General features: G+C 47.9%; 95 protein-coding genes, 1 tRNA gene and 2 pseudogenes (1 of these 98 running past the window's edge). 63 read left to right on the top strand and 35 right to left on the bottom strand.

Translation table 11 applies throughout. The annotated features are described in order from the left end of the window. From MSMTP_RS01530 to MSMTP_RS01495, 8 genes are all read left to right on the top strand, one after another. On the top strand, positions 1-1158 hold the 3' portion of the coding sequence (locus MSMTP_RS01530) for a proton-conducting transporter membrane subunit (protein ID WP_231582982.1). 798 nt of this gene lie to the left of the window's left edge; only the last 1158 of its 1956 coding nucleotides appear in the window; the start codon falls outside the window, past its left edge; the stop codon is at positions 1156-1158. Beyond that, positions 1155-2138 (top strand): respiratory chain complex I subunit 1 family protein, encoded by a 984-nt coding sequence (locus tag MSMTP_RS01525; RefSeq protein WP_231582873.1) that lies wholly within the window; start codon positions 1155-1157, stop codon positions 2136-2138. The genes MSMTP_RS01530 and MSMTP_RS01525 overlap by 4 nt, the downstream gene beginning before the upstream one ends. After that, positions 2135-2821: a hydrogenase subunit gene (locus MSMTP_RS01520; RefSeq protein WP_048177338.1), complete on the top strand. Its 687-nt coding sequence runs from the start codon at positions 2135-2137 to the stop codon at positions 2819-2821. Before MSMTP_RS01525 ends, MSMTP_RS01520 begins: the two co-directional genes overlap by 4 nt. Next, complete coding sequence (locus MSMTP_RS01515; protein WP_048177336.1) at positions 2818-4326, top strand: proton-conducting transporter membrane subunit; 1509 nt, start codon at positions 2818-2820, stop codon at positions 4324-4326. Before MSMTP_RS01520 ends, MSMTP_RS01515 begins: the two co-directional genes overlap by 4 nt. 19 nt (positions 4327-4345) lie before the next feature. Then, positions 4346-6067 carry an NADH-quinone oxidoreductase subunit C gene (locus MSMTP_RS01510; protein WP_231582872.1) on the top strand — a complete coding sequence of 574 codons (1722 nt, stop codon included), beginning with the start codon at positions 4346-4348 and terminating at the stop codon, positions 6065-6067. A gap of 85 nt (positions 6068-6152) precedes the next feature. Continuing rightward, positions 6153-6686, top strand: coding sequence for an NADH-quinone oxidoreductase subunit B family protein (locus tag MSMTP_RS01505; RefSeq protein ID WP_048177335.1), 534 nt, complete (start codon positions 6153-6155; stop codon positions 6684-6686). Positions 6687-7147: 461 nt separating this feature from the next. After that, complete coding sequence (locus MSMTP_RS01500; protein ID WP_052718242.1) at positions 7148-8005, top strand: class I SAM-dependent methyltransferase; 858 nt, start codon at positions 7148-7150, stop codon at positions 8003-8005. A gap of 427 nt (positions 8006-8432) precedes the next feature. After that, positions 8433-9215, top strand: a complete 783-nt coding sequence (locus MSMTP_RS01495) for a winged helix-turn-helix domain-containing protein (protein ID WP_048177334.1) — start codon at positions 8433-8435, stop codon at positions 9213-9215. Positions 9216-9584: 369 nt separating this feature from the next. Here the strand turns inward: MSMTP_RS01495 and MSMTP_RS01490 are convergent, their stop codons facing one another. The 3 genes from MSMTP_RS01490 to MSMTP_RS01480 form a co-directional block, all read right to left on the bottom strand. Continuing rightward, positions 9585-9950 (bottom strand): response regulator, encoded by a 366-nt coding sequence (locus tag MSMTP_RS01490; RefSeq protein WP_048177332.1) that lies wholly within the window; start codon positions 9948-9950, stop codon positions 9585-9587. Next, a complete protein-coding gene (locus MSMTP_RS01485; RefSeq protein ID WP_048177331.1) occupies positions 9928-12990 on the bottom strand; it encodes a response regulator in 3063 nt (1020 codons plus the stop codon). The genes MSMTP_RS01490 and MSMTP_RS01485 overlap by 23 nt, the downstream gene beginning before the upstream one ends. Before the next feature lie 394 nt (positions 12991-13384). Then, a complete protein-coding gene (locus MSMTP_RS01480; protein ID WP_048177330.1) occupies positions 13385-16222 on the bottom strand; it encodes a cation-transporting P-type ATPase in 2838 nt (945 codons plus the stop codon). Positions 16223-16689: 467 nt separating this feature from the next. On the opposite strand from MSMTP_RS01480, the gene mtaA reads away from it, so the two are divergent. From mtaA to MSMTP_RS01465, 3 genes are all read left to right on the top strand, one after another. Beyond that, positions 16690-17709, top strand: a complete 1020-nt coding sequence (gene mtaA / locus MSMTP_RS01475; protein WP_048177329.1) for a methylcobamide:CoM methyltransferase MtaA — start codon at positions 16690-16692, stop codon at positions 17707-17709. Between the two features lie 316 nt (positions 17710-18025). After that, the gene (locus tag MSMTP_RS01470) at positions 18026-19645 is read left to right on the top strand and encodes a methylamine methyltransferase corrinoid protein reductive activase (protein ID WP_048177328.1); all 1620 of its coding nucleotides are present in this window, start codon (positions 18026-18028) and stop codon (positions 19643-19645) included. Between the two features lie 78 nt (positions 19646-19723). After that, on the top strand, positions 19724-20899 hold the full coding sequence (locus MSMTP_RS01465) for a GTP-binding protein (protein ID WP_048182439.1): 1176 nt from the start codon (positions 19724-19726) through the stop codon (positions 20897-20899). A gap of 161 nt (positions 20900-21060) precedes the next feature. Here MSMTP_RS01465 and MSMTP_RS01460 read toward each other — a convergent pair whose 3' ends face one another. Beyond that, entirely contained in the window at positions 21061-21834 is a 774-nt protein-coding gene (locus MSMTP_RS01460) for a winged helix-turn-helix domain-containing protein (protein ID WP_048177326.1), read from the bottom strand. Positions 21835-22956: 1122 nt separating this feature from the next. On the opposite strand from MSMTP_RS01460, the gene MSMTP_RS01455 reads away from it, so the two are divergent. The 12 genes and pseudogenes from MSMTP_RS01455 to MSMTP_RS01390 all read left to right on the top strand — a co-directional run bounded on the left by MSMTP_RS01455 (position 22957) and on the right by MSMTP_RS01390 (position 41477). Further along, positions 22957-24852, top strand: a complete 1896-nt coding sequence (locus MSMTP_RS01455; protein WP_048177324.1) for a uroporphyrinogen decarboxylase family protein — start codon at positions 22957-22959, stop codon at positions 24850-24852. A 272-nt stretch (positions 24853-25124) separates the two neighbouring features. Then, complete coding sequence (locus tag MSMTP_RS01445; protein WP_156153638.1) at positions 25125-25508, top strand: hypothetical protein; 384 nt, start codon at positions 25125-25127, stop codon at positions 25506-25508. Positions 25509-25817: 309 nt separating this feature from the next. Then, positions 25818-27425 carry a TCP-1/cpn60 chaperonin family protein gene (locus MSMTP_RS01435; RefSeq protein WP_048182436.1) on the top strand — a complete coding sequence of 536 codons (1608 nt, stop codon included), beginning with the start codon at positions 25818-25820 and terminating at the stop codon, positions 27423-27425. A 521-nt stretch (positions 27426-27946) separates the two neighbouring features. Next, the gene (locus tag MSMTP_RS01430) at positions 27947-28984 is read left to right on the top strand and encodes a GTP-binding protein (RefSeq protein WP_048182433.1); all 1038 of its coding nucleotides are present in this window, start codon (positions 27947-27949) and stop codon (positions 28982-28984) included. A 1156-nt stretch (positions 28985-30140) separates the two neighbouring features. Continuing rightward, positions 30141-30917, top strand: coding sequence for a methanol--corrinoid protein MtaC (mtaC, locus tag MSMTP_RS01425; protein ID WP_048177317.1), 777 nt, complete (start codon positions 30141-30143; stop codon positions 30915-30917). Positions 30918-30932: 15 nt separating this feature from the next. After that, entirely contained in the window at positions 30933-32318 is a 1386-nt protein-coding gene (mtaB, locus tag MSMTP_RS01420) for a methanol--corrinoid protein co-methyltransferase MtaB (protein ID WP_048177315.1), read from the top strand. Between the two features lie 52 nt (positions 32319-32370). Continuing rightward, on the top strand, positions 32371-32955 hold the full coding sequence (locus tag MSMTP_RS01415) for an acetate uptake transporter (RefSeq protein ID WP_048177314.1): 585 nt from the start codon (positions 32371-32373) through the stop codon (positions 32953-32955). A 541-nt stretch (positions 32956-33496) separates the two neighbouring features. After that, positions 33497-34468: pseudogene (locus MSMTP_RS01410) on the top strand (cation diffusion facilitator family transporter). A 562-nt stretch (positions 34469-35030) separates the two neighbouring features. Continuing rightward, positions 35031-37037: a hydantoinase/oxoprolinase N-terminal domain-containing protein gene (locus MSMTP_RS01405; RefSeq protein WP_048177312.1), complete on the top strand. Its 2007-nt coding sequence runs from the start codon at positions 35031-35033 to the stop codon at positions 37035-37037. A gap of 268 nt (positions 37038-37305) precedes the next feature. Then, positions 37306-39237, top strand: a complete 1932-nt coding sequence (locus tag MSMTP_RS01400) for a hydantoinase/oxoprolinase N-terminal domain-containing protein (protein WP_048177311.1) — start codon at positions 37306-37308, stop codon at positions 39235-39237. A gap of 186 nt (positions 39238-39423) precedes the next feature. After that, positions 39424-40209 (top strand): winged helix-turn-helix domain-containing protein, encoded by a 786-nt coding sequence (locus MSMTP_RS01395; protein WP_048177309.1) that lies wholly within the window; start codon positions 39424-39426, stop codon positions 40207-40209. Between the two features lie 479 nt (positions 40210-40688). Further along, positions 40689-41477: a winged helix-turn-helix domain-containing protein gene (locus MSMTP_RS01390; protein ID WP_048177307.1), complete on the top strand. Its 789-nt coding sequence runs from the start codon at positions 40689-40691 to the stop codon at positions 41475-41477. Between the two features lie 40 nt (positions 41478-41517). Here the strand turns inward: MSMTP_RS01390 and MSMTP_RS01385 are convergent, their stop codons facing one another. Beyond that, positions 41518-41928 carry a cell surface lipoprotein gene (locus MSMTP_RS01385; RefSeq protein ID WP_048177305.1) on the bottom strand — a complete coding sequence of 137 codons (411 nt, stop codon included), beginning with the start codon at positions 41926-41928 and terminating at the stop codon, positions 41518-41520. A gap of 427 nt (positions 41929-42355) precedes the next feature. Next, positions 42356-42427, bottom strand: a tRNA-Arg gene (locus MSMTP_RS01380). Between the two features lie 180 nt (positions 42428-42607). Here MSMTP_RS01380 and MSMTP_RS01375 point away from each other — a divergent pair. The 13 genes and pseudogenes from MSMTP_RS01375 to MSMTP_RS01320 all read left to right on the top strand — a co-directional run bounded on the left by MSMTP_RS01375 (position 42608) and on the right by MSMTP_RS01320 (position 56267). After that, complete coding sequence (locus MSMTP_RS01375; RefSeq protein ID WP_048177303.1) at positions 42608-43792, top strand: redox-regulated ATPase YchF; 1185 nt, start codon at positions 42608-42610, stop codon at positions 43790-43792. A 75-nt stretch (positions 43793-43867) separates the two neighbouring features. Next, positions 43868-44542 (top strand): undecaprenyl diphosphate synthase family protein, encoded by a 675-nt coding sequence (locus MSMTP_RS01370; protein WP_048177301.1) that lies wholly within the window; start codon positions 43868-43870, stop codon positions 44540-44542. A gap of 6 nt (positions 44543-44548) precedes the next feature. Then, positions 44549-44743, top strand: a pseudogene (locus tag MSMTP_RS20420) (DUF5817 domain-containing protein); the annotation flags it as partial. Between the two features lie 201 nt (positions 44744-44944). Next, positions 44945-45079, top strand: a complete 135-nt coding sequence (locus tag MSMTP_RS20125; RefSeq protein ID WP_255351005.1) for a hypothetical protein — start codon at positions 44945-44947, stop codon at positions 45077-45079. A gap of 321 nt (positions 45080-45400) precedes the next feature. Then, positions 45401-46375: a DUF128 domain-containing protein gene (locus MSMTP_RS01360; protein WP_048177297.1), complete on the top strand. Its 975-nt coding sequence runs from the start codon at positions 45401-45403 to the stop codon at positions 46373-46375. A gap of 31 nt (positions 46376-46406) precedes the next feature. Next, positions 46407-47069: an MBL fold metallo-hydrolase gene (locus tag MSMTP_RS01355; RefSeq protein ID WP_048177296.1), complete on the top strand. Its 663-nt coding sequence runs from the start codon at positions 46407-46409 to the stop codon at positions 47067-47069. Between the two features lie 494 nt (positions 47070-47563). After that, on the top strand, positions 47564-48307 hold the full coding sequence (locus tag MSMTP_RS01350) for an ABC transporter ATP-binding protein (protein WP_048182430.1): 744 nt from the start codon (positions 47564-47566) through the stop codon (positions 48305-48307). Beyond that, positions 48289-49512 carry a SufD family Fe-S cluster assembly protein gene (locus tag MSMTP_RS01345; protein ID WP_048177295.1) on the top strand — a complete coding sequence of 408 codons (1224 nt, stop codon included), beginning with the start codon at positions 48289-48291 and terminating at the stop codon, positions 49510-49512. Before MSMTP_RS01350 ends, MSMTP_RS01345 begins: the two co-directional genes overlap by 19 nt. Positions 49513-50242: 730 nt before the next feature. Beyond that, the gene (locus MSMTP_RS01340; protein WP_048177294.1) at positions 50243-50602 is read left to right on the top strand and encodes a TrmB family transcriptional regulator; all 360 of its coding nucleotides are present in this window, start codon (positions 50243-50245) and stop codon (positions 50600-50602) included. A gap of 5 nt (positions 50603-50607) precedes the next feature. Continuing rightward, positions 50608-51225: a 4Fe-4S binding protein gene (locus MSMTP_RS01335; protein WP_231582871.1), complete on the top strand. Its 618-nt coding sequence runs from the start codon at positions 50608-50610 to the stop codon at positions 51223-51225. 365 nt (positions 51226-51590) lie between these two features. Further along, positions 51591-53909 carry an FAD-binding and (Fe-S)-binding domain-containing protein gene (locus MSMTP_RS01330; RefSeq protein ID WP_369799612.1) on the top strand — a complete coding sequence of 773 codons (2319 nt, stop codon included), beginning with the start codon at positions 51591-51593 and terminating at the stop codon, positions 53907-53909. Between the two features lie 30 nt (positions 53910-53939). Continuing rightward, on the top strand, positions 53940-55244 hold the full coding sequence (locus tag MSMTP_RS01325) for an ISNCY family transposase (protein ID WP_048177293.1): 1305 nt from the start codon (positions 53940-53942) through the stop codon (positions 55242-55244). Positions 55245-55436: 192 nt separating this feature from the next. Next, on the top strand, positions 55437-56267 hold the full coding sequence (locus tag MSMTP_RS01320; protein ID WP_369799611.1) for a heterodisulfide reductase-related iron-sulfur binding cluster: 831 nt from the start codon (positions 55437-55439) through the stop codon (positions 56265-56267). A gap of 179 nt (positions 56268-56446) precedes the next feature. On the opposite strand, the gene MSMTP_RS01315 is transcribed toward MSMTP_RS01320, so the two are convergent. After that, a complete protein-coding gene (locus MSMTP_RS01315) occupies positions 56447-56662 on the bottom strand; it encodes a hypothetical protein (RefSeq protein WP_048177291.1) in 216 nt (71 codons plus the stop codon). Between the two features lie 303 nt (positions 56663-56965). Between MSMTP_RS01315 and thsA the strand changes: the two genes are divergently transcribed. After that, positions 56966-58579 (top strand): thermosome subunit alpha, encoded by a 1614-nt coding sequence (thsA, locus tag MSMTP_RS01310; RefSeq protein ID WP_048177290.1) that lies wholly within the window; start codon positions 56966-56968, stop codon positions 58577-58579. A gap of 384 nt (positions 58580-58963) precedes the next feature. Here the strand turns inward: thsA and MSMTP_RS01305 are convergent, their stop codons facing one another. Both MSMTP_RS01305 and MSMTP_RS01300 read right to left on the bottom strand, forming a co-directional pair. Beyond that, the gene (locus MSMTP_RS01305; protein WP_048177288.1) at positions 58964-59353 is read right to left on the bottom strand and encodes a DUF473 domain-containing protein; all 390 of its coding nucleotides are present in this window, start codon (positions 59351-59353) and stop codon (positions 58964-58966) included. A 4-nt stretch (positions 59354-59357) separates the two neighbouring features. After that, positions 59358-60104 carry a proteasome assembly chaperone family protein gene (locus MSMTP_RS01300; protein ID WP_048177286.1) on the bottom strand — a complete coding sequence of 249 codons (747 nt, stop codon included), beginning with the start codon at positions 60102-60104 and terminating at the stop codon, positions 59358-59360. Between the two features lie 480 nt (positions 60105-60584). Here MSMTP_RS01300 and MSMTP_RS01295 point away from each other — a divergent pair, with 480 nt between their 5' ends. The 5 genes from MSMTP_RS01295 to MSMTP_RS01275 all read left to right on the top strand — a co-directional run bounded on the left by MSMTP_RS01295 (position 60585) and on the right by MSMTP_RS01275 (position 66410). Further along, complete coding sequence (locus MSMTP_RS01295; protein WP_048177284.1) at positions 60585-61172, top strand: pyruvate kinase alpha/beta domain-containing protein; 588 nt, start codon at positions 60585-60587, stop codon at positions 61170-61172. A 210-nt stretch (positions 61173-61382) separates the two neighbouring features. Continuing rightward, positions 61383-62855: a tRNA guanosine(15) transglycosylase TgtA gene (gene tgtA / locus MSMTP_RS01290; RefSeq protein ID WP_048177282.1), complete on the top strand. Its 1473-nt coding sequence runs from the start codon at positions 61383-61385 to the stop codon at positions 62853-62855. Positions 62856-63029: 174 nt separating this feature from the next. Continuing rightward, on the top strand, positions 63030-63971 hold the full coding sequence (locus MSMTP_RS01285; protein ID WP_048177279.1) for a UbiA family prenyltransferase: 942 nt from the start codon (positions 63030-63032) through the stop codon (positions 63969-63971). A gap of 97 nt (positions 63972-64068) precedes the next feature. Next, the gene (locus tag MSMTP_RS01280) at positions 64069-65226 is read left to right on the top strand and encodes an NAD(P)/FAD-dependent oxidoreductase (protein WP_048177277.1); all 1158 of its coding nucleotides are present in this window, start codon (positions 64069-64071) and stop codon (positions 65224-65226) included. Between the two features lie 44 nt (positions 65227-65270). Next, complete coding sequence (locus tag MSMTP_RS01275) at positions 65271-66410, top strand: radical SAM protein (protein ID WP_197076121.1); 1140 nt, start codon at positions 65271-65273, stop codon at positions 66408-66410. A 91-nt stretch (positions 66411-66501) separates the two neighbouring features. Here the strand turns inward: MSMTP_RS01275 and MSMTP_RS01270 are convergent, their stop codons facing one another. From MSMTP_RS01270 to serB, 5 genes are all read right to left on the bottom strand, one after another. Continuing rightward, complete coding sequence (locus tag MSMTP_RS01270; protein WP_048177272.1) at positions 66502-66876, bottom strand: DUF2149 domain-containing protein; 375 nt, start codon at positions 66874-66876, stop codon at positions 66502-66504. Continuing rightward, positions 66797-67573, bottom strand: coding sequence for a MotA/TolQ/ExbB proton channel family protein (locus MSMTP_RS01265; protein ID WP_048177271.1), 777 nt, complete (start codon positions 67571-67573; stop codon positions 66797-66799). Before MSMTP_RS01265 ends, MSMTP_RS01270 begins: the two co-directional genes overlap by 80 nt. After that, positions 67570-68247 (bottom strand): DUF2162 domain-containing protein, encoded by a 678-nt coding sequence (locus tag MSMTP_RS01260; RefSeq protein ID WP_048177270.1) that lies wholly within the window; start codon positions 68245-68247, stop codon positions 67570-67572. The genes MSMTP_RS01265 and MSMTP_RS01260 overlap by 4 nt, the downstream gene beginning before the upstream one ends. A gap of 503 nt (positions 68248-68750) precedes the next feature. After that, on the bottom strand, positions 68751-69605 hold the full coding sequence (locus MSMTP_RS01255) for a coiled-coil protein (RefSeq protein WP_048177269.1): 855 nt from the start codon (positions 69603-69605) through the stop codon (positions 68751-68753). 49 nt (positions 69606-69654) lie between these two features. Further along, a complete protein-coding gene (serB, locus tag MSMTP_RS01250; protein ID WP_197076120.1) occupies positions 69655-70347 on the bottom strand; it encodes a phosphoserine phosphatase SerB in 693 nt (230 codons plus the stop codon). Positions 70348-70472: 125 nt separating this feature from the next. Between serB and MSMTP_RS18820 the strand changes: the two genes are divergently transcribed. Together MSMTP_RS18820 and MSMTP_RS01245 are read left to right on the top strand one after the other, a co-directional pair. Further along, positions 70473-70643, top strand: a complete 171-nt coding sequence (locus MSMTP_RS18820; RefSeq protein ID WP_156153635.1) for a hypothetical protein — start codon at positions 70473-70475, stop codon at positions 70641-70643. A 126-nt stretch (positions 70644-70769) separates the two neighbouring features. Continuing rightward, complete coding sequence (locus tag MSMTP_RS01245; protein ID WP_048177266.1) at positions 70770-71600, top strand: F420-dependent methylenetetrahydromethanopterin dehydrogenase; 831 nt, start codon at positions 70770-70772, stop codon at positions 71598-71600. Positions 71601-71745: 145 nt separating this feature from the next. On the opposite strand, the gene MSMTP_RS01240 is transcribed toward MSMTP_RS01245, so the two are convergent. Together MSMTP_RS01240 and MSMTP_RS01235 are read right to left on the bottom strand one after the other, a co-directional pair. Beyond that, on the bottom strand, positions 71746-72093 hold the full coding sequence (locus tag MSMTP_RS01240; protein WP_231582870.1) for a DUF2111 domain-containing protein: 348 nt from the start codon (positions 72091-72093) through the stop codon (positions 71746-71748). A gap of 218 nt (positions 72094-72311) precedes the next feature. Further along, entirely contained in the window at positions 72312-72989 is a 678-nt protein-coding gene (locus MSMTP_RS01235) for a DUF166 domain-containing protein (RefSeq protein ID WP_048177264.1), read from the bottom strand. Positions 72990-73377: 388 nt separating this feature from the next. On the opposite strand from MSMTP_RS01235, the gene tmk reads away from it, so the two are divergent. Further along, positions 73378-74001 (top strand): dTMP kinase, encoded by a 624-nt coding sequence (gene tmk, locus MSMTP_RS01230; RefSeq protein WP_048177262.1) that lies wholly within the window; start codon positions 73378-73380, stop codon positions 73999-74001. Positions 74002-74082: 81 nt separating this feature from the next. On the opposite strand, the gene MSMTP_RS01225 is transcribed toward tmk, so the two are convergent. Both MSMTP_RS01225 and MSMTP_RS01220 read right to left on the bottom strand, forming a co-directional pair. Next, positions 74083-74319, bottom strand: a complete 237-nt coding sequence (locus MSMTP_RS01225) for a hypothetical protein (RefSeq protein WP_048177261.1) — start codon at positions 74317-74319, stop codon at positions 74083-74085. A gap of 199 nt (positions 74320-74518) precedes the next feature. Next, complete coding sequence (locus MSMTP_RS01220) at positions 74519-75241, bottom strand: HisA/HisF-related TIM barrel protein (RefSeq protein WP_048177260.1); 723 nt, start codon at positions 75239-75241, stop codon at positions 74519-74521. Between the two features lie 246 nt (positions 75242-75487). On the opposite strand from MSMTP_RS01220, the gene MSMTP_RS01215 reads away from it, so the two are divergent. The 3 genes from MSMTP_RS01215 to MSMTP_RS01205 all read left to right on the top strand — a co-directional run bounded on the left by MSMTP_RS01215 (position 75488) and on the right by MSMTP_RS01205 (position 77539). Beyond that, entirely contained in the window at positions 75488-76192 is a 705-nt protein-coding gene (locus tag MSMTP_RS01215) for a (5-formylfuran-3-yl)methyl phosphate synthase (protein WP_048177259.1), read from the top strand. Positions 76193-76290: 98 nt separating this feature from the next. Further along, a complete protein-coding gene (locus tag MSMTP_RS01210; RefSeq protein WP_048177258.1) occupies positions 76291-76827 on the top strand; it encodes a metal-dependent hydrolase in 537 nt (178 codons plus the stop codon). A 187-nt stretch (positions 76828-77014) separates the two neighbouring features. After that, positions 77015-77539, top strand: coding sequence for a metal-dependent hydrolase (locus tag MSMTP_RS01205; protein WP_048177256.1), 525 nt, complete (start codon positions 77015-77017; stop codon positions 77537-77539). A gap of 58 nt (positions 77540-77597) precedes the next feature. Here MSMTP_RS01205 and MSMTP_RS01200 read toward each other — a convergent pair whose 3' ends face one another. Then, on the bottom strand, positions 77598-79184 hold the full coding sequence (locus MSMTP_RS01200; RefSeq protein WP_048177254.1) for a glycosyltransferase: 1587 nt from the start codon (positions 79182-79184) through the stop codon (positions 77598-77600). A gap of 843 nt (positions 79185-80027) precedes the next feature. Here MSMTP_RS01200 and MSMTP_RS01190 point away from each other — a divergent pair. From MSMTP_RS01190 to MSMTP_RS01175, 4 genes are all read left to right on the top strand, one after another. After that, entirely contained in the window at positions 80028-81110 is a 1083-nt protein-coding gene (locus tag MSMTP_RS01190) for a DegT/DnrJ/EryC1/StrS aminotransferase family protein (RefSeq protein WP_048177253.1), read from the top strand. Positions 81111-81210: 100 nt separating this feature from the next. Next, positions 81211-82146 carry a UDP-N-acetylglucosamine 3-dehydrogenase gene (locus MSMTP_RS01185; protein WP_082090447.1) on the top strand — a complete coding sequence of 312 codons (936 nt, stop codon included), beginning with the start codon at positions 81211-81213 and terminating at the stop codon, positions 82144-82146. A gap of 133 nt (positions 82147-82279) precedes the next feature. Further along, a complete protein-coding gene (locus MSMTP_RS01180) occupies positions 82280-83719 on the top strand; it encodes a nucleotide sugar dehydrogenase (protein ID WP_048182422.1) in 1440 nt (479 codons plus the stop codon). A gap of 535 nt (positions 83720-84254) precedes the next feature. Continuing rightward, positions 84255-85538 (top strand): UDP-glucose/GDP-mannose dehydrogenase family protein, encoded by a 1284-nt coding sequence (locus tag MSMTP_RS01175; protein ID WP_048177249.1) that lies wholly within the window; start codon positions 84255-84257, stop codon positions 85536-85538. 181 nt (positions 85539-85719) lie between these two features. Here MSMTP_RS01175 and galU read toward each other — a convergent pair whose 3' ends face one another. Next, complete coding sequence (gene galU / locus MSMTP_RS01170; protein WP_156153634.1) at positions 85720-86601, bottom strand: UTP--glucose-1-phosphate uridylyltransferase GalU; 882 nt, start codon at positions 86599-86601, stop codon at positions 85720-85722. Positions 86602-87490: 889 nt separating this feature from the next. Between galU and MSMTP_RS01165 the strand changes: the two genes are divergently transcribed. The 3 genes from MSMTP_RS01165 (at position 87491) to MSMTP_RS01155 (ending at position 91079) form a co-directional block, all read left to right on the top strand. Further along, positions 87491-87685, top strand: coding sequence for a hypothetical protein (locus MSMTP_RS01165; RefSeq protein ID WP_048177247.1), 195 nt, complete (start codon positions 87491-87493; stop codon positions 87683-87685). A gap of 320 nt (positions 87686-88005) precedes the next feature. Then, on the top strand, positions 88006-90237 hold the full coding sequence (locus MSMTP_RS01160) for an amino acid permease (protein WP_231582868.1): 2232 nt from the start codon (positions 88006-88008) through the stop codon (positions 90235-90237). A gap of 269 nt (positions 90238-90506) precedes the next feature. Beyond that, entirely contained in the window at positions 90507-91079 is a 573-nt protein-coding gene (locus MSMTP_RS01155) for a DUF1847 domain-containing protein (RefSeq protein ID WP_048177246.1), read from the top strand. A gap of 195 nt (positions 91080-91274) precedes the next feature. Here MSMTP_RS01155 and MSMTP_RS01150 read toward each other — a convergent pair whose 3' ends face one another. After that, positions 91275-93020 (bottom strand): hypothetical protein, encoded by a 1746-nt coding sequence (locus MSMTP_RS01150; RefSeq protein WP_048177243.1) that lies wholly within the window; start codon positions 93018-93020, stop codon positions 91275-91277. 457 nt (positions 93021-93477) lie between these two features. On the opposite strand from MSMTP_RS01150, the gene MSMTP_RS01145 reads away from it, so the two are divergent. The 4 genes from MSMTP_RS01145 (at position 93478) to recQ (ending at position 102948) form a co-directional block, all read left to right on the top strand. Further along, positions 93478-94245: a hypothetical protein gene (locus MSMTP_RS01145; RefSeq protein ID WP_156153632.1), complete on the top strand. Its 768-nt coding sequence runs from the start codon at positions 93478-93480 to the stop codon at positions 94243-94245. A gap of 173 nt (positions 94246-94418) precedes the next feature. Beyond that, positions 94419-97865, top strand: a complete 3447-nt coding sequence (locus MSMTP_RS01140) for a hypothetical protein (RefSeq protein WP_048177240.1) — start codon at positions 94419-94421, stop codon at positions 97863-97865. Then, positions 97862-99880: a hypothetical protein gene (locus MSMTP_RS17795; RefSeq protein WP_052718241.1), complete on the top strand. Its 2019-nt coding sequence runs from the start codon at positions 97862-97864 to the stop codon at positions 99878-99880. The genes MSMTP_RS01140 and MSMTP_RS17795 overlap by 4 nt, the downstream gene beginning before the upstream one ends. Before the next feature lie 206 nt (positions 99881-100086). Continuing rightward, entirely contained in the window at positions 100087-102948 is a 2862-nt protein-coding gene (recQ, locus tag MSMTP_RS01130; protein WP_082090446.1) for a DNA helicase RecQ, read from the top strand. A gap of 31 nt (positions 102949-102979) precedes the next feature. Here the strand turns inward: recQ and MSMTP_RS01125 are convergent, their stop codons facing one another. The 3 genes from MSMTP_RS01125 to hxlA all read right to left on the bottom strand — a co-directional run bounded on the left by MSMTP_RS01125 (position 102980) and on the right by hxlA (position 105866). After that, positions 102980-103417, bottom strand: a complete 438-nt coding sequence (locus MSMTP_RS01125; protein WP_048177238.1) for a type IV pilin N-terminal domain-containing protein — start codon at positions 103415-103417, stop codon at positions 102980-102982. Between the two features lie 204 nt (positions 103418-103621). Continuing rightward, positions 103622-104410, bottom strand: coding sequence for an A24 family peptidase C-terminal domain-containing protein (locus MSMTP_RS01120; protein ID WP_048177236.1), 789 nt, complete (start codon positions 104408-104410; stop codon positions 103622-103624). Between the two features lie 187 nt (positions 104411-104597). Next, on the bottom strand, positions 104598-105866 hold the full coding sequence (hxlA, locus tag MSMTP_RS01115; protein ID WP_255351029.1) for a 3-hexulose-6-phosphate synthase: 1269 nt from the start codon (positions 105864-105866) through the stop codon (positions 104598-104600). Positions 105867-106244: 378 nt separating this feature from the next. Between hxlA and MSMTP_RS01110 the strand changes: the two genes are divergently transcribed. The 3 genes from MSMTP_RS01110 to pyrI all read left to right on the top strand — a co-directional run bounded on the left by MSMTP_RS01110 (position 106245) and on the right by pyrI (position 108212). Then, complete coding sequence (locus MSMTP_RS01110) at positions 106245-106673, top strand: DUF5788 family protein (RefSeq protein WP_048177234.1); 429 nt, start codon at positions 106245-106247, stop codon at positions 106671-106673. Positions 106674-106818: 145 nt separating this feature from the next. Next, positions 106819-107745: an aspartate carbamoyltransferase gene (gene pyrB / locus MSMTP_RS01105; RefSeq protein ID WP_048177232.1), complete on the top strand. Its 927-nt coding sequence runs from the start codon at positions 106819-106821 to the stop codon at positions 107743-107745. Further along, entirely contained in the window at positions 107742-108212 is a 471-nt protein-coding gene (gene pyrI, locus MSMTP_RS01100; RefSeq protein WP_048177231.1) for an aspartate carbamoyltransferase regulatory subunit, read from the top strand. The genes pyrB and pyrI overlap by 4 nt, the downstream gene beginning before the upstream one ends. Positions 108213-108491: 279 nt before the next feature. Here pyrI and MSMTP_RS20120 read toward each other — a convergent pair whose 3' ends face one another. After that, on the bottom strand, positions 108492-108626 hold the full coding sequence (locus MSMTP_RS20120) for a hypothetical protein (RefSeq protein WP_255350997.1): 135 nt from the start codon (positions 108624-108626) through the stop codon (positions 108492-108494). Positions 108627-108653: 27 nt separating this feature from the next. Beyond that, on the bottom strand, positions 108654-108905 hold the full coding sequence (locus tag MSMTP_RS01095; RefSeq protein ID WP_156153631.1) for a hypothetical protein: 252 nt from the start codon (positions 108903-108905) through the stop codon (positions 108654-108656). A gap of 422 nt (positions 108906-109327) precedes the next feature. Between MSMTP_RS01095 and MSMTP_RS01090 the strand changes: the two genes are divergently transcribed. Further along, positions 109328-109780 (top strand): DUF5788 family protein, encoded by a 453-nt coding sequence (locus MSMTP_RS01090; RefSeq protein WP_231582866.1) that lies wholly within the window; start codon positions 109328-109330, stop codon positions 109778-109780. A 96-nt stretch (positions 109781-109876) separates the two neighbouring features. Here the strand turns inward: MSMTP_RS01090 and MSMTP_RS01085 are convergent, their stop codons facing one another. From MSMTP_RS01085 to MSMTP_RS01045, 9 genes are all read right to left on the bottom strand, one after another. Further along, a complete protein-coding gene (locus tag MSMTP_RS01085; RefSeq protein ID WP_231582981.1) occupies positions 109877-110581 on the bottom strand; it encodes a DUF1673 family protein in 705 nt (234 codons plus the stop codon). Positions 110582-110627: 46 nt separating this feature from the next. Beyond that, entirely contained in the window at positions 110628-111353 is a 726-nt protein-coding gene (locus MSMTP_RS01080; protein WP_048177225.1) for a DUF1673 family protein, read from the bottom strand. Beyond that, the gene (locus MSMTP_RS01075; RefSeq protein ID WP_048177223.1) at positions 111354-111953 is read right to left on the bottom strand and encodes a DUF1673 domain-containing protein; all 600 of its coding nucleotides are present in this window, start codon (positions 111951-111953) and stop codon (positions 111354-111356) included. It lies immediately after the preceding gene. Then, on the bottom strand, positions 111950-112552 hold the full coding sequence (locus MSMTP_RS01070) for a DUF1673 domain-containing protein (RefSeq protein WP_231582980.1): 603 nt from the start codon (positions 112550-112552) through the stop codon (positions 111950-111952). The genes MSMTP_RS01075 and MSMTP_RS01070 overlap by 4 nt, the downstream gene beginning before the upstream one ends. 100 nt (positions 112553-112652) lie before the next feature. Beyond that, positions 112653-113162, bottom strand: a complete 510-nt coding sequence (locus MSMTP_RS01065; protein ID WP_048177220.1) for a DUF1673 family protein — start codon at positions 113160-113162, stop codon at positions 112653-112655. Beyond that, entirely contained in the window at positions 113159-113788 is a 630-nt protein-coding gene (locus tag MSMTP_RS01060; protein WP_048177217.1) for a DUF1673 domain-containing protein, read from the bottom strand. Before MSMTP_RS01060 ends, MSMTP_RS01065 begins: the two co-directional genes overlap by 4 nt. 3 nt (positions 113789-113791) lie before the next feature. Continuing rightward, a complete protein-coding gene (locus MSMTP_RS01055) occupies positions 113792-114397 on the bottom strand; it encodes a DUF1673 domain-containing protein (RefSeq protein ID WP_052718240.1) in 606 nt (201 codons plus the stop codon). A gap of 128 nt (positions 114398-114525) precedes the next feature. Further along, complete coding sequence (locus MSMTP_RS19840; protein ID WP_048177216.1) at positions 114526-114849, bottom strand: DUF1673 family protein; 324 nt, start codon at positions 114847-114849, stop codon at positions 114526-114528. Positions 114850-114881: 32 nt separating this feature from the next. Next, the gene (locus MSMTP_RS01045) at positions 114882-115337 is read right to left on the bottom strand and encodes a hypothetical protein (RefSeq protein WP_048177214.1); all 456 of its coding nucleotides are present in this window, start codon (positions 115335-115337) and stop codon (positions 114882-114884) included. Between the last annotated feature and the right edge of the window lie 6 nt (positions 115338-115343).

The raw sequence follows: 115343 nt of genomic DNA, 5'->3' as shown, positions 1-115343 counted from the left end.
CCGGAACTCTGGTGGGGAGTACTGGTCCTGACCGTAGGCAGCCTCTCGGCTCTTTTCGGGGTGATCTACGCCCTTAAGGAAAGTGACATAAAAAGACTGCTTGCCTACAGCAGCATCGAAAATATCGGGATCATCTTCATCGGGATAGGGCTTTACGTCATATTCAAAGCCGAAGGACTTCCTGCCCTTGCCCTGATGAGCCTTACAGGAGCCTGTTTCCATGCTTTCAACCACGCCCTTTTCAAAAGCCTGCTCTTCCTCTGCGCAGGTTCGGTGGTCCATGCCACAGGTACCCGGAACATCGAAGCTTTCGGCGGGCTGGTAAAAAGCATGCCCGTTACCTCAGCCCTTTTCCTGATAGGCTCGGTCTCGATTGCAGCCCTGCCCCCGGCAAACGGCTTTGCAGGAGAACTCCTGCTCTACCAGGCATTTTTCCAGGCATCGGCTCTCAACGACCCCCTGCTCACCGTGCTTCTGGTAATCGCCCTTTCGGGCTTTGCCCTGGCCGGAGCCCTGGCAGCAGCTCTTTTCGTAAAACTTTTTGGGATCACCTGCCTTGCCCTCCCGCGCTCCGAAGAGAGCCGGCTGGCTAAAGAAGTCCCCAAACTCATGCTCGTCGGGGCAGCCGTGCCTGCGGCCTTCTGTATCCTGGCCGGGCTCTTTTCAAAGCAGCTCCTTTCCCTTGCGGGCCTGGACGTCGAGTATCCGGACCTGCTCCTGCTCGGACTACTGCTGGGGCTCATATACGCAGCCCTCTTCCTGGCAGTCCGCGCAAAGGATAAGAATGGAAAGGGAGAGGGACCTGCCCGGATCAGCGAGACCTGGGGCTGCGGGGCTCCCACCCTGGCTCCTTCCATGGAGTACAGCTCAGCAGGGTTTTCCGAACCCCTGGTCATGATCCTCAAGAGCATATACAGGACCCGGATCGTGCACACGCCAAAGTATTTAGACGGGCAGGAAAGCCTTTTCAAAAACGGAGATGTGGAAATTCGTCTGCTCCGTTTCTTTGAAGAATACCTCTACATCCCCCCTGCCCGGGCTATTGAGAGCATTTCAAAGCGGGTCGCCAGACTGCAAAACGGCAAGCTTGACAGCTACGTCCTCTACGCCTTCCTTGCAGTCATTGCCCTGATTCTCGCCACGGGGGTCCTTGTATGAATACATCATTCATCAGCACACCAATTGACACGTCATTCATGAACACTTCATTCCTGCTCTTTGCCCTGTTAAACCCGGCTTTTGCCCTGCTGGCAGCCCCCCTCTACATGGCCCTGATCCGGAAGGTAAAGGCCCAGGCTCAGGGGCGGAAAGGCCCGGGGCTCTTCCAGGCATACTATGACCTGAGAAAACTCATGCAAAAAGAGGTAATTTATTCCCCGGTATCTTCCGGGATCATGCGGTTTACCCCATACCTCAACCTCGCGGCCCTGCTGGTCTGCTCCCTCTTCGTGCCCCTGGTCTTTGTACCGGAACCGGCGGGAGGGTTCGGGAACGTTATCGTCTTCCTCTACCTCCTTGCCCTGGAACGCTTCTTTACAGCCCTTTGCGGGCTTGATGCGGGAAGCGCCTTCGGAGGCATGGGAAGTTCCCGGTCCATGAGCCTGGCAGCTGTTATCGAGCCTACCATGGTGGTGGCCTTTGCCGCACTTGCCTTTGTCCTGAAGAGCCTGAACCTGCACGAGATGTTCGCCCTGACCGCAGGCTCGCTCCTCCCGGTAAGCCCGACCCTTGTCCTGGTCTCGATTTCCCTCTTCATCATCCTCATCGTGGAGACCGGAAGGCTTCCCGTAGACAACCCCGCAACCCACCTCGAACTCACCATGATCAACGAGGCCATGGTCCTGGAACAGTCCGGAAAAAACCTGGCACTCCTCGAGCTTTCCCATGCCCTCAAACAGCTCCTCCTCATGGGAGTCCTGATAAACACGATCCTTCCAGTAGGACTCAGCACGGAAGCTGACGCCGGAAAAATTGCGGTATCTGCCCTGTTCTTCCTCCTGAAAGCAGGGGCTCTTTCCGTGGTGATCGGGCTCTTTGAATCATCCCTTGCGAAAATGCGCCTCTTCAGGCTTCCTGCCTTTTACATGATGGCGTTTTTCTTTTCAGCCCTTACCATCCTTATCGAGGTGTTTGCATGATTGACCCGCTTTATCTCGAAGGCGTAATCAAGATCCTCTTCGTCTTCGTCCTGATCAGTGCAGCCCTGATCATCTCCACCCGCAGCCTTGCTTCGGTCCTTAATACCTATACTGCCCAATCCTTCCTGCTTGCCGCAGTTTCCTTCCTCCTCTACCTGATAGAGGGAAAAAACGAACTCCTGCTGCTGGCAGGACTGACCCTGGCAAGCAAAGTGCTCCTGATCCCCCATTTCATTAACAGGATCGAGGAGAAAATCAAAATCAGGAGAGACCTGGACTTCACCTACCTGGAACCCACGACCTCCCTCCTGCTGAGCATAGGCCTGATTCTGCTTTCCTATACCTTCCTTTCCCGGGTTTTCGGGGACCTGGCCCTCTCAAAGCTCTTCTTTTTCGGAGCTGTCATAGGGCTTTCCCTGACCCTCATGGGCATGCTTGTCATGTTCAGCCGGAAAAAGGTAATTACAAAAGCTCTCGGCTACCTCAGCATGGAAAACGGGGTCCTGATGTTAGGCATCTTTGTCACGGAACTCCCCTTCATCCTCGAAGTCCTGATTGTAATCGACCTGATAATTCTGGTCCTGCTGACCTCTATCCTGGCTGTGGGGCTGGACTCAAGCATCGAGGAATACAGGGCGAAAATAAGGAAACTGCAGATCTGGAACGGAGGTGAAGCCCTTTGATCCGCTTCTACCTGCTGGCAATGGGAACTTTCCTTGCCCTCGGCCTCCTTCCAAAGTCTCACAGGCTCATGAATGCCCTTGCCTCAGGCAATGCCCTGCTGCACCTCGCCCTGACCTGCACAGCCCTGCTGACCCTTGACCTGCCTGTCCGGTACGGGCCGTCCCTTTACCTGGACCACCTGAACCTCTATGTGGAACTGATAACGGTCCTTGGTTTCTGCGCAGCAGCCCCCTATGCAAAAGGGTATACGGAAAGCCTGATGGAAGAGGGGGAACTTGACCCGAAGAACCTGAAACTCTTCTACCTGGCCTTCAACCTCCTGCTTGTTACAGCCACAGCAGCGCTTTTCTCGGACAACCTGGCCCTCTTCTGGATCTTTGCCGAACTTACCACGGTCTGTGCAGCCGTGCTAGTGGCTATCCTTTCGGCGCGGGAGAACATTGATGCCGGCCTGAAATACGTCTTCATAGTTTCAGGGGCCATGCTCTTTGCCTTCCTGGGGTTGATTTTCCTCTTCACCCTCTCGGCCAGGGCTCTCGGGGAAGGGACTCTCTCCTGGACAGAACTTATGGAAAACGCTTCTAGCTTTTCCCCTGCCCTCCTCCTTGCAAGCTTTGCCTTCGTCTTCATAGGCTTCGGGGCAAAGGCAGGAATAGCTCCTTTCCACACCTGGCTCCCTGACGCTTATGCAAGAGCTCCTTCGGTAAGCGCAATCCTCTCGGGGCTCATGCAGAACCTGGGGATCTACGGCATCCTCAGGACCTACGCCCTGCTCAGGGTCAGCGATTCAGCCCCCCAGGCTTCCTTCATCCTTATCGCGGCAGGACTGTTTTCAATTGCCCTTGCGGCGTTCAGCATGCTACAGCAGAGAAACCTGAAGAGGCTGATCGCCTTTTCAAGCGTCGAGCACATGGGACTCCTGCTCATAGGGATAGGGATAGGCACCCCTCTTGCCCTTTTCTGGGCCCTCTTCTATATGCTGGTCCACGTCCTGGTGAAAGAAGCCCTGCTCTTTGCCGCAGGCATCCTGCACAGGCAGTACGGGAGCAACATGCGCGAGAATATGAGAGACGTGTTCAAACTCCAACCCCGCGCCGCCTGGACCCTGATCCTGGGGAGTGTCGCAATCATTGGCATGCCACCTTTCCCCCTCTTCCCGGCAAAATTTTTCATCCTGCTGGAAAGTGCGGAAGTTTCCCCCTACCTGACCCTGGCAGTCCTGCTCCTGCTTATCCTGGCAGCCGCAGCCTTTTCAAACTTCCTGCTAAAAGCCTTCTCAAGGGTCACCGAAGAAGGAGAAGGGGAAGGAGAAAGCAAAGAAGGGGAGCACGGAAAAGAAACCGGATACCGAAAAAAAAGCTTTCAGGAACCCTATGTTGTAAGAGCAGGGATGAGGATTCCCACAGTCTTCATGCTCGCCCTTGCCCTCCTTCTGGGCATCTGGTTCCCGGAACCGCTCAGGGAGCTCCTTGAAGCGATAGTCCTTGAACTGGGATATGTGTAAGGGGACGGTGCGTATGGATATGAAAAAGAATATAGATACGATGGATTTGCTTTCAGAAATTTCGGAAATGGCGGGAGAAGAGCCCGAACTGCTCAACGCCCGCACAGACGAGGCTTATGTCCGGCTCTCCGAAGCCGGGTTTGAAAGGGCAGCCTTAGACCTTGCGGAACGGAAATTCAGCCTCATCGGGCTATTCTGTGCGGAAGCCTTTGAGAAAGAAGGGGGCTTTACCCTCTTTTATGTCTTCAAACAGGCAGGAAGGCCATCTGTCCCCGTCCTGGTGCGGGAAGCCGGCAGGGAGGGAAAAGTATCTTCGGTTGCGGAACTCTTCCCTTCGGCATCCTGGTTTGAGAGGGAAGTAAGGGACGGCTTCGGGCTGGAATTTACGGGAGCTTTTGACACTAGAAGGCTTTTCCTGCACGAGTGCTATCCCGAAGGATTCCATCCCCTGAAAAAAGCCTTCAAAAACGGGCCAATAAGCCTTCAGAAAACCGAAGCAGGGAAGACTGAAGCAGGAACAGCTAAATTCGGAACAACTAAAGTAGGAGCAAAAGAAGCCGGAGCAGCTGAAGTAGGGGCAAACGAAGTAGGGAAGCCCGGAGAAAAATACCGGTTCAGGCAGCTGAAAGGGGAAGGCGTCTACCAGGTCCCGGTCGGGCCGGTACACGCCGGAATCATCGAGCCAGGGCACTTCAGGTTCAGCGTTATAGGCGAGCCCATCTTCAGCCTGGAAATCCGGCTCTTTTACAAGCACAGGGGCATCGAAAAACTTGCTGAGGGTAAAAGCCCTTCCGAATGCGTTGCCCTTGCCGAAGCCATAAGCGGGGATGAAAGCGCGGCAAATGCCGTGGGGTTCTGCACGGCCGTGGAAAGGACCTGCGGGATTCCGGTGCCCGAAAAGGCGGAATGTCTGCGGGCCGTAATGCTGGAACTCGAAAGGGTCTACTCCCTCCTGGCCGACCTTGCGGGCATGGCCGTGGACGTTGGTTTTTCCCCGGTAGCAAGCCCCTTCTTAATCCTCAGGGAAGAAGTATTCAGGCAAAACGAGAAACTCACAGGTTCAAGGTTCCTGCGGGGGATAATGGTGCCCGGAGGATTGAAAAAAGACATCCCGGATTCGGCTTTGAAAGAGCTGGCTCCTTTCTTCGCAAAGTTTTCCCGGACTTTCGAATCGGCTTTCGAACGAGCAATGTCCTCATCCTCCCTGATCGACAGGTTCGCAACTACAGGCGTGGTAAAAAAAGAGCTCGTCGTCCCTCTCAACCTCACAGGCCCCCTGGCAAAAGCCTCGGGCTGCCCTGCCGACACCAGGCTTAACAGGCCTTACGGGGCCTACAGGCACTTTGCCCCGGACTCTTCCGTAAGGAAAGGAGGGGATGTACTCTCCCGTTATGAGGTAAAAGCCGATGAGATAAGGGAATCTCTGAAGCTCATCAACCGCCTCCTGGAAGAAATGCCTCAAGGCCCCGTGTTTGCAGGAAATTCCCCTGAGACAGGTGAAGAAACCGGATCAGGCAGTCCCGGCAATTCCGGCTATGCCCTGACCCTGGTGGAAGCCCCCAGAGGGCAGAACCTGCACTGGATATACCTGAAAAACGGGCTTGTCGACCGCTACAAGGTCAGGACCGCCTCCTTTTGCAACTGGCAGGCCATCGAACATGCGGTACTCGGGAACATCATCCCTGACTTTCCTGTTATCAACAAAAGCCTGAACATGTCATATGCAGGGACCGACCTTTGAACAAAAGTGCCTTTGAACTCAAAGATGCCCGTGAACAAAGAGATGAACACGGAAAAAAAATCAAGAAATGCAGTGAGGTCTGAGAATGATAAACCCGCTTTCCCTTTTCCTCCGTCCGAAGGTGACGGAGACTTTTGAATTCCGGGATGAGGAACTCGAAACCCTGGGGGCCGAAATCAAAAAAGAAATGCCTAAAGTCTTCGGACGCAGCCTGGCAATCCGCGAACTGGACTCGGGCAGCGATAATTCCACGGAAATAGAAATCTCAAACCTGGGAACCCCGTACTACGACGTAGAAAGGTTCGGGATCTCCTTCGTGGCATCCCCACGGCACGCCGACGTCCTGCTGGTAACCGGGGCAGTCACCCTGAACATGGCCGAAGCCGTGAAAAAGACCTATGAAGCCATGCCTTCCCCCAAATTCGTGGTCGCAGTAGGGGACGATGCCTGTGACGGGGGGATTTACAGGGGCTCCTATGCCGTGCTCGGCGGCGTGGATAAGATCCTGCCTGTGGACATGAAAATCCCCGGAAACCCGCCTTCCCCGAAAGAGATCCTGAGAGGTCTGCTTGCCCTGGCAAAAAAAGCCTCGGAAAAAGAACCAAAAAAACGCACATGAAATTCTCTGAATAACAGGCACAAAGAAATGAAAGTACACGTCAACTTTCATGCCAAATAAGATGCTTTATTCCTTTCCTGCCTTGCGCTCAGGCATAAGGAAGTCCTGATAGAGCGCAACCTTGGCATAATCCGGAAAAACCTGGAAGTTCTGGATGACTTCTTTGAAGAACACGGAGAACTTTTCCAGTGGGTAAAGCCGAAAGCAGGGCCTATAGGGTTCCCCCAAATAAAGTTTGGGAGAAACGCGGAGGAATTCTGCGTAGATGTCGTGGAGAAGCAGGGAGTCATGCTGCTTCCGGGAACTGTTTATGATTGTGGGGAGCAGAATTTCAGGCTGGGGTTCGGCAGGAAAAACATGCCGGAAGCGCTGGAAAAATTGGAAGAGTACATAAAGAAAAATTTATAAATAAAGACCCATATTTATCGGGTGTCCAGGACCAGGGCATCCGGAGGCCTTTCATGTCAGGACATTCACTTTCAATTCAGGAAACAGAAACCCTGGGCTACTACGATTTCATGAGCTACCTTGAGGTGCCCTACTTCCACGTAGGTGGCCTCGTTTCCACGGAAAAACTGGCGGAACTCTGCCGGCTTGACAGGGACAAAAAGGTGCTGATGGTCGGGTGCGGCACGGGTTTTTCTGCCTGTTACCTCGCAAAGAAAGTCGGCTGTTTCGTGGTGGGAGTCGATATAGCAGAGCTTTCCATCGAGAAGGCAAAGGAAAGGGCAAAAAAGAAAGGTGTGGAAGGGATAACGGATTTCCGGATAGGAGACGCCTACGCCCTGCCCTTTGAAGCCGGAACTTTCGATGCCGTAATTACCGAGTTTGTCTCCCAGTTCCTTGACCGGGGCAGGGCTTTCAGAGAATTTGCCCGGGTTTTGAAACCCGGAGGCTCCCTGGGGATCAATGAAATGTACAGGGAAAAGGAAATCCCCCCAAAACCTGCAGAAAAGCTAACTCATGCAGAGGACATTTTCGGCGAAATAACCGGACTTCCCTTTAATCTCCCGACCCCTGAAGAATGGGAAAAGGAGCTAGAAGAAGCAGGGTTGGAGGACGTCCAGGTAAGGAAATGCAGGCCCACGGCAAGCCTGGAAGAGGCAAAGAAGCTTATCAGGGCAATGGACGGACTCCTGGAGTTTGCCCGGTACTTTTCCAGCGTCTCAGTGAAAATGATAAAGTACACGCTGATCAGCAAAAAGATCAGGCACCGGTTCAGGCGGCTCGGGGAAGGAAAAAAGATCCTACTAAGGAAAAAGTCAACCTCAAGGTATGTGGGTTATGTGCTTGCTACGGGAACAAAGCCCAAAAAGTAACTGGAAGGAAAACTGTAAAGTAAAGAGTAAAGTAAAGATATGAAGTAAAGATATAAAGTAAATTGGAAATTATGGATAAGGGCAAAACCCCGAAGTTAATTGTTGATAAACCCGAAGATAATTGCTGACAAAACCGGCTCAATTAAAAAAAAGGAAGTAAAGTAAAGTAAAGTAAAGTAAAGTAAAGTAAAGTAAAGAAAGGAAAAAGGAACAGGAAATTGCCCGGGACTGTGAAATAATAAATGTTTTTTGGAAAAGGATATAAACAATCAATTGGAAAACTTAGAGCAATAATTCCTCAAGAAGTTACCGGTGGGGCTTTCAGGAAATGAAACCGGGACTTCAAATTAGGAAAAACAGGTTTTGGGATAAATGAAGGGAAAATACCTCCGGCGTATTCACGAGGTTCCCGGGGAGGTAGATTTGCATGAAGATTTCACTTATTGATCTGGCATTTCTTTCTGAAAAAAGAACTAACGTACTGCGCCTGCTGGAAGAGGGGCCAAAAACCAGTGACGAGATAAAAAAAGACCTGAACGTCAGCTCTACGTCAATTATGCCCCAGATAAAGAAATTAAGAGAAGGCCACATGATCATTCAGGAAAACGACAGGTACCAGCTCTCGGAAATGGGGGAGATAGTTGTCGAAAAGATGGAACCCCTATTAAATACCGTGAGGGTTTTCGAAGAAAATTACGATTACTGGGTAAACCACGACCTGAGCGCAATTCCTGAGGACCTTCTTAACAGGATCGAGGAACTGGGAAACTATTTCCTGCTCGAACCCGACCTTAACAGGCTCTTTGAAGTGCCTGAAGACTTTAAGAAAAACCTCCTGGAATCCAGACGTGTCATGATATTTCTTTCTTATTTCCACCCCCTTTATCTTAACCTGTATTCCGAACTGGCACGAAAAGGGGCGGAAATGTACCTCATCCTGACCGAACCGGTCTTTAAAAGAATGAAAGAAGACTACACAGAAAACCTCCAGGAGCTTCTGAATTCCAAAAATACGGAAATTTACATTTGCGACAAGAAAATAACCCTGAAAAACGTTGTAACAGACCGTTTCTGTTCACTGGTACTCTTTGACAGAAAGGGGAAATTCGACCACCAGCGCCTGATGAGCTTTGATGAAAGCGCACTGGAATGGTGTGAAGAACTCTTCACTCATTACAAGGATATGTCAATGCCCCTTGAAAATATCTAAATAAGTGTCGAAAATCGAAATCCCCTTGATTTCCGGTATGAGATCAACCGGACCTCCGGACTTGTTATAACCGGAGTCTACGGATTATTGAGTTCCGATTTGATATCGATCGGAGTCCCCCGGTTTTTGGTTTATGATTTGCTGGCAAACAAAGTCTACGGATTTTTGATATTTTTATGTGCTTAAACGAAGTCTACATTTTAGTTTCTGATGTGCTTAAACCGAAATATACAGATTTTTGAGTTCCGATTTGATATCGATCGGAGTTCACCGGTTTTTAATTCGAATGGATTTTATCACCTGTTTAACCCCCGGAACAGGGACATCAATACCTGGCATTTCCCACAAGAGATGCGGGGAATCCTGTCCTCAATCACTGAGATATTTGTCAATCAGGGCCCTGAACTTGTTTATATCAATGGGCTTTGAGATGTAATCAACACACCCCTTTTCGATGAAGTGTTCCTCACTTCCTTTCATTGCATGGGCTGTTACCGCAATCACCGGGATGTCAGCGGTGTCAGGGTTCTGCTTTATCCTTTCAAGCACCTCGAGCCCGTCCATTTTCGGAAGCTGCATGTCCAGGAGAATGATGTCGAATTTGTTCTCATCGAGGCACTCAAGGGCCCTTATCCCGTCCTCCGCTCCTGTTACGCTGTGCCCGTAGAATTCCAGCAGATCAAGTATCAATTCCATATTCATGGGGTTGTCTTCAACAATCAGAATCTTTTTCATCTTTATGCCTCTTAAGCATAGTTAGTTGTTTTATCCTGTTAATTAACTCTTTTCTTCCGAAAGTGCCTTTCTTCATGATAGAGAGTAAATGGTCCTGCATTTCATTGTTCAATTCTTCAATATTCTTTTCGTCAAATTCCCCTGCCGTGCAGACAATCAGGGGGATATCCCTGGTCCCCGGGTCGGCCCGGAGGTGGGAAATTACGTCAAAACCGTTCACATCCGACATCATGAGGTCGAGAATGAGAATGTCGGGCCTGTCCGAAAAGAGCCTGTCAAGACCCTCCCTCCCGCCGTAAGCTTTCAAGACCTCAAAACCTTCGGGCTCGATCATCGAGTTCAGCAGTTCCACGGCATTTTCGTCATCATCCACGATAAGGACCTTCAGAGTTTCGAATTTAAACTTCTGCCTGATTTCTTCCAGGGAAGTAAGGAGTTCAACCTTTTTAATGGGTTTTGTAAAGGAATACAGAGCCCCAAGAGCAATTCCAAGTTCATTTTTATCGGCCATGGAGATGATCAGTACCGGGGTCCGAGCCGTTTCTGGGTCATTTTTCAGCTGTTTCAGGACGAGCCAGCCATTGGTATCGGGGAGGAAGACGTCAAGGGTTATAACATCGGGTTTCAGTTTCTTTGCAACCGGCAAAACGTCTCTTCCCAGATACACCGGAGCCACGCGGTAGCCGGCATCTCCCAGGACAAGGGAAAGGAGTTCATTTGAATTATTGTCATCGTCAACAACCAGGACGAGTTCCCCTTCATCTCCGCTTTCGGGAAAGATTATTTCAGGAGGTTTAACAGCATGCCCGGAAGTTTCCACGGATTTTTTCACCGAAAGGGCGGCTTTCTTATTCATTTCAAACTCCAGGAGCACTTCCTCGAGTTCAGGGTTCCCGGCCTTCCTGATTTCCCCTGGCTTTTTGAGCGGGATTGAGAAAGTAAAAGCACTCCCTTTATGGAATTCACTTTCAACCCGGATTACCCCCCGGTGCAATTCTACGATTTTCTTTACGAGAGCAAGTCCGAGCCCGGTCCCACAGTACTGTCTGGAGGCAGAAGCGTCGATCTGGGTAAAGGGCTGGAAGAGTTTTTCCTGGTCTTCGCCAGAAATGCCGATCCCGGTATCCGTAACCGAAATAAGGGCATAATCTCCCGTTTTTTTGCCGTAGACGGAAACTTTTCCCCCATCGGGAGTGAACTTGATTGCATTGCTCACGAGGTTGTAGAGAATCTGGATCAGACGGTTCCGGTCAGCTTCAAGGTTGCTAAAGCCGGGCTCTATGGTGAAGGTCATATCAAGGGACCTGGACAGGGCAAAGGGATTGAGCACGGTCCTGACATCCTCGAACACGGCGGCAAGGGAAAATTCACTGTAATGCAGCTCCATTTTCCCTGCCTCGACCTTTGAAAGGTCAAGAATATCATTGATCAGTTCAAGCAGGTTTCTTCCGCTGCGTGAGATATTGTTTATGTACTTCAACTGCCTTTCGTTGAGTTCCCCAAAGACCCTCTCGAGCAGGATATCCGAGAAGCCTATGATAGAATTAAGAGGGGTCCGCAGTTCATGGCTCATATTTGCCAGGAACTCGCTCTTGGCCCGGCTGGAATCCTCAGCCTCTAGCTTTGCGCTGAGCAACCTTTCTTCCGAAAGCTTGTGGGCGGTGATGTCAAGCCCTGTTTGCAGGACACCCGTAAGCCTGCCTTCTTCATCCTTTATCGGATTGGCACGGACCATCCAGACCTTTCCGTCAGGGGTGCTTATCTCCCCAACTTCTTCCTTCCCGGAATTGAGCGCCAGCCACACGGGAGAGCCGGACCTGCCACTTTCACAGAGCAAACAGACCTCCTCAAACTTCTGCCCCACTATATCCTCAAGTTTCATCCCCAGATAATCCAGGGAAGCTTTGTTCGCCCAGACAACCCTGCATTCGGGGTCCATAAAAACAAGTAATTCACTTAAAGAGTTCAAAATGACCTTTTTTTCATGTTCCTGAACCTTAAGGTCTTCGGAGGCTGCACTCAAACTTTCAAGCATCCCGTTTATCCCGCAAGCAAGCCTCGAAAGTTCATCGTCCCCTTCCACCGAAAGCCTCTCGGCGTAATCCCTTTCCTTTCCAACTTTATCAACAAAACCGTCAATGTCAACGATACGGGAAACAAACTCCCGGTCCATCAAAAGCTTACAGCCTCCACCTACCAGCAGGCCCGCAAATAGGAGAAAAAGCACAATGTAGCGGAGGGACTTTTGCCCCTCGGCGTAGATACTCCTGTCCATGTCCGCCCGAACCATAACCCCAGGTTCGCCTGTGATGTCATTTAGCACGAAGTATCCGACTACCTTCCCATCTATTATCGTGTTCATGCAGGTCTGCCCATCACTTTCAAAAAAAGCTTCATGGAAATTGGCAGGCACACTATCAAGCCTGTAGAGCATCAGAGGGTTACCGGTAATTTTTTGGACGGACTCAACAAAGCCCACATCCATGTCCCTGCCTATGATGAGAGTCCCCAGGATTTCTTCATCTCCCGAACTCCCGAAGATGGGACGGCAGGAGATGATCACAGGCCCGTTTTCGAGCATAAGCAAACCGCTGACATTATCGGTGGAAGCCGGGCAAAGGAGAGATCCGTCATTTATTTTACTCTGGAGTTCGGGAGGCGCAAGACCACCAATCAAGCGCTCGGAATCCGAAAAATAGGAGTAAAGTACATCCCCTGAAGCGTTAACAAAAAAGATGAGGTCATATCCACCTAAAGAAAAAATATCGTCGGGCAGGGTTCCACTAATATTCCCGGGGTAGGAACTCTGCATAAAAGCCCGGACCTCGGCCCTGGAAGAAAAGGCAACGTTAGCATCGTCGAGTTTGAGTATCTGTGAATCAATAACGTTTTTTGCATTTTCCATGTTATCAATCGCTTCCCGTGCCTCCAGGTCGGAAAAACTGGAGTCAAGGATACTCTGGGAGGCGAAAATAACAACTGAAATCAATAAAGCAAAAATCACGTAGATAATAACCAGTACCTTTTTGCTAACATTCATAATATAAACTCTGAAGGTGGGTGCATGGCCGAATATTTTGTACAACGGGAGTTGAAGATTTCATACAATGGAAGTTGAATACTTTAAGCAGAGAAGCTTTTTTACACAAGAGAATTGAGAGCATTTATACGGAGGGAATTGACCACCTATATAAAGAAGATATGAGAATTCTAATTGAGATATGAGAATTCTAATTGAGATATGAGATGTGATAATTCTAATTTGAAATCAATATAAATATTTTTTGTGTATTACATAGTATAAAAAATTATTTGATTACTGGCGTTAATGGCCCTGTTAAACTCTTTTTTCTTATAAACACAATTAAAAAAAGATATATCAGTATGAAAGAAAAAAAGTGAATGAGTAGAAAATAATTTAGAACTAGAGGAACTCACCACCTGAACAAGCGAGAGACCCAGCCCACATTCTTTCTGAGAGCATACTTCCTAAGTTCGTCAACTGCAAGAAGGAAGAAGGAAAAGGGGAGAGCGAGCAGCAGGTATTTGAGGTCAATTGGAGAGGTATTGAAAATCAGGTGGGCAAGGGGGCTCCAGATAATAAAGGAAAGGATAAGAAGCTCACTCACAATACCTGCCAGGACATACCGGTTTTTGAAAAGACCTTTGGTGAAGACCGACTGTAACCGGGTCCTGGAGGTAAAGACGTTTGCAATCTGGCAGATAATCACCGCCGAAAAAAAAGCCGTAATCGACTGCATGTAGAGGGGATTACTGTTTGCAAGCTGTTCCCCGAAACTCCAGCCCCCGCCGAAAAGGACGGCGAAGTAGCAGAAAAAACCGGCAGCTGCCTCTATAGGCCCTTTTATCCCGTAGGAAGTGAAGAGCACCTGGGAGGTAAGCAGTTTTTCGTCCCTGGACCTGGGCGGCCGCCTCATAATATCTCCCTCTCCCTTTTCCACACCCAGGGCAAGGGCAGGCAGGATATCGGTCCCCAGGTCAATTGCCAGGATGAGCTGCACGTTCATAGGGAGAGGCAGGGCGAAGAGGACGAAGGCGATAAAAGGCAGGATTTCGGGGATATTGCTGGTAAGGATGTAAGCAATAAACTTTTTTATATTATCAAAGACGGTCCTGCCCTCTTCCACCGCATTCACAATGGTGGCAAAGTTGTCGTCCAGAAGCACCATGTCCGCAGCTTCCCGGGAAACATCGGTGCCACTGCCCATGGCAACCCCCATATCCGCATTCTTGATTGCAGGGGCATCGTTGACCCCGTCTCCAGTCATGGTGACGATTTCCCCCTCGGCCTGGAAGAGTTGCACGATTTTCAGTTTCTGTACGGGAGAGGTCCGGGCAAAGACTATACTCTTCTTTTTCAACCGCTCCGCAAGTTCTTCTCTGGAAAGAGCTTTCAGCTCGTCCCCCGTGATTATTTCCAGGGCTTCGGAATCCGCAAGCCCCACACCCCTGGCAATGGACTCTGCCGTTACGGGATGATCCCCTGTAATCATGACTACCTTGATCCCTGCAGCATGGCACTTTGCAATAGCTCCTTTTGCTTCGGGGCGCGGGGGGTCCACAATCCCGATGAAACCCAGGAAAACGAAACCTTCAGTGTACTCTTCCGGCTTTTCCGCTTCCCTGTAAGCAAGAGCTATCACCCGCTCTCCCCTCTCCGCCATTCTCAGGTGCCGGTCCAGCAGTTCTTCTTTCTCCCTTCTGCTAAGTTCCCGCACCCCTCCGCCCTCAATTAAGGAATCACACATCTCAACCACAATTTCCGGAGCCCCTTTGAGGTAGGATTCAAGCCCGCCTTCGGGAGTACGGCAGAGGACTTCCATCCGCTTGGTAAGAGAATCAAACGGGAATTCCTCCAGCCGGGGATAATTAACGTTGAGTTCCTTCAGGTCCGTAAAGCCGTTTGCAAAGACCAGGAGTGCTCCTTCGGTGGGGTCCCCCGTATATCCCGGAGACCTTTCCGAAAACCTCGCATTGTTACAGAGCCCGGCGACCCGCAGGAAAACAGGAGGAATCTTTGCGGGGTCCCAGCCAGAACCCGGCAAACCCTCTTCGGGAATTACCTCTCCTCCGGCAGGCATTTCTCCGGTGTTCACACCTGATTCCTGCCCTGCCGCTTCCTCTGCAAAACCTTCAGGCTCTTCAGGGTCCACATCTTCATACCCGATGATGAGGGAGTGGACAGCCATTTTGTTCTGGGTCAGGGTCCCGGTCTTATCCGTACAAATAACCGTGGTCGAACCCAGGGTTTCCACGGACTCAAGCTGTTTTATCAGGGCTTTTCTGTCGGCCATGCGGCGAGAAGCCAGGCTCAGGGCAAGGGTGACTGTTGGCAAGAGCCCTTCAGGTACATTGGCGACGATGATCCCGATGGCAAAAATAAGGCTCGCAAGGAAGAGGTCCTGGAGGAAAAAGGCAAGCAGGAAAAAGGTTACCCCGAGAAAAATCGCTATTGAAGAAATTACCTTTATGAAATGGTTGAGTTCCTTCCGGATAGGAGTGTCCACGGCAGAAGTCTGTTCGGTCAGGGTAGCCAGGTTCCCGATCTGGGTATGTGCACCCGTCCCGAATACGATAGCTTTTCCGTTTCCGCTCTGCACCAGGGTCCCGGAAAAAACCATGTTCCTGCACTCCAGCATTTCCGGATGGGTGCAATTAAGAGAACGCAACTGCGGTTCGGCTTCCCCGGTGAGAGCGGAATTGTCTACTTTCAGGGAATTGACCTCTATCAAACGCCCGTCTGCCGGGACCTTGTCCCCTTCCTCAAGAAGGAGCACGTCCCCGACAACCAGTTCCGAAGCCAGGACGTCAAGGACCATCCCGTCCCTTAAAACCCTTGCATGAGGCGGGATAAGCTGCCGGAAGCTTTCCATGGTCTTTTCGGCCTGGTACTCCTGGATAAAAGTAAAAGTCCCGTTCAGGACCACGACCCCCCCGAGAGCTAGCCCTATATATAGATTTCCCTGCCCGGGGTCCATGTACTCGGCTAAGAAAGAGAGAAGGGCTCCTATGGCCAGAAGAATGGAAAAGAAATTCCGGAACTGCCGGAAGTATTTTCGGACTATGCCTTCTTTCCCCGTATCTTCCAGAACGTTAGGACCGCAGTCTCGCAAGCGGCGGCCAGCCTCCCGTCCCATGAGCCCGTTTTCATCCGTCCCGGACCATTCCAGAAATTCAGGGAGGGAAATCCTGTGTACGTCGCCCCGGGGAGAGCACAAAGCTTCCCTGTCTTCAGCCGCTGCCGACTCCATTGTACCCCCCTATATTCAATGCCGCACAGACATATAAGCTTGACACTTCGAAAAGAAGCGGGGGCGGGAGCTTGAAATGCACGGGTAATCGAGTCAAAAATTTTCACCGCATTTATCAGAAACAGGGCAAAAAAAAATTCCCGTCAATTATGTTTTATAACTTGCTAACGAAAAATAACCTCTACTCAATGCGAAAATAGAGGGTTGAGAATTAATTTTACGCTCAGGTTCTCGGCCCTGTGCAAGCGAACATGAAAAGGAGTGGCATAAGGCTTTGTCCGGCTCCTTTTCTCCTACATATATCCTATGGTTTTTAATGATGTTTGAGGACCCAGGAGTTTAAAAGCCCTGAGTATGAAACATTTTGGATTGAAAAGGTCTATATAATATCGTAAAGTAGAAAATAAAATTGTAAATATAATTAAAATAAATGTAATAAGAAATAAATAAAAAAGGTATGACCGATTATGAGCGAATTTACACTTAAAACGAGACTGTTAGCCGCCCTGAAAGGCGAAGAAGTTGACAAGGTACCTGTTTGTTCCGTAACCCAGACCGGAATCGTAGAACTCATGGATGTCGTCGGAGCACCCTGGCCGGAGTCCCACACAGATGCCGAACTTATGGCAAAGCTGGCCCTCGCAAACCACGAGATCAGCGGACTCGAAGCTGTCAGGGTTCCCTACTGCCTGACCGTCCTTGTCGAAGGTCTGGGCTGCGAGATCAACATGGGTACCAAGAACAGACAACCCTCTGTCACAGGGCACCCCTACCCCAAGAGCTTGGACGGCGCAGCAATTCCCGAAGACCTCCTGCAGAGAGGAAGGATTCCGGCAGTGCTCGAAGCCATTAAGATTATCAGGGAAAAAGTAGGCCCCGACGTACCCATCATCGGCGGAATGGAAGGCCCAATTACCGTAGCCTCCGACCTGGCAAGTGTAAAATCCTTCATGAAATGGTCCATCAAGAAGCCTGAACTCTTCGAACAGGTTCTGGACCTCTCAACCGAAGCATCCGTCATCTACGCAAACGCAATGGTCGAAGCCGGTGCAGACATCATTTCCGTTGCAGACCCCGTCGCCTCCCCTGACCTCATGAGCCCGGACTCCTTCAAGCAGTACCTCCAGCCCAGACTGCAGAATTTCTCATCTCAAGTTGATGCAGTGACCATCCTCCACGTCTGTGGTAATGTGAACCCGATCATTGACTACATGGCAGACTGCGGCTTCGAAGGACTCAGCGTTGAAGAAAAGGTCGAAGACGTGAAGAAGGCAAAGGAAATCATCGGAGACAGGGCAAGGCTCGTCGGAAACATTTCCAGTCCTTTCACCCTCCTGCCCGGACCTGTTGACAAGATCATTACCGAAGGCAAGCAGGCCATTGCAGACGGTATCGATGTGCTCGCCCCGGGCTGTGGCATTGCGCCCATGACCCCCCTCGAGAACGTCAAGGCTCTTGTAGCAGCAAGAGACGAGTACTACGCATAAAACAGCAAAACCATTTTCTTTTATTTTTTTTGCGGACAGGTTCCGGGGCAAAATTCAGGCTTCAGGAACCATTGTCCGGATTTTTATGTTTTTTATGGATGTTGGGAAGGACAAAATATCAGAAATTAGGGAACCCTAAATAACAGCAGTTAAAGGCTGACAATCAGGCAAACAACTCAAAAAATAACTCACAAGGGGAAATTAATTCATAAATTCATTCATAATTACACTTACTCAAATTTATTAAAAAATTCATGAATGCTTGAGGCGCATTCACCAGATATTGTCTCAGATTTTTTCAGGAGGAGGTTAAAATATGAGAACTGGCGTTGCAATCGACCTTGGAACCAGTGGTTTCAGGGCACAGAAAATTGACTTGGAAAGTGAAACGATTTTAAAGACCGTAATAACTCTGCGAAACCCACTGCCGGGCGCAAACGTGATGGACCACCTGGATTTTGCAATCCACTACGGACAGGACAAAGCCCACGGTCTCTCGGCAACCGCGGTCAAGCACATCCTTGAGGAACTGGAAGTAAAGCCTGAAGAGCTGGAAAAATTCTCAATCTGTGGAAACCCGATCCAGCTATCCATCTTCCAGGAAATTCCCATCGAAGACCTGGCATATGCAGGAGAGCGCAAGAAACAGAAATACCACATTGAAGAACAAAACCGGGACGCCCGTATAATTCCTCTGTCCGAAATCAAAGGCTTCGAGGAATTCAAGAACTGCAAGCTCTACGTCCCCCCTGCAATCAAGCACGAGGTCGGAGCCGATGCTCTTGCCCTCATTGAGAAATCAGGAATGCTTGAGAGCGACGAAATCGCAATCGCAACCGACTACGGGACAAACGCCGAAATGGCCCTGAAGGCAAACGGGGTAATCTACACGGGATCGGCAGCCGCGGGTCCCGCCCTCGAGGGCCAGGAAATAGAGTTCGGGTCCATTGCATCCCCCCACACAATCTCTGACGTTGAGTTCGAAGGGGAAAATCTCCGCTGCTATGTTCTGGATAAAGAGATGAGCCCCATAAAAGGAGACCTTGTCAACCCGAAGACAGGGGATGTGGTGGAAAAAGGTGATGTAAAGGCAAAGGGTATCACGGGAACGGGAGTCATTGCCCTCATAGAAGCAGGGATGCGGAACAAAATGATAACACTCCCAAAGATCCTGACCCCGGACAGCGTCATCCACCTCCAGGATGGGATCAAGTTCACAGAAAAAGACCTGATCGAAGCCGGAAGAGCTATCGGGGCAATCAGGGCAGGGCACATAACCCTCTGTGCCGAAGCCGGCATCGAGATGGAAGACCTGAAAATCGCCCACATGTCCGGAGCTGCCGGGACATACATGGACGCCGCAAAGGCCCACCAGGTGGGAATGATCCCCTATAATGCAGGTTATGTCTCCCAGATCGGAAACACTTCCCTGGCCGTGGCCCGGGAGATCCTGATCTCGGAAGACAGGCTCTGGGAACTGCAGAAAATTGCAAAGGAGATCGTCGGGACACACGTGATGTTTGCAACTTCGGAAGCTTTCAAGGAAGGCTACATGCTGGAACTTGCCTACTGGAACGAAGGCATGATGTTCAAAATGCATAAGAAGTTCCTGAAAAAGAAAAAACTCCCCATGCTTGACGAACCTTCCTCCATTCTGAAAATTGACCGCCAGGTCGAAAGGGATATCCCGGAACTGGGAGAAGAAGGCCTGCACGTGCTCGATAAAGTCGGGACCTACCTTACCATGGTCATCGAGGGCTGTGAAGGCTGTCATGAATGCGTAAAGGTCTGCCCGAACGGTGCCCTGAGGATGGAAGAAGGTGGAGTCGTAAGGATAAGGACCGACCTTTGCGATGGAGCAAACTGCCAGCGCTGCCTCCATGCCTGCCCCGAAGACAGGTTCAAGTGGGAAAACCTGACAGTGGCAGGGAATTAAGAAAAAGCTAAGAAAAGCTTATTGGAATTGAAAGGTAAGTAACGAGCAGTAAAACGGAAGCAAATGGAGGAGAAAAAAATGCAGGTTATTGTGGTGGGAGGGTTCCTGGGAAGCGGGAAGACTACCACCATTATCAATATGGGCAAATACCTCGCAGACAAGGGGAAAAAAGTCGCCATTATCGTAAATGAGATCGGAGAGATCGGAATTGATGGGGATGTAATCGACAGGTTCGGATTCGACTCTAAGGAAATCACAAACGGATGCATCTGCTGCACCCTTAAAGTGAGCATGAAGACAACCGTGACCCTTCTTGCAAAAGAATACAAGCCCGATATACTTCTGGTAGAACCCACGGGAATCGCTTTCCCCCATGTAATTAAAGAAGATATCGAACTTATGAACCTGGGAGAAAGCGTAACAGTTGCCCCCCTTGTCACTCTGATTGACGGGAGCCGCTTCAAGCATATGATGAAGGAAGTAAAAAACTTCTCCATGCGGCAGATAATTGATGCGGAGATTCTCGGGATCAACAAAGTGGACCTTATAGAGCCTATCAGGGTTCCAATCCTTGAAGCTTCGGTCCAGCAGTTGAACCCCAAAGCAAAGGTAGTCCAGTTATCCGGAAAAGCAATGGACGAGAGGTTCGAGGGTCTTATGCAAATGCTGCTCCCCGAATTCGCCGGGGAAAAACCTGCAGAGATGGAAAAACCACCGGAAGAGGAAAAGGCCCCCACAGAAAAAGTTCCTGCAAAAGAAGTAACTAAAGCCTCTGCAGCTCCCGGAGAAATCGAAAGTTCCATCGAAGCTTCGGGCGTCGGGAGCTATGCTGTGGAATTTGCGGTAGAAAAGCAGGACATTAACAGGGAAGTATCCAGAGAAATCACCACCGAGCTGATGAAAAGGATCAAAACAAAAGTCCTTAATCTCAACCCCGAGTTCATAGGGCACATCAAGCTCTTCCTGGACAACGGCACGGAAACCGTAAAACAGAGCGTAACCATCTACTCCGAAGAACCCCAGGAAGATATAGTAAACTCAAAACCCGATGCAAAACCCTCCTTGAAAGTCCTCTCCGCGGTATCAAACGTGAAGACAGAAAAACTATTCGATGCCGTGAACAGTTCAGTACAGGAAATTTTCGAGAAAAAGGAAATCAGCATCCGCAAAATAGAGCATGCCCACGAACACGGGCATAACCATGGTGAGCATGAACATGAAGAACATCATGAACATGAACATCATGAACATTAATTAATTAGAGCGTGAAAAACGTAGACAAAACACCGGGACGCTCGCTGGGTGTTGAGAAAAAAGAGTCCGTAAACTTATGGATTCGGACACAGGCCACCAGGACCGGAAAACCCCTTTTTTAACACAGATTCCCGGTGATCCTGCTTTTTTCATTTACTTTTTCAATTGATCTTCTCGGAGTGTTCTATGTAATACTGGGCCAGTTCGTTACACCATTCGATGGCACTGGGAGTGAAACTCATGATTTTTCTGTGATCGAACTCCCCGTCCTTTCCAAAAAGTTTCAGCATCATGAAATCGTCCGTAACCATGAAAGATGAGAGTTTTACGTCCCCCGAATAGATGTAAAGGGAAACCTTGTTTTCAAGCAAAATGTTATATTGATCCACGAAATCATTTTCCAACCTGTTATAGACCTTTTTGTCAAGGATCAGATGCACCTCAGCCCCATTCTCTGCACAGGTTGCCTGGATTGAAGGACAATCAGGGCAGAAGAAAGAATAAAAGGACTTGAGAGTCTTTGATTTGTATACGCTGCCAAGCAGATCCTTTGGAAACTCGAAGAGATGATCCAGATCGGGTTCTTCCAGAGTGCACTTCCCTAACAGATCCATCTTCTTAACCAGATGCCCTGGGATTGGGGTTCTGTCATGTTTTGACCAGTAATCCTTGTTCCCATCAAAGACATCCAGAAGAGAGGTCAGAGGGAGCATCTTTTCAACTACCACTTCTCCGATATCTGAGAGTTCGTAGATGTTTCCTCTCTGCTCGATAATGTCCATATCCTTCAATTTTTTAATCTGGGGCATTACCGCACAGGCCTTAACATTGAGGGTGTCTTTTATTTCATCAATATCCTTTGGCCCGCTTGCTAACATGATCAGGATATTTTTTCTTTTTTCAGAAAAAAAAATCAAATCAATCAGGGAACTCATATATATATTAGCCTCCAACCATATACTATTTTATTTCAGGTAGCTACTTTCAGGAATTAATCCCCAATCCTGTATAGCCCACGAGATTGAAATCCCAGATTTTGCGAAGACCTGCAAAGTGCCGCATAGTAGTCCACTGTTTAAATTATAACTATTGACCTGTTTCTGCAATTCCAGCGCAAATCTGGATTGAACATTAATTTTTTATAAAATGGGAGAGAACTTCCAAACAACGTACAAGAGAGTATATTGTGAGTATAATATTTAAATCTTGATCATAAAGACCATAGCAAAGACTATTGATATAATATTTAAATCACTATGGGAAGAATAAAATCAAAAATTATAAAAACGATCGATGATATACTAAATCTCCATTTTTAACAAGCAGAGTTTGACACTCCTGAGGCCGTATTCGATTAGCTCCGAGAGTTTACGCAGGTACAGAATAAAAAAGGTCCCGCACTTAAGCTCCTGAAGAGAAACTTCAATCAATATCTTCAGTTTCCCAATACCCTCATTTTTTCAATACCCTCATTTTTTCAATGCCCTCATTTTTTCAATGTACCCTGTTTTTCGAAAAACTAACCTTTTTGAAAGAATCGTTTATTTTTGGGAAAACTATTTTTTAGCTATCCCATCGGAAATCACCCGGCTGCCAAAAAGCACTGCACACATGAACATGGAAGGAAAAGAAAAATTCCCCAGGGTGCAAGAAAGGCAGATATGACAAAAAACAGGCAGGACTAAAATTAAAAGAAAAGCATTTTTTTTAAAGAGGGGAAATATTAGCGTATTTATAAAAAGGGAGGTCGGTTAAGCTATATATTTTAGGAAATATCCTTTGATATGGAATAGTCATTCACCTGAATGGGAGTTTAGATACAAGGCTCCAGGCTTAAGAAAAGCTTCCGGATCCTGCGAAGCAGGACAAGGAAAAACGGATTTTATCAGGGGATGATTATTTTGTGGATTTAAGGAGTATATTAGTGGATTTAGGGATTTGACGGACTGTGGAACCCGTTAAAGGATCTAAATGCAGTAAAAAATCAAGGATTAAGATCCGGAAAAACAGGCAGACAACTGGCTGTTTGGATCCTTCACAAAAAAAGGAGATTTTCAATGGCAAAAGAAGACATTCTGAACGCTTTAGCGGATGCTGTAGTTGAAGGCGACGACGACATTGCAGAAGAACTTGCACAAAAAGCCCTTGATGAAGAAGTCGATGCATACGAAGCAATTGTCGACGGGCTTTCAAAGGGTATGAAGATCATCAGCGACATGTACGAAAGGGGAGAAGCCTTCGTACCAAGTCTTCTGCTCGCAGCCGATGCAATGTACGCAGGAATGGACATACTCACCCCTTACCTGAATGCAGACACCAGCGCCGCCCCCAAGAACGTTATCATCGGTACTGTCGAAGGAGACGTGCACGACATAGGTAAGAACCTTGTCAAGACCATGATGACTGCAGCAGGTTTCAACATGATTGACCTGGGCAACGACGTACCCCTCGACAAGTTTGCAGAAGCTGCAAAGGAGAATCATGTAGCCGGCATCTCCATGAGCACCCTGATGACCACCACCATGGGCGGCATGGAAACAGTTATCGAGCAACTTCAGGAAGAAGGAATCAGGGACTCTATGGTAGTAATGGTCGGCGGTGCCCCGATCACCAAGGACTTTGCGAACTCTGTTGGTGCAGACGGCACAGCCCTTGACGCAAGCGCAGCAGTCGAAAACATGACTTCCCTTGTAAGTGAACTTCCTGCCGATTCCTGGAGCGACTCCTCAATCGCAGAAAGTAAGATGAAGTACAAGGAGATCCTCGCACAGAAAGGGACAAAGGAAGAAATCGACATCGGCCGCATCACTGCCGAAAAGATCATCAAGGAACACGACACTGTCATCCCCAAGTTCAACGAGACAATTACAAAGAAGGAAAGGTTCCTTGCAGCCTATCAGGACAAGAAGGTCGACAGGCTTCCGGTCGCACCTCTCGTCTGTGGCCTCTCAAGAAAGTTTGTACCCTGCTCCTACATAGACTACACCACAAACGCAGAGAAGTTTGCAGACTGTGTAGCCGCAGGTACCAAGTACTTCCACATTGACAACTTCGTAGGCCTGACCGACCTCTGTATAGCCGCAAAGGACTTTGGCGCGGAAGTCAGGTTCCCTGAAGAGGACACCCCCGCAGCAACCGGCCACCTTGAAGACTACGAAACAATGGAAGTCCCCGAAATAAAGGAAGGAACCCGTGGTTACAACCTGGTCCAGGGCAACAAGCTCGCAACCAAGAAGCTCAGCGAACAGAACGCACTCAACACCGCCCTCTTCGAAGGCCCGATGGTAGCCCTGACCCAGATCATGGGAGCAACCCGTGTGCTTTCTGACCTCAAGACCAACCCCGACGTTGTCCTCAAAGCCCTTGACCAGACCACCGAATACTGTAAGGAACTGGCAAAGATGATGTTCGAGGAAGCCCAGCCCGACAACCTCTGTCTGGTAAACCTCTGGACAAACAATGTCATCCTTGGTGCAGACGAATACATGAAGACCGAAGGTAAGATCATGAAGGACGTATTCGCCCCGCTTTACAAGGAATACGACATGCCAATGGTCGTCCACAACTGTGCCGACGTTCCGCACTGGGAACTCATCAGCGAGTGGGGCACGGACTACTACAGCTACACCTACTATCCGGATGAGGCAAACAAGGGGTCCAAAGACCACAAGTACCTCATTGAGAACTACGGCAAGGATGTCATGTTCGGTGGGGAAGTCAGCCCGATCCTCTTCCTGGACAACAGCCCTGCAGGACTCGAGAAGATCAGGAACGACACAATTGCCCTCCAGGAGAGCGTCCTTACCACTCTCAAGGAAAACGGCATGCAGTCCAAGTATGTGATCTCTACCGGTTGCGAAGTGCCGCCAAAGGGACCGTGTGACTCCATCACTGCCCAGACCTACACTGTAGCAGAAAAAGGTCCGGAGATCTACAAGAACATCATCGGATAAGCCGAAAAATAGTTGTTTCCTGAAAAAAGCAAGTTTCGACTTGTTTTGAGAAAGGGCGGGGGATTTCCCCTCCCTTTCCCCACCCCCTAAAAATAATAAGGTTCCCGCCGTTTCCTGCAGCCTTATGTGTGTCCAAAAAAGTGCAGGTGAACTCCAAAAATGGATCGAAAAACAGATCCAAAAACAGATCGAACGGAAAAAATGTGTGCAAATCTTTGCAGAAAATGGTGGAGAACCTTCATAATCCCTTTAGGAAAGAGGTGAAACTGGAAATGAGATACCAGAGAAGACCCGAACCTGAAGAAAAAACTATCAACCCGATTCCTGTACGCATTCCTGTCACTCATTTGCAGGAACCCAGCCACTCATCTCAGAGGGCTTTCTTCCGTTATTCGGATATCGAAGCAGCCCCGGCAAGCTATGAACTCAACACAGATTCCGCATCTGTGGCATACACATTTCCCAGGGATACCGGGTTACCTTCCGAAATTAGCCTTACGATGACAGACCCTTACGCTTATCTCAGGAGTGTACAGAAACATTCCTTATCCACAGGCGTTCCGAAACCCGGAAAGAAAAGGAAGCCTGGGACTAAAAAACAGACGCAACTTATCGCTCGTTTACAGACGCTTCTCAAAAAAGGAATTACGCCCTGATGTCATAAAAGATAGAATTTCCAGATACCGGCAAAAACCTCCACCATAAAAACTCCGATTAAACGCCGGTAAACAAATTCAACAAAACCTCCATCATAAAAATTCCGATTAAACGCTGTACAAATCCAAAAAACCTCCTTCAATAAAAAAACGAACTCCTTCAGTAAAAAACGTCCAGAGAAAATAGTCAAAAATTCGGTGTTACCGAAACCGGAACATTTCCCTGCAGGCTTGCAAAGAGCCTGCGGGGAAAAATAGCAGACCTCTCAACAGATCAGGATTCAAAGCAACGCTATCTTGGGGAAAAACATGGCAAGCGAACTAAAAACACCTAACGGAACTGATCTTGAAAGCCGGGACGGAATGGCAAAACTGGCCCGGACCATAAGAGATAAGATTCTCATCAACGAGCCGGTAAAAGAAGACGGGCTTATAAACCAGGTCGAAAGAGCAGCAGTGGAAATCGACGAGGTCCTGGCATCATCCCTGGGCCCGAAGGGGATGAACAAGATAATAATAAACCCGGTAAACGACGTGTTCGTAACAAACGACGGGAAAGTGATCCTCAAGGAGATGGACGTCCTCCACCCGATTGTCACGTCCCTCAAGAAGCTTGCAGAATCAATGGACAAAGCCTGCGGGGACGGCACGAAAACCGCAGTAATCCTGGCAAGTAACCTGATCAAAAACGCAATCAAGCTGAGAAGAGCAGGAGTCCACCCCACAACCATAATCGAAGGCTACGAACTTGCCCTGAGAAAGGCTTACGAGATGCTCCAGTACGGCATTAAGCAGGCAGGAGAAGAAGATGTCAGGACCACGATTATGTGTTCTGCTACCGGAAAAGGGGTAGAAATACAGCAGGCAGAGGCGATCACGGAGATCGTACTCGGGGTGATAGAGCACCTGAACGAAACCAGGGAAGGCCGCCTCGACCTCAACAAAAACGTGAAAATCCTCAAAAAGGTAGGAGGACCGGGGATTGAAGCCCTGGAAGGCATAATCATGGATGAAAACCCGGCAAGGGTGGACATGCCAAAAGATTTCGAAAACCCTTCGGTGCTCATAATAAATTACGACCTCAAGATAAAAAGCGAATACCTCAACCCCCAGCACAACCTGAGAATGGATTCCGTTCAAACAGCCCTCATGTTTGAGGAAAGGAAAAAGGAGATGTGCAGGGCCCTTGCGGAAAAAATAATTAACTCGGGGGCAAACGTCCTCTTCTGCGAGGGAGATATCGACCCCTACATAGAAACCCTCCTTCGGGACAGCAATATACTGGCTTTCAAGAAACTGAAGATGAAGGACCTGGAAAAGCTCTCGGAAGCCGTGGGAACGACCCTGATGAGCAAGAATGACGAGATCCTGCCCCGGCACCTCGGCAAAGCCGACAGGATTAAGCGTGAAAAACGAAACAGGGAGAACTTTGTCTTCATAACGGTGAAGGGAAAGCCGATCTCCACGATCCTGATCTGGGACCCGGCAAGGTACGGGCTGGACAAGGTGGAAGAAGCCGTGGACGACGCCCTCAATAACGCAGCGTTCCTCATAAAAAACAGGGAAATCGTAAATGGGGGAGGCGCAATTGAATTTGAGCTTGCGCATATGGTCAGGCTCTTTGCGGCGACCCAGCAGGGAAAGAAACAGCTAGCTGTCCTGGCATATGCCGAAGCTCTGGAAAGAGTCACGGAAACCCTTGCGAAAAACGCGGGCATGAAAACCATTGATGCGATGGTGGAGATGAGAAACGCCTACGCAAGAGGAGTGGAGGCAAGGATAGACATCTCAGGGAAAGTAACGGATAAAGGGCCGAAAGTCTACGATTCAGCAACGGTAAAGAAACTGGCCCTGGTCTCGGCAACAGAAACGGCAAGAAACGTCCTCAGGATTGACGAGATAATCCCAAAAGCCTGAATGAAAAAATATATCACGCTGATGACAGTGCCCGAACTCCTCTCTCTATGGGCATTGTTATCAATATCCCCCAAGAAGTGAGTAAGACCTGCAACGCCTTACCCCGGGAAGTACATATTTGCCATTTTATGCCTTCCCGGGGAGAGGATAGTATATATCCACAGGAACTCAGGAAGGTTGGGCCAACCCGGCTTTGCCATTTTGCCGGGGAATTCCAGCCAGAAAACAAGAGATAAAAAAAGACCGGGACCCGAAGCCTATAAGCTCCAGGCACCACATGGGGCACCCGGAAACTGGAAGGTTCAGGAAGGATGCGCTCTCTAAACCGGTTTGCCATTTACCGGGTAGGGAAGCTCCGAGGAACCTGAAACACAATGGATCGGAAAGCCCCTCACCCTGACCCTCTAGGAGTGAAAGGGGCACCATCCCGATCAGAAGGGATAAAGGGATAGATACTGTCAATTTTTCAAATTGATTTTTTATTTCGTGCAGACGAAGCTGTACAGAGGATGGGAAAAACCATGAAGTGCATGATAATCGGCGGCTTCCTGGGAAGCGGGAAGACCACAACGATCCGGAAGATAATAGAACACCTGGGAAAACAGGGTGAGAAAACAGCGATCATCGTCAATGAGATCGGGGAAATCGGGATTGACGGAGACACGGTCTCGGGGCCCGGAGTTGAGACCCGGGAGATCACAAACGGCTGCATCTGCTGTACCCTCAGGATCAGCATGGAACATACGATAAAAAGCCTGATGTCCGAATATCGTCCGGATACTATTATAATAGAACCTACCGGAATAGCCTTCCCCAGACAGATAAAAGGGAATATAGAAAAAATGAATATCCCGGGACTTTCCTTTGCCCCCATAGTAAACATTGTGGACGCCAGCCGCATCAGTACCAACCCGGAACACCTCCAGAACTTCATTCTGAACCAGATCAAGGAATCGGAGGTAATGGCCATAAACAAAGTAGACCTCGTCAAAAGGGAAAGGCTTCTGGAGATCTGCACTTTTTTGCGCAAGCTAAACCCGAAATCCAGAATCTTCCATTTCTCTGCCCGGGAAGGAGGAGATGCCTTCGATACCCTGCTTGGCATTATGGGAGAAAAAAGCCTGGAAAAAGCGGCACCCGAAGGAAAGAATTCCATAGACGTGTCAGGAGTTTCGGCTTACTCATCAGCATTTGAGATAAGTTCTCCGGAAATTTCCCCGGAAATTGCAGTTTCAGTTACCGGGCAGATCCTGGAAGACATAAGGGACCGGGCAAAAGAACTGAACCCGGAGTTTATCGGGCACATAAAATTATCCTTTACCCACCAGGAAACCCTGGTAAAGGGAAGCGTGACCTCAGCCCATGAAAGTCCGGAGATAGAAGTCCTTAAAAAAACCGCAAGCTCCCGGTCGAAAATCAAAGTACTCTCCGCAATTACGTATATGTCAAAAGAAGAACTTGTCAAAGCTGTGGATGCGGCTGTCTACGAGCAGCTCGAAAACCAGCAGCTATCTTTCAAAAAAACAATGCATGAAGTAAACTACTGCGAGTGCCATTAAAAATAAGAAATTCAAATACCCCCGGAAATTCAGGGAGGTGAAAAGCCGTGAGTTTTCCGGATCCGGCTCCCCCCGTGGGGCTCTGCGAAAAGGTTATATAGCATAATGCGGTAATCGCCACCGCCTCAGAATGAAACTCCTTCAGGGAACGGAGACTAAAAATCAGGACATCGAACAGGATGTAACCAACTATCAATTGGTTTTTAGACAGAAGAAAAAATCAGGACAAAGCCATAATAACCCGAGAGGGCAATGTTCGAAAAAAATTAAAAAACGGCAGAAAAAAGACAGATAATTAGGCAACTCTGAATGCAGAGCTAATAGCCAGAAATAAACTTTGAAATCATCCGAATGTTTTTGTCAGATAAAGAGAACAAAATAGGAAGTTTAATAAAGTTTGCCGTAAAAACTCACTTAACTTTAATACGTCCAAAAAAACAGACATATAAAGGGCTGTTTAGGGACATTTAAATATCCCAAAGAAAACAAGTTCACTTGATTTAAACTAAACCCCGGAAAAGATATATGGATTTCGGACCCTGCTCAGCCGGGGCATGGAAACTATAAGAAAAACAATTACCCGGCAAATTTTAAAGGCGTTGACCAGATCAATGCCAGCAAAAAAAAACTTTTTTTTGATTAAATCATATGCACGAAAAATTCTGCATAGAATTATAAAATTATCGACGCCGAAAAATTAGTATCGGTTAAGGTATAAGCAAATAAATCCAACTGTTTTCTGCAAGTGCATTCCCGAATAATCAGGGAGTATACATCCCTGTAAATCACTGGGAAGAGAAAGCCCGAAGGGCACCAGAAACAAAAAGATCCAGGGAAATGAAACCCCCCGGAGGATACTTCGAAAAGCACCTGAAAAACGGGTCATACTGCCAAGGTGCAAAAACGGGACACATTGTTTCAGGGTGCCTAAAAAACGAAAAGGACCGGGCCACAGATGCCAACACTAAGGTGCTGTAAAAAGCACTACAGGGTTGTCCAAAACTCTCTCATAATGTGGAAGAATTCGATTATGGAGGTTTTCGAATTCATACACATTTTTATTCGGGAAAACCCGGAGACTACCGGGACAGCAGCTTGAAAGGTCAAGGATTTGAGCGAATCTGAGACTATCTTCTTTCATATTGGAGGTTAAAATATGTTGGATTTGAAACTGGAAGACATCGATGGCATATTAGTACGCTATAACGTCGCCCTCGAAAAGGAAATGACCCCTGACGAAGCTGCAGAAGAGCTTTACCCGAAGGATGAACTGATCTACCCGATTGCAAAGGCAATCTACGAGGGTGAAGAAGACGACGTAGTTGACGGCCTCAAAGCCGCAATCGGTGCAGGAAAAGACCCTATCGCCCTTATCAACGAATCTCTGATGGTAGGGATGGGTGTTGTATCCCAGCTCTACGATGAAGGGATCATTTTCCTTCCGAACGTCATGATGTCCGCAGATGCTATGCTTGATGGTATCGAATTCTGCAAGTCGCAGAGCTCAGAAGTACCCGAGCCCAAGGGCAAAGTTGTCTGCCACGTCGCAGAAGGTGACGTCCACGACATCGGCAAGACCATTGTTGCTGCTCTCCTGAGAGCAAACGGCTACGAAGTAGTTGACCTTGGAAGAGACGTCCCTGTGGACGAAGTTATCGAATGCGTCGAAAAAGAGAAACCCATGTTGGTAACGGGTACTGCTCTTATGACAACCACCATGTATGCCTTCAAGGAAATCAACGACAAGCTCCTCGAGAAGGGCATCAAGCTCCCCTTCGCATGTGGTGGCGGTGCTGTGAACCAGGACTTCGTGGATCAGTATGACCTCGGTGTTTATGGTGAAGAAGCCTCTGACGCAGTGAAGATTGCAAACTTCATTGTCGAGAACGGAGACAATATCATAACATTAAGAGAGGAATTCCACAAGCACTAATCGGAGGGAGCAAGAATGGTAAAGAAATACACTTCAATGGCTTATGCTAGCGCGGACGACATGCTTTTCGGGAACGCAAAATTCCCCGTAAAGGCAGGCCTCGGCCTTGAGATCGGTGCAGGTTACACAACCCCTGAAATTAACTACGCCCCCAGACCTCAGGCAGGCAAGTCCAAGGAAAAGCTTGTCAAGGAATATGAGAGGATCACCACTGACTCAATGGCAAGGATGGTCCAGATCGGTGCACCTTCCGTAGTGCTTGAAACCGAACACGTGGAACAGATGACCAACAACCCCGAATGGGGAGGCGCTGTTGCCCACGCACAGAAGACCATCATGGAAGAGTACCACGATGAATACGGAATCAAGTGCGCACTCCGTCACACCCCTGGTGACATCCGTGAAGAACGTGACTACCTGAAACTCACCGGAGACAAATACGACACCCTCATGGAATCCTTCGAGCAGATTGCCCAGAACGGTGCAGACATGCTTTCCGTTGAGAGTATGGGTGGTAAGGAAGTCTTCGACTACTCTATCCTGAGGAACGACACTGCAGGTATCCTCTTCGGTATCGGTGTACTTGGTTCTATGGACATGGAAACTGTCTGGACCGGCGTTGCGGACATCGCCAAGAAGAACGGCGTAGTTGCAGCCGGTGACACCGACTGTGCCCAGGCAAACACTGCAATGTTCATCGCCGGTGGTCTTCTGGACAAGAACCTTGCCCACACCATCGCAATCGTTGCAAGGACAATTGCAGCCGGAAGGTCTCTCTGTGCATACGAAGCCGGTGCAACCGGTCCGGGTAAGGACTGTGGATATGAAAACACCATCATCAAGTCCATCTCCGGTGTCCCGATTGCCCAGGAAGGTAAGAGCTCAACCTGTGCCCACTCTGATGTTATGGGTAACCTGGTCATGCAGTGCTGTGACCTCTGGTCCAACGAATCCGTGGAATACCACGGTGAATTCGGCGGTACAAGTGTCCAGTGCTGGGGAGAGTCCCTTGCATATGACTGTTCCCTCATGAACACAGCCCTTAAGACCGGAAAGGCAAAGGGCCTCAGGGACCTGTTCACCCTCTCTGATAAGTACAGAGACCCACAGGGATATGTGCTTGCCTACGACAATGCCTACAGAGTAGGAGAGGCAATTGCCAAGGACGGAAAAGACAACTACCTCCGTACCAAGAACGCAGCCGTCGAATGCTGCAACATTATCAACGAAGGTGTCGCATCCGGCAAGCTCAAACTCACAAGGTTCGAGATCAACGCCCTTGCAAAGGTCAAGGAAGACCTTGATGCGCTCACTGATGACAGCGACAAGTTCATGAGCGACTGCCTGACAAAATACAAGGAAGAAGTTGCAGTTTTCCTTCCGGAAAACTACGGGCTCTAAGCCCTAAACTTCTTTTTTTTTATTTTGGAAAAATGGCTTCAGGGGGATATTGATGACCGAAAACGAAGGAGTTGCAACTTTAATTATAGACAAGACAGCAAACCCTGCCCCTCTCGGTTTTACGGGCCTTGGCCTGTCTGCTGTCCTGTTAAGTTTGAGCTACATCGGGGTTTACCCGGTAGGATCCATGATCGTCTCCATGGCGATATTCTTAGGAGGTTTTGCACAGGTATTTGCAGGGATGATGGCCTGGAAAAAGGGCGATGTCTTTGGAGGCACTGCATTTTCAGCCTTCGGACTGTTCTGGTTCTCCCTTGCAGGACTTATAGTCATGCCTGCACTGGGCTGGGTTGAAACACCCTCTGCAACCGCAATGGCTGCATACCTCTTTATCTGGGGTGTCTACACCTTTGTCATGCTGATTGCTACGATGAAGATCGGAGTCAGGGCGATCCAGTTTGTCTTTGTTACATTGTTTACATTGTTTATGTTGCTGGCGGTCGTTAACGCAACCGGTAGCACCGGGCTGCTCGCAGTTGCCGGAATTGTTGGACTTATTATGGGCCTCGGAGCCCTGTACACTGCTCTTGCCATGGTACTGAATGAAATCTACGGAAAGACAGTTGCTCCAATCTGAAAATAAACAGCATACAACAGCATACCCCGGTTAAAAACGGAAAATAGCTTCAGACCGGGAAACATCAGACACGTTGTGCAGACACGTCGAAACCCAAAAAAACCTCAAAGAAAAAACGGCATTAAAACCCTATCAATCCAACCGCAAAAAACGGAAAATAACTTCAGACCGGGAAATATCAGACACGTTGGGCAGACACGTCGAAACCCGAAAAAACCTCAAAGAAAAAACGGCATTAAGACCCTATCAATCCAACCGCAAAAAAGAACACAGGTCTCAGGATCTGTGTTTTCAATTTATTTGCAACTTTCTGAACCTAAAAAGAACTACAATTCAGACTCCCTGAACCTGAAAATACCTGTTATTCGTTTCGATTATTTTCTCCTGACAAAAACCGTGCATTCTTTATGCAGATGGTTTACTTGCCAGAAATTCACCCTAACCCTAAATTTTTACAATAACCACTCCCTGCTGCCTAACCGCTCAAGAAAGCTCCGCTTCTCAGAGGAGGACTTAATTCAACGGACTGGTGCATTCCAAAATGAAGGCGGAAAACATATTAAAAAGAGCAAGGGACATGCCCGGCAAAAGCCTGTTCCTGAACCTGATGCTGACTGTTTTCAAACTGGTCGCAGGATTTTACGGGAACAGTACGGCACTCCTTGCGGATGCAGTCCGCTCTTTTTAGGATTTCACAGCAGAGTCTATGAAACTCCTGGACCACCGCATCTCCCTCAAGCCCGAAGATATGTCCCACAACTACGGGCACGGGAAAGTTGCGACCCTCTGTATGGGAGCCTGGGCAGTTATGCTGCTCTTAGCAGGGCTTCATGTCTTCTTCCAGGGCACGGGAGAACTTATTATACTCATAAAGGGCCAGGACCCTGTAACTCCCGGAATCTCTGCCTTTTTTGCAGTTGCACTTTCCCCCTTATCAAAGGGTATCCTTCTGCATTACGATGAAAAGGAAAACGTGAAGCTTTATCCCGGCGGCAGCAGGCCTGCAAAGTACCTATCCCTACGCGAGGAGATATTCTTCTCAGGATGCGTACTCCTCGGCATTGGATGCACTTTTCTTCCGGGGAGGGGATGGGCAGCCGCCGATTCCCTTGCAGCAGTCTTCCTGAGTCTCTTCGTGCTAAAAGCTTCGGCCAGGGTCCTTTACGGAACTGCCGATGAGTTGATAGAAGCGTCCCTTGACGAGGAAAGCAACCTGAACATTAGGAAATTAATAAACGAAACGGAAGGAGTCATATCCTGCCGCGGACTCAAGACCCGGAGAATCGGGAAAAACATTGCAATTAATGTTTCCATCAACGTTAAAGACTCCCTGAACATCAGGGAAGCAGCCGGAATCTCAAGCAGGGTGGAAGAGCGACTAAAAGCCGCTTATGGGGAAGAAACCTATACCCTGATAAAAGCGGAACCTGACCAGAGAAGGAACTGCCCCTTCAGAAAAACAAGCAGATTCCCCGAAAAGAGTATAGGGAAAAACTTAATATCCAAAAATTAATAATAATTATATTCATTGATTAAAATAATAAAATAGATATAATGACTCTGGTCCAAAATCTAGTGATTTTTGCATTTTTTGATTGGAACAATGAATTTGCAGGAAGAATTCGTTCTTCAATCAAACTCAATATTCGGAATCTAAAGACTTCAATCAAGAGGCCGTGTTCAAAGGACCACAACAAATTTCAAAATCCAGTGATTTTTTAGTTTACATCAATCACTGGATTTTGGAACTGAGTCGATATAATCGTGGGGAAAAACCACGATAATTATAGGAAGGAATTAAGAAAAAACTGGAGCCATAAGGGGAAAAACAGCATATTGAGCTCCATAAATACGTACATGTTTCCGGAACGGAACAAAGCTTAATAATCAATCGAAAAATAAAAAGAAGCATAAGAGTAAGCTGACTTCCGGCCTGAAAACCAGCCTGTTAGAAGAGAAAACGTCGGTAATCTGCAAACCAATAATCTGCAAACAAGCAATCCGGAAATTAGCAATCCGGAGAAAGGGCAATAAATAAAATTAACAATCCAACTCATAAAAGAGGTTTATAAGAAATGCAATTCAGTCTGGGAATCGACGCAGGAGGGACCTATACAGATGCGGCCATCGTGAGGGATTCTGATGGAATGGTAGTCGCCTCCAGCAAAGCACTCACCACCTACCCCGATCCCCTCCCGGGAATGAAGAACGCAATTGACAACCTGGACCCGGGGTATCTCAAGGATATAAAACTGGTATCCGTTTCAACCACCCTTTCCACCAACACCATCCTGGAAAAAACCGGCTTTCCCGTTGGGCTGATCATGGTAGGGGACTACGTAATTCCCGAAGACCTTCCCAGCAACTATTGGATATCCGTGGAGGGAGGACATAACAGCGATGGGGAAGAATTGAAAACCCTGGAACTGGAAGCCGTTGAAGAGTTTGCCCTGAAGGTAAAAGATAAGGTCTCGGCTTTTGCTGTTTCGTCTTATTTCAGCACCCGCAACCCGGAACACGAGCTCGCTGTCAAGAGGGCAGTGAAGGAACTCACGGGGCACCCTGTTGTCTGCGGCCACGAACTGTCCCAGGACCTCGGCGCCTATGAAAGGGCAGTTACCGCTTTTCTAAACGCCCAGCTAATCCCTATCACCCACAAATTCACAAGGTCCATCATCGAGGAGTGCGAAATCCGGGGAATCGAAGCAAATATGCTGATGCTGAAATGTGACGGCTCGGTAGTGGGAATCGAAGAAGCCCTGGAAAAGCCAATCGAGACAATCTTTTCCGGACCCGCCGCAAGCCTGGTCGGGGCATCCCACCTCAGCGGGCTTGCCACATGCGCAGTAATCGACGTTGGAGGCACGAGTACGGATGTTGCAATGATGCAAGACGGGCTCCCGGAACTCAGCAGTGCGGGAGCCGTCGTCGGGGGGTGGCAGACCCGCGTGAAAGCCATCCGTATGGAAACCTCGGCGACCGGAGGAGACAGCCACGTCTGGGTAAAGCACGAGAGGGTCCGCGTGGGCCCCCGTCGGGTTATCCCCCTCTGCAGGGCATCCGCAATGTACCCGGATTTCCTGGAAAAACTGAAAAAGAACAGGGTTTCCAAGAGCCATCTGGGCGAAAACGTCCAGGCAACCAAATTTTTCATAAGGACTGATTTCAAACCCATCGAATTGACGAAGAGGGAAAGAGAGGTCTACAGGCATATAGAAAAAGAACCCGTATCCTACGGCGACCTCATCGTGAAACTGCAAAAGAGACCGTCAGTTCTTGTCCTGGACTCCCTTATCCAGAAAAGGTTGATCCAGGCAATAGGCTTCACCCCCACAGACGCCCTGCACGTCCTGGGAGAATATACGGACTGGGATGTCGAAGCTGCAAAGGTTGGGGCATCCATGCTCGGAAGACTGCTGAAGCAGGACCCTGAAAAGTTCAGTATGGAAGTGAAGCAGAAAGTTGCACTTAACATTGCCCAGGACCTTATTGCCTATCTCGTGGAAGGAATGCCCAGAAACGAAATTGACAGGGTGCTTTCGAACAGCCACTTTACCCGCTTCAGGATAGAGATCCCGGTCATCCTCCTGGGAGGACCCGTAGGGGCTTACGCCGAATACATGAAAAAGCTCATTGATGCCGATTTCAGGGTTCCGGAACATGCCGACGTCGGAAATGCCGTAGGAGCCCTCGTAGGGAAGGGTATCAAGAGGGTTGAGATTCTCATAAAAACAAAAGTTGTCCCAAAATCAGAAGAGCTGGCAGCTGGCAGTTCAGAGGGAGGCGCCGAAAGTGAGATTATAAGGGACACACTGAACCAGGAAAAGAAAAACGTGTACATCGTCTTTTCCCCCCTGGGCAGGAAAAAATTCGAAAGACATCCCGAAGCCCAGGAATATGCCGAAAAAATCGGAAAGCAGCTTGTTATGGATTATATGCAAAATGCGGGACTTGGAAAAGAAGATGTAAGGATAGAAGTCAGCAAAAAAAACCTTGCGCCCAAAGGATGGACCGGCCCCCCCATGGAAACGAAGCTTGTTTACGTAGGTGTAGGGATTCCGAAAAATTCCATAGCAGGTTGAAAAAAAGGGATAAGATGTAAACAAAAAGCCAAATAAGATGGCAAAATAAAAAGTTAAAATAAGAAGTTAAAATAAGAAGTTAAAAAATAAGTTAAAAATAAAAAAATAAAAAAATAAAAAAATAAAAATAAGAAGCTAAATAAGAAGTTAAATAAGAAGTTAAAATAAAAGGATAAATATATATCATTTGAATAAGAATTCCATAAATCCAGCCAAAGAACAACTTGGATCGCCTGAGAAAGAAATGTAAAAATGGGGCTGTTTTAACATGCAATATAGTCTGGGTATTGACGCAGGTGGAACCTACACCGATGCAGTGATCTTAAGGGACTCCGACAGTAAGATCCTTGATTCCGGCAAAGCGCTTACCACCTATCCGGACCTGATGATAGGGATTCGAAATGCTATCGACAAGTTGAATCCGGAATACCTGAAGAAAGTAAAGCTGGTGTCAGTCTCCACAACCCTTTCAACCAATACGATCCTGGAAAAATCAGGGTATCCTGTTGGCCTGATCCTTGTGGGAGATTACACAATCCCGAAAGAACTTCCCGCCGAACACTGCATTGCAGTGAAAGGGGGGCATAATAGCAACGGAGAAGAACTCCACCCCCTTGAAATCAATGAAGTGGAACACTTTGCCCTGGGCCTGAAAAAGAAAGTATCAGCGTTTGCCGTTTCTTCCTATTTCAGCACCCGCAACCCGGACCATGAACTCAAGATAAAAGAAGTAATCCTTAAACTAACAGGACACCCCGTGGTCTGCGGACATGAGCTCTCCCAGGAACTGGGAGCTTACGAAAGGGCAGCAACCGCGGTCCTGAATGCCCAGTTGATACCTATCACCTACCAGTTCATCCATTCCATAATTGCCGAAGTAAAGGGAAGGAAACTTGACGCAAAAGTACTCATGCTGAAATGCGACGGCTCGGTCATAGACATCAAAGGAGCGAAACAGCACCCAATAGAGACCATATTTTCAGGCCCCGCCGCAAGCATTATCGGGGCATCCCATCTCTCCGGACTGGACACCTGCGCCGTGATAGATGTGGGTGGGACCAGTACCGATGTATCTATTATAAAGAATGGGCTCCCTGAACTCTGTGAAAAAGGAGCAGTCGTAGGAGACTGGCAGACCAGAGTGAAGGCCATAAAGATGGAGACCTCCGCGAACGGAGGAGACAGCCACGTATGGTTCATGAAATATACGAGGATAGGGCCAAAGAGAGTAATCCCCCTCTGCGTGGCTGCGGAACATTACCCGAATTTCAGGGAGAAACTGGAAAAAAACCCGGTTCCCCTGAGGACCATGCTCAATGAACACATCCAGCCCACCAAGTTTTTTGTACGGACCGGGCAGATACCCATCAACCCCACGGAAAGTGAGGGAAAGTTGCTTGAAGTTATGGGTGACGAACCCCTCTCAATTAATGAGATCCTGAACAAAATGAAAAGGATCCCTTCCCCCTGTGTCCTTGATTCCCTGATCAACCAGAGAGTGATCCAGCCCATAGGCTTTACTCCTACCGATGCCCTCCACGTTCTCGGGGACTATACGGAATGGGACGTAGAAGCCGCCCAGATAGGAGCAAAGAAACTCGCCCGCTTTACACACATGGACCCTTACAGTTTCTGCAAGAAAATAAAGCAGCAGATCGCCAGGAACATGGCTTACAGCCTGATGTCCTTTATCATGGGAGGGAGAGGGAGAGACGGGATAAAAAAGATGCTTGAAGGGGATATTCCAGCCCGGTACAAGGTGAGCATTCCCGTAGTCTTGCTCGGAGGCCCCGTAAAGACCTACTACGGGGAACTTAAGCAGCTTATTGATGCGGATATCATAGTCCCCGAATATGCCCAGGTAGGCAACGCAGTGGGCGCTCTTGTTGGAAAAGGAATCAAAAGAGTGGAAATCATGATCAGACCCGAAGCCATGGAGAATCCGGATCAGAATTTCCTGGTATTTTCCCCTGCGGGAAGGAAAAAATTCAAACAATATCGAGTAGCGGTGGAATATGCCCAGAAAAAGGGAGAGGAACTGATCCAGAATTCGATGAAAAGTTTCGGCCTCCCTGAAGGTTCGATAAAGATAGATACCAACATAGAGTATCTAACTCCTCCTGAATGGAGACACACGCCTATGGAGACAAAAATGACCTTTGTAGGAATCTGTGCACCGGGATATTCGGAAAACATGTAAGCTGCAGATTATGAAGAACGGAACACCATACTCGAAAAATTCACCTGACAGGCTCAGGGAAAACACTGGAATTTGAAAGGAAGGCGAAGAATCGGCCTGCTGCGCAAAAAGGCCGGTCTGGTATCACCAAAAAGCCGAAAAATCGGATGTAGATATTAGAAATTACAGCACAGGAAGTAAGGAGATATGGAATCTTCACTTGTTGATTTGGTTTTCCGCTCCGATAAAAGAAAAAACCTTCTCTTGTTACTGGAAAACGGGTCAAAAAATATTGACGACATCAAGAACGAACTGGATGTCACAGCCACGTCAATCCTCCCCCAGATCAAGAAACTGATAGATAGTGACCTGATTGTCCAGGAAGATAAGATGTACAGCCTTACCTTGCTGGGGGAGTTCATTGTCAAGAAAGTCAAGCCGCTGATCAGCGCCCTTGACGTTGTGGAACAGAACAGCACGTACTGGACAGGACATGACCTGAACGCAATTCCCCGTAACCTCCTGGAAAGGATCTCCGAACTAGAGGGCTGCATCCTGATAGAGCCGGACCTGAACCATATTTACGAGCCGGCCCAGGAAATCATTGACAATATGGGAAACTCAAAGCGTGTGGCAACCTTTGCATCTTATTTCAACCCTTCTTACCTGCCCCTGTACGTGGAACTCGGAAGAAAAGAAGTCGAACTTTCCCTTAACTTTACTCAGTCGGTCTGGGACCACCTCTCAAGCGAACATTACGACATGATAAAAGAAGTTATGGAAATGGAAAATGTGAGCCTATACGTTTCCAGGGAAGGGACAAAACCAACCGAAATAACAATTACCGATAAAATCATGCTACTCGGGCTCTTTGATAAAAACGGGAAATTCGACCAGCAGTTCGTAATGAGCGGTAAGCCCAGAGCCCTGCGCTGGGGCCAGGAATTGTATGACTATTTCAAGACCCTGTCCAAGCAGGTTAACAAGATATAAAGTAGGACTCAATTGACTTACTAAATAAAAAGACCGAACATAGAGCCAGAAAAGATTATATTAACCCCCATAATGGCATTAAAATCAAATAGTGCCTTCACAATTGATACTCTACTGCCAGCATTCGGAAAAAATATCAGAAACGTTACATAAAATGGCCTTTCCAGAGAACATAAATAAAAAAGTAATGAAAAATAATTATATAATTTATAGTAGTAAGTATTGACGTAAATTAAAACTTCAAGCATGTCTTCAGTCCCAAACCCCCCTCTGAAGCTTCTACCTCAGCAGAAGTCACGAGAGGACCCCAAAGCTTCCGTCCCACAGGAAGCAGAAGTCACGAGAGAACCCCAAAGCTTCTATCCCACCGGAAGCAAAAATACCGGAAATGGCAGGCAGGGACTGCAGAACTCGCAAGCACAGATATATAAACAGCCTTAAATATAAATAAGGTGATTTATAAGAGAGAGGGAATCTTAATGGAGTCATCATTACTGGACGTACTCTTTCTTTCGGAAAAAAGAAAAAGCCTCCTTCTATTGCTACTTGACGGGCCCAAGAACATTGAAGAAATAAAGAGCACGCTCAATGTCCGCTCGAGTCCGATAATGACCCAGATAAAAATTCTGATGAAGCATGACCTTATAGTTGAAAATAACAGGCTCTACAAACTGTCCAGTATAGGAGAAATCCTTGTCCCCAAAATGAAAACCATCCTCGAAACGTTCAATGTTTTTGATAAAAACCATGAGTACTGGGTAAACCAGGACATGAACTCTATCCCACCGGAGTTTCTGGACGAAATTGGAAAACTCGGGGACTACATGGAGGTAAACCCTGATCGAAACCACGTTTTCGAATACCCGAAAGAAGTTGTGAACCACCTGGCAGAATCAGGGAAAGTGATGATATCTTCCTCGTTTTTCCTGCCAATCTACCCGTCTCTTTGCATAGAACTTGCCGCCAAGGGGACGGAAATTTCCCTGGTGTTTACGGAATACGTCTATGACAGGATGCTTAACGACTACAGGCGGGAACTCGAACACTTTCTGAACCTGAAATATACAAAACTCTACGTCTGCAACAACAATAACATGAAAATTGCCTCAAGCATCGTTACTGAAAAGTTCATGGCAATCTCCCTCTTTTGTAACAGCGGCATCTACTATAACCACAACCTGGTGAGTTTTGACGACAGTGCACTCAAATGGGGCAGAGACCTTTTCGACCACTACAAGAACGTGGCAAGGCCTATAACCAAGGTTTGAATCAGGCGCCGATAAAAATAAAGAACCTCTAAAAAGAGGTTCAGTTCACCGTGACTGTCATGTTCATAGCCGGGACATCTTCCACGGTAAAGCTGTAAATTCCGGCTTCATCAAAAGTATAACTGAAAGGAACGCTGTACTTAAGTTCCGTACTCGGGAACAGGCTATCTTCACTGACCAGCACATAAGTGCCCTGCCTCTTGTAACTCCACCAGGAAACGGAATCTCCCCTCGAGATATCCAGTTCCGAAGGTTTCATCACCTCATAATACTCAAGACGGACAATATGATCTTCGGTAGGCCCGACAGGCAAGCTTTCATCCTGCTCCTCAACACCGGATTCCGAAACCCCGGCTTCATCAGTCTCAACCGGCCCTGCATCCTCCTCCGCACAGCCGGAGATAAAGAGAGACGCAAGTACCAAAAACAAAACCAAAATTTTTGTATTCATAAGTATCCCCTGAATTCCATGGACTTTTGCTATACTTGCTTTTTGAGAGCTTTTGCTAAGCTTGTTTTTGAAAGATTTTGCTAAGCTTGTTTTTGAAAGATTTTGCTAAGCTTGTTTTTGAAAGATTTTGTATTCCCTGAATTTATTGATTCGTATAGATTCAAGTTTTTATGGATTCTATATGTCCTCACTCCTTATATTCAATTATCCTTTTTTTCGATCCAGAACATGAGGTATGACGGTTGAAAGGGCCAGATTACCACCGATTTGTAACTGGGAACTTTAACACAAAATCCACTTGAACAAAAAGAAAAGAGAATCCCTGGTTGCGGAATAAAAAATAAAAAATCAGAAAAATCAAGCAAAAAGCAGAAAATCAAACAAAAAGCAGAAAATCAAACAAGATCAAAAACAAAAAAGAAGTTAACGTCCCGACTGAGACTTGAACTCAGGTCTAAGGCTCCGCAGGCCTCAAGGATATCCGCTACCCTATCGGGACACATAGTATACAGCGAGCACTCCTCCATAAGAACATTCAACGATATAAAGTTTATCGCCGGAACGCCGGGAATGGACTCCTGACCTTTCCAGGGATTTCAGAGTGGTTATCGGAAAAAACCTGTTTCCCTGACATCTCTACCAATAAAGATTAAATGCAACTAGCTCGTTTTTATAATTTATGTCGATGACTATAGGACTTGCAGGAAAACCCAATGCCGGGAAATCCACTTTTTTCAAAGCGGCTACCCTTGCAGATGTTGAAATTGCAAATTATCCATTCACAACCATCAATGCAAACCACGGCATCACCTATGTCCGGGCAGAATGCCCCTGCGGGGAGAAGGAAAAACCCTGCGGGAAATGCGTGGATGGGGTCAGGCTCGTCCCGATTGACATTATTGACGTGGCAGGGCTTGTGCCTGACGCCTGCAAAGGGAGAGGGCTTGGAAATACCTTCCTGGACGAACTCAGGCAAGCCCAGGCAATCATCCACGTTGTTGATGCCTCGGGAGGAACGGACTCCGAAGGCAACCCCGTGGAAATCGGAGAGCACGACCCCCTCGAAGATGTTACGTTCCTGAACCGGGAGATCACCATGTGGCTCTACGGGATTCTGGAACGGAGCTGGTTCAAGCTTTCCAGAAAGATCCAGGCCGAAGGGCTCAAGATAGAACTCGTGATCGCCGAGCAACTGGCAGGAGCCGGGATCAATGAGTCACATGTGAATGCCGCGCTGATTGAAACAGGGCTTGCCCGGGTGGATCACGTGAAATGGAGCGAAGAGGACATGGTAAGGCTCTGTGATACCATGCGGGAAATAAGCAAACCTCTGCTAATTGCCGCAAATAAGGCAGACGTAGCTCCAAGGGATAACCTGGATAAGCTGGAAGAACTCGACAGGATTGTCGTGCCCACGAGTGCTGCCGCGGAACTTGCCCTTAAATCCGCCGCCAAAAGCGGGGCAATCAAATACACCCCCGGAAACGGAAGCTTCGAGATAGTTGCCCAGGAGCTTACGACAGCTCAGAAAAAAGGGCTTGAAGCTATCAAAAAAGTGCTTGAGCACCTGGGCGGAAGCGGGGTTCAGGAATGCATCAACAGGGCAGTTTTCGAGCTGCTTGACCTGATAGTGGTCTATCCCGTAGAAGACGAAGGGAAATGGACCGACAAGAACGATAACATGCTTCCCGACGCCTACCTAATGAAAAAGGGTTCGACCTGCCACGACCTTGCCTACCAGATCCACACCGACATAGGAGACCGTTTCCTCTACGCCGTAGACGCGAGGACCAGACTCAGGTTAGGGGAAAAGCACGAGCTTAAAAACGGGGATGTAATCAAGATCGTATCCACCGCAAAGTAAAAGCCCGGAATAAAAACTGAAACTTAAACAGAACCCTGAAACTTCTTGCATTATCCAAGGGAGGAGCTTTTCCAGATGAACCTGCTTTCATTCGGCTATCCTATCTACGAGAGCTACCTGACCTGGCAGATATCCAAATACCCCTCAAAGGCCCCGAAACATGTAGCAGTAATTCTTAAGGAAACCGACCTTCTGGACTTGAAAAGTATGGAGAAACTCCAGTTAGCCCTCCTCGAATTCAGGAAATTCAAGGTAGACCTTGTGAGCATCTACGTGGACATCCTCAAGGATGACCTGGCATTAAAAACGGAGTTAATATCCGGAATCGCGTCCAGGCTGGAAGAAAGCTTTTCGATGCTCCCACAGGGAACAGGATATGAAATATACGGACATGAAGGAGAAGTCACAACCCGGCGTGAAGGAAAAAACTTCTTTGTATACGTCTCTCTCGGCTTAGGAGGGAGAGAAGAAATAACCAGAGCAGTACTGGAAGTCCTGAAGGACGTGAAACAGGGCAGCGTCAGGCCCGAAGAAATTGATGAAAAACACCTGGAATCCCGCCTGCTTGTCAAACAAGAACCTGACATAATGATCCGTTCGGGAGGCCAGAAACTCTCGGATTTCCTGGTCTGGCAGTCCGTGTACTCGGAACTCTATTTCACGGACGTCAACTGGAAGGAGGTCCGAAAAATAGACCTTCAGAGGGTTATAAGGGATTACCAGAAGCGGCAGAGAAGGTATGGGAGGTGAGAAAGCCTGGAATTCGGCATAAGCCCGGAAGAACTTCAGTACTCTGTTGTAGTCTGTCCCAGGTGCAGGGAACATGCCCAGATCATTGAGACCGGGAAAAAAACCGTAAGCTGCCAACACTGCGGAGCCCGCCTGCGGGCCAGGAAGCTCCGGGTCTTTTATTCTTCCGACGAGCTTGAAAAAGCCGTTGCTGCCAGGACCCGCCTGCAGGCAGAAATCTCGAGGGAAGGAGAAAAACTATTTACAGGGGACCTTTTTCAGGAAAGCGGAAATTCGGATTTCGGGACGGGAACCAAAAGAAAATCCTCCGGGAAACCTTCCGGAAGGCCTTCAAACCCCCTGACCGGGAAAAAAGATCCGCGAAAAGTAATTCTCGAAACCCTTGAAACAGCCGGAGGGGAGATGGAAATAGGAAAACTCCGGGAAAATATCCTTGAAAAAGGCCTGACCCCGGAAAAATTAGAAGAAACCCTCAAAAAGCTTCAGGAAACAGGAGAAGTTTATTCCCCTGCCAGAGGGGAGATAAAAATTGTATAAGTTCTTATCCCTCAGAGAAATGTAAAAATTAGTCAGGTGTTCATTTCCGCAGGAAAGGGGAACTCCTGAAAAAAACCCTTACAAACCAGTAAAATTGTTTCGCGCCGGTTAGGAAAAAATCTGTCTCCGGCGGCACAGGAGACAAACTTATTTAAGTACTAAAAGATTTACTATAATTGAATATTTAAGACCAGCGTTGAATCAAAATCAACAACATGTTTGCATTTGCCTTTTCAAGAACATTTCCATATATTTCACAGTTTTTCTCGCGGAAACCCGCGAAGATCATGATTTTACATACAGGGTACAACGGTGTTTAACATGATGGATCCGCAAATAGAGCGAAAACTCATAGAGATAATGAGGGTAATTCACGAAAGTGACAAGCCCATAGGTGCCCGGGCCATAGCCGACGAACTGAACAACAGGGGCTATGACATAGGGGAGCGGGCAGTCCGCTACCACCTTAGGATCCTGGATGAGAGGGGTTTTACACGCAAGCACGGGTATGCCGGGCGCACACTTACTGAACTCGGGGAAAGCGAGATGCACGACGCCCTTATAGGGGACCGTTTCGGTTTTGTGATATCCCGAATTGAGGAGATGGCGTTCAGGACCACGTACAACCCCGAGACTAACAAAGGGGATGTGGTAGTAAACGTTTCGTATTTTGACAAGGACGATTTCGAAACCGTCATTGACGTGCTTTCTTACACGGCAAATTCCGGGTACACGATAAGCTCGAGGGTCAAGATCTTTGAAGAGGAGACAGATACGGAAATTTCCCTTCCCCCAGGGAAAATAGGGATTGCTACCGTCTGCAGTGTCACCTTCGACGGGCTCATGCTAAAAGCGGGAATACCTGTGGAACCTGCTTACGGAGGAGTCATGCAGATCGAAAACAACGCACCTGACCGCTTTCTGGACCTTATATCCTACAGTGGGACATCCATCGACCCGATAAAGGTCTTCATGACAAGGAAACCGACCTCGGTACTCGAAGTCCTTGAACACGGGAATGGGAAAATCCTTGCCAACATGCGCCAGGTAAATTCTTCGGCATATGACAGGGTAAAGGAAATCATTGAAAAGGCAGAAAAAGCCGGATTAAAAGGCTGCCTTCCTCCGGGAGACGTCGACGAGTTTCTATACGGGGCTCCCGTCGAGATAGGAAAGTTTGGAATTGCGGTGGTAGGCGGGATCAACGGGATCTGCGCCCTGGAAGAAACCGGGATAGAAATCGTCACCGACCCCATCTCAACAGTGCTGGAATACAGCAGCATGTCCGAACTCTGAGGCAAAAGAAGGAAAGAAGAAGGGGAGAGAGATGCTCAGGCTGACCATAGTATACGACAACGAGGCAAAAACCGGATTCACCGGAAGCTGGGGCTTTGCAGCCCTTCTTGAAACAGAAGAAGAAACGCTCCTTTTTGACACCGGATGGGACGGCGGGCTCCTTCTTGAAAACCTTAAAAAATTGGAAATCGACCCCACAAACATCCGTAAACTTGTCCTATCCCACCAGCACTGGGACCACATCGGCGGGGTGCCCGAAGTCCTCCGGGCAAGTCCCGGGCTTACGGTCTATGCCCCCACATCCTTTTCAAAAAACATCAAGGCTGAAATCGCAAAAAGGGCCAGCCTTATAGAAATTAGTGAAAGCCAGGAGATAATTCCCGGAGTCAGGAGTACCGGAGAACTGGGGGATAAAATCAAAGAACAGTCCCTTATCCTCGATTCCGGCAAGGGACTTTATGTGCTGACAGGTTGTGCCCACCCCGGCCTTTCAGCTATCATGGACTCCGCCCTTAGCTTCGGAAAGGTAAAAGGGATCATCGGAGGCCTGCACGACAGCAAGGAGTTCGAAAGGCTTGAAGGGCTGGAACTTGTTGCAGCCGGGCACTGCACAACCCATAAAGAAGAAATAAAAAAGCTGTTCCAGGCAGAATATGTGGAAATCGGAGCCGGACTGCGCCTTGAATTGGAGTGAATAGTTCTTCGATCCCGGACACCAAAACTCCTCCTGTTCCTTCAGTACTTCCCCTGCTCCAAATTCTATACATTATATCCTCAATAATTCCCCTGCTCCTTATAATTCCCTGTTCTAAATTTTACAAACCTTCTTTAACCTCTTACTTTTGAGTATCTAATACATTTTTCTCAACAAATCAATCCCTTGATTTTGCAGAGGGGATACAGGGGAAAACGGGAGATGCAGAAAACGTATAATAGAAATACGATGCCCTCTTAAAATGATACAGGATTCTTGCGGGGAGATAGGAGAGTCGGACAAAGTAATTTTTATGTTGGGATTTCTTATGATCTTGCCTGCAGAGTTAAATTTCCATTGAATGATGCGCTTTGAATGACACGCGATTGTGTGGTTTAATGATGCGTTTTGAATGACGTGTTTTGAAAAATTATTATCCCGGGATGCGGAAGAAATTGGAAACCGTGCCGGATGAAAATGAGGGAGAATTGCCGATGCTTAAAATAGAAAACCTGAGAGTAGAGGTCAACGGAAAAACACTTCTCCATGACGTAAACCTTGAAGTGGGGAAGGGGTATACTAACGTGCTCTTCGGGCCGAACGGAGCAGGAAAATCCGCCCTGATGCGGGCTATAATGGGCTTTAGCGAATACAAAGTCGTGGAGGGCAGTATCCTGTATAAAGGGGAAGACATAACCCACCTTCCAGTAGACGAAAGGGCCCGGAAGGGACTCGGGATCATGACGCAGCGCCCGCCCAACATGTCGGGGATAAAGCTCCGGGATCTTGTGTATACGGTAGCGAAAGGAGAAAAGGACCCGGAAGTCCTTGCCGAAAACCTTGACATGCAGCGCTTCATGGACAGAGACGTGAACGTCGGCTTTTCGGGGGGAGAAATAAAACGTTCCGAGCTCCTGCAGCTTGCAGCCCAGAACCCGGGCCTCTACCTTCTGGACGAGCCCGAGTCCGGAGTTGACCTTGTGAGCATAGGACATGTAGGAACGAAGATCAGGGAACTGCTGAACCAGGGGATCGAATGTCCCGGAGAACGCTGCAAGAAAGGAAAATCCGCCCTGATTATCACCCACACCGGCCAGATCCTGGACTACGTGCAGGCGGACAGGGGCTACATCCTCTGCAACGGGACGATCATGTGTTCGGGCAACCCCCTGGAAATGCTAGAAGAAATCAAGAAAAAAGGGTATGAGGAGTGTGTCAAATGCAAGCTGATGAGATAAACCTGAAAAAGAAAGCCGAAAGTGCGATTGGGAAAAAAGCGGCTTTCGGGGAAGATTTCGAGCTTGAGAAATTCGAGGAGGCTTCAAAGATTTCCGAGCCCATCGAAAACATGAAGGAACTGGATGAGGAAAGCCAGAGGACCCTTCTTAAGGTAGGAGTGCTCCCAAGCGAGGAAGGCCGTGCAGGCACCCTGCTGATGAAGGACAATGCAATTTCCCATACCTCCCTGAAGGATAAGAACATAGAGCTCATGTCCACCCAGGCAGCTCTGCAGAAGCACGAATGGCTCAAGGACTACGCCTGGAACCTCGTGGCCGTGGACGCGGACAAATACACGGCAAAAAGCTACCTGGAAGATGCGGACGGGTACTTCATCAGGGCGCCTGCAGGCAAAAAAACCGTATTTCCGATCCAGACCTGTCTCCTGCTGGGGAGCAAAAAAGTCTCTCAGACCGTGCACAACATAGTGGTCGTGGAAGAAGAAGCCCGGCTCGACATTATCACCGGCTGCACAACGCAGAAAGGAGTTGAGGAAGGGCTGCACCTGGGAATTTCCGAAATGTACGTAAAAAAAGGTGCCACCCTGAACTTCACCATGATTCACAACTGGGCCGAGAACATAGGGGTCCGCCCCAGGACTGTTGTCCACGTGGAAGAAGGAGGCACCTTTGTCAGCAACTATATCTGCCTCAAACCTGTGCGTTCGATCCAGTCTTTCCCAACTGTCAGGCTTGAAGGGAAAGGAGCCGTAACGAGGCTTAACACCATCGCAATCGCCCACCCGGGCTCGGAACTTGACCTGGGGAGCAGGGCAGTCTTCAATGCCCCGGGCACAAGGGCCGAACTAATCTCGAGGACAATCACCACAGGCGGGAAAGTGATTGCAAGAGGGGAAATGATAGGCAACGCCGTCGGCGCAAAAGGGCACCTGGAATGCAGGGGGCTAGTCCTGAGCAGTAAAGGAAGCCAGAGGGCAATCCCCATCCTGGAAGCAAACGTGGATGATATAGAACTGACCCACGAAGCAGCTGTAGGAAAGATCGCCCAGGACCAGGTGGAATACCTTATGTCCCGGGGGCTTACCGAAGACGAGGCCGTGGGCATGATAGTTCGTGGTTTCCTGGACGTAGGTATAAAAGGCATCCCTGAGGAACTTAGAGGTGAAATAGAAGATACGATTACCCAGACGGCTCTCGGGATGTAAAACTCCCGGTATCTATCTACCTTATTTGAGAAAACAGACTTACTAACTTTTACTTACATTTTTTTGAAAAAAGTGTGGAAGCCGACAGGAAAAAGGATAAACCTGCCGGACTTTCTTTTGTGGAGTTTTGTGGAGTATTGTGGATTAAAATGAGCCGAAAATGTGACTCTAAAGTAAGGTTTCCTTGTGGAGGAGAAACCTGAGAGAATGCACCGCTCATTTAACCGCAATTTGCAGATTAGAGAGGGGATATAAAAACTTATCTATGCCGGACAGATCGTGGGCAGTTATTCAGACAAAAGTAGAAAAATCACTGTTAACAAGAGATGAAATGTCACAAAAGAGACGGCGTCTGGACAAAATAGAACGCGAAGTTTTCCATAGAAGACTTACACCCCTCGAAGTAAAATTTTGCATATTCAAATAGATTTGATTTATCTGAAAATAATCGGCTCCAAATTAACTGAAAATTGCTCAAATTTTAGATTACGGGTTAAGATCATGAAATGGGATCATGAGATGACTCAACCTTAAGTGACTTAATTTCAGGTTAATCAATTTAACATAATTCCTTTTTGAAACTGAAGCTTTTCTCAGCCCCCTTTGCAACCAGAACCATAATTGAAGAAGTTAAGTACTGCGGTTTTACAGAAGCAGAATTCAGTACTTGTCAGTGTTTATATAAGACTGCCGATATAATACAGTACTGCGAGAGATTGGAGGCCATGGTATGATAGACTTTGCATGCAAGGAATTCAAAGTAGAAGACGTAATCAAATGCGCCCTGAGCCTTACCAGGGCTGACCTGAAGGTATTGAAGCATTTCTTAAACGATACCGAACACTGGTTTGACACTGACACTCTTTCAAAAGCCCTTAAACTTGACATCTCCACTGTCCAGCGTTCCGTGAAAAAGCTGTACGAAAAAGAGATTCTTCAGAGATCTCAGCAGAACCTGGACGGCGGAGGCTACGTATTCATCTACAAAATTCACTCCAGAACCAAAATAAAAAACATCATCATGAGCGTTGTCCAGACCTGGGCCGAAAGGCTCGGACAGGAACTGGAACAATGGGAAAACAGAGGTTGATAAACTTGCTTAAAATAACACCTTACCTGGGGATTCTTGTCCTCATCGTGTCCATAGGAGGGCTCTGGTACCCTGCACTCGGATATTTCATGCTGTTAGTCTTTGCCGCCATATTCCTTATAAGCCCCTTCAGAGGCCGCTGGTTCTGCGGAAACCTCTGTCCCAGAGGCAGTCTTGTAGATTTCTGGATTTCAAAAATCTCTAGAAAAGAAAAGATTCCCGCCGTATTCAGAAGTTTCTGGCTGAGGATTCCGGTCTTTTTCCTGCTCATGGGCTTCATGGGCTACAGGGTCATGAGCGTCATCGGAACCCTGAATATGTTTGAAAAAATAGGCATGATCCTCGTGACCATGTGCATTGTAACCACAGTGATTGCAGTTATCTTTGGCACTTTCCTGAGCCCGCGGGCCTGGTGTACTTTCTGTCCGATGGGCACAGCCCAGAACCTGCTAGGAGGCAAAAAGTACCAATTGCAGGTCAAACAGGAAAACTGCATCAGCTGCAAAAAATGCGAAAAAGTCTGCCCAATGCAGCTCGACGTCTGCAACAGCGAAGCAATGTCCGACTGTATCAAGTGCGGACGCTGCGTGGAAGCCTGTCCTAAAGACGCCCTGTGTTTCTGAGCGATTGAACTTCCAATTATTACAATTTTAATTTTTATTATTTTAATTTTACATTAGTTAACGCCCTGTAAACAATGTTTTAAATTAATAAGCATACAATATATAATATGGGGAGCCGGAAACACTTTTAATCAGGCCTGACTTTATGCCAGCTGGGCATGAATTTTTCAATTGGGTATGACTTTTTGCCAATTGGATATCAGTGAAAATGGATTTTTACTCCAGCGGATCCGGATAAATTCCAGGTGAGTCTGACTTAATTCCATTTGATCAGGAGTTATTCCAGCCGGTAAGGGGTTATTCAACAGTTCATGTACATTGCTACGGTTTACGGGAATCCGAAACAAATCCAGGGGGAAAAGAACATGACAGATCGCGTCCCGGAACTTTCAGCCGCACAGAAAACGGAACTTTCGGAAATCTTCGGAAAGCATGTCAATCTTGACAAACGCGAACGCCACTACTACAACCACGACATAGGAGCCCTGCCACCTCTTGTAAAGAAGGTGATAGGAAATACCGATCCTGCTGCGGTCGTAAAAGTCAGGAGTGAAGGAGATTCTGTCAAACTCCTGGAATTTGCAAACCGGCACAGGATACCGGTGGTCCCTAGAGCAGGGGCATCCTCGGGATACGGGGGAGTCATCCCGACAAAAGGTGGGATCGTTGCTGATGTGACCCTGTTAAACGGGGTTCTTAGCATTGACCCGGAAACAGAGACAGCCGTTGTGCAGAGCGGGATCATCTGGGAAAAACTTGAGAGAAAGCTAAACGAAAAAGGGCTTTCCCTCAGAGCCATACCGTCAAGCGCCCCTTCTTCAACCGTCGGGGGCTGGCTCATGCAGAGCGGAGCAGGCTACGGAAGTTATGAGTTTGGATGGGGACACGAGAGCATGGAAAACGTCCGGATAGTCCTCCCGAACGGAAAAATGAAGGAATTTTCAGGCCCCGAACTAAGCAAACTCATAGGGACCATGGGGACGACAGGTATAATTACGGAAGTCACCCTGAAAGTCCAGAAACAGGAAGAAAGAAACGCAGTTTCAGCCAGTTTTCCGAACGCTGCAGCCCTCAGGAAAGCCGTCGAGACCATAAGGGAGAAGAAAGTTCCGCTCTGGTCAATTTCCTTCCTGAACCCGGAATGGGCAGACATGAAGAACAAAGCGCCCAGAAAACTCCATTACGGGGAAGTCGTGGACAAAGACAGGCCCGTGCTCCCAAAGGCTTACGTCTGCACTTTCATGTACCCTGCATCAAGGGATGTCTCAGGCCTCACAGAAGCAATCGAAAATGCGGGAGGCACGGCCCTTCCGGAAGAAATCTCAAAACACGAGACCGAAGAGTGGTTCAAGTCCATGAAGGTGAAGAGGCTTGGCCCTTCATTCATCCCGGCAGAGATTCTGGTGCCGCTCGATAAGATGGACAGGGTCTTTGAAGAAATCAAAAAGAGAATCAAACTCCAGGTGCTTACCGAAGGTATGGTCATAGGGGACGGAAATGTGGTGCTCCTCTGCTTTATACCCCATTCGGAACGCTCGGTCCTCTTTAACACGGCTTTTGCCCTTTCCCTGAGTATCCTAAAGATCGCGGAAGAAAACGGGGGCAGGGTTTATTCCTCGGGGCTTTTTTTTGCCTCAAAGAAAAAGGACGTCTTCGGGGACAGGCTTGCCGAAATCGAAGCCCTCAGGAAAGAATTCGACCCTAACGGGATAATGAACCCCGAAACTCTGGAAGGAAAGGGTCTCCTTAACACTGCCGTTTCCATGGGAGCTTCGTTCGAGCCTCTGGGCCGGATAGTTGGGAACATGTCCGGGATAGGGAAGACCACCTTCAAAGAAGAAAAGGAAATCCCTGCAGAGGTTGCGGAACTTGCCTACTCCTGTTCCCAGTGCGGCTACTGTGTGAGTGAATGCGACCAGTACTACGGCCGGGGCTGGGAGTCCCAATCGCCCCGGGGAAAATGGTTCTTTATCAAGGAATACCTGGCAGGCCGGGAAAAGCTTGACCAGCGGCAGACAAACACCTTCCTTGCCTGCACCACCTGCCAGATGTGCGACGCCCGTTGTGAGCTTGACATGCCAATCGAACACGCCTGGATGACCATGCGCGGGAAACTGGTTGATGAAGAAGAGAAAATGACCTTCCCCCCCTTCGAGATCATGGCAGCCAGCCTCCTGAAAGAACGGAACATCTGGGCAAACTACCGCAAGGACAGGGACAAATGGATTCCGGATGATATCCGGGCAAAGATGAAGGACGAAGCTGAGTACGCCTACTTTGCGGGCTGCACCGCCTCTTTTGTGGAGAAAGACGTGGCTGTAGGGGCTGTGCGTATGCTCGACGATGCAGGTGTTGAATTCACGGGGCTTTTTGACAGGGAAGCGTGCTGTGGGATACCCATGCTCGTTGCCGGGAAGTGGGACGTCTTTGAAAAGATCATGCGGATGAACGTCTACAACATGAAAAAGCGAGGCGTAAAAACCGTTATCACTTCCTGCCCTGCCTGCTGGCTCATGTGGCACACCGTCTATCCCCAGTGGGCGGAGAAACTAGGAATCGAATACGTGCTTGAGACAAAGCACTATTCCGAAGTCCTGGTGGAGCGCCTGGACGTGCTGAAGACTCAGTTCCAAAATCCAGTGATAAAAGTAAGTGTAACACCATTACATAAAATTTATAATTAGTTGATTATGTAATGATGTTACGGCAAAAACATGGTGACAATATACCTTAACCTTAATAACTTTTCTGAGCTTCCTACTCTTTTGGACATTTTTGGCAATTATGACAACGATTATGAATATACTGCAGAAGGAATTTTTCGTAAAAAGACTTCTCCATCATGTCCTAAATGCAACATTCCTATGGTTCATAATGGTTACAACACATACACCAAAAAAGGGCTTGGAGACGTCAAAATCGGCAAATATAAGTGTTCAAATTGTAACTGCACACTTGAAGAAAATCGTAGTTTCTGGGAAGAGATTAAGTCTGTTCTTTTTGATTCATTTAACGATTTTTTTCAACTACTCAGATATCATAATGTCTCACATAAAGGAATTTCTTCCATTATGGATTTCATATATCCAAGATCAAAAAGCACTATTCTCAGAGAATTCAACAAAAATATGGATCAAGAGAAGGTTCCAAATGTAGAATATGTATACATGGTACACTATGACGAACAGCATCCAAAGGAAGGACGTTGTCAAAAATATCGTTTAACCTTACTTGATGCAAAAACTCAAAGACCATTAGCTGATGAGCTTTTTGATGATAAAAATTCAGAAACAATCAAAAATTTCCTTAAAAAGCATCTGGATACTTCTAAACCTGTGTTCATAGTTACGGATTTTGACAATACTTATCCTGGAGTTTTAAAGGAAGTTTTTGGAGATAAGTTAGTACATCAGTATTGTTTGATGCACTTAAACAAGCTTATAGTTCATGATTTTCCACGGAAAACGTCTATTGAGCAGGAATTATTGAAATATAAAATGTTGAACATATTTTATAATCGAGAAAAGGAGATCGATTTTCTGGAAAAACTTCTACCTGAGGAACTTAATTTAAGCGGTGACGAAAAACAGTACGTAGAATGGATTAAAACGGCAAAAAAGCAATTTAATAAGTATAGACATGGATTAAAACTTGAAAGGCGAAGAAAAAAAGAAAATCTCACACATCATTGCCTTGAAAAGGCAAGAACAAATTTTGAAGATTTGATGAGAAATATAAGAACATACGATGAAGGTATCCAAAAACGACTGTGGATGATCAATAGTCATTGGTTAAATCTTACTGTGTTTCATTATCTTCCTGGATCTCCAGCAACGAACAATCCAATAGAAAGCTATTTTTCAAAAAGTCTTAAAACAGATAGCAAAAAGCAGTTTAGAACTGATACTGGAATTGAAAACCAGATTAAACTCGCTAAGATGAAAAGAGCGGGAATGATAACAAAACCAGACAAATCACTTTTGGAGTTATTTAGAACATTTACACCTTTCAAGGTATAGTGAACGATTCTAAGATAAAAATTTCTTATCAAAATAGCGGAGCGTATCGATTTATCTCTCGGATAAATTTAATCTATATATGATAATTATTTGAAAATTTAAAAAAATTGAACTCAAGGTGGAACTAAAAGATGAAGTTAACATACTGATGCATTTAGTTTTGAGGAAAGTCGTGATTCAGTGAAAGAAATAATGAAAATCACTGGATTATGGAATTGTGTCGTGCTGAAGCCCAAATTAAAAAAACCGCTCAATAAAGTGGTTGCCTGGCATGACTCCTGCCACCTGGGAAGAGCCGGAGGCAAAGTCTACGAACCTCCGAGAGAGCTGTTGAAAGCCATCCCGGGCATCCAGTTCAGGGAACTTGAACATAACAGGGAACAGGCTCACTGCTGCGGTTCGGTGGTCAGCCTGATTGCCGAGCCTCCGGTTGCATATAAACTTGGAGGTATGAGGCTTCAGGAAGCTGCAGATGTGAACGCGGATATCATTGCGGCTCTATGCCCCTGCTGTACGGTCCAGTTCCGTGTCGCAGCCGAGAAAAACAACATGAAAATAGAGTCCCAGGACCTCGGTGCCCTTGTGGCCAGAAGCCTCGGCTATGACATCCCGGACACGACAAACTACGCCCTGCAGTCATGGGTGCCCTTTGAGAAAATGATCGACCTCATGCAGCCCGAAAACATGGCCGGCCTTATGGTAGAACTCCTGCCCGAGATAATGGCAGCCATGCCAGCGCCCCTGCAGTCCATGATGAAAATGGTCAAATACGTGCCCGGCATGGACGCCCTGATGAAGCCCATGATGCCGGTTATGATGCCCAGACTCATGCCCTCGGTCATGCCCGAAGTCATGCCTGACATGCTCAAAGCCGTAGAAAAGCGGGTTCCTATGCCCGATTACATGAGAGAGCAGCTCCCGGACCTCATGCCAAAAGCCATGGAAAACCTGATGCCGAACATGCTGCCCCAGATCATCCCGCTCCTTACCCCACGGATGATCGAGTACATCAAGAAACATTGAAACAGAGACGCAGAGAAAAAAATAGGTTCAGAGAAAAAATAAGTGAAGAGAAAAAATAAGTGAAGAGAAAAAATAAGTGAAGAGAAAAACGGAAGAAATTTTAGGAAATTCCTCCGAGCTCAACTTTTTGTGGTTTAATGTATTGTGGTTTAAATACAAAGCAAGAAACTTCAAAATAATTATGGAGTAGAGATTAAACAGATGAGCAAACTTTCTGTATCTTCTTTTAACAGGGCACTCCATGAGATTGCAAAACCGACGGCTCGGACAGAACCGGGGACATGGAAACCGGCCCCTGTGTTCTCAATCAGTTCAACAGCTATATGCCTGACCTTGTTTTTCATGCTGCCAAAGGTCCTGGGGTAAAGAGAAAGTTCCGTACTTCTGGCAAACATTGTTTTTATGCTCTTTTTAATGGGAATCCTTCTAAATTTTGCGCCCTGAAAAGTCCCTGCGAGTGAAAGCAAAATTCAGGAAGATTAAAAGATTAAAAGGAGCAGAAGCCCTTTTTTTAAAAGAGATTTATTTCCGGCTCAGAGGAAATGTTATATAGAAGTGCTTGCATTAAGAATATGAAAATTACGTACTGAAAATTACGTACTGAAAATTGCGTACTGAAAATTGCGTACTTAAGAGTTCAACTAATCAACTAATAAAAAATCATATAAATTCAAAATCATTATACAGGAGATTGAAGTTTGGCAGCACAACCAATCTTTATTTTAAGAGAAGGAAGCCAGAGGACCCACGGTTCCGACGCACAGCACAACAACATCATGGCCGCAAAGGCCGTAGCTGAGTCAGTTAGGACCACTCTTGGGCCGAAGGGTATGGACAAGATGCTCGTGGACTCCATGGGCGATGTAGTGATCACGAATGACGGGGCAACCATCCTCAAGGAAATGGACATCGAACACCCCGGCGCAAAAATGATCGTGGAAGTTTCCAAGACCCAGGACGCAGAGGTAGGAGACGGGACCACCACCGCAGCTGTTCTTGCAGGAGAACTCCTGGAAAAGGCAGAAGAACTGCTGGAAAGCGGTGTCCACCCCACCCTGATCGCAAGCGGATACAGGCTCGCAGCAAACCAGGCTACAAAGACCCTGGAGACTATCACAATCAGCGTCTCCCCGGAAGACACCGAAACCCTGGAGAAGCTGGCAGCAACCGCAATCACCGGGAAAGGGGCAGAATCTTACAAGGAACACCTCTCCGCACTTACGGTAAAGGCAGTCAGGTCCATCGTTGAAGAAAGAGAAGGGAAGATCACGGTCGACATCGAAGACATCAAGACCGAAAAGAGACCTGGGGGAAGCATCAGTGACTCTGAGATAATTGAAGGTGTCCTCGTTGACAAGGAACGCGTCCACGCCGCCATGCCCGAAGTCATAGAAGACGCAAAGATCCTCCTCTTAAGCGTACCCATCGAACTCAAGAAGACCGACACCAAGGCAGAGATCAAGATCACAACCCCTGACCAGATGCAGCTTTTCCTTGACCAGGAAGAAGCAATGCTCAGGGAAATTGTGGACAAAGTAATCGCCACCGGCGCCAACGTTGTCTTCTGCCAGAAGGGAATGGACGACCTTGCCCAGTACTACCTGACAAAGGCAGGAATTTTCGGCATGCGCAGGGTTAAGAAGAGCGACATGGACAAACTATCCCGTGCAACCGGGGCAAAGGTAATCACCAGCATCGACGAGATTGAGGAGTCCGACCTCGGGTATGCGGGCCTTGTGGAAGAAAAGGACGTCACTGGCTCCAGAATGACCTTTGTCACAGGCTGCAAGGACAGCAAGACCACCTCTATCCTCCTCCGCGGCGGAACCGAGCACGTGGTAGACGGCATCTCAAGAGCTCTCGAAGACGCTCTCAGAGTCGTGGGTGTAGCCCTCGAAGACCAGATGGTCGTTGTGGGCGGCGGCTCCCCTGAGATCGAACTTGCTCTCAGGCTCAAGGAATATGCGGCAACCCTGAAAGGCAGGGAACAGCTTGCAGTTACGAAGTTTGCCGAGTCCCTGGAAGTCATTCCCCAGACCCTCGCAGAAAACGCAGGGCTGGACCCCATCGACATGCTCGTGGAAATGCGCTCCCAGCACGAGAAGGGCAACAAGAAGGCAGGCCTCAACGTCTACACCGGGAAGATCGAAGACATGTACGAAAACAATGTCATCGAGCCCCTCAGGATCAAGACCCAGGCAATCAACGCCGCCACTGAGGCAGCAATCATGATCCTCAGGATCGACGATGTGATTGCTTCCGCAGGCATGAAAGCAGGCCCCGGCGGAGAAATGCCGGACATGGAATTATAAACCTGTTGAAACTATTGAACAAAATTGAAATATACGGTTGTCGGAAAATTTCAGATTCCGCAACCCACTTCTTTTTTTACCCCGGACTCATTTAGCCCGACATTTTTCACATGCCTTAAAATAAATACGTTTATCAAAAACCTTCGGAACAGACCGTTCCAGTAGAAAATAAGTTATTCAAACAGATGTCGTAGGTTATCCGTTTCACTACGTCTATGGAACAGACCTTTCCAGTAGAAAATAAGTTATTCAAAAATCTTCTGACAAAGCTCTTCTCTAAAAAAAAGTTATTCGGATCATGAGTCAACCTCGTCAAAAGGGAAATCCGTTTGGCAAAAAGGGGAAAAAGTTTTGAAGAAGCTGTTTCACCAGCCTGGAAACTTTTTACCGGGCTTCATAGCAGGGAATTTCCCTGGCGTCCACTACTACCGGTTTGCCAAGTTCATTTGAGATGACGCTGCGTACCCTTGCCATGCACCTGCATTCAAGTTGAACGCGAGCAGCCATGGTTTCACATTCCTCGATATACAAATCATTTGCACTGATAATGGAATGTGTGGAGATCTGCCTTTGCACGACCCTGGCAATGAGCCCTGTGGTCCCGTCCGTTAAATCGTCACGCCGGGTGGATGTTAAGAGAACCTGATCCCCTGCATTAAGCCCAAGTACACCGAAAAAATTTTGTGGGTTCCGAATTTCAAGAGTCCTGAGTGAATGTGTTTTAAGGGCTTCAATCACTGAATCGGCAATTCCGGTTAGTGCAATGTACTCCATAGGATCACCCGTACATTGGGAATTCCTTTTTAACTTCTCCTTTCTGTTCGGAGGTCTGGACATCTTCAGCAAGTTTTTGCAACTCAACTTCTATGCGCTCGGCTTGCTTTATGAGCCGTTCGGTATCGATCGACAGCCCGTAGAGTTTGTTTAAAACCTCAACAACAGCAGAAGCAGCCCTGGGATCTGGGTTCTGGGTCCGGGTAGCTCCGAGCAGGCTCAGCGCCGGGATTCCCCTGAGCAGGCATTCGGCCATCACACTGCCAGAAATACCTGAAATGGTTCCCATCTGGAAGACCTCCACTTCGTCCTTGATCTTGTCCAGCATCTCCTGGGTAGTGGCTGCCCCGAAGACCTTGTGTCCCCCATCCATGATAGCAATTCCAGCAATAGAGGCAATTTCCTTTACATTGATGGACTCTGCCCAGTCAACCAGGGCATTGCTTACATCGTAGGAAACCGAATGGCTGATAGGGATATCCGAAATCACGATAATCAGGTTGTGCTCCACACTTTCATAGATCCGGACAGGCATGTTGATAAGCCCCTCGTAGAGTACGGCAATGGAGGGGAAATACCTGGACTCGATAGAACCGATGTACTCCATATCCATCTCTTCGATCAGGTGCTGACTTGCAATGTTCCCAACAAGCCCGATTCCGGGGAAACCTTCAATCAAAACAGGGTTTTTTGACTGCACAGGTTTCGTAATAATCTTCACGTCATTGTTATCATAATCCGTATCTGACAAAGTACCACCTCACTGAAAATATAACCCCTACACCTATATCTTACCTAATCATACTTAAACAGGTTCTCAAAGGCCCGAACCCGGGGAATCCTAAACCCTTCACAAAATTAAAAATTAAGGGTAGTTTCCGGGCCCCCTGAAAACCAAAAACCCTCCATAGTATTTAAAGAGAATCTCCTGATATATATGTTTTATTGAGATAACTTAAAATATTTCATCAGATACTTAGATAAAATCGATATTCAGTTTATAATTAGTATCAAGTGAATAATTGATAGCCAGACTCCAGCAGGTTCAGGAGAAAACGAGGGCAAAACCTGCAATAAAACCTGCAATAATTCAGGTTATTCATACGGAAGGAAAATAATCCGTAGAAAAGAAAAAAAAGAGGAAAAGAGTTCATAAAAACCCTCTAAATAGAAATGAATTAACCTCTGAATGGAAATAAACAAACCTTAAAAATTCAAAGGAGAACCGCACATGGAAAAACCGATTCTTTATCTGGACAGCGTAGGGGAAACAAACACTGATGCCGTGGTTGGGGCTGCGGCAAAAAGAGCCGCAGAACTTGGGATCACACACATCGTTGTTGCAAGCACCAGTGGAAAAACCGCCCTCAAGATGGCAGAAGCCGTGAAAAGCACCGGCGTCAAGGTCATCGGCATAAGCCACCAGTACGGGCAAAAAGAGAAAGGCGAATGGGAAGTGGAAGAGGAATACAAACAGAAACTTGAGGAGCTCGGAGCCGTTATCACCACCCAGTCCCACATGTTTTCAGGGATCGAACGCTCAATAACCAGGAAGTTCGGAGGCTATTCCCGGATAGAAGTGATTTCCGACACCCTGCGATCCCTTTTCGGAAAAGGCTTCAAGGTAGCGGTCGAAGTCGCAATCATGGCGGCAGACTCAGGGCATATTCCCATCTCTGAAGACACGGAAATCATTGCAATTGGCGGTACTCGCTGGGGTGCGGACGTTGCCCTTGTGCTCAGGCCTGCCCACAGCAACGACTTCTTCTCCATGCAGGTCCGGGAAATCATTGCCATGCCGCGGGCAAAGGAAGATTGAAAGGAAAATGCTTGCGGCCTGAAAAGACTGCAAACTTCTCTTTTTTCAAAGCGAGGACCGGAAAAACAAAACCGGAATGACAGGAACCTCCGGATACTCTTTGATCCGGCCTGAACTTATATCCAAACACCCGATAATTCCACCCTGCTTATCCCGGTTTAGATCTATCCCCAAAGTTAAATATAGCTGAGAGATATTTATTCCCCCGGCATGTCAGCGATATTTGAAATACTCGACAAGGACGCAGGCGGCAGGATAGGAAAACTCAAGACCCCGCACGGGATAGTTGAGACTCCTACCGTCATGCCTGTGATAAATCCGAACATCCAGCTTATCCCCCCGGAAGAGATGAGAAGCTTCGGGGCAGAGATCCTTATCACCAATTCCTATATTATCTACCGGAAAGAAGAACTGCGAAACGTGGCCCTTGAAAAAGGGCTGCACGAGCTTTTGGGCTTTGACGGGCCCATCATGACTGATTCGGGGTCATTCCAGCTTTCCATCTATGGCTCGGTGGAAGTCACGAACGAGGAGATCCTGGGATTCCAGCAAAAAATCGGAAGTGACATCATCGTCCCCCTGGACATCCCGACTCCTCCTGACGTCCCCAGAAAGCGGGCCGAAGAAGAACTTGCAATTACTGCCGAACGCCTGGAAGCCGCCCGGAAACTCATACAGGGAGAACAGCTCCTGGCAGGCCCGGTCCAGGGTTCGACCTACCCCGACCTGAGGGAAAAAGCCGCTTCCCACCTGAAAGAACTCGATTTCGGAGTCTACCCCCTGGGAGCCGTGGTTCCACTTATGGAAACCTACCGCTATGCAGAACTCGTGGACGTGATTGCAGCCTCGAAAAAGGGTCTCTCTCCGGTTGCCCCGGTCCACCTCTTCGGGGCAGGGCACCCTATGATGTTCGCTCTCGCCGTGGCCCTCGGATGCGACCTCTTTGACTCGGCAGCCTATGCCCTCTACGCAAAGGACGGGCGCTATATCACTGCAAACGGGACCTACCACCTGGACAAACTTAACTACCTGCCCTGTTCCTGCCCAATCTGCTCGAAATACACGGCAGAAGAGCTGAAAAAAGCACAGAACAGCCAGGAACTCCTGGGAAGGCACAACCTCTACGCAACCTTCGAGGAAATCAGGCTGATCAAGCAGTCCATAAAGGAAGGAAAACTCCTGGAACTTGTGGAAAAGCGCTGCCGCGCCCATCCGAAACTGCTTGACGGGCTGAAAAGGCTCTATACTCATTCCGCCTTGCTCGAGAAGTTCGACCCTGCAAGCAAAGGCACCTTTTTCTACTGCGGACCCGAATCCGCGTCCCGTCCCGAAGTCCTGCGTTTCGGAAAGAGGCTGGAACGCTTCAGCATCGAAGGCCCGGCGCTTATCCGCACAAGGCCCGTGAAAGGCGAAAAGGAATACAGCCAGGTCCTCATTTTCAAACCCCCCTTTGGAGCATACCCCGTGGAAATGGAAGAGGTATACCCCTTCAGCGCCGAGGTCCCGAAAATCCCGGATTACGAAGCCCTGAGCACAGCCCTCTCAAATACCCTCAAACTAATAGACCTGAACCCTGAGGCAGAATTTACCTTCATCTGCGAACCGGAGTTCGACCACCCACTCCTCGAAAAAATCCGGGAAAGGGCGGAACTTGTGTACAGAGACGAATGGAAAAAAGGATGAAAAAGAAAACTTTTTTGACATGCGCATGTTTATAGGACTAAAATCAAACACTCTTAACTAACTCAAAAAAACTCTAAAAAAATCTTAAAACACTTAAAAACCCTAAAAAACACTTAAACAGCCCTGGAAAATGACCACGAAACCCCCAAAATAAAAAAAACACAGGTGAAAACATTGTCCCTCACAGCAAGAATCGGAGAACTCAGCCCCTATCTCCAGCTGCTGAGACCCGAACTCTACTACATGGACCTGACCCTCCCTGCCTCAAGCGCCATCCTGGCATCCTACCTGGCAAGCGGAGGGCTTCCGGAACTCAGCCCTTTCATTATTGCGGTTATCGGAGGCTTTGCAGCCATCACCAGTTCATACGTTTTCAACGACTGCTGCGACGTTGACATCGATACCATTAACCTTCCCGACCGGCCCCTGCCCTCTTCGACGGTCTCGAAGAAAACGGCGCTTACGTACGCCATCTTTCTTTTAGCAATTGCAGGATCTGCGGCCACATACCTGAACCCGGAATCCCTCCTGGTCCTTCTGATCGCAGCCGGCACAATCACCGTCTACTCAATTTTCGCAAAACGGAGCACTTTCCTCAGTTTCGTGCCTGTGGGCATCTCTTACGGGCTTGTGCCTGTGGGCGTCTGGCTGGCTTTTGACCCTGCAGGAATCCTGAAAGGAAGCGACGGGGTGATCCTGCCCCTTGCCGGAATCTGCTTCGGGCTAATGATGTGCGTTACGGACTGGGCCTTTACCCTTGGCGGAGTTGCCCGGGACGTGGAAGGCGACAGGCTCAAAGGCGCACCCACCATGCCCGTGACTTACGGCATCCCCTTTACCGCCAGGTTTGTTACATTCTGGTGGATCGTGGGAGTTATCGCATCGGTGATCATCGGCTGGTCTGCCGGACTCGGCCCCGTGTACTTTGCAGGCGCTCTTGCCTCAGGGCTCTGGATGCTTGCCCAGTGCGTTGACTTTATCAGGCATCCGACCCCGGAAAGAGGAGGAAGCCTCTTTTTAAACGGGTCAAACTACAGGGCCGTCATGTTCGGGTCCATGATCCTGGACGTGGTGCTGTGCATCTACCTTGAAGCTTACACATCTATTCTTTGGTAAGAAGGCAGAGCAGGAAAGGCAAAGTAGAGCAAGGAGAGTAACAAGTAGGCAGGGAGAGGTAAATAGGCAAAAATAGAGGAGAAGAGAGGATAAAAAAATGGACGCTGATATCATAATAATCGGGGCATCCCCTGCAGGGCTGATGGCTGCCCGAAACGCCTGCGAGAAGGGTGCAGATGTCCTTTTGCTGGAAAAAAAGGAAGAGCTCGGGCATCCCCCTCATCCTGCAAACTCTTTTTTCAAGGGGATGTTGGACAGGTGCGGCGAGAAGGTAGACCCGTCCTACGTGGACCATTACCTGAAAGGCATGCAGATCATTGCCCCCTCGGGACGCAGGGTGGTTGTTGAAACCCCCGGATATGCCATTGACAAGACGAAATTCGACCGTTTTTACGCAAAGAAGGTTACGGGTACCGGGGTAGACCTGCGCACAGGTATCGAAGCCTACAACATCCTGAAAGACCGTGAAGAATTTGCAATAAGTACATCTGAGGGAGTCTTCAGGTCAAAGCTTGTGATCATCTCCGACGGGATCAACTCGAAAATGGCTTCTCTCCTCGGCCTGAAAACCATGAAACACCCCGAAGACATCGCCTGGGGCATTGAACTGGACGTAATGGCCCCGGGCCTGGGGAAACCGGACATGTTCGAGTACTACGTGGGAAACCACGCTCCCGGCTGGAAGACCACTTACTCTCCCCGCGGGGGGGACAATGCCGCAATCGGAGCTTATGTGCGCAGGTGCGGGAAAGACGCCACCCCCTACCTGGACGCCTGGGTAGAGCGCTTCAAAAAGCTCAAAGGAATCGAGGAGCTTGAAGTCGTGAGAAAACTCTCCGGCGGAGACCCTATCGTAACCATCCCGAACGAGTATATCACAGACGGGGTCATGGTCGTGGGAGGCGCCGCCGGACAGTCAGGGATAGGCTATGCAATGCGTTCAGGCCAGATCTGCGGAGACGTGGCTGCAGATGCCGTTAAAAAAGGCGACGTTTCAAAAAACGCCCTCTCGGAATACCGGAAGGCCTGGGAAAACGAGTACAGGGCCGAACACTACCTGGGCAGGATTGCCCTTGAGACCCTGCGGAAGATGACGGACAGGGAAATCGACGAGATGGTCAAAGTCTTTGAAAAAGAAGACCTCTCCTTCATCCACGGAAGCGCCTTTGAGCAGGCCATGCAGGTCTTCATGTTCATGCTTAAAAAGAAACCCACGGCAATGCTCAAGTACAGGGCATTTCTCAGGAACAAATGAATTTACGAAGAATTTACGGGCTTAAAATAAGGGATCGAAAAAACATGCAGTATGATTTTTACAAAAACCCCCTCTTCAGGGTCTACGCCGAAGTCGAGCACGGCAGAGTCCGGATGAAAACCAGCGGAGTCGCCTCCCCGATTATGAAAAGAGTGATGGCAGGAAACTTCGCCATCTTTGATGGGGAAAAGCCCGCAACAGTCGGGGAAAAACGGCTGATCTATTCCACCTGGATGCCACCGATCCCGGGCCCCGGTTTTGACAGGCTGGTAAAAAGCCAGCTCTCCGCCATGCTGGGGAAGATGGTCCCCGACCAGGTCACGATCTCCATTACCGAGGACTGCCCCAACAACTGCATCCACTGTGCCCTCCCGGATACGAAAAACCGGGCAAAGCTGTCTCCCGAAACCGTGAAGGATGCCATCGACCAGATGCTTGAGATAGGCAGCACCTTCATAATCTTCGACGGGGGAGAACCCCTGACCTACCAGGGTCTCGAAGACCTGATCAGCTATGTAGACCCGGAAAAAGCAATCACCGGCATGTTCACTTCCGGAGTTGGGATGACCCCGGAAAAGGCAAGGAGCCTGAAAGAAGCGGGACTTTATTCCCTGACCGTCAGCTTTGACAGCCCCTTCGAGGAAAAGCACGATTACATAAGGGGCAGGAAAGGAGTCTTCAAAAGTGCCGTCGACGCGGTCAAAAACGGGCTAGAAGCCGGGCTGCTGGTCAACATCTACCTGGTCCTTTCCAGGGAAAACGTGGACGAACTTGACGAACTCTACGCCCTTGCCGCCGAACTCGGCGCCCATGAACTCTCTTTTTACGAAATTGTCCCCACGGGCCGCTGGATGGAACACGAATCCGAAATCCTGACCCCGGCAGACCTTAAAAAATTTGACGCTTTCGTAGCCAGGGCAAAGGAAAAAGAAGGACCCAGAATTTTCCCCATACCCCAGGTGATGCGGACCACGGGCTGCATGGCCGGTCGGAAATGGCTTCACATAACCCCCGAAGGAAACATCCTGCCCTGCGCCTGCATCCCGGTTCCTTACGGGAACGTCCATGCAGATAAAATAAAAGACGTCTGGAAAAAGATCCGGGAAGACCCGGTTTACAACGCAGACTCCTGCCTCATGAGGAACCCGGAATTCAGGGAGAAGTACCTGAAGATACCGGAATGAAGAAAAGTAAGGGGAGGAAAGAAAGTGGGCAAAAAACCGGCCAGAATGAAACCCTGACCGCTTTTGCAGGAAAAGTGGTCATAAAAAATTGTCACCCGGAGGTTTCATTCCCCTCTTCTTCGCTTTCCGGGACATAGATCACCCTGCCATCGGCCAGCCTGTAGGCTGTCCCAAGGGCTTCTCCTGTGCCTCCACCTATATTGTCGGTCATGTTCAGGACTTCAATCGGCTGCCCTTTCTCCTTGATAATGATTTTCATGTCCTGAGCTCCCGGGTTTTTTACGATTGTGATATCCTCTTCAGGATTCAAGAGTTCGGGCAGCTGGTAAGACATGACCAGGGCAACGAGCAGCGCGACTGAAAAAACCATTGCCACATCGAAGAGGTTAGCAACTCCTGTCAACGGGTTCTGGTCTTCCGGACCCTGCCGGAGCCCGGTTCGCCGGTAACGTCTGCTTTTTCTCATGTATTTCTTCCTCCGCAGTCAGGGACGGGGTTAGCTCGTTTTGCTCGATTCTTCTTCCGTCCTCTGAGGGTTCCTTGAAGCCCTCTTCCAGAGCATCCAGAATGTAATCAATGTCTGACATGTCCTCCCAGTACCAGCGCCTCCTGACCTGGGTCAGGACATACCCGACGCTCCCGGCAAACAGCCCGACAACGGTAGTAGCAAAGGCAATCATCAGGTTGTTTGCAAGGGTGGCAATGTCTCCCTGTGAGAGGCCGATAAGGGCAGGGCCGAGGGGGATAAGGGTACCCATTAGCCCCAGCATGGGAGAAATGGTAGCCAGGATTTTTGTCTTTTCGAGCTGCCCGGACATCCTTATCTCATATTCGGCTGCAAGTTTTTCGATCGCATAAAACCGCTTTTGCTCAAGATAGGGTGCAGCATCCCTGGAAAAGGAAGTAACCATCCGGTTCTGCCTGCTTTCCCGGAGGGTATTTGAGGCGTCCAGAAACCTCGAATTTTTCACCGTGCTTCGGAGCTGCATGCAGTCTTCTTCCAGTTTCCGAGAATCCCTGTGCCTTTTTGAATACTCCGACAAAAATTCCCCTATAAGGCCCAGAGAAGAAAGGACCAGCAGGAGCAGGACTATTATCACCGGATAGAGCAAAGCTGATGAAAAAGTATACATTATGCTAAAAAGGGGACCTGCTATACTCATTGATTTGACCTCACATTTCCCAGCAAGAACCCGCCCAGAATCACCATTGCAGAAAAAGAAAGGGGAACGATCCCCGCCCCGTCTCCCGAGAGAGCTACCAGGTTCAGCTGCTTTGTTTTCATGTAAGCCGGTATGATCATGGCTCCTAGCAGATAGTAGATGCCAAGAAGCAGCATTACGCTTCCCAGGCTTTCAGGGGTTTTTCCGAGTCTCTTGAAGCCGAAAGAAGAAACCAGGACCGAAATGCAAAAAGCAGTCCCCACAAGTAGCCCGATTTTCAGCCCGCTGAGCTCAAGGCTAGCTGCAAGGAGCATACAGCAAAAAGTCAGGGCTGCAAGGCAGACCGGGCAGGGCATGGAAAGGACAAGGAAAGTGTGCCCTGAAACATCCCTCCCGGCGTTCCACTTCTTCTGGGTATATATCCCGGTTCCGATGAGGAGCAGAGAAAGCAGGACATGAACCCCCAGCCCGAGACCGGAAATGTTCTCAAAACTTTCCATGCTGAAATTTCCCACAACGCTTCCCACAAGCACAGAGAGCAGGAAATAACTGCCTGCAACCGCAATTATTTTTCGAGGTCCTGCATTTGAAAAGCCGCATCCAAGTCCGGTTTTAATCCCAAACATAAAAATCGCGATTAAGATGCCGATAACTGTTAACACCGTTGAATTCATAATTAATCAAATAGAAGTAATACCAATTAAGATATTTATAGATGATTAGTTTAATCAATTATAAATTTATATCACATAGTAAGTATAAATATCAGTGATATTGACAATATTCTTAAAAACAAGTAATAAAGTCTGAGAGGAGAAAGAGACCGAACCGGGGAAAAACACGGAGAACAGAGAGAAAGAAAAGGGAAAACACGGAGAAAAACCGAGAAAGAAGAGGGAAAAACACGGAGAACAGAGAGAAAGAAGAGGGAAAAACACGGAGAACAGAGAGAAAGAAGAGGGAAAACACGGAGAACAGAGAGAAAGAAGAGGGAAAACACGGAGAACAGAGAGAAAGAAGAGGGAAAAACACGGAGAAAAACCGAGAAAAAAGCCAAAAACCAGAGCTAAACCCTGCGAATGCAACAGGAAAAAGGAAGTGCAGGTTAAAAGAATAACCTGCACACAACGGAAATTAAAGATCTTTAGGCGATGTGAATCTTTTCCGTAATCTGTAATTAAAGACCAGATCTCTGGAGAGTCATGAGGTCTTCAGTGGTAAGCTTGGCTCCACCCTTGAATTTTTCAAAGATGTCCTTAGCATCTTTCTGAAGTTCAGCCTTTGCCGGGCGACCTTTGCCGTCCTTGTCCTTCTTCTTAAGCTTGAAAACTTCCTTATCAATTTCCCGAATTTCTTTCTGGGCATTGATGAAAATCTTGTGCTGCTCGTCAGCTGCTTCCTGGGCTTTAACGAAATCCTTGTGAGCGATATCCGACTCTGCCCTGGTCCTGTCAGCTTCCTTGAAGGCGGCAATCATCTTCTCATGGAATTCCTGAGCCTGCTTTGCATACTCTGCCAGTTCCTTGTGGTACTCCGAAGCTTCGTCCCGGATTTGCTGAGCTTCATCAAGGATGTCCTTCAGTTCAACGTTGTTCTCAAGCTGAACCTTCTTAACATGGTACTGCTTCTGGAGCTGAGTGATCTTGCCAACGAGTTCCCTCTCTTTGCTTGTGCTCAGCACTTCGGTCTGCTGGGCAAACTCAAGCCGGTCGATGTCCTTTCGGAGCATTTTGATAGAGGGACCGCCCATATTATTCTGCTTTCGGATAGAGTCTGCCTTTGCAAACAGTTCGTTTGCCTTAGCATTGGTATCGTCACGCTTATTCTTGTATTCGCTAACTTTTTCGTTGATCTCATCCCTGGAATCTTTGAGTTCCTGGGCTTCATTAATGAGATCCTTGGTCTTCTTGTTCAGCTCATTCCTCTTAGCTGCAAGAGCGCTGGCTTCCGCATTTAAGGTATTTCTCTTTTCTTTGGATTCTTCAGAAATAGCCTTTAAATCGGTTCTTTTTTTCTGTAATTCTTTAAGCATCTCTTATTGTGCCTCCCGATCCAGCAAAAAAGCTGGCATTTTAATAGTTCTACTGTTCGATGTCGACATGCTGTGCCTGATTATGAAATAAATGAGAAAGAGATCCAAGGACAGGGATCAATGCTGTGAGGTCTTTTTTTGTAATGACCACATCCGCATATTCCCTCAGGATTGGTTTGGGATTAAAAGCTATTGAAAAACCTGCCCGTTCAAAGATGCAGGCATCATTCGCGCCGTCCCCGACGACTACACACTGTTCGGGCCAGACCCCATTTCTGCGGGCCAATTCCTCTAGCACTTTCGCCTTGGAATTACCTTCAGTCAGGGGGCCAATAACCTCTCCGGTGAAATAGCCGTCTTTCACGAGCAATTCGTTGGAAACCACGAAATCAATATCAAGCGCTTTGCCAATTTTATCAGCAGAGATTGTAAATCCGCCGGAAACCATTGCGGTTTTGTAACCCAGTTCCTTGACATACCTGATCATTTCCACTGCACCCGGCATAAAGGGGATCTGATCCACAGCAGCCTGTGCAGTTTCCAGAGATAGGCCTTTGAGGAGGCTAACCCTCTCGAAAAGCGCCTGTCCAAAATCAAGGTCTCCGCTCATCGCTCTCTTCGTAATCTCCTCCACCTTGCTTACAACACCTGCAGCCCTGGCGAGCTCATCGATGGTCTCAGCGTCGATAAGGGTGCTATCCATATCAAAAACAATTAGTTTATTTTCAGTGGAATTATACATAGGACAGTTCACTCAATCAAAACCTGGACCCGAATGTTATAGATATTGTACCGGGATAATTTCCCGAAAAAGGGCATCCTGCCCGGTGCACCAAAATTAAAGGTACCCCCGCAGATTCATGTAATATGCTTGCCCTGACATTTAAGCCCACCAATGGAAAAGTTATTTCAAATTATAATGTGGGTTTCGTAGAAAAACAAAACCACAAAACAACAGCATTGATGTCAACGTTTTTGACTGAAATAAATCACATCCCTTTTAAGCTTTTCGGAGGATGGGGGGAATGTGTTGAATAATCATTATAAATATAAGGGATAATTATAAAATATGTTCAATGAGTAGATACTATTGCCAAAAGGATTATAAACCCTTTGGGAATTCCAATATTTGAATAAAAAAGGTCAACACAGGACTCTGTAAAAATGGTCAACATAGGATTCATAAAAATGGGAAACCTGGGAATGAGCCAGGTTATCAACCTTATTCAGGATGAAATTGCCGCTCGAGAGGGAATCACCGTCCGCGTTTGCGGGACAGGCGCTAAGATGGGCCCCGACGATGCCGCATACACCGAGAGCTTCAAGCAGTGGGATGCAGACTTTGTTATCATCATCAGCCCAAATGCTGCCGCCCCCGGCCCGACTGCAGCTCGCGAACTCTGGAAAGACAAGCCCTGCATCGTGGTTTCTGACGGTCCGACAAAGAAGGACGCCCGCCAGGCCCTCGAAGACGAAGGCTTCGGATACATCATCCTCCCGGTCGACCCCCTTATCGGAGCAAAGAGGGAATTCCTCGACCCCGTGGAGATGGCATCCTTCAATGCCGATGCAATGAAAGTGCTTTCCCTTTGTGGCGTTGTGAGACTCATCCAGGAAGAATTTGACAAGGTAGCCGACCAGGTGAACGCCGGCAATTCCGGAAAGGAACTTGAACTCCCCCACATCTTCGCAAAACCCGAGAAATGTGTGGAACACGGAGGCTTTGCAAACCCCTATGCAAAAGCAAAGGCCCTTGCTGCCCTGCACATGGCTGAAAAAGTCGCACAGGTCAACTTCCCTGCCTGCTTCATGTTAAAGGACATTGAACAGGTGTGCCTTGCAACCGCAACAGGCCACGAAATCATGGGAGCCGCTGCAGTCCTGGCAACTCAGGCAAGAGAAATTGAAAAATCCAACGATACAGTCCTCAGGCAGCCTCACGCAAAGAACGGCACCCTGCTGACAAAAACAAAGTTATACGAAAAACCCCAGTAAACCGGAAAACAGCGTTTCCGGTCCTGAGACCAGACTATAAGTTGGAGGAACCATAGGAACTGCCCCTGAAAAAAAGCAGGGGACATATCCCTCCAATAATACATATCTTTTTTGCTTCTCTATCAGGAAATCTCCCGAGCCCTGTTTACTTCATCAGCTTTCTTGCTTCTTCGACTTCTTCTAGCACATCAGGGTATCCCTTGAAAACATCGGAAAGATCAAGGGTAGCCAGCAAGTCCACAATTCCGATCGCCGCAATCGCCTTTCCGTCCTTCGAACGAATAGGTGCCACAACCACATGCTTACCCCTGTACATGCCATCCCTCGGGACCTCGTGCATAACTTTGTTGGTCCTGAGTACCTCTTCAAGTATGGGCCCGGTGTATTCCCTGTCAAGGACTTTTCCCTTTTCAATTCGCAACCCCTTTCGCTTGAGGCTTCGGATAGTGGTGGGGAGACCCAACAGGGAATGTACCGCACATGCGATAGTCACGAGGTCATCAGGCCCCGAATCTTCAGATATCGATAAGGAAGTAATATTCTCACCTCCGAAAGTAGTTTAACAATTCTGAATTTAACAGTTCTGAATTTAACAGTTCTGAATTTAACAGACCTGAATTAAAAGGCCGGAGATATTTCAGCAAGAAAAATAAAAAGCTGAACCCCGATGCCCAACCCTGTATATAAGATATTTTTTCAAAGAATATATAGTCACTCCTCATTTTCCAGCGCTTCGGCTTCGAGTGCTTTTATGAGCGCCTGCTTATGAAGCTCTGCTGACTCGTGAATTCCGCCCATTTCGCCCCGGATAGCCCTACAAGGGTATTGCTGGACAAGGAGGCCTGCTTTCGGAGGGGCATCTTTCACAGGCACACCTACAAGATCCTTTGCCATCTGCCAGGTGCTTCCGCAGGGGGCCCCTTTTATTACCTCCACATTTGCGATTTTTCCGTCCTTAGTTTTGACCTTGAGAACCGGAACCCCGAAAACTTCCGCAAAGACCCGGTTAGCAGGATTTGCTTCGAGGGTACAGCAGATCTCGTCAACCTCGATACTCATGCCGGATTTCTCGGAGATCTGTTCAAGCTCGGGAACAGAAGCCCTTGAAGGCCCACCCGGTACGATAAGGGCACGCACCCCATTCTCTGCCGCAAGTCGGGCGATCCCAGAGGTAAGGTCAGGATGCAGGGAATAGGTAACAACTATCTCTGCGGAAAAGACACTCAGGTCAAAATTAAGATTTTCTAGAAATTCATCAGGCTCCTCGATAAAAACAGGCAGGAACTCCGGCAGATCAGTAGATACTACCGAAAAGCCACTGTGCTTCAGGATAGTCTCGATCAGTCGGTTTCCATACTTGCCCCGCGTGATAACTCCGATTACTGTCATTACTGTAGATTATTTTTGATATTGTATATATAGGTACTTATTTTAGTTAGGGCGACAGGAATTGGGAAACAAAAACCTAAAAACGAAAACCTAAAAACAAAAACCTAAAAACAAAAACCTAAAAACAAAAACCTAAAAACAAAAACCTAAAAACAAAAACCTAAAAACAAAAACCTAAAAACAAAAACCTAAAAATAAAAACCTAAAAACAAAAACCTAAAAACAAAAACCTAAAAACGAAAACCTAAAAATATTAATCGGCAAACAGAAATATGTCCTTCCGGAAAAATCCCTGACATATAGGTTATATAGGGGAAATACGTTTCAGTAAAAACCGTATTAATAAAAATTCTGCAAAAGAGAAGGAAATAAGAAAACGGCGGTCCGTATGAGAGGCAAACTGATCACTCTTGAAGGCATTGACGGTTCAGGAAAAAGCACGGTTGTAAAAAGACTTCAGGAAAACCCGGAGATCCAGGCTCTTGGCCCTGTCTTTACCCGGGAGCCCACAAGAGGGACCCTTACCGGGACTGCCGTGGAGCAGGCGATCCTCTCGGAAACCGACCAGCTTGCAGAACTATTTCTCTTTACCGCCGACCATGCCGAGCACCTGGCAAAGCTGGTAAAACCCGCTCTGGGAAGTGGGAAAACCGTAATTTCAGACCGCTACTCCGATAGCCGCTACGCCTATCAGGGCATGACCCTGAAAAACCGAATCAAAGAGCCCATGGAATGGGTTCGGGGCCTCCACAGGGGCTGGACTGTCGTCCCGGACCTGACCTTCCTCTTCGATATCAAACCCGATACAGCAGTTGAACGCTGTGGAAAACGGGGAGAACAGACCAAATTCGAAAAAATCGAATTTTTGCGAGGCGTGCAGGAGAACTTTTTCAGGCTTGCAGCAGAAGAACCGGAAAGGTTTCTTGTGATCGATGCCAACCGCCACCCGGACGTTGTGGAAAAAGATGTTGTGGAAAAAATCCTTGAATTCCTGGGAAATGAGCAAAAATAAAAAGCCCTGAATTCCGGGAAAAGAAAAAAAATGTTTGGAAGAAAAGCTCCGGATTGAGAATAAAATAACTCGGACCCGAAGTTACAGCTTGTTCTCGTCCGCAAATTTAATCAGGGCTTCCCCAAGCATCCGGACATGGTTGGGGTTCAGGTTGAACCTGGACTTTTTCGTACCGCTGCGTTCCTTTGCAAGTTCGACATATTCTTTCCCGAAGCGTTCGCTGTGGGCCAGGGAAATGGTAAGGTACCATCCACCCCCCACCTTGATTTCCGTGTAACCTTCTCCACCACTTTCCTCAGGAATGTTTTCTTCTGACATTTTGCAAACCTCATAAACTACAAATTTTTACTTAAATTTGAAACCCGATAATCGCATATAAAGTTACTCAATATCCCTGAAAATGTCTGTACAATGTCTTTACAAAATGTCTTTACCTGAGATTATTTCTCAAAGTATGTACAATATCCCCACTCAAAGTCCTTATCCAATATCTTTATTCAATGCCCCTGCTCAATGTTTACTCAATTTCCGGCCCGCTCTTCAACCATTCCAGGGGGATCGAGCCGTTGTGGACGGCAGTCGCCACCAGGGCACCCTTAACTCCTATTTTTCCAAGGATGTAAAGGTCCTCCATGCTCCGAACTCCGCCTCCGAGCAAGACATCGTGCTTTGAACGAAGCGCAAGTTCCTTGAGGAAAACGGGGTCAAACCCGGAAGCTGTCCCTACCCGGTCCATGTCAAGGAGAATCAGGTCTTTCAGGGGCAACTCGTCCAGGGCTTCCACGATTTCAAAGGGGTCGGAAGGGATCTCAGGGTCCTGTTTAAGGACTTTACCATGTTTGATATCAATACTGACACTTATCCTGCCCGGATATAGGGAAGCGGTTTCCCGGATTGCGGCAAATGTCCCTGTTTCCGTGCCTATGACCGCCGTGTTTGCAATAGAGAGGGCTTTTTCCACGTCATTCTGAGAGGAAACTCCAAAATCCAGCATCGTTTCGGCCTTTGAACTCACGGCCCGGATAATTTCCGAATTGGTATCCCTATTGCCGCCCTGCAGGACATTGAGATCGGCAATGTACACTTCCAGTGGCTGCAAAACCTCGACAATCTCTACGGGGTCCGGACTGCTGCATACTCCGCTACTATCCGAAACCGGGCGGTAATTTTCCCGAACTCCACCTTTTGCGAGGACCACGTTACGATTAAATATATCCATTACGAAAATTACGCGGAACATACTTATCCCATAATTGCATCATCCTATAAAAAAATATAAAAATAGGATATATTGTATAAAACGGATAATATTGTATAAAACGGATAATATTGGATAAAACCAATAAATTAAATAAAACGAATAATATTGGATAAAACCAATAAATTAAATAAAACGGATAATATTGGATAAAACCAATAAATTAAATAAAACGGATAATATTCACTATCCGAGATTCAAATATCACAATAAAAAAGAGGCTTATTTATGAAACTACTTGTAAGTCCTATCAACAGGGAAGAGGCAATTATCACCTCAAAAAGTGGCGCAGATATCATAGACATCAAAAATCCGAAAGAAGGCTCCCTTGGAGCCAACTTCCCCTGGGTAGTTCGGGATGTAAAAGAAGCCGTGAACGGCGAACAACCGATCAGCGCAGCCATAGGGGATTTCAACTTCAAGCCCGGAACTGCAGCCCTCACAGCCCTCGGGGCAGCAGTTGCCGGGGCAGATTACATTAAAATCGGCCTCTATGACATCCAGACCGAAGAACAGGCCCTTGAACTACTCACTGGAGTGGTAAAGGCGGTAAAGGATTACGACCCCAGGAAAAGAGTTGTAGCTTCCGGATACTCGGACTATGAACGTATCAACTCAATCTCCCCCATGCTCCTTCCGGCAGTTGCCGCTGAAGCAGGAGCAGATGTAGTTATGGTGGACACCGGAGTAAAAGACGGGAAATCCACTTTTGAGTTCATGGATGAAGAAAAGCTGACAGAGTTCGTAGGACTGGGCCATGAAAACGGCCTTCAGGTTGCAATCGCCGGCTCCCTGAAATTCGAAGACCTGTCCTTGCTTGAAGCTATCGGTCCCGACATCATCGGAGTCAGGGGAATGGTCTGCGGTGGAGACAGGAGCAATGCCATCAAGCAGGACCTTGTCGAGAAACTGGTAAGCGAGTGCCAGGCCTGAAAAATTCGAATTTTACATACAACAAAAAGTTTTGCGCCGGCAGGTCACCTGGCAGGTCGGCACAACAGCCTTTTAAACATTAATTTCTTTTAGACAGTATGTTCATTTTCGGGCACATAGGAATTACCCTGGGGATAGTTTATTCGGTAACTTATTTGCTGGACCATTTGCGTCCGGAAAAAAGCTTTCGGATAGATTACCACTGGGTTGCCTTCGGAGCCCTTCTCTCGGACATGATCGACAAGCCCCTGGGCAGAATAGTCCTTGCCGAAACAATCGGGAGCGGAAGAATCTTTGCCCACACCCTGCTTTTCGGATTTCTGCTTGCCTTTGCAGGGTACACCCTCTACCGCAGGACAGATGACTCAAAACTCCTTGTCCTTGCAGGGGCATCCTTTTGCCACCTTTTCGAAGACCAGCTCTGGAAAAGCCCCGCAGTCCTTTTCTGGCCGTTTTCAGGCTGGAGTTTTCCCAGAGACCAGATTTACGGCAATTTTTTTGAGTATTTGACAGTGGTCTTCAGCCATGCATACGATCCGGCTTATACAGGCGTGTTCACCTCCGAGATAATCGGATTTTGCATCACCGCACTGTTTGCGGGCAGTTATGCCAAGACAAAAATTTCCGGGAATTAAGGACGGGCTAAAAGGTTAGCCTTTTGTTTTAAGAGCCTATTGAAAAAAAATGCAGGCAGAATACAGAATAGAAACATACAGGAAAAACAGAATGGATCTACAGAATAAAAAGAATAAAGAAATGACACATACAAGATAAAAAGAGACAGAATATATAGATATAAATGAAAAACCCTATAATTTTTGGATGCTTCTTTTCGGTCATCTGGGGGTTACTTTGGGGATCTTTTTCTCACTGGGATTCATAATTCCACATCTCAGGAAATTTATTGATTTCAGGTACCTTGCCCTTGGCTCCATGCTTCCCGACATCGTCGACAAACCCCTGGGGAAATTAATCTTTGCCCAGACCCTTGCAAACGGCCGGATTATAGGCCATACCTTATTATTTAGCCTGTCTCTTGCCCTTTTAGGGTTTTACATTTATGAAAAGAAAAGAAACCCATGGCTTCTCACCTGTGCCGCAGGTTCGTTTTTCCACCTGCTCGAAGACAGGATGTGGGCAAATCCTGTAACGTTTTTTTGGCCGCTTTTTGGGTGGAGCTTTCCGAGAGGTTGCCCGGACCATACGGGCCTTGAATACTTTATAGAAATGTTCAAAAGATCCTTCGAGCCCGAATTATCCCCGTGTTTCATCAGTGAACTCCTGGGCATGATCATAATTAGTTTCTTTATTGTAAGCTCTATTAAAAAAAGAATTGAAAAGCGGTAAAAAGATAAGGGTCAGAAGAACATATCTATAACTGTCGGCCTATACGACAATTATTGAATCAGACATTTACTGCCCTCTTTTTTTCAGCCTGCATGTCAAAAAGCATTCCGAAGAGAAGCATCTGGACACCCATACCCAGCACGAAAAGGTCCAGCAGGACATAGTAGGAAGGAAGCGGAGTTTGCAGCAGCGCCTGCAGAAAGACCCAGAATCCGAAGAGCACACCAAAAGGTAGGGCAATCATCCCGGCAAGGTAGAAGAGGACCAGTGGATGGAAGTCCAGGACCGTGTACTTGACCCTTAGCCTCCAGAGAAAACCCTTAAAGAGCATTGGTGAAACCTTGAGGACGTACCTGCTGTATTTTATAGAGGATTTCTCCCTGCCATAACGGGCGGGAATCACCACGTCCATGACTCTCATCCCGAAAGCGTTCAATTTGATCAACAGGTCATTGCAGTAGCCGTAATAAGGATATACTGCGTCAAGGTCCAGGGCCTCAAGAGCCTGCCTGGAAATAGCCGTGTACCCGTTCTGAGGGTCCGTGACCTGCCAGTATCCGCTTCCGATCTTCGTAAGCAAGCTGAGAAGCGTGTTCCCGAAAGACCTCCAGGGGCTCATGCCGGTCCTGAAACTATCGGAAAGAAGCCTGTTGCCCTTGGTGTAGTCAGTCTCCCCTTCGAGGATCGGAAAGAGCAGTCGGGGCAGTTCGGCGGGGTCCATCTGGTTGTCCCCGGCCATAACGGCCACAACATCCATTTCATCCTTCAAAGCCAGCTTATACCCGTCGATAATCCCTGCACCTACCCCTTTATTTTCATCGTGGCGCAGGTACAGGACCCTCGGGTCCCTGAAGCTTTTCACAATCTCCCCTGTCCGGTCCGTGCTGCCGTCATCAATCAAGTAGATCCTGTCCACATATTCCGGAATTCCGCTCAGGGTCTCCCCAATAAGCTTTTCTTCATTATAGGCAGGGACAACAACCCCTATGCTGCAGCTTTCCAGCTTTCTGAACACCGGATCCGCATTAAAGCTCATGTAATTTATTTTGATATTTTCCGCTTCAGCGGCGGAGATAAGGGACCCCAAAGACAGATGTGCAGGGCCTGAGTTGAGCTTTTGAAGCGAAGCGGCTGTTACGGCAAAGAAACCTACTTTTTCCCTGCAGGCTTTTTTCCCGTTCAGAAGCCTGACGTTTTCCATCTCGTGCGAAAACCTGCACGGCCAGGAACCTACCGAAAGTTCAAAGCCTCCGTTCCTCAAAGGATCGAGCACATGAGAAAGCAGGTCGATATCCTGCATACATTCCGGATAAATAAGCACCACGAGTTCCGAATCAAAAGATGCCTTGAAAAGGACCTTCAGCAGCGCTTCTTCTCCCCCTGCCTGCGGAAGGACGCTTGCCCCACCCAGAGCCGCCACTTCCATGGTCCGGTCAGTAGAGCCCCTATCAAGCACAAGTACCCGGTCAGCATAATGTGCCGCAAGCAAAACCTTGCTTCCGATGGAAGATTCTTCGTTACAGGCCGGGATCACTACCGTAAGTTCGTGCCTGAGCGCCTTCTCGGAAAACGGAGACGGAGAAGACACTATGCTTACAGGCTCGGAAATCAAAGAATAAAGACCAAGTGCAAGGGCTACAGACAAGCCCTGCTCACCCCCTTATAAATGTACATCTAAACTAAACCCCCTTTTAAGGTATAAATGCAAAAATATTAAAGGCTATCATATAAAATATAAATAAAATATAATATATTATAATGTTGGGGAGATACAGGTCGAAGTTTTTTAGAAGAGAGAATTCAGCACCCAGAACGTCGGAAAACGATTATGGCAACCCCGATACATTGAAAAGCAGGGCAAATAAAAGACGTGTTCGCCATCATAATATACCGTGCTTCATGGGCAAGACCGATTTTCAGGAAAGGGTACAGGTAAGGAACTTAAAACCCGGACACGAAAATCAATGGTCAGGGAAAAAAATACTGAAATGGGGGAAAATTTGCTGGTGGGGAGCACCTTGATCATAGATTGGAAAGTGAAAATAGGAAATAACATCAACGTGCGGGGAAACATCCATCAGGGGAAACGTCCTGACTGAAGGCAACGTGTATATCGAGCCCTGTGCCATGCTTGCAAATAATAAACATCCTATCCGCAGGGAATACTAACTTGAAGACCCGGTATTCCGGAGGTGCCCCGATCGGAGCCAGAGTCACATAAATGAAGCATATAAGAACCGAATGCATACAGGATAAAGTACAATAATTGAGTACCTATAATGAAACTTTAAGATTATACATTTAAATTATGATGTGGATAAACCAGTTTCAATTTAAAAAAGATATTTAGAACATATAAGAGAGATACGTAGAGAGAATATTGAGAATATACGGGGATACACAGAGAGAATACATATAAAGAATATTCATGGAAGGCTAAAACTTATATTCTAAGAATATTTATTCAATTAGGGGGAAACATTTTAAAATGATAGGAATTGCAGAACCTCAACTCGGGGGGGAAGAGTTAGAGGCAGTGTCGGCGGTCCTGTATTCAGGAATGCTGGCCCAGGGCCCGAAAGTTGAGGAATTTGAAGAGGCTTTTGCCGGTTATCTCGGATGTGAACATGCCGTTGCCGTGAATTCCGGAACAGCTGCCCTGCACTGCGCCCTGCTCGCCCACGGAATAGGACAGGGGGATGAAGTCATCACGACACCATTCAGCTTTGTTGCAAGTGGGAACTCCATCCTGTATACGGGCGCAAGGCCGGTATTCGCAGACATCGAAACCGAAACATACACTCTTGATCCTGAAAAAATCCAGGAGAAAATAAGCCCGAAAACAAAAGCAATTATGCCTGTCCACCTTTACGGTCACCCTGCAGGGATGAAGGTAATCCTGGAACTTGCGGAAGACCACGGTCTTGCCGTAATAGAAGATGCCTGCCAGGCGCACGGTGCGAAGTACCGGGGAAAGAAAGTAGGGAGTTTCGGGACAGGGACATTCAGCTTCTATCCCACGAAAAACATGACCACCGGAGAGGGAGGAATGCTCACTACCAGCGAGAGGGAAGTTGCGGAAAAAGCAAAGCTGATAAGGGCGCACGGTTCAAAGATCAGGTACCTGCACGAAACGTTAGGGTATAACCTGCGCATGACAGACATTGCCGCGGCAATCGGGATCGTGCAGCTGGGGAAACTGGAAAACTTCAACTCCCGCCGCCGGAAAAACGCAGAATTCCTGTCCGGGAAACTTGCCGGGCTTGCGGGGGTCAGGACCCCGTCCGTGAAGGAGGGGTGCACCCACGTATTCCACCAGTATACGGTCACGGTCAAAGAAAGGGACCTGCTGGCAGACTTCCTCGGAAAAGAAGGGATCGGGGCGGGAGTCCATTACCCAAGAACGATTCCAGACCAGCCCCTGTACGAAAACCTGGGATACAGGGACATGATCCCCGAGGCTGAGAAAGCTGCAAAAGAAGTGCTTTCCCTGCCCGTACACCCGGGACTTTCGGGAGAGGACCTGAAACAAATTTCAGAGGCAGTCAGGAATTTCTTTAGCGATAACTAAAAACCGGATTTAGGGAATTCGGATTTTCATATTAAGGGAAGCCCGCTAAAATATGCGGGAAACCCACATAATAGAAAAATAATTAGGGGGGTAAAAAGCGTTGATACGCGTAGGAGTCATCGGAACAGGGTACATGGGGGAAAACCATGTCCGGATCTACAGTGAGATGGAGGACGTAAAGCTGCTCGGGATTTCCGACCCGAACGCTTCCAGAGCAAGGGAACTGGCAGTCAGATACGAAACAAAACCTTTTACAAACCATACTAAAATGTTTGAAAAGCTGGGGCTTGATGCGGTAAGCATTGCAGCCCCTACCACCCTGCACTACCCTATAGTCCTCGATGCACTGCAGGCAGGGGTGGACGTGCTTGTGGAAAAACCCATTGCCGACAGCATTGAAAACGCAAGTTCCATGATCGAATCGGCAGAGGAATATGACAGGCACCTGATGGTGGGGCATATCGAGAGGTTCAACCCTGCGGTCCAGAAATTAAAGGAGCTCATAGACTCCGGGACCCTCGGGAAAGTTGTTTCCGTCTCAACCCGCAGGGTCGGGCCGTACAACCCCAGGATCCGGGACGTAGGAGTGATCCTGGATATAGGGGTTCATGATATTGACATCATCTCCTACCTATACGGGATGAAGGTAAACCAGGTCTATGCCGTGGCAGGTTCGGATATCCATTCATTTGAGGACCACGCTTCCATCCACCTGCGCCTGAATCATGAGTACTCGGGGCTCGTAGAAACAAACTGGCTCACCCCGCACAAGATACGAAAACTCACGGCAGTTGGGCTGAAAGGGGTGGCTTATCTCGATTACCTGGAGCAGAGCGTGGAAATGCACGACAACGGCTGGATCCGGAAAGCCAGGGTTGAAAAAGCCGAACCCCTGAAAAATGAACTTTCCCACTTCGTCCACTGTGCCAGGGAGGGGACCTGCCCGAAACCTTCGGGAGAGGAAGGGAAACACGCCCTTGAAGTGGCAATGGCCGCAATCCGCTCATACAGAGAAGAAAAAATGATAGAAATTTGAAAAGATAGGGATCTGAAAAGATGGGGATCTGAAAACCCAAAAAGAATGGTGCAGGCCTGAAAAACAAAAAGAAAGGGTGAGACCTGAAAAAAACCGAAATCCTGAAAAACCCGCAATAAACGAAAGTGATCACATGAATTCGTCCTTCAGCAAACTCCGGACTCTTCTGGAAAAAAGGGGCCCCATCAAAAAGATCGGGGTAATAGGAATGGGATACGTGGGAATTCCTGCAGCAGTACTGTTTGCGGATGCCCCCTGTTTTGACAGGGTACTCGGGTTCCAGCGCAACTCAAGGACCTCGGGACACAAGATAGAGATGTTAAACCGGGGAGAAAGCCCACTAAAAGGCGAGGAGCCGGGGCTCGAAGCTCTCATAAGGAAGGTAGTTTCCACCGGGAAGTTCGAATGCACCCCGGACTTTTCCAGAATATCCGAACTCGATGCCGTAACCCTGGCAATCCAGACGCCTTTTGCAAACTCCAAAGACCTCGAACCGGACTTTTCCGCCCTTTCCGAAGGCATCCGGAACGTTGGGAGATACTTAAAGCCAGGCATGCTCGTGGTCCTGGAATCCACCATCACCCCGGGCACAACCGAAGGCATGGCAAAGCAGGTCCTTGAAGAGGAATCAGGTTTAAAAGCCGGGGAAGACTTCGCCCTTGCCCATGCCCCGGAGAGGGTGATGGTAGGCAGGCTCCTGAAAAACATCCGTGAGCACGACCGGATTGTCGGGGGCATCGACGAAGCCAGCAAAGAGCGGGCAATGGAACTCTACACCCCTGTACTTACGGAAGGAAAAGTAATCCCGATGTCCGCGACTGCAGCCGAGGTTACGAAAACTACGGAAAACACCTTCAGGGACCTGCAGATTGCGGCTGTCAACCAGCTTGCCCTCTACTGCGAGGCCATGGGCATCAATGTCTACGATGTCCGGGCAGGAGTGGACAGCCTTAAAGGAGAAGGGATCACAAGGGCAGTCCTCTGGCCGGGAGCAGGAGTCGGAGGGCACTGCCTCACCAAAGATACCTACCACCTGGAAAGGGGGGTCAAACTTGCAGGAAACCCCCTGGACTATCCCGAAGCTTCCGACTCGATCTACGTGCTTGCGCGGAAAGTTAACGACTTTATGCCGGTGCACATGTACAACCTGACCGCCTCTGCCCTTGAGAGGGTGGGGAAAAAGGTGGAAGGGTCAAAGATTGCAATGCTAGGCTGGGCTTTTATCAGGGACTCGGACGATGCCAGGAACACGCCTTCCGAACCCTTCAGGGAACTCTGCCGGAAGGCAGGAGCAAAAGTGGCGGTGCATGATCCCTATGTCCGGGACTATCCGGGACTTGAGATTTCGGAGGAACGGAAAGAAGTCCTGAGAAATGCCGATGCAGCCGTAATCCTGACAGGGCACAGTGCATATTTCAGTCTCGGACCCGGCGAGCTTGGAGAGCTTATGGGAAAGGAGCACCCCGTACTTGTGGACGGGAGAAACGTGGCGGACCCTGACAGTTTTATTGAAGCCGGCTTCGTGTACAGAGGAATTGGAAGAGGGGACAAAAACAGACACAATATAAAGTGAAATGCAAGAGTGAACTGCACACAAAAAAAGTCCAGCAGTCTTATCAACCCGAACTCAGCTGCAATAGCAGCTAACCTCTTTTTTAAAAAAATGTTCCTTTGAAATGTTCCTTTGAAATGCTCCTTTGAAAAGAGCCCGGAACGTTCTTTTTTTCCGTTTTCAAGCCAGTATTTACACGTTTAGATGTATTATTCCGTTGAAAACCCGGTAAAAAAGAGCATTCTGCAGTATACATGGGAACCTCTGACCCAGCTGAAATAAAGAAAATCCTGAGATTTGAGAGAGTAAAGAATTTAAAGGTGATCAATGTAACTATGCGATTATTATAGCAATACGATTAACGTAACCATGCGACTAATAAGCTATTTTCGAATTTCGGGAAACAGGGATACCCGATAAAACATTCATATGAAAAGAAGCCTAAATGCAGGTAAAAGCAAAACACGTAACAGGATAAGTAACAAAGAACGCAACAAAAACGTGGAAAAAGGTTTTCAAATACATCACTACTTTCGGACAAAAAGAGGCACAATCAATGAAAGTTTCGGTCATAGGTTCAGGGTACGTGGGCTCGGTCACAGCTGCATGTTTTGCCGACGTGGGGCACGAAGTGGTCTGCGTGGATATCGACGAGAAAAAGGTGGAGCAGATAAATAAGGGGGTCCCCCCGATCTACGAAGAGGGGCTCGAAGAACTTTTAGGGAAATACGCAGGAAAAAGGCTCATAGCTACCACGGACTCGGTGTTTGCTGTCCAGGATACGGAAATTTCGTTTATCTGCGTCGGGACCCCGTCAGGGGAAGACGGGAGCATCGACCTTTCAATAGTCCGGGCAGCCGCAGGGAGTATCGGGGAAGCCCTGGCAAAGAAGGAAGGCTACCATGTGGTTGTGGTAAAGAGCACGGTGGTGCCCGAAACTACGGAAAAAGTCGTCCTGCCTATCCTGGAAGAAAAATCCGGGAAAAAGGCAGGAAAGGACTTCGGAGTTGCAATGAACCCCGAGTTCCTGCGGGAAGGAAAGGCGGTTTACGATTTCATGCACCCGGACAAGATCGTTGTCGGGGCAAATGACCGGAGGGCAGGGGACCTGGTTTCCGAACTTTACCGGGGCTTCGACTGCGAGGTCACCCACACCATTCCCCGGACTGCGGAAATGATCAAGTACGCAAACAACTCCTTCCTGGCAACCAAGATCTCCTTTGCCAACGAAATCGGGAACATCTGCAAGAAGCTCGGGATCGACACCTATGAGGTCATGCAGGCAGTCGGGAAGGACTTTCGGATTTCCCCGAATTTCCTGAACTCCGGAGCCGGTTTCGGAGGGTCCTGCTTCCCCAAGGACGTAAAAGCCCTGATAGGGAAAGCAAAGGATATAGGGTACGAGCCCTTGCTCCTGGAATCCGTGATCGCGGTAAACGAAAAGCAGCCCCTCCTGATGACCGAAATCCTGGAAAGGAAAGCAGGGGACCTGAAAGGCAAAAAGGTCGCAGTCCTGGGCCTGGCCTTTAAAAACGACACCGACGACATCCGGGAATCAAGAGCTATCCCGATCATCGCCGAGCTCCTGAGGCTCGGAGCAAGGATTTTTGCCTACGACCCCATGGCTGCCGGGAGCATGAAAAGGGTCTTCCCGACAATAGAGTACTGCAAAAGCGCAGCTGAAGCCCTGAAGGATGCCGACGCCTGCCTGGTGATGACGGAATGGGAAGAGTTCAAAGAGCTGGACGCCGAGTTCGAAGATATGAAAGAAAAAATAGTGATTGACGGAAGAAGGATAATCAGGGCAAAAGGGCTTGATTACGAAGGGCTCTGCTGGTGAAATCCCGGCATATAACCCTTCTTAAACTTTTCGTAAATGTTCCTTATGAGTAGTTATTCAGAGTCTTATTATAGAACCCTCTTCCACTCTCGTAATTCTGACTATCTTGATTCTTCCACTCTCGTAATTCTGACTATCTTGATTCTTCCACTCTCGTAATTCTTCCTCAATCCCTGTTTATTCATTCCAGAGAGGTTTCCGAAGCAGTAACTAATTTGAGGTATTCGAGCACGTCGTCACGAAGGGAATCGTTCCGCAGGGCGAAGTCCACGATTGCCTTTACGTAGCCGAGTTTGTCCCCGGTATCATAGCGCGTCCCTTTGAACTCGTATGCATAGATGGTCTGGGACTCGTTAAGGAGCCTGATCCCGTCCGTTAGCTGGATCTCATTTCCTACGCCTTTTCCTGCTGCTTTGATGCAGTCGAAGATCTCGGGGGTGAAGACGTAGCGCCCGATTGCCCCGATGTTTGAGGGGGCGTCTTCTGGGGCAGGTTTTTCCACAATGTCTTCCAGAACGTAGAGAGAGTCATCGAAAAGCTTGCCTTTGATTATCCCATAACTGCTCAACTTTTCATAGGGCACCTCTTCCACGGCTATCGTGGAGCGCCCGTACTTATCAAAGTTTTCAATTAGCTGGGCGGTGCAGGGCTTGTCGTTGACAATAATGTCATCGCCCAGAAGCACTGCAAAAGGCTCATTTCCTATATGCTTTTCCGCTCTCAGGATGGCGTCCCCAAGCCCCAGGGGCTCTTTCTGGCGGATGTAGTGGATGTCCACAAGGGAGGAGATGTCCCGAACAAGTTTGAGAAGGTCGGTATTGTGTTTTTTTGCAAGGTGCATCTCGAGTTCGGGAGAGTCGTCAAAGTAATCTTCAATCGCCCTCTTACCGCGGCCCGTAATAATGATTATGTCTTCGATTCCGGATTCGATGGCTTCTTCTACCACGTACTGGAAAACAGGCGTATCGATGATAGGAAGCATTTCCTTTGGCATGGACTTCGTTGCAGGCAGGAAACGGGTTCCAAGGCCGGCTGCGGGGATTATTGCTTTTTTGACATTCAAGACTGACACTCCGAATAAGAGAAAGTTTTGTGGAAGGGTATTTTTGAGGCTAATTAAAATTCCTTACTAAAGTACTTTCAATGCAAGACATTTTTAAGTTTTTCCTTTATTCTTTACCCTCTCCTATATAGACGCCTAACAAGGGAATAACTTTTGGGACGGCAAAGGCGTCAAGCAAGGATACCGGACATGGAAATCAAAGAGCACAAGGTAAGGGAACAGAAGCATGAGCATCAAGTAAAGCACCGAATAATGAAACCAGGCATGGGCATAAGGGATGGACATAAGGAATGGACATAAGGCAAGAACACCAGGCATGGAAATCCTGCAGTAGAATTCCGGAGACATACAAGATATTAATAGGAAGATAAAGGTTTATTAAAAGATTTTGATGGTTCACTGTTGTATGGTTGCTGTTTTAAACCGCTTAAATGTCAGAAGATCTCGAACGCTTAAATGTCAGAAGGTCTTGTAGTCGGGACCCAAGCCTTACTTCCGATAGAGGGAGAAATTTGTTATTGAGATGAAGCAAAAGAGAATAAATATAAAAAAGGATTTCTCCCAAAAATTCAATATGAACCCCCTTATTTCCTCTGGAAAAATTAAATCAGTTTTCCCGTCAAAACCTCTTTTTATTCAGGAAAAATTAGTGTTCAAAGCCCGGATTCCTTTCGTGATATTTTTTCTGGTTTTCACATATGAAGGGATTAATACTCCCCTCTGCCTCATCTCCATCTTCCGATCATACCCAGCGCCATTACAAAGTTGCAGTGGATGTAGGGGATTTTCAAAATTAACCCTGTTTCTGAAAATTAGTTCTTACATTTTTAAATTCATACCCTCCAAATTAAGATAGGGGGATTTTGGGAATGGCGGAGGATTCTTCGAAATGGCTGAATTTATGGATGGCTTTAGTGGCGTTGCTACTTTGTGGTATGGCCCTGGTTTTTGTTTTCATCCTTTCCCATGGTTAAATCTATGGAAGATTGAGGTTCTCGAAAACTTAGTTTTTAGAGTTAGCAGGTTTATTTTCGCAGGGTTTGAAGTAGAAAAGGGGAGGTTTCGGACATGTCTGTTAAATTGAAGTCCTTACTCACAGTCCTTGAGTTTTTGCCACTGGGGCTCTTGCTCGTCTTTGTGCTTATCATGACGTGAACGAATACTTACTGAATATCTGAAATACCCAGAACCTGGATAAGCCTTTAAGATACTGCTTTTTACTTTTTTATAAGATATTGCTTTTTAGTAGCACCACCATACTTTTATGTGGGGATGTGCGGGTTTCTGGCTAACGAGAAGCTTATACAGACCGGTTTTACAGAACGATTAGTCAGGTCCGAAGACTTGAGGTGACCCTTAGGGAAGGTTGTAAAGGCCCTGTGGATTTTGAGAGAGGTTGGACGTTTGGAGGATGAAACGCTGGAAGCCGGGGAGGGTGCAAAGAGCCTCCAGGAACAGATGAAGGAGCAAAAGACAAAGGTCAGGCGCTTTGGGACATTCGATGGCGTCTTTGTCCCCACCCTGCTTACCATCCTTGGGGTTATCATGTACCTGCGAGAAGGCTGGGTTGTAGGAAATGCAGGGCTTCTCGGAGCCTGGCTGATCATCCTGATTGCTTTTAGTATTACTGCCTTTACAGGGCTTTCTCTTGCTTCGGTTACCACAAATATCCGTATAGGAGCCGGAGGAGCTTATTCCATAATTTCCCAGTCCCTGGGACTTGAGGTTGGGGGAAGTATCGGAATTCCCCTCTACCTTTCCCAGGCCCTGGCCGTTGCCATGTACATTTTCGGGTTCCGGGCGGGCTGGAGGTGGGTCTTTCCGGAGCATCCTGCCCTTTTAGTTGACCTGGCAGCCTTTGCCCTGCTTTTCGTAATCGCCTATATCAGTGCCAGCCTCGCTTTTCGGATCCAGTACATCATCCTTGCCGTGATTGCAGCTTCCTTGATATCCATTTTCTGGGCAGGGTTCGGTTCCCCTCCTGAACCCATACAGTGGTGGGGCAACTTCCCCGGCACGCCAGAATCCGGGTTTTCCGGGATTGGGTTCTGGGGGGTGTTTGCTGTATTTTTCCCTGCTGCCACCGGGATAATGGCTGGTGCCAATATGTCAGGGGAACTCAAGAATCCCAGGAAAAGCATTCCTGTAGGTACCCTGAGTGCCATAGGCATAAGTCTCTGCATCTATCTTCTCCTGGCTTACTGGTTTGCCCGCTCAGCCAGTCCAGATGAGCTTGTAAGCGACTATACTCTGCTGATCGAAAGAGCGGTATCCGGCCCCCTTGTACTTGCAGGGCTCCTCGGAGCAACTTTCTCTTCAGCCCTCTCCTCCATCGTGGGCGCGCCGAGAATCTTACAGGCCCTTGGAGCGCATGGAATCTTGCCAAAAAGTGAATGGTTTTCCAAAAAAACCGACCGGGGTGAACCCAGAAACGCCATGGTATTTACAGGTGCCATAGTCCTCGGGGCCCTGATGCTAAGGACCCTGAACACGGTGGCTCCCCTGATAGCTATGTTTTTCCTTATCAGCTATGCCATGATCAACCTGGTCGTCTTTATCGAACAGAGCCTGGGCCTGGTGAGTTTCAGGCCCCTTTTCAAAATCCCCAGGGCAGTATCCTTCCTGGGGGCTGCAGGCTGCCTTTTTACAATGTTCATCGTAAACCCCGGCATCAGCTTCCTTGCAGTGACCCTTGTTCTTTTGATCCACAGCTACCTTATCCGCAAGCAACTGAAAGCCCCCTTCGGAGACGTTCGAAGCGGACTTTTCGTGGCCCTGGCCGAATGGGCGGCAAAAAAGGCAAATTCTCTTGCCCCTCCCGGCGAAAGGGTCTGGAAAGCAAACCTCCTGGTGCCAGTAGAAGACCCCCGGGACCTCCGGGGAACCTTTAATTTCCTCAGGAATATTGCGTATCCCAAGGGTTCGATCAAACTTATGGGCCTGACAGGGAAAGTGAAAGAAGATATTCTCCTCTCCCGGCTTCCTGAAATGAGCCAGGGTTTTCAGGAAGAAGGGATTTTCGCTTCCTGGACTCTTATAGAGAGTGCAGAATTCGGAAAGAACCTGATCGCAGGCATGGAAGCTTTGACAGGTTCGTTTTTCCGCCCGGGGATTCTTTTTTTAAGGCTTCCCGAATCCCGGGACCGAGATGAAGAAATCCGGGAGATCATAAGGAATGCGGCCCTGCACAGGATGGGGGTGCTCCTCCTCTCAAAACACCCTAAATCCGGGTTTGGGAGGAGAAATTCCATCAACCTCTGGGTCGAAGACAGGGGGCCCGCCTGGGAAATCAGTATGGACCTTGGAAACCTGGACCTGGCTCTGCTTACCGCATACAAGCTTAAACGCAACTGGAAAGCGTCTCTGAGTTTTACGGCCCTGATAGACTCCCCTTCCCGGATCCGGGCAGCCAGAGACTTCCTGTATTCCCTTGCCGACCTGGCCCGGATCCCGAACGTAGCTGTGCGGGTGCTGCACGAAGGCCTGGAAAAAAGCTCTGGAGTTCCCTCAGCTTCCCTGCACATTTTCTGCCTATCTCCAGACCCTGACCTTGACCTTGCCCGGGCTTTAACGGAAAAAACAGGCTCTTCGTGCCTTTTTGCCCTGGATTCCGGAGAAGAAAACGCTCTAGCCTGAATATTTTTTACAGAGTATTCTCTTACAGGATTATGTTTTTCGGAGTATTTTCTTACAGGATTATGTTTTTCGGAGTATTTTCTTACAGGATTATGTTTTTCGGAGTATTTTCTTACAGGATTATGTTTTTCGGAGTATTTTCTTGCATCATTTTCTTAGATGTTTGTGTTTTGTTTCTGAACCTTTACCTGCTACAAAAAATCCAGGAATACTTTTATCATGTTCCTTGCAGACCAGCATGTCAGATCATTCTAACAAGGAGCAAAAATATGAAGTGCGCACTCTGTGATGAAAAAAAATGCTATAAAGGAAAAGACTGCACGAGCATCAAAGACGAGATTTCCTACGAAGGCGGGGACCTGGATTCTATGCAGGTCTCAGCTGAGATCGAGGCCCACTACTATATGGAAAAGACCAGGCTTGAAGAACTCATCCTTTACGCACAGAAGATGGGCTACAAAAAGCTCGGGATTGCTTTTTGCATAGGGCTTGAAAGGGAAGCAAAAACCATCCACAAAATTCTTGCTCGGGATTTCGAGGTATTTTCGGTCTGCTGCAAGGTCTGCGGCCTTGACAAGGAAGCTTTCGGTCTCGAGAAGTTATACGGGAAAGGGTTTGAAGCAACCTGCAATCCCATAGGCCAGGCAAAAGTCCTGAATGAAAGTGAAACTGACCTGAATATCATAGTCGGACTCTGCATCGGGCATGATATCCTTTTTACCCAGAACTCCGAAGCGCCGGTGACAACGTTCATTGTCAAAGACCGGGTGCTCACTCATAACCCTGCGGGAGCTATCTATTCGGGATATTACCTGAAAAAAAGGTTTGGAATATCGGAATGAATAAAAGGCTAAGGAACGAGGACTAAAAATAAAAAAATGTTTTTAAAATGGGGGAGGTAGGAGGAGTTTTTCAGGGTAGTATTCCTTTTATCCCCCTGCATTTCCCTCCGCCTGCACCCTGATGGCACAGACTGAGCTTGTATGGTAACTACCCTGTTACTCTCCTGTTAAACCTCCTTCAAACCCTTTTTCGGGTTAATTTTCTCTCTTTTTTCTTCTGAGCCCCACCATACCCAGGAGAAGAGAGCTCATCATTAATACGCTCACGACGGATTTCACTCCGGAACCCGAAACTACCCTTGCCCCTGTTTTCAGTTCAGGTGTGCTCTGCATGTTCAGGGAATAGCTCGGGTCAATACCCAGGATGAAAAGCTCGGTTAGCCTGTAGGTGCCGGTACCCTGTACTGTATAGTTGATATAGGTCTGGTTTCCGGGTGTGCCTTCAGGTTCCAGGGGACCCACATTCCACCAGTAAGCATCTCCCTGGATTGGAGACATGACGCCCGTATGCCCATCAGGATCCGTTTCATTGTATACCATTTCGAACCCATTCGGGATGATATCGTACACATATACGTTCGGAGGCGTTTCTAGATTACCCAGGTTGTGAACCCGGAGGGTTATGTCATACTGGTCATCATAGGTCATGTTCCTGGCTATGGACTTCTTCGCTTCGACAAGATACCCATTGATGATGTATATTTTCTCAATAAGTTCATATGCTCCATTGGTAGTCGAGTAGCTTTCGGAAAGCTGTCCGCCTCCATCCGACAGGTCCACTGAAAGGTCCACATCAATCCAGCCCACAGGGACAGGGTCGGGGAAGTCATATATCTTCCACTCATCCTTAGTCCATGTCTCCCCGTTTGAGATTGTCTCGGAGGTATATGACGTAGAATTGACAGCCGAAGTGTCCTGAAGGGCTGTGCTGTTGGTGACGTACAGGTTTACGGAGGATATGCTGAAACTTATTTCATCAGTATCGGTGTTTTCGATTGTTGGGGTGAATCCCCAATCATTTCCATCCCCCCCATCGTCCGGACTCAGCTGTTCTTTCTGGAGGGAAATTTCGATATTCGAGGTGGTAGCTGTCGGCTCCTCGTTCAACCCTACTCCACTGCCGGATTCATTTCCATCATTAATTGTGAATTGAAGGGTGGAATTCCCGAGATAATATGGAATTGAACTCTGGAAGCCCCCGTTGTTATGAACATCCGGGTCGTTATCGGATGCTGTGAAGTTGAGTGTGGCAGTTGACCCTATGCCAAGCGTTGCGAGGTCCCAGGTAAGCACGTTTCCACCTGTTATCGAAGGATTCCCGACATCCGCTAAAGCTTCTGAAAAGTTGAAATCTGCGGTTGAGTCGGTATCATTATCCGCAGCAGTCTTGATAAGCTGGATGCCGGTGATAGCTGAACTTGCGTTATTTTCCAGTGTCAGAGAAACGTTAATGCTTCCACCCGCAAGGATCTTGCTTGTGTTATAGCTTTCACTGAAATTCACAGGCCTTGAACCTGTGCAGCTGTAAGTTATGATTGCCGATCTAGCCGGTTCCTCTGCGGCAAGGGAATTGATATGGATTATGACATAGCCGTCCCCGGTAGTGTCAAGGTCGACACTGTTTCCTGTGGACACGGCCCACCCGGAACTGCCCCCTTCACTGAAGTTCAGGGAAATGTCATAAAGTTCCGTTGTCAGCATGTTTGTTATGTTGATTTCCCCTTCCCCTGTCGGCGCTCCCTGCGTGAGTGTGGTCCCGTCGAATTCGTCCGTCAGGTTTATTGATTCCGTGACCCGGATATTCAGGACTGCGGTTGCAGAAGCCGGAAAAGAAAGGAGAACTAGCATTATCAGTACGGTGAAAGCACAGAAAAAACTGTACTTTACAGAATATCTATTCTTTACAGTAAGTCTATTCTTTACAGTAGGACTATTTCCCATATGTCTCCCCCACTATTGTCCATGACTGAATGCCCCCCAAACCATATGATTTCAGGACTGAATGATGGTTGTGCATGCAAACATGGCTAAGTATACCGATTTGACCCGAGTTGAAGTTCGGATCCGAATATTAAATTTTGTACTTTGGCGATTAGTACTAAGAGTTGAGCATTGTAACTATATAAACTTATTTGGCATGAATATGGACTAATTTATTTATTCTGTAGGCAAGATAATTAAGTTTCTTGCCTTCAAAGCCGGAAGCCTATGTTTTTACATTATTTTTATCTCGAATACCCGGGAAGCTAATTATGCAATTATTTTTTGAAGAATTCATTTCCCCCCGGAAATTTCCATTTATGTTTCCCAATTGAGTAAAAATTATATAGAAGTTATGCAAGATTTTTTATGAAGATGCTTTTCCCTTGCTTAAATAAATACTAAATAATTGGGTGTGTTGCAAATAAGAACAAGGGCAAAAATATCCATAAGTATGCTCTTTCTGGGCATACTTATGGGCTGCCAGCTGGGAGCAGTTGCAAGCGCAGGGGACGCTGTGGAGGTATGGGACCATTACGATGTGACCATCAAGGTAGATTCCGCAACAACCCGCGTAACAGAAGAACTCACGATCAAGAATGTCATAGACAAACCGGTTGTTCCGGGTTACGGATATATATCCCTGAGCAAGGAGCAGAGTTCCACGGTCTTTGGCCTGCCCCTGCCCATTGAAGGAGGCCTCAGAGGCCTGAGAATCCGGGATGTTTCAGCAAGACTGGATGACGGGACCCGGGTTACGGACATCCTGGTAACGGAGGAAGAAGAAGCTACCACTGTCAGGTACGGGTTCTGGACCCCTGTCATGCCAGGGGAGTGCAGGACAATAATAATAGAATACACCACGGATGAAATCGTCGAGAAAGGGCTGCTTTTTGACCACATAACATATACTGTGCAGCCTTCAAGCATTCCCATAAAAAATGCCCTGATAAGGGCCGATCTCGGCGGAAATAGGCATGTTTCATATTCCAACAATCCACCCGTTTCCGCAGGAAATCCTGTAACCTGGATGCAAAGCGGCCTTGAAGACGGAACCTGGCAGCTGGACTTTGAATACAGCAGCCTGCCTCTTCCCCGTTCCCCAGTGAAGTGGGCAAACATAAGCCTGGGGCTGGTGTTCGGAATTATATGTATCTGGTCATACAGGCAGTGGAAAGTAAAGTGATGACAGTGGGGAATAATTACAGTGTAAATTAAATCAGTACTTGTTGAATATCGGGGAATGTCGGGGGGTTGTAGTTTATGGTTTTCAGTTTTTTCAAGCAGGTGAAGCCCGTATCATTGATTCCTGCATCATTGATTCCTATATCATTGATATTCGCGTTACTAACGGTACTCATGTTTCAATGTACCGTGCTCCAGTGCGCAGCCTCCGATTCAGGCAGCCAGCAGGCGGTATGGGTGGACAGGACGGCTTATTCCCCCGGAGAAACCGTACTTGTGTCAGTCAACGAGACATTTTTCAACGGGTCAAATCTTACGGCTTATGTAATCTTCCCGACCCTGGCAGTTACGGGCCTGACTCTCATCCCTTCAGAAACCGGGTATACGGCAGAGTATTCCCCACAGCATGGAGTGGTCCTCGGGACATATACGGTGTTTGTCTCAGGGGAAAATGTCACCGAAACCGCGGAATTTGACATAAGGACGCTGTCAGTGTACCCTGACCTTGAAGAGTCATACCTACCCGGAAACATTTCCATTTCAGGAGACATCACGGACACGGCTAGCGGAAACCCTGCAAACGCCTCGGTCGAAATCATAATCGATGGCATTACACTCAGCACCTCTGCAACTGAAGGGTTTTTCTCAACAGATTACCAGGCGGTTTCCACGGGTCAGAAGAACTTAAGCATAACGGCAAATGATGATGAAAACATAACAGGGACGGCCACAGCCAGCTTTGAAGTCTACGCTCTTTCCGGCGACACTACAAAACCGGTGATAAACTCTGTTTCGGACACTCCTGACCCGGTAGAAAGCGGGGGGAACGTTACCATCACAGCAGATGTCACGGACAACGTTGAGGTCGGAACTGTCCTGGTCGAGATCAACGGGACAGGGTACCCGATGTCCCTGCCGGAGCTCTGGATGAACAGGACCCTGCTCTTCTTTGACGGGTTCGAATCCGGAAACCTGACAACAAACAACTGGACGGTCTCCGGAACGGGAGACCCCTGGCAGGTCGAAGAAGGGACATCCAAAGCCTATGAGGGGTTATTTAATGCTCTGGCATCGGGGCCCGGAGAAAAAATATTAGAGACAGACATAGGCACGGCAGGTTATGAAAACCTCAACCTTTCCCTCTGTTACGGGGTTTCCGGGCTGAGCGGCTCAGGGTATTTTGCGATCGACTGGTATGACGGAGAGCAGTGGAACAGTATCTTTAATTTTACCGACCATACCGTCCAGTATACATACTTTAACAGTTCCCTGCCGGACGGGGCATGCGACAACCCTGATTTCAAACTGAGGTTCAGGTGCAGTCTGGGTCCCGGGGATACTGCCCGCATTGATAACCTGGAGTTAACGGGCATGGGGATTCCTTCCGAACCTTACGGATATCTCTATGACACCTCCGGCCTGGCCCCGGGAGTTTACAGCTACACAGTCCATGCCAGCGACAGTTCCGAAAATGAAGCCGTCCCCCTGACAGGCAGCTTCACGGTTGTGGACGGCATCCCCGGGATTTCCTCGATTTCTGCCTCTCCGGACCCTGTAGATCAGGGGGAAAACATAACAATTTCTGTGGATGTAATCGATGATTTTGAGGTCAACGGTGTCCTGGTTAATATAGAGGGGATAAATAATACCGTTGCTGAAGGGGTAAACACGGAAAGCGAACTTTTTTTCGACGGGTTTGAATCCGGCAGCCTGGAAACAAATAACTGGACATGTTCCGGCTCTGGTAATCCCTGGTTCATACACTACAAACCAAATAAGGCTCATGCCGGGGATTACAGCCTCCTGGTCACAAATACTGACAATGACGGAGGAGGAGCAAGTTCAGTGGAGACAGATATAGATACCACAGGCTATAGTGAAATCAATCTCTCGTTCTATTACAATTGCGACCTTTCCGCAGACAAACTTGAGTACTTTTCAGTTGACTGGTATGATGGGGAAGAGTGGAACTGCCTTTTAAACACAAGCTTCATCGAGAATGCGGACCTATTTTATAATTCCGCTCTGCCTGCCGCTGCCGGGGACAATCCCGAGTTCAAACTGAGGTTTAACTGCTATTCCACGAATTCCGCTGATTCTGTTCGTGTCGATAACGTGGAAGTAAAGGGAAAAAGAATAGTTCCCAGGCCTTTTGAGTACTTATATAACACCTCTGCCCTGTCCCCCGGAGTATATATGTACACGGTCTATGCAAACGACACCCTCGGGCGAGAAGCGGTCCCTGTAGAAGGAAACTTCACGGTTCAGGAGCCCACCTCGGGAGGAGAAACAACTCCCGGGGACGAAGAGCCCGGAGGTGGAGGGGGCTTTGAGACCCCGGATGCCTTGAGCCCGATAATCAACTTAATTTCTGCCTCCCCTGACCCTGCCGAACAGGGGGAAAACATTAGCTTCACTGCAAACGTCACGGAAAACGTCGGTGTAGGGACTGTCCTGGTGGAGATTGAAGGGACAAATTACACAATGTCCAGGCTGCGTGTTGAAGCACGGTTATTCGCTGACGATTTTGAGTCCGGAAGTCTGGAAACGCAGAACTGGACATGTTCCGGATCGGGAAACCCCTGGACCGTCGGGACGGACGGGCTGACAAACAAAGCAGTTGCTACGAATACTGGCGGGGTAAGCGCCATCGAAAAAAACATAGACACGGCAGGCTATGAGGATGTCACTTTTTCGTTTGAGGCAAGGACCAAAGAACTTGATACAGGGGGAAACCTTACCGTTGACTGGTATAACGGGACACAGTGGACCAATCTGCTTCAAACGGTTGTTACCGAGTCCACCGGTTTCAATTATGAGCTGCCTGCGGGAGCCGGAAACAATTCGGATCTCAAAATAAGGTTCCTGTGTGATATTGGGGAGGGAGAGTACTGTTACGTGGATAATGTGGAGGTAAACGGGACAGGAAACGTCCCGGATATGTATGAATACTCCTTTGACAGCTCAGGTTTGCTTCCCGGGACCCGGGCTTATACCGTCTATGCAAACGACAGTTCCGGAAACGCTGCAGATCCTCGAACCGAAAACTTCACTGTAATCAACTCACCCCCTTTCCTCTCTCCGATAGGTCCCGGAACGGTAAACGAGTCCGAGCTGCTTACAATAAAACTGTCAGCAACAGACCCTAACGGGGACCCGATAATATACGGCAGCAACGCAAGTTTCGGGACTCTGGCAGGGGACACTTTCACCTGGATGCCCGGATTTACGGACAGTGGGGTGTATCATGTAGAGTTCACGGCCTCTGATGGGGAAATGAACGATTCTGAAGCTGTGACCATCACTGTCAACGAATCTTACGTTAATTTCAGTGTCAGCAAGAGGATTGAAAAGGGCGCTACCCCTGACAGTTATTCGGTAGTCCTGAACCTTACAAGCCACGTGGACTTCAACGGAAGCGGCCTGAGGGTCTATGACCTCCTTCCGGACAACTTTACACTTGCAGACCCTGCCCCTGCCTGCAGCAGTTCCCAGGGTAACATCTACTGCTGGAACCTGGACCTTGCTGCCGGGGAGAGCAGGACCGTGACTTACACTCTTGCGGGAACGGGAAGATATTCCCTGGAGGATGCTTTCGTTGTGGGGGTGGACCCGCAATGAGAACCGGATCGGTATTTATCATGCGCTTCGTTTCTATCCTGTGCCTAATTTCCGCACTCCTGCTCCTCAGCCCTCAGGCCGCTGCCCTGTCCCTGGAACTTGAGGCTACCGAGTATGTCAACGACCTGGTCTTCTATCCGGACGGCACATACGGTTCCGGAAGTGTGACAGGTTCCCTGTCCGTCACAAACCCCTCCCCGGACCATACGGTTTCGGACATCAACATCAGCTTCAGAGACGGCATAACACCTTCGGGAGTGCATATCAATGAGCTTCCCCCGAAGTCCACCACGACCGTATCATACGAAGCTCCCAGGCCGTTTACGGTTCCGCTCCCCTCCGTAAGAGAGACAGTTGAGCCTTTGACCCTTTACCGGGATATGGAACAGGAAGTTGTTTTCCAGGTGGAGATCAGCAACCTGGGAAGCGAATACATTTCCGTCCTTTCTTTTGACAGGGAGTTTCCGGAAGAGCTGGAATTTGCCAGCCTTACGTTTTCGGCAGGGAGCCTGAACAGGACAGGGAACAGCTTCCACTGGGAAAACTTCAGCGTTTCCCCGGGCTCTGCAGAAAGCCTTCTTGTCGTTTTCAATACCATCCCTGTCTCCGACATAGTACTCCAGCCCTCGAGCTTCTCGTTTACCACCCCTTCCCTTACGGTTTCAAAGGACATTTCCCTCTCTGCCGTCACAAGCACCCGCTTTGCGGTTGAAAAACAAAAGGTCGGGACAGACCAGTGGAATGTAGGGGTTGTGGTCGAGGACGCAAGTGATTTTGACTGTTTGCTTTCCGGCGTGGAAGTCTACGTATCCGACCTTATGCTCACCGAACCGAAACTGATCCGGGAATACGCTCCTGACCTGTGGCTCCGGCCCGGGGAAAGCTGGCGCGATTCCTTTACATACGAATACGAGGGGACCCCGGTCTTCTTTGCAAAGGTTTTCTATACGATTCCCTGCACGATATCCGGAAGTTCCATGCCCCTCACAGCTTCGGAAAGCGGGGGTTTTGTCATAAATTCCATTGTTTGCGGAACTTCCGATACCCCTGGCGGATCCCTCGGGCCTGAAGGTTCCGGGGACGTCGTCGTTGACCCGGACGTTCCGGGCGAAGAGGACAGCAGTGAGGAAGATAGCAATGAGGAAGATAGCAATGAGGAAGATAGCAATGAGGAAGATAGCAATGAGGAAGATAGCAATGAGGAAGATAGCAATGAGGAAGATAGCAATGAGGAAGATAGCAATGAGGAAGATAGCAATGAGGAAGATAGCAATGAGGAAGACAGCAATGAGGAAGATAGCATGCCCCTGGTTGTTCCGGATGAAGAGGGGAGCAGACATCACAGCGGGGATGGCGAGAGACTCAGGATAATCAGGCCTATCTATCCTGTCTCTGAGAATGAGCCTGAAGCCGAAAGTGTCCCCCGGACGAATGAAGAGAATACCACTGGGGTTGAAAGGGTTGAAACTGAAAAAAGCCGTTTTAATTTGTTGCCTTTTTTGCTTCCCCTTTTGCTGCTCCTGCTGGGGGCCGCCGGAAGGAAATTCCTGCTATTTTCGCCGCCAATGCCTGGAAAGCAGCTGGTAACAGGCAGCAGTCAGTTGAAAGAGATCTACGGCACAAACGGGTTTGGGCTTCTATTTACCGGAGGGAGGAGCGTGTTTATCAGCAGGAATGAGTTTAACAAACTCTGGGATGAAAACCTCGTCAAGGGGAGCAACCCCGTTGAGGGGAAAAGCCCAGTTGAAAGGAGCAAACTGGGTGAAGCTGTACACGAACTGGTTGAAAATGGCCGCATAATGGTTGCTGACACGGAAATAGATTATGTACATGAAATCATGGCCAGGTATGGAATTTCCGCCGAAGACGCCGATATCCTGGCCACCGCCGATATCCTGGGGGTAAAGGAAGTCCTGCTCACCACTCCCAAAAGTGAGAACACGGCCCGGAAAATTGGACCAAGGCCTGTGAAACTTTCGGAGATCCTCAGTCCTGCAAAGCCGGAAAGCTCCTGAAAATTTGAAAAGCTGGAGGAAAGTATCCTGTACATTAAATGGGGGTCAAAAGGCAGCTCTTTTGTTATTTCAACATTTCCAAAAGTATTTATACTGGAGTGGGACATTCGCCTAGCGAATGTAGGGAGAGGGGCCAAACCTTTCAAATACTTTCACCCCACACACCCGCAACTTAAATAGAATAAGCCAGAAAACACCACAGCAGTATGGAGTTTTCAGAGGACATTGAAAGTATAAGCGTGGATTACGATGTGTTGAGGGAGAGCAAGGTCGAACTTGAGTCCGGGGTCCTCAGGACAGCTAATATTTATTCGATCCTCCGCCAGTATTTCGGTTATACATCTTTTCGTCCCCTGCAGGAAGAAATTGTCAATGATGTCCTGGACGGAAAAGACGTTTTCGTGCTCATGCCAACCGGGGGAGGCAAGTCTCTTTGCTACCAGCTGCCTGCCCTTTTGCAGGACGGGGTAACGGTTGTGGTCTCGCCCCTGATTTCCCTTATGAAGGACCAGGTCGACGGGCTGGAAGCCAACGGGGTTGCTGCGGCCTGTATGAACAGTACCCAGAGTGCCAGGGAAATCCGGGACGTGAAAAACGCTTTTCTTGAGAACAGGCTGAAAGTCCTCTACGTTGCGCCCGAGAGGCTCATGATGCCCGGAACCCTTACGTTTTTGAAGAAAGGGAAGGTCAACCTTTTTGCAATCGACGAGGCGCACTGCATTTCCGAGTGGGGGCACGATTTCCGGCCCGAGTACAGGAAACTGAAACTTCTGAGGGGGAAGGAAAAGGGCTTTTCCGACGTACCGGTTATCGCGCTTACGGCAACAGCCACGGAAAGGGTTAAGAAAGACATAATCACCCAGCTTGGCCTGAAGATTGACCCTGAAACCGGGCCTTATGTGGCAAGCTTCGACCGGAGAAACCTCTACTATGAGGTAAGGCCAAAAAAAGAGACCTTCTCGGAAATCACCGACTACCTGCGCAGGCGCAGGGGAGAAGCCGGGATTATCTACTGCCAGAGCCGGAACAATGTGGAAAACCTGTCAAATAAACTGAGCCGGGCAGGGTTCAGGGCTCTTCCCTACCATGCGGGGCTTTCCGATACCGAGCGTGCAAGGAACCAGGAACTCTTCATAAAGGACGACGCGGACATTATCGTTGCGACCATTGCTTTCGGGATGGGAATTGACAAGTCCAACGTCCGTTTTGTTATCCACTATGACCTCCCCCGCAACCTCGAGAGCTACTACCAGGAAACCGGACGTGGGGGCCGGGACGGCAGTCCCTGTGAGTGCCTCCTTTTTTTCAGCAGGGGAGACCGCTTCAAGATCGAGTATTTCATAAACCAGAAGACGAACGAAAAGGAAAAAGACATCGCTCTGGTGCAGCTCAGGCAGATGGTGGCCTACTGTGAGAGCAATAAGTGCAGGCGGCAAACGCTCCTTGAATATTTCGGAGAGATTCTTCCCGAGGCCTGCGGAAACTGCGACACCTGCCTCCACCCGAAAGGGACCTTTGACGGGACGGAAGCCGCAAAGAAACTGATTGCCTGCGTCCAGGAACTCAACCAGCGCTTCGGCACGAATTATGCCATTGACGTCCTGACGGGATCCAAAAATAAGAAGGTCAAGCAGAACCGCCATGAACGCCTGAAGGCCCACGGAAGCGGCAGGGAGTTTACTAAGGATCAGTGGAAGACCCTGGCCTCCGAGATGATCAACACCGGTCTCCTGGACGTCAGCGGAGCCCGTTACCCCCTCCTGAAGCTCAACGCCATGAGCAGGAAAATCTTGCGGGGTTCCGAGAAAGTGGAGCTCGTCTGCCCTTCAGGGTTCGTGCCTGAAATTGAAGACGGGGGCACCCCCTCCCCTGCCCCTGAAATTGCTGCCCCGGAAATGCCCGCTTCCGGAATTCCTGTTCCCGGAATGGCTGCAAAGGCTGCAAAAAGAAAAAAATGCAAGCCAGAGAAAGGGACGGAAGACCATTTAGAAGCTGCCGAGATCCAGGAAACGGTTGAAGCCGGGGACCTGGCAAAATCAGGAGAGGATATCGACTACATCCTTTTCGAGCGCTTAAAAGCCCTCCGGAAGCAGATCGCAGTAAAGAAAAACCTTCCTCCTTACATCATTTTTTCCGATACGAGCCTGAAGGAAATGGCTACTAAATTCCCGAAAAACAATGAAGATTTCCATGCCATTACCGGAGTGGGCGATCACAAGCTCCGGAAATACGGGGACGTCTTCCTGCTGGAAATTGAAAACTACTGCCTGGACTACGGACTGGGAGAGCCCGGGAAAGTAAAAAATGCCGAAGTTCCCCGGGACAAAGCCGAAGGAATGAGCCCGGAACCCAAACAAGGCTTGAAACCCGAAAAAAGCCTGGAACCCAAAAAAAGCCTGGAATCCAAAAAAGGCTTGAAACCCGAACCTGACCGAGGTTCCAACCTGGTAACCGAATTTAGAGCCGAATTTGGAACAGAATTTGGAACGGAGGCGGACAGTGGAACGGGAGTTGAAGTTCAAAATAAAGTGCTAACCGAAGTGCAAAATGGGATTCAAAACGGGATTCAAAATGAACTCGACCCCGAAACCGCCGGGTTCTTGCCTGAATCCGGGAAAAAGGAGCCTGCCAGGAACCCGGTATCTCCCGCAAGAAAAAGCCGGCTTCTGGCAACGAGCATCGAGGACTGGACTGGAAAAGCTCCTGCCCTTCGGGGAGGTTCTGACCCTTCCGGGAAGTCCGGGCCCGAAGCTTCCGAAAGACTTTCCGACTCCCTTGAGGAGACCTTCTCACTTTGCAGGCAGGGCCTGGGAATAAGCGAGATTGCCGAAATAAGGGGGCTTGGGACCGGAACCGTTTGCAAACAGCTTGAACAACTGATCCTTGCCGGAAAAATCAGTGAGATCGGCGGCTTTGTCACCCCGGATAAGCGGCAGCAAGTTAAAACAGTAGTTGAAGAACTTGAAACAGAGTTTGCTTCCCTTTTAAAAACCCGGTTCGGGGAAAACTTTTCTGAAGGGGAACTGAAGCTGGTAAAGGCTCTTCTTTTTTCCAGGCTGCTGGAATGACCCTTTCAACCTTCATTCTTTCTTTGAAACTTCAGTCGAAGCTTATCTCTTTCCTGAAGATGTCTTTCCTTATCTTCACGTCCCTTATCCTGAGCAGGGCGCTTTCCCCTTTTTTCAGTTCCGCCCCTTCGGGCAGGGTGATTTCCATTGAGTCTCCCACTTCCAGTTGAGATATTTCGGAGGGGAAAGATAGTTCGTACTCAACCTCTTCGCGGGAGAGAAGAAACTTCGTATCCTCTCCGAAATCAAGGGGGTCTCCTCCCTGATGTTCGAGTTTAAGGGTATTTGAGTCGAGAACTTTGACTTCTATTTTAATTAATCTTCCAGAACTAACCGCTTTTTCCGTACTCTCACCAAACATAAAAGCTGTTGCAAGGACGGCAAGGACGGCTATCCCGATTATTCCCGCAGCAACAATCACACCCGGATTTACGGCCCTTTCGTCGCTTAGAAAGTCTTCCCCCTTCATGTTCTCACCTTGTGCCCAAAAATTTCTTGAAAATCTCCAAAATTAATATTATGAAGTATTGATTTTCAAATATAAAAAGGTTGCAATACTATTTGAAAAAATTAAGACATTTTCTTTTTTTAAATCCCCTCTATTACTCCACTTATCCCTCTTTATTTGCGTACAATGCTCTCTTTTTCCTGAGGCAAAGCTTCGAATAAAAATTCAGAATATGAGGGCCCAGTATTCAATAAATTTAATAATAAAGTGAAAGACCAGGTCCCCGAGGACAACGGCTGTGAGAAAGCCTGCACTTATGGGAACCATGAAAGGAAGGCCCGGCGTTACCCAGATGAAGCTTTCCATGAGCCCCTTACTGGCATGGGCTTCGAGCCGGGAGAGGGCATTAAAGTTTAAAACTATCCCGTTGCCTGTAAAGTGAGGTACAAGCTTTCCGTTATCGAATTCGAAACGTTCGATAAGCCGGATGCGCCTGCCTTTTTCCAGGAGCAGGGGCAGGTCTCCTAAATTTATCCTGTAGGCTACGAGCATATAAAAGGGCTTTTTGAGCATGCCAGGGGAAAAATGGAACAGGTTATAGCAGAAAATCCCCAGGGGAACAATAGCCGTCAGGAGCAGGGCATTTTCAAGAACAGTCAGGGAAAAGAGCCCATGGGGGGCCACCCCTAGCAGGGGAAAGTTTTGCCCCCCCAGATCCAGGGCAGGATATACCGGGATGAGGATCGAGAGTACAATCAGGGCTTTTGCATCCGCGCCCCCGAAGACTTTTAGGCGGAACAGGAGGTATGTCAGGGAAAAAATGAAGAAAAAAGAAAAAAGAAGCCTAATGACATAGGAAGTGCCTCCCTGGGCTGCTTCATACAACACAAACCCCGAAAGAGAAAGAAGCATGAGCTTCCATACCCTGTTAGAAACCCTGCGGGTCTTCAGGTCCGAGTAGGAAGAATAGAGTAGGAAGGGCAGGCAAGCTGCCAGTTTCAACGCTTCTATCATGCCTGGATTTTTTTGATTTTTCTTCAGTTTCCCTTAGTATTTTTGTTCTTCCCGAATTTTATTGTTTTCCCTGCCGTTTTTCCTGCCCTTCACAGCACTGTTTTTAACCTTCACAGCAGGACCTTAAACTCATCCAGCTATAAAAAATTGATTTAAAAGTTGTTACGGTTTCAAAGTTTTCCCGGTTTCAAAGTTTTTCCCATTTCTTGAGTTCGAGGATTTCCGAAAGGGTCCCACCTCTCCGAATTTCATCGAAGATCCGGTTTTCGGTTTTGTAAACTTCTTTTGCCCTCCGGGCAATTTCGTAAGCCCTTTCCTTCGGGACCACCACGACCCCGCTTTCGTCGCCCACGATGTAGTCCCCGGGCTTTACAGTCTGACCACCGCATGTGATCTCGGCGTTCATTTCCCCGAAACCTTTTGGATCCCCGGCGTTCGGGACAGTGTTGCTCGTGTAGATAGGAAGGCCCAATTTTTCAACCTCGTCAATGTCCCGGACCGCACCTTCGATGACCACTCCGGCAATGCCCTTGTTCAGGGAACTTAAGGTCGCAAGCCCGCCCCAGCAGGCGATATCTTTGCATTCGTTATAGATGACGATTACGTCCCCTTCTTTTGCTTCGTCGATGGCTTCCACGGTTTTTGCCCAGTCCCCGGCAAAGGACTGAACCGTGATTGCAGTCCCGACCACCTTCCCCCTGACGAGAGGATGGATGCCTTTCATCGCCCCTTTCCTGTGCAGGGCGTCTGAGATGTTGGAGGTGGAAACTTCCATGAGGATCTCCCGGATCTCCTGATCCAGGGTGCCCCTGTCCCGGATCTCTATGGAGCCCGGGGCGTCCACGCTCTGTCTGATTTTTTGGGCAGCTTCGGTTACGTTGTCCGAGCGGGTTATGTTCCCGCCGACGATTACGATCTCAGCTCCCGCCCTGACCGCCTGGGCTGCACTTTCCGCATCGAGCCCGCCTGCCACCGCTAGCTTGACATTTACCTTCTCCGCAATTTCCATGAGAATGGAAACAGGGTCCTTGCCCATCATCTGCTGGTCAATCCCTACATGGACGTTGATGTAGTCCACGCCAAGGGCCTCGAGTTCCACGGCCCGGCCTACAGGCTCAGGGGCTGAGATAAGGTCTGCCATCAGCCTGATCCCGTACTTATGGGCGGACCGGAGTGCGTCAAGAATGGTGGAGTCGTCAGCACTTCCGAGCACAATGGCAACGTCAGCTCCGGCTTTTGCCGCCATCTCCACTTCCATTGCTCCCGTATCTACGGTTTTCATGTCGGCCAGGATCGTCCTGTCCGGGAAGGCTTTCCGCATTGTGCGGACTGTATCCATACCTTCGCTTTTAATCAGGGGTGTCCCGATTTCGATCCAGTCAGCTCCCCCGGCGATTGCTTCCCGTGCAATTTTAACCGAGCGGTCCATTTCAAGGAGATCAAGTGCAACCTGAATTAGAACTATATTATCACCTCAAGCGGGAAGCCGGAAACACTACAAGTTTTTGAAATGCAGCATTTCCGAACCTGCTCCCCTCTGTAAATTTTATTGTAAGGATTATTTAATATTCCATTTTTTAGTATGTAGGGTCTTATTATCTATATTGCTTTTTGTTTTTATTCGTATTACTCTTTGTATTACTTCTTGAGTTTCATTTTATCCCGAAGTTTTATTCCAACATTTAATTAATTTTTTGATTAGTTTATGATTTCAACAAGATTTCAACAAGATTTCAACAAGATTTCAGTAAAAATGGCATTTCCGATATTTTTTTAAGGTAGAACAATAATCTGTTCAGGGGGATAAAATACGGACCATAACTCAAAGGAATACATAAGCGAAGAAGAGCGGAGGCAATTGCTTTCGGCTCTGCACTCCCGGTTGTTCTGGGTCGGACAGAGGATTCCGAACCATGTGGAGGTCGAAGGTAAAGACTGTCCTTTGCATGAGTACGTCTGGGAACTGATCCGGAAAGATGAAATCACACCGGAGGAGAAGGAACAGATAGATAATTGTATTAAACTTATTTCCGGAAAGGAAGAGGAAGATGAAAAAGAGCTGGAAGAAATGGCCCTGACCAGGGATGAAGCCAGGGCTCTTTACCATGAAACCGCAGGGCTTTTGCGTGCGATAATGGACCTCCGGGATATTGAAGACGGAAGCCTGAAAGAAAGGACGAAGCACTTCCAGGAAAAATTTGCAGATCAGAGGGTAAGGGACGCTAAACTCTGGCTTGAATTCCTCAAAGAAGTGAAAAAATAAGTGAAGAATGAGTGGAAAATAAGTGAAGAATGAGTGGAAAATGAGTGAAGAATAAGTGGAAAAATAAGCAAATAAAGAATGAAAACTCACTCATTAAATTTTCGGAGCAAAGGTTATATCTCAGAGAATCCTTTATGAAAACCGGATGTCATTTAAGAACCGACACGTCATCTCAATGAAAGACTTTTCGCGAGAAGAAATCGACCACGTGCTGGACACCGCTGAAAAACTTGAACCGGTTGCCAGGGGGATGGAAAAGTCCCGGCTTCTTGACGGAAAGATCATCGCACTTCTTTTTTTCGAACCGAGCACCCGGACCCGGCTATCATTTGAAACCGCGATCCAGAGGCTTGGGGGGCAGATTATCAATCTTGGGTCCGTGGAAGCAAGTTCGGTCATGAAGGGGGAAAACCTTGCCGATACCATCCGTGTGATCAGCAAGTATGCCGACCTGATTGTGCTGCGCCATCCCCAGGACGGATCGGCGCGCATGGCTTCGGAATTCGCAAGTGTGCCAATAATCAACGGCGGGGACGGGTCTATCCACCACCCTACCCAGACTTTCCTCGACCTTTACACCATCCGCAGGGAGAGCCACCTCGAAGGCCTGAAAATCGCCATGGCGGGAGACCTGAAATACGGGCGGACCGTGCACTCCCTCTGTCATGCGCTTTCCCTTTACGGAGCGGAAATGACCTTCGTCTCCCCCCCCGAACTCCGGATGCCCGCAGAGATTGTCCGGGACCTGAAAAGACAGAACATCAAAGTAGGGGAAACCGATTCCTTTGAGGATGTGATAGGGGATATCGAGGTCCTTTACATGACCAGGGTCCAGCAGGAACGTTTCCCTGACCCGGAGGAATACGAAAAGGTGAAAAACCGGCTGAAACTCACAGGCGAGCTTCTGGAAAATGCTGCTCCGGACCTGAAGATCCTGCACCCACTGCCAAGGGTCAACGAGATTTCGCCGGAGGTTGACGAGACCCCGTATGCATGCTACTTCCAGCAGGCATTCTACGGCGTCCCGACCCGGATGGCACTGCTTACGCTGGCTATGGGGGTGATTGAATGACGGATAAAGAGAACCTGAAAATCCAGGCGATCGAAAACGGGACTGTCATTGACCATATCAAGGCCGGGCAAGCCTTAAACGTCCTGCGCATCCTGGGAATTGCCGCGGACTGCAGGGGCACTGTCAGTTTTGTCATGAACGCTCCCGGGGCCAAGGGCAGGAAGGACGTAGTAAAAGTCGAAGGCCGGGAACTCAATGTTGAGGAACTCAACAGGATTTCCCTGATCGCCCCGAACGCCACCGTCAATATCATCCGCGACTTTGTAGTGCTCCAGAAAAAGAAGGTAGTCCTCCCGACTTACGTAGAAGACGTGGTCCGCTGCATAAACCCGAACTGCATCTCCAACAGCACTGAGCCCATAAAATCCAGATTTTCTGTGATCCGCTCCGAAAAAGGTGGGGTGGTCCTGCGCTGCCTCTACTGCGAACACGTTATCTCGGAGAATATTGCCGAACACCTGGTGTGATTCCCGGCAGGACTGAAGTAAAAAATTAGGAAAAAATGTCAGGAAAAAAATTCCGAAAAGCCCCATTGAGTCAGATAACTCTGGTACTATATAAAAATAAGGAATACCCCCGCGTTTTTTCACGCTGAGGTCCTTTGAATTATTTTTTATGTTCTTTGCAGGAAGGATAATATTTTCCGGGTTTCAACCCCGGTTATATAACATTTAGGTCCTCATCCCGTTAGAACTTTTCCACATTTTAGTTCGTTAGAACTTTTTCTCAGTTAAATTTCTGATGTATTAATCATCGCAGCAATAGCAGCAGTACCTTCCGTTGTTGTAAGCGTCCAGGCACTCGTAGAGAGGTTCTCCGCATTTCCAGGCACAACTGTTTGCCTTTACGCACTTCTCTTCAACCGGACCATAGCATGCCATCCAGGAGTCAGCCTCCTATATACATTCCTATATGCACGTCACTGTACAACCATTTGCCTCGTTCAGTTTGGCGGCGACCAGTGCTTTGAACATTGTTATGGTCTTGTCGCCTTTTACCGGCTGGCACATAATTGCTTTTGCTTCGTCTTCTGTGTAACAAACCCCTCCTATTTTGATGCAGTCAACAGGCCAATCATGGTTCTTCCAGTACCCCGGACTCAAGCAGTCATTGTAACATGCAGAGGCTGTCCCTATCAGCAAGCCTACACATGTTATCAACAATAAAAATCGAGTTAGATGTTTCAGTTCTTTCATTCCCCCATTCAATATTTATTGGGAAGCTCAGCTACTGCCAGATTCTACAGGAAAAATGAATAGTCGTGTATCTTCCCCAAGCTCCCAACCTGAATACCAGCAGGCTGCATTTCCCCGAAGATTATAATATGTGTAATTATTTAATTCTTCGCATATTTTAAATCCAAAACCAGTATGGGAGGAGCCAATAATATAATTAGTATGTGTTCAATGAATAGCAAATAATATATATCAATGCATATTAAGTTTTGAATATTCTTTTCAACGGCAGGTAGAAGCGGCCTTTTCGGACAGGAATCGAAAGGAATAAGAAATCAGGAAGAGAAACTATAGAAACCTATCAAGATTTCAAGGAAATTCTTTACATGTTCCTGGGAGGGAAAGAGATGGAAAACGCAGATATGGAATTGATCACCGAACCGGAGCGAAAGAAACTGCTCTGGAGCCTCCGAAGCGATTTTGCCTGGGTCGGGAAGAAAATCCCGGAAAGCGTTGAAATCGACGGAAAGGAGTACAGGCTGCGGGGGATGGTCCGAAAACTTGGGGAAAAGGAATTTCCGGAACCGGAAGAAACTACCGAAATAAGGGCTCTCCTCCCTGAGCTCGAAGCCCGGGCAAAGGCAAACGAGGAGCTGCTGGAGACCGAGGAGCTTACAAAGGCTGAAGCTGAAGCACTCTATGAAGAAGCCATAGGGCTCTTGCGGGCGGTGATGGAGTTTAAGGACAAGCTTGCGGGGAAAGGGGGCGAAGACTCGGCCGAGGAACTCAAGAGGATAATCAAGGCCCAGAAAGTGGCTGATGAGAAGCGCTGGCAGCAGTTTATCAAGAGCATAAAGTAATGAGTTTGTTTTCGATTTTCCCTGTGTGTTTTTAGCTTCTGAAAAAGCACAATTTCAGGGCAACTCCTTTTCATTCTTGTTTTTTACTCTCCTTTTTTATTCCTTTTCGTTTTTGAGAATCGCGGTAAGCTCTTCCGGTTCTTCTGTATATATCCAGACTTTCAGGTTTGAGTGCATAGTTACTTTAAGGACCCGCTGATAATGCGCTCGAAGTTCGAAGATATAATAAAGCACAAGTAGAAACGAAACTACCAGGAATTTTCCCAGAAATAGGCTGAGTTTTGCGGAGAATGTAGCTGCTTCTTCCAGCTGCAAATCCCTGTTTATCCTTTCTACGGCATGAAGCAGGATAATTGAAATGGTAGCAAGGTAAAATAAGCGCATCGTCCAGCGCAGGGAATGGTTATCGTTCTTTGGTACCGAGATTTGCTTGATGTCCCTTTTTTCAATCACAACGGGCTTACGCAGAGGTCTTTTGATTATGAGTTTTTCAGGCATTACCGCGACAGTACTGGAAAAATGGGAAAGTAATGGCACTACGAGAAGTAAATACAGAATCAGCTCTGAAAGGATAAATAAAAAAGAGTTTTCATGGCTATATATCCATAGTAGAAAGGAGCTTACTGCTGCGAAGAGAATGATTATTACAGGCTTCCATCCGGGAAAAAGGCTAACATGCGCCTTAAGAATTCTGTTTTCCTCCAGACCTACTGGAGAGGAACTCAACTGAAGACTTCTATTTTCCGGTTTAAAGCCTGGCAAACAGTCTTCCTGCCTTTCTTTTTTGAGGGAATCTTTCATCGGGCACCAGCCCATCAGTTTTCTGAAGTATCCCAGAAAAACCATTTTACCTTCTCCCCGAGTGCCTTTCAATAAGGGACTTAAGCGCTGCAGCCGAAGCTTCGTCCGTTATTAAGGAATAGTAAGGAGTCCACTCATACCACTTCTTGTGCCTGGTTTTTATGTAAAGCCGCGTATTCAGATCCCGATACCGGCTTTTTTGCTTTGCCAGCAGAAACAGGATGATGGGGAAAATGGATATTATAAGCAGAACAGGTCTCCAGTCCCCTTCCAGAACCGGATAGGCAAGGGCGACGCAAAGGGCGATTCCTCCCAGTATGCACAGGATCAGGGAGCTTTTCTTTGAACGTTTTTCGATGTTGTATGCTCCAACGCTTTCAATCTCCTCATAAGGTATTTCAAAATCCTTCAGCCTGAAGCCCCGCAGGTACAGGCTTTTGCTACCTGTCCGGACCACCGTGTTGAAGGTCTTGAGGGCAAGCCAGCAATATATTGCGTTGAGCAGGACGAGGCCGGCAAGAAAGAGGGAAAAGTCTTCGACCCTCAGGAGCACGTTGAAGCCTACTGTAAACAGGAGGACAAAGAGGGAGGTATTTGCAGGAAAGGTTACGTTTGAAGTCAGGATATCCTGAGAGTTTCCCATTTTACCTGAAACTGCGGCCTGGTTTGCAAAAAAGAATGTTTGCTCTTTTTCAGGTTCTATTTTTTGGCAGGCCGGGCACCATCCCATCAGTTTTTTAATCTGCTCAAATGCAGCAGCTTTGGCAGGCATTTATTTTCTCTCCCGAATGATGTATGATTTCTTCCATGTCCCGTAGCTTTTGTTGAAATAGATCGTTTTGTGGTTCTTTTTCTCCCAATATATTAGCTGGAAATAGAAAAGCCACATTCCGACCACGATACCTCCAATAAATGAAAATATTGCTTGCAGGGCAGTTTCCTGGCTTTTAAGATAAAGGCTAAATATCAAAATCAAAAATACATAACAAAGTACATTATACAGTTTTTTCTTATTCGAATAGTCAATTATCGGTTGTTTTATCAGGGAATCGTATCTTTTCATTTGAGTCTTCCAGTAGAATATGACAAAAAACAGAGAGATAAAAGATCCAGTGAGTAAGAAGCTCAGGTTTATACCCAGCTGATTAATCACCGGGATATACACAAGTGTAAGAAAAGTATTAATTAGAAGGGTTTGAATGCTTGTTTTCCGGATCCAGCCCGGATTTTTCAGATCTCCGTTTTCTCCCCTTGATCTTTCCGGAATATCAGAATTAAAATTCTCAAGGCTAACATTCCGTCTGGCTTCAGCTGCTCCGGCATTCGGACACCATCCCATCAGTTTTTTTATGTATTCGGTATTCAGGTTCACAATTTTCCCGCCTTTTCTCCAAGGGCATACATATTCTGGAACCCCTTTTCGCTTTTTATATGAATTTTCATATGGTTTTTTCTTTCCCAATAAATTAGCTGAAGATAAGTTCCCCACATCAGAACCCAGGTCCCTGCAACGAAAGAAGACAGTGCCTGGGCGTTAAGAGAAAGGGCTGTATGAGACCGGATATAAGGCAGGAAAACCATGAGCAAAATCAAACTCAAAATTATGACTGAGAAATTCCGGAAGAATGTTTTTTTAAAAGAAGAAACAATAGAAGGTTTTTTTGTCAGGGTATCGTACTTGTTCATCTGCTTTTTCCAGCCAAGCAAATAGATAAGTAAAGAAAGTGAAAGGCCGAGAAGGAAAGTCTCTACATTTACACCCTTTTGGAACAGCAAATTTATGAGATAAAAAGTAAAGAAAAGTGTTGGGAGAAGTATTCTGACATCAAACCTGGAAAAGAGCCTGGAGAATTGGCTCTGAATCCCCTGATTCCTGGCTTTTTCTCCTCCGGATTGAGCATATGCTTCAAAATTGGCAGGGCTAATTCGAGATCCGGTTTCGAGTGTTTTTGCATTCGGGCACCACCCCATCAGTTTCCTTATACTTTTTATGAATACATGCATCTTTATCTATCCCCATTAACTGTTTGTTCCTCCGCCGGGATTTCCAACAAAATACATTTCAAATAGCTTACCCCTGGGCTCTCTTCCTAATGATTGGAACGGTTGAATAAATAGCCTTAGCGGCTCCATATATGCCAAACAAAACAAACAATTTTGCCGTTACAATACTTCCAGACGATTTGAAATAAAAATGCAGTCCAAAACACATAGCACTCCAAAAAACAACACTGCAAATTGACATCAATTTTGATGATTTTGCATTGGTTTCAGACTTAGAAAGCGTGTCTAAAAGAAGTCCGAACCCCATCAGCACAAAAACGAAATTCATAAATGATTCCATTATGGTTGATGCAGTACCGGATATAATGATACATATAGAAACGAAAAATGAAATGAGAAATTGTTTCGAATTTCTCTTTATCAAGGGCTTTTCTCTTCCTGGCCGATCCCCTTTTTCTCCTCCAGATCGATCATTTGCTTCAAAATTATCAGGACTAAGCCGGGGTCCTACTCCAGTGGTTTTTGCATAGGGACACCATCCCATCAGCTTTTTAATGTATTCGGTATTCAGGTTCACAGTTTCCCACCCTTTTCCCCAAGGGCATACAGTTTTTGCTGTCCCTTTTCTCTTTTCATATACATTTTCATATGGTTTTTTCTCTCCCAGTAAATTAGCTGGAAATAGAAGCCCCACATCGGAATCAGAGTTCCTGAAGCAAAAGAATTCAGTGTCCGATCGTTAAGAAGATGGGCCGCATGAGATGAAATATAAGGCAAGGAAGCTATGAGCAAAGTAAAACCCAAAAACAGGAATAAGATAACACAGAATAATGATTTTCTAAAGGAAGGAGAAACAACAGGTTTTTTTTTCGCGGCATTGTACTGATGCATCTGCTTTTTCCAGCCGAGCAGATATATTGGTAAAGAAAGTGAAAGGCCGAGAAGGAAAGCCTCTGTATTTATGCCTTTTTGAAATAGGTTTATGTAAACAGGAGTAAAGAAAATTGGTAGCAGGAGGAGTTGGGTATCAAGCCTGGAATGCTGGCTCGGAACCGTCGGACTTCTTGCTTTTTCTTCTCCCGATCGATCATATGCTTCAAAATTCACAGAGCTAATCCGGGGTCCTGCTTCAGCAGTTTTTGCATTTGGGCACCAGCCCATCAGCTTTTTGATCTGCTCAAAAGCAACAAGTTTCACAGGCATTTATCATTTCTCCCTGACCGCATACGAGGTATTCCAAGTCCCGCAACTTTTGAAGTAAAGTTTTTTATGGTTTTTCCGCTCCCAGTAAATCATTTGCAGGTAACTGAACCAGAGGAAAACTAGAGTGCCTGCAACGAAAGAATAGAGATCCATCAGGGCAAACGCCTTGATTTCATACCACAGGTAAAAAATCAGGAGCAAAAATATGCACCCCGGAATTCCGTGCCATTTTTTAAACAGCTTTACCTTGCCGGAGTAATCGAGTACAGGTTCTTTTTCCAGGGTATCATATCTTTTCATTTGTTTCTTCCAGTCGAAGATGCCAAACAGCATGGAAATGCCAAGTCCGGCAAGAAGCGCTCCCCGGTTCAGGCCTATTATGGCAAGCACCACAGGATGCAGGAAAGTAAAACTCGCGTTCATTCGGAGGAGTCGGGTGCTTGCTTTTCTGTACCCGTAAAGGGTTTCCGGTGTACCTGCTTTTTCTCTTCCTTCCCAGGCATTTGCTTCAAAATTCTCAAAGGGGATTTGGTACCCGTTTTCAGGTGTTTTTGCATAAGGGCACCAGCCCATCAGTTTCCTTATGTACTGTTCCATACCCGGAATCATATTTTTCCCACCGTAATCATTCCGACTCTGTCATCTCCTTCAATTTCCCGAAAAACTCATCCGCAAGCTTGTGGGGTCCTCGGAGCTCTTGAATTTTACCTGCATCTCCTCTGCAAAGTCCTTGCTGCTCAGGATCTAATGTAGAGGAGAGTGCCAATTAAAAATAAGAGCGTCCCTACTCCTACCATCAGTGATGATACGTTACCTTTTAAATCCAGAGCAAGTGACAACGCCGCAGCAAAAGTACCTATACTTGTAATTAACAATCCAATTCCTTTCATACGGCTAAGATTGCTTCCGGTTTTTTCTCCTCTGGACCGATCAGCTTTTTCTCCTCCGGATCTATCATATGTTTCAAAATTATCAGGGTTGATCCAGGGGTCGTTTTCAAGTGTTTTTGCATTTGGACACCACCCCATCAGTTTCCTTATACTTTTTGCAAATACATTCATCGTTTCCCCTTCCTTATTTTATCTGCCTTAAGTCAGGCCTCTTCTGTCATCTCCTTCAATTTCCCGAACAATTCGTCCGCAATTTTTGTGGGGTCCTCGGAGCTCTTGAGTTTTATCTGCATCTCCTCCGCAAAGTCCCAGAGCAGTTCGATGCATTCCCTGTACCGCTCACAGGACCCGCAGTCTCCCTCATGTTCGTACCAGACCTGCATCCCGTGTTTGGCCGAGATAAAGATGATTGCACTGGCTTTGAAGGGAACCGAATGCCCGAAGAGTACCCCCTTTTTCGGATTGACTCTTTCCACCTCTATCCGGTTTGCCCGGGCCATCTCAAGCAGGGTTTCTTCGATGCGCTTGTCCATGCTGAGAAGGGCCCTGGAGACCGCCTGCCTGGAGACCCCGAACTGTTTAGCGATATTGATGTTCGGGAGTCCGTTTCGGCGCAGGACCCAGAACTTGAACTGTTTTTCTCCTGCCGGAAGGAACATGTGTAA

This window comes from Methanosarcina sp. MTP4 (assembly GCF_000970045.1).
Taxonomy (GTDB): domain Archaea; phylum Halobacteriota; class Methanosarcinia; order Methanosarcinales; family Methanosarcinaceae; genus MTP4.
Note: the sequence above shows the minus strand (reverse complement) of the source record. Positions and strands in the feature narration are given on the sequence as shown.

Bases quoted from the DNA above. Each gene is read 5' to 3' on its own strand.
- MSMTP_RS01525 (WP_231582873.1), top strand. From the start codon at position 1,155: ATGAATACATCATTCATCAGCACACCAATTGACACGTCATTCATGAAC.
- MSMTP_RS01520 (WP_048177338.1), top strand. From the start codon at position 2,135: ATGATTGACCCGCTTTATCTCGAAGGCGTAATCAAGATCCTCTTCGTC.
- MSMTP_RS01510 (WP_231582872.1), top strand. From the start codon at position 4,346: ATGAAAAAGAATATAGATACGATGGATTTGCTTTCAGAAATTTCGGAA.
- MSMTP_RS01505 (WP_048177335.1), top strand. From the start codon at position 6,153: ATGATAAACCCGCTTTCCCTTTTCCTCCGTCCGAAGGTGACGGAGACT.
- MSMTP_RS01500 (WP_052718242.1), top strand. From the start codon at position 7,148: ATGTCAGGACATTCACTTTCAATTCAGGAAACAGAAACCCTGGGCTAC.
- MSMTP_RS01495 (WP_048177334.1), top strand. From the start codon at position 8,433: ATGAAGATTTCACTTATTGATCTGGCATTTCTTTCTGAAAAAAGAACT.
- MSMTP_RS01490 (WP_048177332.1), bottom strand. From the start codon at position 9,950: ATGAAAAAGATTCTGATTGTTGAAGACAACCCCATGAATATGGAATTG.
- MSMTP_RS01485 (WP_048177331.1), bottom strand. From the start codon at position 12,990: ATGAATGTTAGCAAAAAGGTACTGGTTATTATCTACGTGATTTTTGCT.
- MSMTP_RS01480 (WP_048177330.1), bottom strand. From the start codon at position 16,222: ATGGAGTCGGCAGCGGCTGAAGACAGGGAAGCTTTGTGCTCTCCCCGG.
- mtaA (WP_048177329.1), top strand. From the start codon at position 16,690: ATGAGCGAATTTACACTTAAAACGAGACTGTTAGCCGCCCTGAAAGGC.
- MSMTP_RS01470 (WP_048177328.1), top strand. From the start codon at position 18,026: ATGAGAACTGGCGTTGCAATCGACCTTGGAACCAGTGGTTTCAGGGCA.
- MSMTP_RS01465 (WP_048182439.1), top strand. From the start codon at position 19,724: ATGCAGGTTATTGTGGTGGGAGGGTTCCTGGGAAGCGGGAAGACTACC.
- MSMTP_RS01460 (WP_048177326.1), bottom strand. From the start codon at position 21,834: ATGAGTTCCCTGATTGATTTGATTTTTTTTTCTGAAAAAAGAAAAAAT.
- MSMTP_RS01455 (WP_048177324.1), top strand. From the start codon at position 22,957: ATGGCAAAAGAAGACATTCTGAACGCTTTAGCGGATGCTGTAGTTGAA.
- MSMTP_RS01445 (WP_156153638.1), top strand. From the start codon at position 25,125: ATGAGATACCAGAGAAGACCCGAACCTGAAGAAAAAACTATCAACCCG.
- MSMTP_RS01435 (WP_048182436.1), top strand. From the start codon at position 25,818: ATGGCAAGCGAACTAAAAACACCTAACGGAACTGATCTTGAAAGCCGG.
- MSMTP_RS01430 (WP_048182433.1), top strand. From the start codon at position 27,947: ATGAAGTGCATGATAATCGGCGGCTTCCTGGGAAGCGGGAAGACCACA.
- mtaC (WP_048177317.1), top strand. From the start codon at position 30,141: ATGTTGGATTTGAAACTGGAAGACATCGATGGCATATTAGTACGCTAT.
- mtaB (WP_048177315.1), top strand. From the start codon at position 30,933: ATGGTAAAGAAATACACTTCAATGGCTTATGCTAGCGCGGACGACATG.
- MSMTP_RS01415 (WP_048177314.1), top strand. From the start codon at position 32,371: ATGACCGAAAACGAAGGAGTTGCAACTTTAATTATAGACAAGACAGCA.
- MSMTP_RS01405 (WP_048177312.1), top strand. From the start codon at position 35,031: ATGCAATTCAGTCTGGGAATCGACGCAGGAGGGACCTATACAGATGCG.
- MSMTP_RS01400 (WP_048177311.1), top strand. From the start codon at position 37,306: ATGCAATATAGTCTGGGTATTGACGCAGGTGGAACCTACACCGATGCA.
- MSMTP_RS01395 (WP_048177309.1), top strand. From the start codon at position 39,424: ATGGAATCTTCACTTGTTGATTTGGTTTTCCGCTCCGATAAAAGAAAA.
- MSMTP_RS01390 (WP_048177307.1), top strand. From the start codon at position 40,689: ATGGAGTCATCATTACTGGACGTACTCTTTCTTTCGGAAAAAAGAAAA.
- MSMTP_RS01385 (WP_048177305.1), bottom strand. From the start codon at position 41,928: ATGAATACAAAAATTTTGGTTTTGTTTTTGGTACTTGCGTCTCTCTTT.
- MSMTP_RS01375 (WP_048177303.1), top strand. From the start codon at position 42,608: ATGTCGATGACTATAGGACTTGCAGGAAAACCCAATGCCGGGAAATCC.
- MSMTP_RS01370 (WP_048177301.1), top strand. From the start codon at position 43,868: ATGAACCTGCTTTCATTCGGCTATCCTATCTACGAGAGCTACCTGACC.
- MSMTP_RS20125 (WP_255351005.1), top strand. From the start codon at position 44,945: ATGGAAATAGGAAAACTCCGGGAAAATATCCTTGAAAAAGGCCTGACC.
- MSMTP_RS01360 (WP_048177297.1), top strand. From the start codon at position 45,401: ATGATGGATCCGCAAATAGAGCGAAAACTCATAGAGATAATGAGGGTA.
- MSMTP_RS01355 (WP_048177296.1), top strand. From the start codon at position 46,407: ATGCTCAGGCTGACCATAGTATACGACAACGAGGCAAAAACCGGATTC.
- MSMTP_RS01350 (WP_048182430.1), top strand. From the start codon at position 47,564: ATGCTTAAAATAGAAAACCTGAGAGTAGAGGTCAACGGAAAAACACTT.
- MSMTP_RS01345 (WP_048177295.1), top strand. From the start codon at position 48,289: ATGCAAGCTGATGAGATAAACCTGAAAAAGAAAGCCGAAAGTGCGATT.
- MSMTP_RS01340 (WP_048177294.1), top strand. From the start codon at position 50,243: ATGATAGACTTTGCATGCAAGGAATTCAAAGTAGAAGACGTAATCAAA.
- MSMTP_RS01330 (WP_369799612.1), top strand. From the start codon at position 51,591: ATGACAGATCGCGTCCCGGAACTTTCAGCCGCACAGAAAACGGAACTT.
- MSMTP_RS01325 (WP_048177293.1), top strand. From the start codon at position 53,940: ATGGTGACAATATACCTTAACCTTAATAACTTTTCTGAGCTTCCTACT.
- MSMTP_RS01320 (WP_369799611.1), top strand. From the start codon at position 55,437: ATGAAAATCACTGGATTATGGAATTGTGTCGTGCTGAAGCCCAAATTA.
- MSMTP_RS01315 (WP_048177291.1), bottom strand. From the start codon at position 56,662: ATGTTTGCCAGAAGTACGGAACTTTCTCTTTACCCCAGGACCTTTGGC.
- MSMTP_RS01305 (WP_048177288.1), bottom strand. From the start codon at position 59,353: ATGGAGTACATTGCACTAACCGGAATTGCCGATTCAGTGATTGAAGCC.
- MSMTP_RS01295 (WP_048177284.1), top strand. From the start codon at position 60,585: ATGGAAAAACCGATTCTTTATCTGGACAGCGTAGGGGAAACAAACACT.
- tgtA (WP_048177282.1), top strand. From the start codon at position 61,383: ATGTCAGCGATATTTGAAATACTCGACAAGGACGCAGGCGGCAGGATA.
- MSMTP_RS01280 (WP_048177277.1), top strand. From the start codon at position 64,069: ATGGACGCTGATATCATAATAATCGGGGCATCCCCTGCAGGGCTGATG.
- MSMTP_RS01275 (WP_197076121.1), top strand. From the start codon at position 65,271: ATGCAGTATGATTTTTACAAAAACCCCCTCTTCAGGGTCTACGCCGAA.
- MSMTP_RS01270 (WP_048177272.1), bottom strand. From the start codon at position 66,876: ATGAGAAAAAGCAGACGTTACCGGCGAACCGGGCTCCGGCAGGGTCCG.
- MSMTP_RS01265 (WP_048177271.1), bottom strand. From the start codon at position 67,573: ATGAGTATAGCAGGTCCCCTTTTTAGCATAATGTATACTTTTTCATCA.
- MSMTP_RS01260 (WP_048177270.1), bottom strand. From the start codon at position 68,247: ATGAATTCAACGGTGTTAACAGTTATCGGCATCTTAATCGCGATTTTT.
- MSMTP_RS01255 (WP_048177269.1), bottom strand. From the start codon at position 69,605: ATGCTTAAAGAATTACAGAAAAAAAGAACCGATTTAAAGGCTATTTCT.
- serB (WP_197076120.1), bottom strand. From the start codon at position 70,347: ATGTATAATTCCACTGAAAATAAACTAATTGTTTTTGATATGGATAGC.
- MSMTP_RS18820 (WP_156153635.1), top strand. From the start codon at position 70,473: ATGCTTGCCCTGACATTTAAGCCCACCAATGGAAAAGTTATTTCAAAT.
- MSMTP_RS01245 (WP_048177266.1), top strand. From the start codon at position 70,770: ATGGTCAACATAGGATTCATAAAAATGGGAAACCTGGGAATGAGCCAG.
- MSMTP_RS01235 (WP_048177264.1), bottom strand. From the start codon at position 72,989: ATGACAGTAATCGGAGTTATCACGCGGGGCAAGTATGGAAACCGACTG.
- tmk (WP_048177262.1), top strand. From the start codon at position 73,378: ATGAGAGGCAAACTGATCACTCTTGAAGGCATTGACGGTTCAGGAAAA.
- MSMTP_RS01225 (WP_048177261.1), bottom strand. From the start codon at position 74,319: ATGTCAGAAGAAAACATTCCTGAGGAAAGTGGTGGAGAAGGTTACACG.
- MSMTP_RS01220 (WP_048177260.1), bottom strand. From the start codon at position 75,241: ATGTTCCGCGTAATTTTCGTAATGGATATATTTAATCGTAACGTGGTC.
- MSMTP_RS01215 (WP_048177259.1), top strand. From the start codon at position 75,488: ATGAAACTACTTGTAAGTCCTATCAACAGGGAAGAGGCAATTATCACC.
- MSMTP_RS01210 (WP_048177258.1), top strand. From the start codon at position 76,291: ATGTTCATTTTCGGGCACATAGGAATTACCCTGGGGATAGTTTATTCG.
- MSMTP_RS01205 (WP_048177256.1), top strand. From the start codon at position 77,015: ATGCTTCTTTTCGGTCATCTGGGGGTTACTTTGGGGATCTTTTTCTCA.
- MSMTP_RS01190 (WP_048177253.1), top strand. From the start codon at position 80,028: ATGATAGGAATTGCAGAACCTCAACTCGGGGGGGAAGAGTTAGAGGCA.
- MSMTP_RS01180 (WP_048182422.1), top strand. From the start codon at position 82,280: ATGAATTCGTCCTTCAGCAAACTCCGGACTCTTCTGGAAAAAAGGGGC.
- MSMTP_RS01175 (WP_048177249.1), top strand. From the start codon at position 84,255: ATGAAAGTTTCGGTCATAGGTTCAGGGTACGTGGGCTCGGTCACAGCT.
- MSMTP_RS01165 (WP_048177247.1), top strand. From the start codon at position 87,491: ATGGCTGAATTTATGGATGGCTTTAGTGGCGTTGCTACTTTGTGGTAT.
- MSMTP_RS01155 (WP_048177246.1), top strand. From the start codon at position 90,507: ATGAAGTGCGCACTCTGTGATGAAAAAAAATGCTATAAAGGAAAAGAC.
- MSMTP_RS01150 (WP_048177243.1), bottom strand. From the start codon at position 93,020: ATGGGAAATAGTCCTACTGTAAAGAATAGACTTACTGTAAAGAATAGA.
- MSMTP_RS01140 (WP_048177240.1), top strand. From the start codon at position 94,419: ATGTTTCAATGTACCGTGCTCCAGTGCGCAGCCTCCGATTCAGGCAGC.
- MSMTP_RS17795 (WP_052718241.1), top strand. From the start codon at position 97,862: ATGAGAACCGGATCGGTATTTATCATGCGCTTCGTTTCTATCCTGTGC.
- recQ (WP_082090446.1), top strand. From the start codon at position 100,087: ATGGAGTTTTCAGAGGACATTGAAAGTATAAGCGTGGATTACGATGTG.
- MSMTP_RS01125 (WP_048177238.1), bottom strand. From the start codon at position 103,417: ATGAAGGGGGAAGACTTTCTAAGCGACGAAAGGGCCGTAAATCCGGGT.
- MSMTP_RS01120 (WP_048177236.1), bottom strand. From the start codon at position 104,410: ATGATAGAAGCGTTGAAACTGGCAGCTTGCCTGCCCTTCCTACTCTAT.
- pyrB (WP_048177232.1), top strand. From the start codon at position 106,819: ATGTCATTTAAGAACCGACACGTCATCTCAATGAAAGACTTTTCGCGA.
- pyrI (WP_048177231.1), top strand. From the start codon at position 107,742: ATGACGGATAAAGAGAACCTGAAAATCCAGGCGATCGAAAACGGGACT.
- MSMTP_RS20120 (WP_255350997.1), bottom strand. From the start codon at position 108,626: ATGGCATGCTATGGTCCGGTTGAAGAGAAGTGCGTAAAGGCAAACAGT.
- MSMTP_RS01090 (WP_231582866.1), top strand. From the start codon at position 109,328: ATGGAAAACGCAGATATGGAATTGATCACCGAACCGGAGCGAAAGAAA.
- MSMTP_RS01085 (WP_231582981.1), bottom strand. From the start codon at position 110,581: ATGAAAGATTCCCTCAAAAAAGAAAGGCAGGAAGACTGTTTGCCAGGC.
- MSMTP_RS01080 (WP_048177225.1), bottom strand. From the start codon at position 111,353: ATGCCTGCCAAAGCTGCTGCATTTGAGCAGATTAAAAAACTGATGGGA.
- MSMTP_RS01070 (WP_231582980.1), bottom strand. From the start codon at position 112,552: ATGGGGTGGTGCCCGAATGCAAAAACACTCGAAACCGGATCTCGAATT.
- MSMTP_RS01060 (WP_048177217.1), bottom strand. From the start codon at position 113,788: ATGCCTGTGAAACTTGTTGCTTTTGAGCAGATCAAAAAGCTGATGGGC.
- MSMTP_RS01055 (WP_052718240.1), bottom strand. From the start codon at position 114,397: ATGATTCCGGGTATGGAACAGTACATAAGGAAACTGATGGGCTGGTGC.
- MSMTP_RS19840 (WP_048177216.1), bottom strand. From the start codon at position 114,849: ATGAATGTATTTGCAAAAAGTATAAGGAAACTGATGGGGTGGTGTCCA.
- MSMTP_RS01045 (WP_048177214.1), bottom strand. From the start codon at position 115,337: ATGTTCCTTCCGGCAGGAGAAAAACAGTTCAAGTTCTGGGTCCTGCGC.